The organism is Pseudomonas sp. RL_105y_Pfl2_101, from assembly GCF_963970585.1.
In the GTDB taxonomy this organism is placed as follows: domain Bacteria; phylum Pseudomonadota; class Gammaproteobacteria; order Pseudomonadales; family Pseudomonadaceae; genus Aquipseudomonas.
The window spans coordinates 1-110123 of sequence record NZ_CAXAPG010000017.1 but is presented as its reverse complement, the minus strand read 5'-3'; the positions used below and the strand labels follow the sequence as shown (position 1 = coordinate 110123).

General features: G+C 62.3%; 75 protein-coding genes, 9 tRNA genes and 2 pseudogenes. 62 read left to right on the top strand and 24 right to left on the bottom strand.

Annotated features, from left to right (window positions below; genetic code table 11):
* The 3 genes from AACY31_RS18450 to AACY31_RS18440 form a co-directional block, all read left to right on the top strand.
* Window positions 1-5394: amino acid adenylation domain-containing protein (locus AACY31_RS18450; RefSeq protein ID WP_445261560.1), on the top strand; the 5394-nt coding region annotated here is incomplete at its 5' end.
* A complete protein-coding gene (locus AACY31_RS18445) occupies window positions 5394-17903 on the top strand; it encodes a non-ribosomal peptide synthase/polyketide synthase (RefSeq protein ID WP_339504941.1) in 12510 nt (4169 codons plus the stop codon). The genes AACY31_RS18450 and AACY31_RS18445, both read left to right, overlap by 1 nt.
* Before the next feature lie 155 nt (window positions 17904-18058).
* On the top strand, window positions 18059-19021 hold the full coding sequence (locus AACY31_RS18440; protein ID WP_339504940.1) for an alpha/beta hydrolase: 963 nt from the start codon (window positions 18059-18061) through the stop codon (window positions 19019-19021).
* Window positions 19022-19290: 269 nt separating this feature from the next.
* Here AACY31_RS18440 and AACY31_RS18435 read toward each other — a convergent pair whose 3' ends face one another.
* Together AACY31_RS18435 and AACY31_RS18430 are read right to left on the bottom strand one after the other, a co-directional pair.
* Window positions 19291-21726: a TonB-dependent siderophore receptor gene (locus AACY31_RS18435; RefSeq protein WP_339482563.1), complete on the bottom strand. Its 2436-nt coding sequence runs from the start codon at window positions 21724-21726 to the stop codon at window positions 19291-19293.
* Between the two features lie 103 nt (window positions 21727-21829).
* Window positions 21830-23479 (bottom strand): cyclic peptide export ABC transporter, encoded by a 1650-nt coding sequence (locus tag AACY31_RS18430; RefSeq protein WP_339482561.1) that lies wholly within the window; start codon window positions 23477-23479, stop codon window positions 21830-21832.
* Between the two features lie 544 nt (window positions 23480-24023).
* On the opposite strand from AACY31_RS18430, the gene AACY31_RS18425 reads away from it, so the two are divergent.
* Entirely contained in the window at window positions 24024-26501 is a 2478-nt protein-coding gene (locus AACY31_RS18425; protein WP_339504938.1) for a TonB-dependent siderophore receptor, read from the top strand.
* 689 nt (window positions 26502-27190) lie between these two features.
* On the opposite strand, the gene pvdO is transcribed toward AACY31_RS18425, so the two are convergent.
* Genes pvdO through pvdM form a run of 3 tightly spaced genes read right to left on the bottom strand, consistent with a single transcriptional unit; the run spans window position 27191 to window position 30738 of the window.
* The gene (gene pvdO, locus AACY31_RS18420) at window positions 27191-28066 is read right to left on the bottom strand and encodes a dihydropyoverdine dehydrogenase (protein ID WP_339482559.1); all 876 of its coding nucleotides are present in this window, start codon (window positions 28064-28066) and stop codon (window positions 27191-27193) included.
* 24 nt (window positions 28067-28090) lie between these two features.
* The gene (gene pvdN, locus AACY31_RS18415; RefSeq protein ID WP_339504936.1) at window positions 28091-29371 is read right to left on the bottom strand and encodes a pyoverdine-tailoring periplasmic protein PvdN; all 1281 of its coding nucleotides are present in this window, start codon (window positions 29369-29371) and stop codon (window positions 28091-28093) included.
* A complete protein-coding gene (pvdM, locus tag AACY31_RS18410; protein WP_339482555.1) occupies window positions 29368-30738 on the bottom strand; it encodes a pyoverdine-tailoring dipeptidase-like protein PvdM in 1371 nt (456 codons plus the stop codon). The genes pvdN and pvdM overlap by 4 nt, the downstream gene beginning before the upstream one ends.
* Window positions 30739-31143: 405 nt before the next feature.
* Between pvdM and pvdP the strand changes: the two genes are divergently transcribed.
* Entirely contained in the window at window positions 31144-32760 is a 1617-nt protein-coding gene (gene pvdP, locus AACY31_RS18405; RefSeq protein WP_339504934.1) for a pyoverdine maturation tyrosinase PvdP, read from the top strand.
* A 102-nt stretch (window positions 32761-32862) separates the two neighbouring features.
* The gene (locus tag AACY31_RS18400; protein WP_339493008.1) at window positions 32863-33165 is read left to right on the top strand and encodes a hypothetical protein; all 303 of its coding nucleotides are present in this window, start codon (window positions 32863-32865) and stop codon (window positions 33163-33165) included.
* A 201-nt stretch (window positions 33166-33366) separates the two neighbouring features.
* Here the strand turns inward: AACY31_RS18400 and AACY31_RS18395 are convergent, their stop codons facing one another.
* From AACY31_RS18395 to AACY31_RS18380, 4 genes are all read right to left on the bottom strand, one after another.
* Window positions 33367-33693 carry a DUF6124 family protein gene (locus AACY31_RS18395; protein WP_339504932.1) on the bottom strand — a complete coding sequence of 109 codons (327 nt, stop codon included), beginning with the start codon at window positions 33691-33693 and terminating at the stop codon, window positions 33367-33369.
* Window positions 33694-34186: 493 nt separating this feature from the next.
* Window positions 34187-35581: an efflux transporter outer membrane subunit gene (locus AACY31_RS18390; RefSeq protein ID WP_339482550.1), complete on the bottom strand. Its 1395-nt coding sequence runs from the start codon at window positions 35579-35581 to the stop codon at window positions 34187-34189.
* 10 nt (window positions 35582-35591) lie between these two features.
* On the bottom strand, window positions 35592-37562 hold the full coding sequence (locus tag AACY31_RS18385) for a MacB family efflux pump subunit (protein ID WP_339504930.1): 1971 nt from the start codon (window positions 37560-37562) through the stop codon (window positions 35592-35594).
* Window positions 37563-38711 carry an efflux RND transporter periplasmic adaptor subunit gene (locus tag AACY31_RS18380; protein WP_339504928.1) on the bottom strand — a complete coding sequence of 383 codons (1149 nt, stop codon included), beginning with the start codon at window positions 38709-38711 and terminating at the stop codon, window positions 37563-37565. It lies immediately after the preceding gene.
* Window positions 38712-39016: 305 nt separating this feature from the next.
* Between AACY31_RS18380 and AACY31_RS18375 the strand changes: the two genes are divergently transcribed.
* From AACY31_RS18375 to AACY31_RS18340, 8 genes and pseudogenes are all read left to right on the top strand, one after another.
* A complete protein-coding gene (locus AACY31_RS18375) occupies window positions 39017-39499 on the top strand; it encodes a sigma-70 family RNA polymerase sigma factor (RefSeq protein WP_339482545.1) in 483 nt (160 codons plus the stop codon).
* 144 nt (window positions 39500-39643) lie between these two features.
* Window positions 39644-40978 carry a lysine N(6)-hydroxylase/L-ornithine N(5)-oxygenase family protein gene (locus tag AACY31_RS18370; protein WP_339482544.1) on the top strand — a complete coding sequence of 445 codons (1335 nt, stop codon included), beginning with the start codon at window positions 39644-39646 and terminating at the stop codon, window positions 40976-40978.
* Between the two features lie 282 nt (window positions 40979-41260).
* A complete protein-coding gene (locus AACY31_RS18365) occupies window positions 41261-44491 on the top strand; it encodes a transporter substrate-binding domain-containing protein (protein ID WP_339504926.1) in 3231 nt (1076 codons plus the stop codon).
* A gap of 270 nt (window positions 44492-44761) precedes the next feature.
* On the top strand, window positions 44762-45196 hold the full coding sequence (locus tag AACY31_RS18360; protein WP_339482541.1) for a response regulator: 435 nt from the start codon (window positions 44762-44764) through the stop codon (window positions 45194-45196).
* 114 nt (window positions 45197-45310) lie between these two features.
* The gene (locus AACY31_RS18355; protein ID WP_445261562.1) at window positions 45311-45925 is read left to right on the top strand and encodes a response regulator; all 615 of its coding nucleotides are present in this window, start codon (window positions 45311-45313) and stop codon (window positions 45923-45925) included.
* Window positions 45926-46155: 230 nt separating this feature from the next.
* A complete protein-coding gene (locus tag AACY31_RS18350; protein WP_339482540.1) occupies window positions 46156-47022 on the top strand; it encodes a pirin family protein in 867 nt (288 codons plus the stop codon).
* An 80-nt stretch (window positions 47023-47102) separates the two neighbouring features.
* Window positions 47103-47298, top strand: a pseudogene (locus AACY31_RS18345) (mechanosensitive ion channel protein MscS); the annotation flags it as partial.
* Window positions 47299-47403: 105 nt separating this feature from the next.
* Complete coding sequence (locus AACY31_RS18340) at window positions 47404-47844, top strand: carboxymuconolactone decarboxylase family protein (protein WP_053123536.1); 441 nt, start codon at window positions 47404-47406, stop codon at window positions 47842-47844.
* 57 nt (window positions 47845-47901) lie between these two features.
* Here AACY31_RS18340 and AACY31_RS18335 read toward each other — a convergent pair whose 3' ends face one another.
* A complete protein-coding gene (locus tag AACY31_RS18335; RefSeq protein WP_339482537.1) occupies window positions 47902-49053 on the bottom strand; it encodes an MFS transporter in 1152 nt (383 codons plus the stop codon).
* A 175-nt stretch (window positions 49054-49228) separates the two neighbouring features.
* Here AACY31_RS18335 and AACY31_RS18330 point away from each other — a divergent pair, with 175 nt between their 5' ends.
* A complete protein-coding gene (locus tag AACY31_RS18330) occupies window positions 49229-50221 on the top strand; it encodes a diaminopimelate epimerase (protein WP_339482534.1) in 993 nt (330 codons plus the stop codon).
* Between the two features lie 175 nt (window positions 50222-50396).
* Here the strand turns inward: AACY31_RS18330 and codA are convergent, their stop codons facing one another.
* From codA to AACY31_RS18305, 5 genes are all read right to left on the bottom strand, one after another.
* Entirely contained in the window at window positions 50397-51644 is a 1248-nt protein-coding gene (gene codA, locus AACY31_RS18325; protein WP_339482532.1) for a cytosine deaminase, read from the bottom strand.
* Window positions 51616-52929, bottom strand: a complete 1314-nt coding sequence (gene codB, locus AACY31_RS18320; protein ID WP_339493026.1) for a cytosine permease — start codon at window positions 52927-52929, stop codon at window positions 51616-51618. The genes codA and codB overlap by 29 nt, the downstream gene beginning before the upstream one ends.
* A gap of 213 nt (window positions 52930-53142) precedes the next feature.
* Window positions 53143-53973: an alpha/beta fold hydrolase gene (locus AACY31_RS18315; protein ID WP_339482529.1), complete on the bottom strand. Its 831-nt coding sequence runs from the start codon at window positions 53971-53973 to the stop codon at window positions 53143-53145.
* A gap of 188 nt (window positions 53974-54161) precedes the next feature.
* Entirely contained in the window at window positions 54162-54518 is a 357-nt protein-coding gene (gene queD / locus AACY31_RS18310) for a 6-carboxytetrahydropterin synthase QueD (protein ID WP_003203918.1), read from the bottom strand.
* 83 nt (window positions 54519-54601) lie between these two features.
* On the bottom strand, window positions 54602-55681 hold the full coding sequence (locus tag AACY31_RS18305; protein WP_339482527.1) for a patatin-like phospholipase family protein: 1080 nt from the start codon (window positions 55679-55681) through the stop codon (window positions 54602-54604).
* A gap of 280 nt (window positions 55682-55961) precedes the next feature.
* Between AACY31_RS18305 and AACY31_RS18300 the strand changes: the two genes are divergently transcribed.
* The 7 genes and pseudogenes from AACY31_RS18300 to AACY31_RS28960 all read left to right on the top strand — a co-directional run bounded on the left by AACY31_RS18300 (window position 55962) and on the right by AACY31_RS28960 (window position 62035).
* Window positions 55962-56270, top strand: a complete 309-nt coding sequence (locus AACY31_RS18300; protein ID WP_339482526.1) for a PepSY domain-containing protein — start codon at window positions 55962-55964, stop codon at window positions 56268-56270.
* Entirely contained in the window at window positions 56270-56581 is a 312-nt protein-coding gene (locus AACY31_RS18295; protein WP_339482525.1) for a PepSY domain-containing protein, read from the top strand. The genes AACY31_RS18300 and AACY31_RS18295 overlap by 1 nt, the downstream gene beginning before the upstream one ends.
* Entirely contained in the window at window positions 56581-57249 is a 669-nt protein-coding gene (locus AACY31_RS18290; RefSeq protein WP_339482524.1) for a response regulator transcription factor, read from the top strand. Before AACY31_RS18295 ends, AACY31_RS18290 begins: the two co-directional genes overlap by 1 nt.
* Complete coding sequence (locus tag AACY31_RS18285; protein WP_339482523.1) at window positions 57246-58559, top strand: sensor histidine kinase; 1314 nt, start codon at window positions 57246-57248, stop codon at window positions 58557-58559. The genes AACY31_RS18290 and AACY31_RS18285 overlap by 4 nt, the downstream gene beginning before the upstream one ends.
* 281 nt (window positions 58560-58840) lie before the next feature.
* Window positions 58841-60157 carry a Na+/H+ antiporter family protein gene (locus tag AACY31_RS18280; protein WP_339482568.1) on the top strand — a complete coding sequence of 439 codons (1317 nt, stop codon included), beginning with the start codon at window positions 58841-58843 and terminating at the stop codon, window positions 60155-60157.
* A 198-nt stretch (window positions 60158-60355) separates the two neighbouring features.
* Window positions 60356-61177, top strand: a pseudogene (locus AACY31_RS28965) (cache domain-containing protein); the annotation flags it as partial.
* 36 nt (window positions 61178-61213) lie between these two features.
* The gene (locus AACY31_RS28960) at window positions 61214-62035 is read left to right on the top strand and encodes a methyl-accepting chemotaxis protein (RefSeq protein ID WP_445261561.1); all 822 of its coding nucleotides are present in this window, start codon (window positions 61214-61216) and stop codon (window positions 62033-62035) included.
* Between the two features lie 191 nt (window positions 62036-62226).
* Here the strand turns inward: AACY31_RS28960 and trhP are convergent, their stop codons facing one another.
* The gene (trhP, locus tag AACY31_RS18270) at window positions 62227-63552 is read right to left on the bottom strand and encodes a prephenate-dependent tRNA uridine(34) hydroxylase TrhP (protein ID WP_339482567.1); all 1326 of its coding nucleotides are present in this window, start codon (window positions 63550-63552) and stop codon (window positions 62227-62229) included.
* A gap of 147 nt (window positions 63553-63699) precedes the next feature.
* On the opposite strand from trhP, the gene AACY31_RS18265 reads away from it, so the two are divergent.
* A complete protein-coding gene (locus tag AACY31_RS18265) occupies window positions 63700-64761 on the top strand; it encodes an AI-2E family transporter (protein ID WP_339482521.1) in 1062 nt (353 codons plus the stop codon).
* Here AACY31_RS18265 and AACY31_RS18260 read toward each other — a convergent pair.
* The 3 genes from AACY31_RS18260 to pdxR all read right to left on the bottom strand — a co-directional run bounded on the left by AACY31_RS18260 (window position 64758) and on the right by pdxR (window position 66964).
* Window positions 64758-64940 carry a hypothetical protein gene (locus AACY31_RS18260; RefSeq protein ID WP_339482520.1) on the bottom strand — a complete coding sequence of 61 codons (183 nt, stop codon included), beginning with the start codon at window positions 64938-64940 and terminating at the stop codon, window positions 64758-64760. The two genes, AACY31_RS18265 and AACY31_RS18260, sit on opposite strands and share 4 nt — an antisense overlap.
* Before the next feature lie 89 nt (window positions 64941-65029).
* Window positions 65030-65224: a hypothetical protein gene (locus AACY31_RS18255; protein WP_339482518.1), complete on the bottom strand. Its 195-nt coding sequence runs from the start codon at window positions 65222-65224 to the stop codon at window positions 65030-65032.
* Window positions 65225-65464: 240 nt separating this feature from the next.
* The gene (gene pdxR, locus AACY31_RS18250; RefSeq protein ID WP_339482516.1) at window positions 65465-66964 is read right to left on the bottom strand and encodes a MocR-like pyridoxine biosynthesis transcription factor PdxR; all 1500 of its coding nucleotides are present in this window, start codon (window positions 66962-66964) and stop codon (window positions 65465-65467) included.
* 134 nt (window positions 66965-67098) lie between these two features.
* Here pdxR and serC point away from each other — a divergent pair, with 134 nt between their 5' ends.
* The 5 genes from serC (at window position 67099) to glyA (ending at window position 72946) form a co-directional block, all read left to right on the top strand.
* Complete coding sequence (gene serC / locus AACY31_RS18245; RefSeq protein WP_339482514.1) at window positions 67099-68181, top strand: 3-phosphoserine/phosphohydroxythreonine transaminase; 1083 nt, start codon at window positions 67099-67101, stop codon at window positions 68179-68181.
* 137 nt (window positions 68182-68318) lie between these two features.
* Window positions 68319-69566, top strand: coding sequence for a benzoate/H(+) symporter BenE family transporter (locus tag AACY31_RS18240; RefSeq protein WP_339482512.1), 1248 nt, complete (start codon window positions 68319-68321; stop codon window positions 69564-69566).
* Window positions 69566-70411 (top strand): YggS family pyridoxal phosphate-dependent enzyme, encoded by an 846-nt coding sequence (locus tag AACY31_RS18235; RefSeq protein ID WP_339493022.1) that lies wholly within the window; start codon window positions 69566-69568, stop codon window positions 70409-70411. The genes AACY31_RS18240 and AACY31_RS18235 overlap by 1 nt, the downstream gene beginning before the upstream one ends.
* Before the next feature lie 42 nt (window positions 70412-70453).
* A complete protein-coding gene (locus AACY31_RS18230; protein WP_339482508.1) occupies window positions 70454-71626 on the top strand; it encodes an aspartate aminotransferase family protein in 1173 nt (390 codons plus the stop codon).
* Window positions 71627-71674: 48 nt separating this feature from the next.
* Window positions 71675-72946, top strand: coding sequence for a serine hydroxymethyltransferase (gene glyA / locus AACY31_RS18225; protein WP_339482506.1), 1272 nt, complete (start codon window positions 71675-71677; stop codon window positions 72944-72946).
* Between the two features lie 74 nt (window positions 72947-73020).
* Here glyA and AACY31_RS18220 read toward each other — a convergent pair.
* A tRNA-Asn gene (locus tag AACY31_RS18220) sits at window positions 73021-73096 on the bottom strand.
* Window positions 73097-73331: 235 nt separating this feature from the next.
* Here AACY31_RS18220 and AACY31_RS18215 point away from each other — a divergent pair.
* Window positions 73332-73559: a hypothetical protein gene (locus AACY31_RS18215; protein ID WP_339482504.1), complete on the top strand. Its 228-nt coding sequence runs from the start codon at window positions 73332-73334 to the stop codon at window positions 73557-73559.
* A gap of 301 nt (window positions 73560-73860) precedes the next feature.
* Here the strand turns inward: AACY31_RS18215 and AACY31_RS18210 are convergent, their stop codons facing one another.
* The gene (locus tag AACY31_RS18210) at window positions 73861-75057 is read right to left on the bottom strand and encodes an amino acid aminotransferase (protein ID WP_339482501.1); all 1197 of its coding nucleotides are present in this window, start codon (window positions 75055-75057) and stop codon (window positions 73861-73863) included.
* Window positions 75058-75388: 331 nt separating this feature from the next.
* Between AACY31_RS18210 and uvrB the strand changes: the two genes are divergently transcribed.
* The 12 genes from uvrB (at window position 75389) to AACY31_RS18150 (ending at window position 84107) form a co-directional block, all read left to right on the top strand.
* Complete coding sequence (uvrB, locus tag AACY31_RS18205; protein WP_339492898.1) at window positions 75389-77404, top strand: excinuclease ABC subunit UvrB; 2016 nt, start codon at window positions 75389-75391, stop codon at window positions 77402-77404.
* A gap of 230 nt (window positions 77405-77634) precedes the next feature.
* Entirely contained in the window at window positions 77635-79116 is a 1482-nt protein-coding gene (gene gltX / locus AACY31_RS18200) for a glutamate--tRNA ligase (RefSeq protein ID WP_339482497.1), read from the top strand.
* Window positions 79117-79364: 248 nt separating this feature from the next.
* A tRNA-Ala gene (locus AACY31_RS18195) sits at window positions 79365-79440 on the top strand.
* Window positions 79441-79519: 79 nt separating this feature from the next.
* Window positions 79520-79595, top strand: a tRNA-Glu gene (locus tag AACY31_RS18190).
* Window positions 79596-79648: 53 nt separating this feature from the next.
* Window positions 79649-79724: transfer RNA gene (locus AACY31_RS18185), tRNA-Ala, on the top strand.
* A 75-nt stretch (window positions 79725-79799) separates the two neighbouring features.
* Window positions 79800-79875, top strand: a tRNA-Glu gene (locus AACY31_RS18180).
* A gap of 180 nt (window positions 79876-80055) precedes the next feature.
* Window positions 80056-80595 carry a TetR/AcrR family transcriptional regulator gene (locus AACY31_RS18175; protein WP_339482495.1) on the top strand — a complete coding sequence of 180 codons (540 nt, stop codon included), beginning with the start codon at window positions 80056-80058 and terminating at the stop codon, window positions 80593-80595.
* Window positions 80596-80623: 28 nt separating this feature from the next.
* Window positions 80624-81457 (top strand): alpha/beta fold hydrolase, encoded by an 834-nt coding sequence (locus tag AACY31_RS18170; RefSeq protein WP_339482493.1) that lies wholly within the window; start codon window positions 80624-80626, stop codon window positions 81455-81457.
* A gap of 81 nt (window positions 81458-81538) precedes the next feature.
* Window positions 81539-81988: an acyl-CoA thioesterase gene (locus tag AACY31_RS18165; RefSeq protein ID WP_339483476.1), complete on the top strand. Its 450-nt coding sequence runs from the start codon at window positions 81539-81541 to the stop codon at window positions 81986-81988.
* A gap of 242 nt (window positions 81989-82230) precedes the next feature.
* Entirely contained in the window at window positions 82231-83190 is a 960-nt protein-coding gene (locus AACY31_RS18160) for a tRNA dihydrouridine synthase (RefSeq protein WP_339483475.1), read from the top strand.
* 117 nt (window positions 83191-83307) lie between these two features.
* Window positions 83308-83757, top strand: a complete 450-nt coding sequence (locus AACY31_RS18155; protein WP_339483474.1) for an Hsp20 family protein — start codon at window positions 83308-83310, stop codon at window positions 83755-83757.
* Window positions 83758-83948: 191 nt separating this feature from the next.
* Window positions 83949-84107: a hypothetical protein gene (locus AACY31_RS18150; RefSeq protein ID WP_339483473.1), complete on the top strand. Its 159-nt coding sequence runs from the start codon at window positions 83949-83951 to the stop codon at window positions 84105-84107.
* Window positions 84108-84111: 4 nt separating this feature from the next.
* On the opposite strand, the gene AACY31_RS18145 is transcribed toward AACY31_RS18150, so the two are convergent.
* A complete protein-coding gene (locus AACY31_RS18145) occupies window positions 84112-87390 on the bottom strand; it encodes an EAL domain-containing protein (RefSeq protein WP_339492897.1) in 3279 nt (1092 codons plus the stop codon).
* 69 nt (window positions 87391-87459) lie between these two features.
* Complete coding sequence (locus AACY31_RS18140; RefSeq protein ID WP_339483469.1) at window positions 87460-88350, bottom strand: LysR family transcriptional regulator; 891 nt, start codon at window positions 88348-88350, stop codon at window positions 87460-87462.
* A 156-nt stretch (window positions 88351-88506) separates the two neighbouring features.
* Here AACY31_RS18140 and leuC point away from each other — a divergent pair, with 156 nt between their 5' ends.
* The 19 genes from leuC to AACY31_RS18045 all read left to right on the top strand — a co-directional run bounded on the left by leuC (window position 88507) and on the right by AACY31_RS18045 (window position 107375).
* Entirely contained in the window at window positions 88507-89925 is a 1419-nt protein-coding gene (gene leuC / locus AACY31_RS18135; protein WP_339483468.1) for a 3-isopropylmalate dehydratase large subunit, read from the top strand.
* Window positions 89926-89936: 11 nt separating this feature from the next.
* Window positions 89937-90581: a 3-isopropylmalate dehydratase small subunit gene (gene leuD, locus AACY31_RS18130; protein WP_339483467.1), complete on the top strand. Its 645-nt coding sequence runs from the start codon at window positions 89937-89939 to the stop codon at window positions 90579-90581.
* A gap of 83 nt (window positions 90582-90664) precedes the next feature.
* Window positions 90665-91429: a class I SAM-dependent methyltransferase gene (locus tag AACY31_RS18125; RefSeq protein ID WP_339483466.1), complete on the top strand. Its 765-nt coding sequence runs from the start codon at window positions 90665-90667 to the stop codon at window positions 91427-91429.
* Window positions 91430-91495: 66 nt separating this feature from the next.
* Window positions 91496-92578: a 3-isopropylmalate dehydrogenase gene (leuB, locus tag AACY31_RS18120; protein WP_339483464.1), complete on the top strand. Its 1083-nt coding sequence runs from the start codon at window positions 91496-91498 to the stop codon at window positions 92576-92578.
* A 54-nt stretch (window positions 92579-92632) separates the two neighbouring features.
* Entirely contained in the window at window positions 92633-93745 is a 1113-nt protein-coding gene (gene asd, locus AACY31_RS18115) for an aspartate-semialdehyde dehydrogenase (protein WP_339483462.1), read from the top strand.
* Between the two features lie 193 nt (window positions 93746-93938).
* On the top strand, window positions 93939-94949 hold the full coding sequence (locus AACY31_RS18110; protein WP_339492896.1) for an aspartate-semialdehyde dehydrogenase: 1011 nt from the start codon (window positions 93939-93941) through the stop codon (window positions 94947-94949).
* Window positions 94950-95157: 208 nt separating this feature from the next.
* The gene (locus AACY31_RS18105) at window positions 95158-97737 is read left to right on the top strand and encodes a FimV/HubP family polar landmark protein (protein WP_339504921.1); all 2580 of its coding nucleotides are present in this window, start codon (window positions 95158-95160) and stop codon (window positions 97735-97737) included.
* Between the two features lie 271 nt (window positions 97738-98008).
* Complete coding sequence (gene truA / locus AACY31_RS18100) at window positions 98009-98833, top strand: tRNA pseudouridine(38-40) synthase TruA (protein ID WP_339504943.1); 825 nt, start codon at window positions 98009-98011, stop codon at window positions 98831-98833.
* Window positions 98834-98896: 63 nt separating this feature from the next.
* Window positions 98897-99529 carry a phosphoribosylanthranilate isomerase gene (locus AACY31_RS18095; protein ID WP_339492894.1) on the top strand — a complete coding sequence of 211 codons (633 nt, stop codon included), beginning with the start codon at window positions 98897-98899 and terminating at the stop codon, window positions 99527-99529.
* Window positions 99530-99781: 252 nt separating this feature from the next.
* The gene (gene accD / locus AACY31_RS18090) at window positions 99782-100702 is read left to right on the top strand and encodes an acetyl-CoA carboxylase, carboxyltransferase subunit beta (RefSeq protein WP_339483457.1); all 921 of its coding nucleotides are present in this window, start codon (window positions 99782-99784) and stop codon (window positions 100700-100702) included.
* Window positions 100699-102006 (top strand): bifunctional tetrahydrofolate synthase/dihydrofolate synthase, encoded by a 1308-nt coding sequence (gene folC / locus AACY31_RS18085; RefSeq protein WP_339504918.1) that lies wholly within the window; start codon window positions 100699-100701, stop codon window positions 102004-102006. Before accD ends, folC begins: the two co-directional genes overlap by 4 nt.
* Window positions 101990-102658 (top strand): SPOR domain-containing protein, encoded by a 669-nt coding sequence (locus AACY31_RS18080; RefSeq protein WP_339504915.1) that lies wholly within the window; start codon window positions 101990-101992, stop codon window positions 102656-102658. Before folC ends, AACY31_RS18080 begins: the two co-directional genes overlap by 17 nt.
* A gap of 89 nt (window positions 102659-102747) precedes the next feature.
* Window positions 102748-103308 carry a CvpA family protein gene (locus AACY31_RS18075; protein WP_003179770.1) on the top strand — a complete coding sequence of 187 codons (561 nt, stop codon included), beginning with the start codon at window positions 102748-102750 and terminating at the stop codon, window positions 103306-103308.
* 41 nt (window positions 103309-103349) lie between these two features.
* Window positions 103350-104855, top strand: a complete 1506-nt coding sequence (purF, locus tag AACY31_RS18070) for an amidophosphoribosyltransferase (RefSeq protein ID WP_339483451.1) — start codon at window positions 103350-103352, stop codon at window positions 104853-104855.
* Window positions 104856-104913: 58 nt separating this feature from the next.
* Window positions 104914-106125, top strand: a complete 1212-nt coding sequence (locus AACY31_RS18065) for an O-succinylhomoserine sulfhydrylase (RefSeq protein ID WP_339483449.1) — start codon at window positions 104914-104916, stop codon at window positions 106123-106125.
* Window positions 106122-106895: an SDR family oxidoreductase gene (locus tag AACY31_RS18060; protein WP_339483447.1), complete on the top strand. Its 774-nt coding sequence runs from the start codon at window positions 106122-106124 to the stop codon at window positions 106893-106895. The genes AACY31_RS18065 and AACY31_RS18060 overlap by 4 nt, the downstream gene beginning before the upstream one ends.
* Window positions 106896-106998: 103 nt before the next feature.
* Window positions 106999-107074 (top strand) — tRNA-Val (locus AACY31_RS18055).
* Window positions 107075-107132: 58 nt separating this feature from the next.
* Window positions 107133-107209 (top strand) — tRNA-Asp (locus AACY31_RS18050).
* 89 nt (window positions 107210-107298) lie between these two features.
* Window positions 107299-107375, top strand: a tRNA-Asp gene (locus AACY31_RS18045).
* Between the two features lie 228 nt (window positions 107376-107603).
* Here the strand turns inward: AACY31_RS18045 and AACY31_RS18040 are convergent.
* Window positions 107604-108887 carry an NAD(P)/FAD-dependent oxidoreductase gene (locus AACY31_RS18040; RefSeq protein ID WP_339483445.1) on the bottom strand — a complete coding sequence of 428 codons (1284 nt, stop codon included), beginning with the start codon at window positions 108885-108887 and terminating at the stop codon, window positions 107604-107606.
* Between the two features lie 183 nt (window positions 108888-109070).
* On the opposite strand from AACY31_RS18040, the gene AACY31_RS18035 reads away from it, so the two are divergent.
* Window positions 109071-109147 (top strand) — tRNA-Val (locus tag AACY31_RS18035).
* 83 nt (window positions 109148-109230) lie between these two features.
* Entirely contained in the window at window positions 109231-109875 is a 645-nt protein-coding gene (locus tag AACY31_RS18030) for a hypothetical protein (protein ID WP_339483444.1), read from the top strand.
* Window positions 109876-110123: the final 248 nt, after the last annotated feature.

The window sequence follows — 110123 nt, the reverse complement described above, 5'->3', positions numbered from 1 at the left end:
GATTTGAATCCGGTGCCGAAAGGCTGCATCGGTGAGCTGTACGTCGGTCGTGCCGGTCTGGCACGGGGCTACCTGAACCGTGGTGACCTCACTGCATTGCGGTTCATCCCCGATCCGTTCGGCGAAAGCGGTGCCCGCCTGTACCGCACCGGCGACCTGGCGCAGTACCGCAGCGATGGGGTGATCGAGTACATCGGTCGCATCGATCACCAAGTGAAGATCCGTGGTTTCCGCATCGAACTGGGCGAGATCGAAGCGCGCCTGAACGCCTTGGCGTCGGTGCGCGAAGCGCTGGTGTTGGCCCAGGAAGGGCCGAGCGGCAAGCAACTGGTGGCTTACGTAATCCCGGCGCACATCGGCGAGGGTGAAGCAGGCCTGCGCGACCAGATCAAAACCCAGCTCAAGGCCGATCTGCCGGACTACATGGTGCCGACGCACCTATTGTTCCTCGAACAGTGGCCACTGACCGCCAACGGCAAGCTCGACCGCAAGGCCCTGCCGACCGCCGACGCCAGCCAGGTCCAGCAGGATTACGTGGCACCGCGAAGTGAGTTGGAACAGCAGATCGCCGCGATCTGGCAAGACGTGCTCAAGGTCGAGCGGGTTGGCTTGAGCGATAACTTCTTTGAGTTGGGCGGCGACTCGATTGTTTCCATCCAAGTGGTCAGCCGCGCCCGTCAGGCGGGTATCCGCTTTACCCCCAAGGACCTGTTCCAGCACCAGACCGTGCAGGCGCTGGCGAGTGTCGCCCAGACCGGTGGGCAGGCGCCGGTAGTCGATCAGACACCGAGCCAAGGATCGACGCCGCTGCTGCCGATCCAGCAGGCGTTTTTCGCCGAGGCGATTCCCCAGCGTCATCACTACAACCAGTCGGTGCTGCTGAAACCGGCCAGTGCGCTGCAAGCGCCCGTGCTGGAGCAGGCTTTGCAGGCGTTGGTGCTGCACCACGACGCCTTGCGTTTGTCCTTCAGTGAAACCGCCGAAGGTTGGCGCGCCGAGCACCGTGAGGTGGTGGCGCAACAGCAAGCTTGGGCAAGCAACGGTTTGTTGTGGCAGCGTGACGTGGCCGATGCCGGCGCGCTGGAAACCCTCACCAATCAGGCCCAGCGCAGCCTCGACCTGCACGCCGGGCCGCTGTTGCGCGGCGTCCTGGCGACCTTGGCCGATGGCAGCCAGCGCCTGTTGCTGGTGGTTCATCACTTGGCGGTGGACGGTGTGTCGTGGCGGATTCTGTTCGACGACCTGCAAACCGCCTACCAGCAGTTGCTCGCCGGCCAAGCGCTGCAATTGCCGGCCAAGACCAGTTCGATCAAGGCCTTTGCCGAGCAGTTGCAAGCCCACGCTCGCAGCGCAGAACTGCAGCAGCAATTGGCCTATTGGCAAACGCAACTGCATGACGCACCGACCGACCTGCCGTGCCTCGACCCTGAAGCTATCGCGCAAAACCGCGAGGCCGTCACCGTTCATACACGGCTCGACGCGCACTTGACCCGGCAGTTGCTGCAAGAGGCACCGGCGGCCTATCGCACCCAGGTCAACGACCTGTTGCTCACGGCCCTGGCCCGGGTGATCTGCCGTTGGACAGGTCACGACAGCCTGTTGCTGCAGCTCGAAGGCCATGGCCGCGAAGAGCTGTTCGCCAATGTCGACCTGACCCGCACGGTGGGGTGGTTCACCAGCCTGTTCCCGGTGCGGTTGTCGCCGGCCGTCGAACTGGCGGACTCGATCAAGTCGATCAAGCAAGGGCTGCGGACGATTCCCGACAAAGGCGTGGGTTTCGGTGCGCTGCGTTACTTGGGCGACGACGCCAGCCGGGCAGCCCTGGAAGCACTGCCGGTGCCGCGCATCACGTTCAACTACCTTGGTCAGTTCGACGGCAGTTTCGATCAGGACCAAGGCGCGCTGTTCAGCCCGGCCAGCGAAAGCGCCGGTGACGAGCAAAGCCCGTTGACCACCCTGGGCAACTGGCTGACGCTCAACGGCCAGGTGTTCGATGGCGCGCTGCGGTTGGGCTGGACGTTCAGCCAGCAACAGTTCGAGCCGGCGACCATCCAGCAATTGGCCGATGACTACGCCAGCGAGCTGGGGCTGTTGATCGCCCATTGCTGCGAGCCGACGAGCCAGGGCATGACGCCAACGGATTTCCCCCTGGCCGGCCTGACCCAGGCGCAACTCGATGGCCTGGCGCTGTCGGCGCGCGGGGTGGAAGACCTTTACCCGCTGGCGCCGATGCAGCAGGGCATGTTGTTCCACAGCCTCTACGAGGCGGGCAGCGGCCAGTACATCAACCAGATGCGCCTGGACATCGAAGGCCTCGACCCGAGGCGTTTCGAGGCGGCCTGGCAAGCGGCGGTCGATGCCCATGACATTCTGCGCAGCAGTTTTATCTGGCAGGGCAGCGAGCGCCCGATGCAGGTGGTACACAAGCAGGTGCGCGTGCCGTTCGCTTCGCTGGACTGGAGCGCCCGCGCCGATGCCAGCCAGGCCCTGGACGCGCAGGCGGATGCCGAACGCGAGCAGGGCTTTGACCTGGCCTGCGCTCCGTTACTGCGCCTGGTGCTGGTGCACACGGGTGAGCAGCGTTATCACCTGATCTACACCCATCACCACATCCTGATGGATGGCTGGAGCAACGCGCAGTTGCTCGGCGAGGTGCTGCAACGTTATGACGGCCAGGCCCTGCCGCGCCCGGCCGGGCGCTATCGGGACTACATTGCCTGGCTGCAAGGCCGCGACGCCCAGGCCAGCGAAACCTTCTGGCTGGCGCAACTGCAACCGCTGGAGGCGCCGACGCGTCTGGCCGAGACCCGTTTCGCGCCGCTGCAATCGGCGTTGGAAAGCAGCCACGCCAGCCACTATCACGACCTGACGCCCGAGCAGACCCAACACCTGAGCGAGTTCGCCCGCCAGCAGAAGGTCACCCTCAACACCGTCGTCCAGGCGACCTGGCTGTTGCTGCTGCAGCACTACACCGGACACGCCGCCGTGGCCTTCGGCGCCACCGTGTCGGGGCGTCCGAGTGAGCTCAAGGGGGTCGAACAGCAGATCGGCCTGTTCATCAACACCTTGCCGGTCATCGCCAGCCCGCGTCCGGAGCAAGCGCTGAGCGAACTGCTGCAACAGGTCCAGGGCCAGAACGTGGCCTTGCGCGAGCACGAGCATACGCCGCTGTTCGAGATCCAGCGCTGGGCCGGGCAGGGCGGCGACGGTTTGTTCGACACCTTGCTGGTGTTCGAAAACTACCCCGTGTCCCAGGCCCTGCAAGAGCAGGCGCCCTCGGGCTTGAACTTCGGCAGCGTGGCCAGCCAGGAACAGACTAATTTCCCGTTGACCCTGGCCGTCAATCTAACTGACATCCTGAGCCTGCACTTCACCTATGCCCATGCTGCTTTCCCTATACACACCGTCGAGCGCCTGGCTGAGCAGGTGGCACACGTGCTCGCGCAAATGGTGAGCCTGCGGGCCGGCGGTTGCGTGGGCGACATCCAACTGCTGGATCCGGTGACCCGCGACAGGCTGCTGGGCGACTGGAACGCCACTTCGGTGGTGGAACCGCCTCGGCGCCTGGTGCATCAATGGATCGAGGCCCAGGCCCAAAGCAACCCCGACGCGGTCGCCCTGGTCAGCGAACAGGAAACGCTCACTTACGCCGGGCTCAATGCCCGGGCCAACCGCCTGGCCCATGGCTTGATCGAACGCGGCATTGGTCCCGATGTATTGGTGGGCCTGGCGTTGTCGCGCAGCGTGCAGATGGTCGTCGGCTTGCTGGCGGTGCTCAAGGCCGGTGGTGCCTACGTGCCGCTGGACCCGGCCTATCCCCGGGATCGCCTGGCATACATGGTCGAGGACAGCGGCATCGCCTTGCTGCTCACCGAAACCGATGTGCTGCCGCTGTTCGGCGACGCTGCCGTGGCTGCGCTGCTGTTGGATCAAGCCGGGCAATGGCTGGCCAGCTACAGCGAGCGCGACCCTGGCGTGGACATCGACGGCGATAACCTCGCCTACGTGATCTACACCTCCGGCTCCACCGGCAAGCCCAAGGGCGTGACCTTGCGCCATACCGCCCTGAGCAACCACATGACGTGGATGCAAGGTTGTTTGAAACTGACGACCGCCGACCGCGTACTGCAAAAAACCGCGATCAGTTTCGATGCCTCGGTGTGGGAGTTCTGGCTGCCGTTGATGAGCGGTGCGCAGTTGGTGCTTGCCAGCCCGCACCTGAACCTCGACCTGACCACCCTCTGGGCCGACGTGGCGCGGTGGCGCATCAGCGTGCTGCAAATGGCGCCGTCGCTATTACAGGCCTTGCTGCCACTGGCGACCCGCGAACAGTTGGCCTCCCTGCGCCTGCTGCTGTGCGGTGGCGAAGCCCTCAGCGCGCATCTGTCGCGCCAGGTTATGGCGCTGTTCGAGGGTGAACTGCGCAACCTGTATGGCCCGACCGAAGCGACCATCGACACCAGCAGCCATGCCGTGGTGCGCGACAGCGAAGACGACGCCGAGCGAATCATCGCCATCGGCCGTCCCATCGATAACGTGCGCACCTACGTGCTGGATGCGGCGTTGCAGCCTTGCGCCGTGGGTGCCGTGGGCGAGTTGCACATCGCCGGTGACTCCCTGGCCCGTGGTTACCACCAACGACCGGTGCTGTCCGCCGAGCGCTTCATTCCCGATCCGTTTGCCCCCGTTGCGGGCGGTCGCCTGTATCGCACCGGTGACTTGGCGCGTTATGGCGCGGACGGTGTGATCGACTACCTCGGCCGGATCGACCACCAAGTGAAGATCCGTGGCTTGCGCATCGAGCTGGGGGAAATCGAAGCGCGCCTGCAAGCCGATGCCGATGTGCGCGATGCAGTGGTGCTGGCGCGGGACGACGTGAGCGGGCCGAACCTGGTGGCCTACCTGGTCGGCCGGGACAGCTCCCTGGATTCGGTCAGCCTGGGCGACCGACTCAAGGCGCGACTGGCGACCCAGGTGCCGGACTTCATGGTGCCGAGCCACTGGGTCTTCCTCGAACGCTTGCCGCTGACCCCTAACGGCAAGCTCGATCGCACGGCCTTGCCGGCACCGGCCCCCCGTGTCCTGCAATCGGCTTACCTGGCGCCGCAGAGCGATCTGGAGTGCCGGGTCGCGGCGATCTGGCAGGACGTGCTCAAGGTCGAGCAGGTCGGGCTGGGCGACGACTTCTTCGAACTGGGCGGGCATTCGCTGCTGGTGGTGAGCGCGGTCTCGCGCCTGCAACTGGAACTGGGCCTGACCTTGACCCCGCAACTGATTTTCCAATTCCCGGTACTCGGCGCGTTCGTGGCGCAACTCGAGCCTGCCGGCGAACCCATGAGTACGTCGAAATTGAGCAAGCTTGAAGCGCTGCTCGATGAATTTGAGGAGGTTTGATGGACACCGCTGTCGCACAACGTATTGCCAGGCGCTTCATAACGCTGCCGCTGGAAAAACGTCGCTTGTACTTGCAGAAAATGCTTGAAGAGAACGTTTCCCCGGCGAACCTGCCCATTGCGCCTGTCAGTGCCGAGTTCGACACGTTGTCGCTGTCGTTTGCCCAGGAACGCCAATGGTTCCTCTGGCAGTTGGACCCCGACAGCGCGGCCTATCACATGCCCACGGCCCTGCGCTTGCGCGGGCCGCTGGACATCGCTGCGCTGGAGCAGAGTTTCACGGCGTTGGTGGCGCGTCACGAGAGCCTGCGCACCACCTTCCAGACCCATGGCGAGCAGGTCGTGCAGCAAGTGCACGCGGCGGCGCCGGTGCGTTTGCAGGCAGACACCCTGGAACAATTGCCGGACGAGACGCCGCTGCGCCAGTTGATCGAAGCAGAAACTTGCCAGCTCTTCGACCTGCAACAGGGGCCGCTGCTGCGCACGCGCCTGCTGCGATTGGCGGCGGATGATCACGTGCTGATCGTGACCTTGCACCACATCGTTGCCGATGGCTGGTCGATGCAGGTGATGGTCGAGGAACTGGTCAACGGCTACGCCGCCTTCAGCCAGGGCCACGCGCCGCAACTGCCGGCGCTGCCGATCCAGTACGCCGACTACGCCATCTGGCAGCGGCACTGGATGGAAGCGGGCGAGCGCGAGCGCCAGTTGGAATACTGGATCGCACGCTTGGGTGGCCAGCAACCGGTGCTGGAATTGCCGACCGACTTCCCCCGTCCGGCGGTGATGAGCTATCGCGGCGCGCGGCTGGAGCTCGCCATCGACGCGGTACTGGCCGGCGACCTCAAGCACATGGCCCAGCGCGAGGGCGTCAGCCTGTTCATGATTTTGCTGGCGTCGTTCCAGGCGCTGCTGCATCGCTACAGCGGCCAGAACGATATCCGCGTCGGCGTGCCGACGGCCAACCGCAACCGGGTCGAGACCGAGCGCCTGATTGGCTTTTTCGTCAACACCCAGGTACAGGGCAGCGATGTGCGGAGCGAGGATGCGTTTGGCGCCTTGCTGCAACAAGTGAAACAGACAGCCCTGGACGCCCAGGCCCATCAAGAGCTGCCGTTCGAGCAATTGGTTGAAGCGTTGCAGCCTGAGCGCAACCTGAGCCACAGCCCGCTGTTCCAAGTGATGTTCAACCACCGGACCCAAGGCCCGGCGGGCGAGGGGCCGGTCGGTGCCTTGAAAGTCGAGGGGTTGAGCTGGGACTCGCACACGGCACAATTCGACCTCACCCTCGAAACCGTCGAGCATGGCGAAGGCCTTTCGGCTGCACTGATCTATGCCACCGACCTGTTTGGCGCCGAGACGATGGCGCGCATGGCCGGGCATTGGCAGAACCTGTTGCGAGCCATCGTGGCCGACCCGGCGCAGCGTATCGGTGAATTGCCGCTGCTCGACGCGGCCGAGCGCCTGGCCCTGCTCGACGACAGCCAGCGCACCGCGGCGCCAGCGCCCGAGGCGGGGTTTGTCCACCAATTGTTCGAAAGGCAAGCGGCGCGGACCCCGGACGCCCCGGCGCTGGTGATCGACGGCGAGCGCTGGAGCTACGGCCAACTCAATGCCCGGGCCAATCAACTGGCGGGGAAACTGCAGAGCCTTGGTGTGACTTCCGATGTCCTGGTGGGCATTGCCGTGGAGCGCAGCGCGCACATGCTGGTGGGCCTGCTGGCGATTCTCAAGGCCGGCGGCGCCTACCTGCCGCTGGACCCGGCGTTCCCCCAGGACCGCCTGGCGTACATGATCGAAGACAGCGGCATCGAGCTGCTGCTGACCCAGAGTTCACTGCTCAACCAGCTACCACTGTCCTGTGGGAGCGAGCTTGCTCGCGATAGCGGCCTGTCAGTCAATATTGATGTTGAAGGTGAGGGCCTCATCGCGAGCAAGCTCGCTCCAACAGTGTCCGGGGTTGGCGTTAAGGCATTGGTGTTGGACCAGGAGGGTGATTGGCTTGACGGCTATAGCTGCGAGGCGCCGGCGACGCGCCTGGATGCGGAGCACCTGGCCTACGCGATCTACACCTCCGGCTCCACCGGCAAGCCCAAGGGCGTCATGGTGCGCCACGGCGCGCTGACCAACTTCGTCGCGAGCATGGCCAAGGCACCGGGCATGACGGCCCAGGACCGGGCGTTGTCGCTGACCACGTTCTCGTTCGATATTTTCGGCCTGGAGATCTACGTGCCGCTGATGGTCGGCGCCTGCATCGTGCTGACCGGCCAGCACGTCGCCCAGGACCCGTACGCGGTGTTGGCATTGATCGCAGCCGAGCAGGTCAATGTGCTGCAAGCCACGCCGTCGACCTGGCGCATGTTGCTGGACAATGAAAATGCCCAGGGTCTGCGCGGTTGCAAATGCCTGTGCGGTGGCGAGGCGTTGCCCCGGGAACTGGCCGTGCGCATGCTCGCCCTCGGCGGTGAAGTGTGGAACCTCTATGGCCCGACGGAAACCACCATCTGGTCGGCCTTGCACCCGTTGCAAACCCAGGCCGCACAACCGTGGCTCGGCGGACCGATCGACAACACCTCGCTGTACATTGTCGGTGCCGACCTGATGCCGGTGCCTTATGGCGTGGCCGGGGAATTGCTGATCGGCGGCGAAGGCTTGGCCCGTGGTTATTTCCAGCGCCCGGCGCTGACCGCCGAACGTTTCGTGCCCCATCCGTTTGTCGCGGGCGAGCGTCTGTATCGCACCGGTGACCTGGCGCGCCAGCGTGCCGACGGCCTCCTCGAATACCTCGGGCGCATCGACCATCAAGTGAAGATCCGCGGCTTTCGCATCGAGCTGGGAGAGATCGAGGCGCGCCTGCTGGAACAGGACAGCGTGCGCGAAGCGGCGGTGCTGGCCCAGGACGCGCCGGGCGACCAGGCGTTGGTGGCGTACATCGTTCCGAGCGTTGAGCTGAGTGAACTGGACGCCACCGCCCAGAGCGGCCTGCGCGACAGCCTCAGCGCGCGGCTCAAGGTCAACCTGCCCGACTACATGGTGCCGTCCCACGTCGTGCTGTTGCCGCGCCTCCCGCTGACGCCCAACGGCAAACTGGATCGCAAGCAACTGCCTAAGCCCGATGCCAGCCAATGGCAGAAAACCTATGTCGCGCCGCAGACACCCACGCAGCAGGCGGTGGCGACGATCTGGGCGGATATCCTCAAGGTCCAGCGGGTGGGCCTGGAGGACAATTTCTTCGAACTGGGTGGCCACTCCTTGCTGGCGACCCAGGTGATCTCACGGATCCGCCAACAACTGAGTATCCAAGTGCCGTTGCGCCTGTTGTTCGCCCATCACAGCCTGCGGGCGTTTGTCGAGGCCATGGGCACGGCATCGGCGCACGATGAAGCGAGCATCCCACGCATGGCTCGCGACCAGCCGCTGGCGCTCTCGTTCGCCCAGCAACGGCAATGGTTCCTCTGGCAACTGGAACCGACCAGCAACGCCTATCACACTCCCGCAGCGCTGCGTTTGCGCGGTACCCTCGACCGTGGCGCGTTGCAACGGAGCTTCGATGCGCTGGTGGCACGTCACGAGAGCCTGCGGACCCGCTTCGTGCTCGATAACGAACACCCCCTGCAAGTGATCGACGAACCGGCACCGTTGGCCCTGGCGATCGAATCGGTCGAGGCCGGCATCGATGAACAGGCCTTGCGTAGCCTGATCGAAGCCGAAACCCGACAACTGTTCGATTTGCAGCGCGGTCCGTTGCTGCGGGTCAAGTGGCTGCAATTGGGCGCTGATGACCATGTACTGATCCTGACCCAGCACCACATTGTCTCCGATGCCTGGTCGATGCAGATCATGGTCGACGACCTGCTGCAGTTGTACGCAGGTTTCAGCCAGGGCCAGGCTGTTGAGCTGGCGCCGCTGCCGATCCAATACGCCGACTACGCTCACTGGCAGCGGCAATGGCTGGCGGCGGGGGAGCAGCAGCGTCAACTCGATTACTGGATCGCGCAGTTGGGTGGCGAGCAACCGATTCTCGAACTGCCGACCGACCATCCGCGCCCGGCCCAGCAAAGTTATCGTGGCGCACGGCTGCCCATCGTCATCGAGCCGGCTTTGGCCGAAGGCCTCAAGCGCCTGGCCCAGCAGCACAACAGCACGTTGTTCATGCTCTTGCTCGCCGGCTTCCAGACCTTGCTGCACCGCTACAGCGGCCAGGAAGACATCCGCGTCGGCGTGCCGATCGCCAACCGCAACCGGGTGGAAACCGAGCGCCTGCTGGGTTTCTTCGTCAACACCCAGGTGCTCAAGGCCGACATCGACGGCAACCTGCGGTTCGACCAGTTGCTCGATCAGGTCAAGCAACGCGCCCTCGGCGCCCAGGCCCACCAGGACCTGCCGTTCGAACAATTGGTGGAACGGCTGGAGCCAGCGCGCAACCTGAGCCACACGCCGTTGTTCCAGGTGATGTTCAACCATGCCAGCGATGCCCGCCGGGACCTGTCGGCGTTGCCGGGCCTGAGCCTGGAGCCACTGACCTGGGACTCAGGCACCGCGCAATTCGACCTGACCCTGGACACCTTCGAATACGCCGATGGCCTCAGCGCCGCGCTGACCTACGCCAGCGACTTGTTCGAACCGAGCACCATCGCCCGCCTCGGCGAGCACTGGCTGAACCTGTTGCGCGCCATCGTCGCCAACCCGACCCAGCGCATTGCCGAACTGCCGATGCTGGACGGGGCGCAGCGGCGCTTGATCGTCGAGGACTGGAACCGCACCTACGCCGATTACCCGAACCATCTTCCGGTGCATCAGTTGATCGAAGCCCAGGTCGAGCGTGACCCCCACGCCGAGGCGCTGGTGTTCGAAGGGCAGTCGCTGAGCTATGCCCAGCTCAACGCCCGCGCCAACCAGTTGGCCCACGCCTTGATCGCCCGCGGCGTCGGCCCGGATGTGCTGGTGGGCATCTCGGTGCAGCGCAGCGTGGAGATGGTCGTTGGCCTGCTGGCGATCCTCAAGGCCGGTGGCGCCTACGTGCCGCTGGACCCGGACTACCCGCCAGAACGCCTGGCCTACATGATCGAGGACAGTGGCATCGAACTGCTGCTGACCCAGAGCTCATTGCTCAATCAATTCTGTGGGAGCGAGCCTGCTCGCGATAGCGGCCTGACAGGCGATATTGATGTTGAATGTGATGGCCTCATCGCGAGCAGGCTCGCTCCCACGGAGGGGGGTGTCACCACGCTGGTGCTGGATGGGGATGACGATGGGTTGCGCGACAACCCCACCGACAATCCGCCTGCCCGGGTCGTCGCCGAGAACCTGGCTTATGTGATCTACACCTCCGGTTCCACCGGCAAACCCAAGGGTGCTGGCAACAGCCATGGCGCGCTGACCAACCGCTTGTGCTGGATGCAACAGGCCTATGGCCTGGGGGCCGGTGACAGCGTCCTGCAGAAGACGCCGTTCAGTTTCGACGTGTCGGTCTGGGAGTTCTTCTGGCCGTTGATGACCGGCGTGCGCCTGGTCGTCGCGGCACCGGGCGATCATCGTGACCCGCAAAAACTGGTCAGCCTGATCGAACGGGAAACCATCACCACCCTGCATTTCGTGCCGTCGATGCTGCAAGCGTTCGTGCTCGACGCCAACGTCAGCCGTTGCACCAGCCTGGCTCGCATCGTCTGCAGCGGCGAAGCCCTGCCGGTGGATGCCCAGCAGCAGGTGTTCGCTAAATTGCCCAATGCTCGGCTGTATAACCTCTACGGTCCGACCGAAGCGGCCATCGACGTGACCCATTGGACCTGCCGTGACGAAGGGCGCGATGCGGTGCCGATTGGCGAGCCGATTGCCAACCTGATGACCTACATCCTCGACGATGAGCTGAACCCGGTACCGAGCGGCGTCAACGGCGAGCTGTACCTCAGCGGCCAGGGGCTGGCCCGCGGATATCACCGTCGTCCCGAACTGACGGCCGAGCGTTTCGTCGCCAGCCCGTTCGTGGCCGGCGAGCGGCTGTACCGCACCGGTGACCTGGCGCGCTATCGTCCGGACGGGGTGATCGACTACATCGGTCGGATCGACCATCAGGTGAAGGTCCGCGGGTTCCGTATCGAGTTGGGGGAAATCGAAGCACGTTTGCTCGAACACGGGGCGGTGCGCGAAGCGGTGGTGGTGGCCCAGGACAGCCGCAGCGGCAAGGTGCTGAGCGGCTACGTCGTCGCCCAGGCCGAGGTAACCGGTGATTGGCCACTGTTGCGCGAAGCGCTCCTGGCCCATTTGCGCCTGAGCCTGCCGGAGCACATGGTGCCGACGCACCTGACCCGCCTGGAACACATGCCACTGAGCCCGAACGGCAAGCTCGACCGCAAGGCGCTGCCGGCGCCGGACCTGGCCGAGCGCCAAGAGACGTTCACCGCACCGGCCAACGCCATCGAGCGGACGCTGGTGCAGATCTGGCAAGGGGTGCTCGGCGTCGAGCGGGTGGGCACCGCCGACAACTTTTTCGCCCTGGGCGGCGACTCGATCAACTCGATCCAAGTGGTCAGCCGGGCGCGTGCCCAAGGCATCGGCCTGACCCCCAAAGACCTGTTCCTGCACCAGAACATCCAGGCGCTGGCGCGGGTCGCCACGGCGGCCGATCAAGCGCTGATCGACCAGGAACCGGTCACCGGCGACAGCCCGCTGGTGCCGATGCAGCAGGGGTTCTTCGCCAGCGATATCCCGCACCGCGACCACTGGAACCAATCGGTCCTGCTGACCCCGCGCGAACCGCTGGACATCGCGCACCTGCAACAGGCCCTCGCTCACGTGGTGGCCCATCACGATGCCCTGCGCCTGCGGTTCACCCAGGCCGACGATGGCCGTTGGCACGCCAGCCATCAGGCCATGGATGAGCAGCCCCTGGAGATTTGGCAGCGCACCGCGCAGGATGCCGCCGCGATCATTGCCATCGCCGACCAGGCGCAACGCAGCCTCGACCTGCAACACGGCCCGTTGCTGCGTTGCAGCCTGATCGCGGTGCAGGACGGCAGTTCGCGCCTGCACCTGGCGATTCATCACCTGGTCATGGACGGCGTGTCGTGGCGGGTGCTGCTGGAAGACCTGCAAAACGTCTATCGCCAACTGCGGGCGAACCAGGCGCCGGCCTTGCCGGGCAAGTCCACGGCGTTCAAGGCCTGGGCCGCCCGGTTGCAGGACTACGCCCACAGCGAAACCCTGAACCAGGAACTGGATTACTGGGTCGGGCAACTGGACCAGCCCCTGCCGCCGTTGCCACGGGCCCGTCCCGAGGGCAGCCAGGTCGCGGCCCATGGCCGTTCGGTGAGCACGCGTCTGGATGCCAACCAGACCCAGCGTTTGCTCAAGCAAGCACCGACGGCCTATCGCACCCAGGTCAACGATTTGCTGCTCAGCGCACTGGCGCAAGTGGTTTGCCAATGGACCGGGCAACCGGCCTGTCTGGTGCAACTCGAAGGCCATGGCCGCGAAGAACTGTTCGAGGGCATCGAGCTGAGCCGCACCGTCGGTTGGTTCACCAGCTTGTTCCCGGTGTTGCTGACGCCGGCGAGCGATCCTGCCGAGTCGATCAAGCGGGTCAAGGAGCAACTGCGCGCGGTGCCGAACAAGGGCCTGGGCTATGGCGTGCTGCGTTACCTCGGTGCCGAAGCGGTCCAACAGCGATTGGCAAAACTGCCGCCAGCGCGCATCACCTTCAACTACCTGGGGCAATTCGACCAGAGCTTCGATGAGCAGGCGCTGTTCGTGCCGAGTGAGGAGGGCAGTGGCGCAGGGCATGGCGATGACGTGGCGCTGGGCAACTGGCTGACCATCGATGGTCGGATCTTCAATGGCCAGTTGTCCCTCGATTGGACCTTCAGTGGCGATGTCTTCGACGAGGCCACGCTTCAGCAGTTGGCCGATGCCTACGCGGTGGCGTTGCAGCAACTGATCGACCATTGCTGCACCGACGGGCACTTGGGCCTGACACCTTCGGACTTCCCGCTGGCGCGCCTGAGCCAGGCGCAACTCAACGGCCTGCCGGTGCCGGTGGCGCAAGTGGAGGACATCTATCCGCTGTCGCCGATGCAGGACGGCATGCTGTTCCATACCCTGGCCGACGACAGCTCTGGCTTGTACATCAACCAGATCAGCCTGCCGGTGCATGGCCTGGACACGGAGCGTTTCGCCCGGGCCTGGACCTCGGTGATCGAGCGCGAGGACATCCTGCGCACCAGTTTCCACTGGCAGGATGGCTTGAGCGCGCCGGTGCAAATCGTCCATCGCCATGTTGAGTTGCCGTTGCAGGTCGAAGACTGGCGTGGACAGGACATCAGCGAGCAGGCGATCAGCGCCCGGGCAACGGCCGATTACCTGGCCGGTTTCGATTTGAGCCGCGCGCCCCTGCAACGGGTGCTGTTGCTGCGCCTGGAAGATGATCGCTACCAGATGATCTGGACCTGCCACCACATCCTCATGGACGGCTGGAGCAGTTCGCGGTTGTTCGGTGAAGTGCTGCAGTTCTACGCCCACGGGCAGGTGCCCAGCCGCAACGGTCGCTACCGCGAGTTCATCGAATGGCTGCAACGCCAGGACCAGGGTGCGCTGGAACGCTTCTGGCGCAGCCGCCTCGACGCCCTGGAGCAGGCAACCTCCCTCAACCAGGCGATGTTCCCACGGCATGTCGAGGCATTGCCGGGGCACGAGGCGCTGTATTCGCGCTGGGACGTGGCGCAGACCGCTCGCCTGCAACAGGCTTGCCGCGCCTTGCAGATCACCCCGAATACCTTGATCCAAGGGGCGTGGTTGCTGTTGCTGCAACGCTTTACCGGGCAGGACACCGTGGTCTTCGGCGCCACCGTCGCCGGCCGGCCGGCGGGGCTGGTCAACGCCGACAACATTCTCGGCCTGTTCATCAACACCTTGCCGGTGATCCAGATCCTGGACCCCGAGCAGCCACTGGATCAATGGCTGCAACAGCTACAGGCCTACAACCTCGACCTCCGTGAGCATTCCCATGCGCCACTGGCGGACATCCAGCGCTGGTCGGGCCTGGGCGGGCAGGGCTTGTTCGACAGCATCATCGTATTCGAGAACTACCCCATCGACGAACGCCTGGGCGACCAGCAGGACACCGGCCTGAGCTTCGGCGAGTCGCGCAATCATGACGTGACCAACTTCCCGATGGACCTGGCGGTCAACCTGGGCGAAACGCTGTCCATCGAGTACCTGTTCCTGCGCAACGCCTTCAGCGTCGAAGCGGTGGAACGCATCCGCCGGACCATGGAAGACACCCTGGAAGCGATGATCCATGCACCCCACACGCGCCTGGGCAATCTGCAACGTTTGTCGGTGCAAGAGTGGCAGGCCTTCGAACAATGGAGCGCGGCGCCGAACGGCGACTATCAGCCGCAGCTGTTGCCGGAACTGATTGGCCGCCATGCCCAGTCGCGTCCGCAGGCCACGGCGCTGGTGTGTGGCGACGACGCGCTGGACTATGGCGAACTGGAGCGCCGGGCCAACCGCCTGGCCCACCGCTTGATCGAACTCGGCGCCGGCCCGGAAGTGGTGGTCGGCGTGGCCCTGGAGCGTTCGGTGGACATGGTCGTGGCGCTGCTGGCAGTGATGAAAAGCGGCTCGGCGTATGTGCCGCTGGACATCGATTATCCACCCGAGCGCCTGGCGTTCATGATCGAAGATTCGGCCATGGCGCTGTTGCTGACCCACAGCCGGGTACAGGGGCGCTTGCCGGATCTCGACGGTTTGGCGCGCCTGGCCATCGACGGTTTCGACAGCCGTGGCTACAGCGATCAGCCGCCGCGTAGCGGTTTGCTCGGCGGCAACCTGGCCTACCTGATCTACACCTCGGGTTCCACCGGTCGACCCAAAGGTGTCGCCGTGGCGCACGGGCCGATGAGCATGCATTGCCAGGCCATCGCCGGGCTGTATGACATGGACGAGCGCACTCGTGAGCTGCATTTCATGTCGTTCGCCTTCGACGGCGCCCATGAACGCTGGTTGAGCACGTTGCTGCGCGGCGGCACCCTGGTGATTCGCGACGGTGCGCTGTGGACACCGGAGCAGACCTTCGACGCCTTGCACCGCCATGGCATTACCGTCGCCTGCTTCCCGCCGGCCTACCTCAAGCAACTGGCTGAATACGCCGCCAACAGCCCACTGGCGCCACCGCCAGTGCGGGTGTACTGCTTCGGTGGCGATGCGGTGCCGGACCAGACCTTCGAGCAGGTGAAGGCAGCGCTGCGTCCGCAATTCTTCACCAACGGCTACGGCCCGACGGAAACCGTGGTCACCCCCATGCTGTGGAAGGTGCCGGCCAGCGAACGTTGCGAAGCCGCCTACGCGCCGATCGGGCGTGCGGTGGGCGAGCGCGCCTTGTATGTGCTCGACGACCACCTCAACCCGTTGCCGCCGGGCATTGCCGGCGAGTTGTACATCGGTGGCGCGGGCATCGCCCGTGGTTATCACCGCCGCCCGGACCTGAGTGCCGAGCGCTTCGTGCCGGACCCATTCGGCCAGCCGGGCGATCGCCTGTACCGCAGCGGTGACCTGGTGCGCCAGCGCGCCGACGGCGTGCTTGATTACGTCGGGCGTATCGACCATCAGATCAAGGTGCGGGGCTTTCGCATCGAACTGGGGGAAGTCGAGGCCAGCCTGCGACAACTGGACGATGTCAGCGATGCGTTGGTGATCGCCCGCGACAGTGCTTCGGGCAAGCAACTGATCGGCTATGTGGTCACTCCCGACGGCGTGGCCATCGGCGATCGGCTCAAGGCCGAGCTGCGAGCGCAATTGCCGGACTACATGGTGCCGGCCCAGGTTATCTGCCTGGAGGCGTTGCCGGTCACGCCAAACGGTAAGCTCGATCGCCAGGCCCTGCCGGAGCCTGAGTTCAAGGGCACCGAGTATGTGCCGGGGCGCAACCGCGATGAGCAACTGTTGGCCGAGATCTGGGCTGATGTGTTGCAAGTCGAGCGGGTGGGCATCACCGACAATTTCTTCGAGTTGGGCGGTGACTCGATCCTCAGCCTGCAAGTGGTCTCGCGGGTGCGCAACCATGGCGAGCTGAAGATGGAACTCAAGCTGCGGGACCTGATGCGCGGCCAGACCATCGAGGCGATTTTCGACCAGCGTTCGAACACGCTCGCCGTGACGGCCGAGGATGTGACCCAGGTGGCCGCCGAAGGACAGTTCAACCTGATTCCGATCCAGCAGTGGTGGTTCGACCAGCGCATGAACGAACCCCATCACTACAACCAGGCACTGATGCTGCGGGCCCGCCAGGGGTTGAACCTGACGGCGCTGGAATTGGCGTTGCGCGGCATGATGCAGCAGCACGACGCCTTGCGCCTGCGCTTCAGCGAAGTCGGCGGGCGTCATCTGCAGCATTACCAGGCGTTGGCAGAAATGCAGGCGCAGTGGGCCAGCGAACCCTTGTTGTGGCAGCACAGCGTGGCCGATGAAGCCGAGCTGGAGTTGTACGCCGAACAGGTGCAACGCAGCCTCGATCTGCACAACGGCCCGGTGTGGCGCACGGCACAGGTGACCTTGGGCAACGGTGAAGTTCGCGTGTTGATGGTCATTCATCACCTGGTCATCGACACGGTGTCGTGGCGTTTGCTGCTGCAGGATTTGCAGACCGCTTATACGGCCTACAGTGAGGGCCAGGCACCGAACCTGCCGATTCGCACCAGCAGCTACCGGGCCTGGGCCGAGGGCCTGCAAGCCTATGCGCTGGATTATCCGGCGCAGGAAAAAGCCTGGTGGCTGGAACAGATCGACCAACCGGGCAGCGAGTTGCCGTGTGACAACTTGCGGGGCAAGAACCAGGTGCAGTACCAATCGGTCGCGCATATGAGCCTGTCGGAGCAGCACACCCAGCAGTTGCTCAAACAAGTGCCGGCGGTCTACCAGACGCAGATCAACGACGTGTTGCTGGCGGCGCTGAGCCGGGTGTTGTGCCGTTGGAGCCAGCAGCCTTCGGTGCTGATCCAGCTGGAGGGGCATGGTCGCGAGGACTTGGTCAAGGACATCGACCTGAGCCGCAGCCTGGGCTGGTTCACCAGCATGTTCCCGGTGCGACTGGCCCCGAACCCTGAAGCCGATATCGGCACGTCGGTGCGGGCGGTGCAACGGCAGTTGGCCGCGGTGCCGAACAAGGGCTTGGGCTACGGCGTGTTGCGCTATATGAGCGGCGAGCCGATGGCCGCCACCTTGGGGCGTGCGCCTCAGGCACGGGTGACGTTCAACTACCTGGGGCAGTTCGACCAGAGCTTCGACGACAAGGCATTGCTGGTGCCGGCGGTGGAAAGCTACGGCAGTTGCTACAGCCCCCATGCCGCGCTGGGCAACTGGCTGGAAGTGGTGGGGCAGGTGTACGACGGGCGCCTGGCGCTGCGTTGCATCTTCAGCACCCGTCGCTACCGTGCCGAGACTGTCGAGGGCTTGATGCGTGCGTACCAGGAGGAACTGGAAGCGTTGATCGAGCACTGCGTGGCGCAGGCGGCGTAGGAGCCGACGAGTGCAACGAGGCTGCGATCTTTCCGCTGGCGCTTGAGTCCCAAGCAAAAGTCAAAAGATCGCAGCCTTCGGCAGCTCCTACAGGGCGTCATCGGGCTGCCCGGTACTGTTTTTTTTTCTGTCGCTTTTCATAAGGAACCCCTGCGATGTCCCTGCATCCGGAACTCAATGCCTTCCTCGACCTGGCCGAAGAAAGCCAGGCCGAGGGCCCCGGGCCGTTTCACCTGTCGACACCGGCCCAGGCCCGTGAGGCGTTCGAGCGCACCACGGTGCAATTGCGCTGGAGCGCTCCGGCGGATGTGCAGTGCGCCGCTCACGCATTCACGACCCGTGACGGCGCGACGCTGGCGCTGCGGCTGTACCGTCCCGCCACGGCTTCGACCCAGGCGCTGCCGGTGCTGGTGTACTTTCACGGCGGTGGTTATGTGGTCGGCAGCCTGGACTCCCACGACGGCGTCTGCCGCGAATTCTGCGCCCGGACACCGTGCGCGGTGTTGTCGGTGGGCTATCGCCTGGCCCCGGAACACACCTTCCCGACCCCGCTGAACGACGGCGCCGACGCCCTCGACTGGCTGGCCCGGCAGGCCCGCGCCGAAGGCCTGGACCTCAGCCGCGTGGCGTTCGGCGGCGACAGCGTCGGCGCGACCCTGGCGACGGTGCTGGCGCTGCAAGCGGCCTTGGAACCCGCCTTGCTGGCGGTCAAGCCGTGCTTTCAATTGCTCTGCTACCCGGTGACCGATGCGTCCACCAGCAGCCCGTCCACCGAGCTGTTCGGCGAAGGTTATCTGCTGGAGAGTGAAACCCTCGAGTGGTTCTACCGGCACTACGCCAATGAGCCCACCGATCGCCTGGACTGGCGTTTCTCGCCCCTGCTGGCGCCCGGTTACCCAGGCCTGGCCCCGGCCCTGATCGCCCTGGCCGGCCATGACCCGCTGCTCGACGAAGGCCGCGCCTACGCCCGGCGTTTGCAGGCGCAGGGGGTGAGCGTGGAACTGATCGAATACACCGGCCTGATCCACGACTACCTGCGCTTGCAGAGCGTGGTGACGGAGATTGACGAGGTGTATGGGCAGTTGAGCCAGGCGCTGCGGATTGCACTGACCGCCTGAGGGCCCACCATTCCCTGTGGGGGTGGTCTCAGGATGTGCACACGCCACAGCCCTCCCACAGTTGTGTTTGGGTGGTCTGAGGATTTGCATACGCCACAAATCCCTTGTGGGAGCGAGCCTGCTCGCGAAAGCGGTGGGGCAGCCGGCATCTGAAGTGACTGAAACACCGCATCGCGAGCAGGCTCGCTCCCACAGGGTATTGCCCATGTACCGTATTGGTAGGCACAAAAAAACCGGGTCAGGCCCGGTTTTTTTGTGTGCGGTGTTGCTTAGAAGTCGTAGGTCACCTCCAGCGAGGCCACGCGTTCCTGGCCGTAGTAGCAGCCGAACGAGTAGTTGCAGTTGGACACGTATTCGCGGTCGAAGACGTTCTGCACGTTCAGGCTGGTGGTGACGCCACGCAGGCTCGAGGTGGCCTTGCCCATGTCATAGCTGATGGTGGTGTCGAACACGGTGTAGGCAGGGACGTCGAACGAGTTGGCCGCGTCGCCCGGCTTGCGACCGGTGTGGCGGGCGCCTGCGCCGAAGGTCAAGCCATTGAGGGTGGCCTGGGTGAAGTGGTAGTTGGCCCACAGTGTGGCGGAGAACGGCGCCTGTTGCTCGCTGCGGTTGTCCTCGTTGCCGTAGTTGTCCTTGGTGTAGAACGAGTCGAGGTAAGTGGCGGCGGCCATGACTTCGATGTTGTCGACGGTGGATTTGACTTCCAGCTCGACACCCCGTGAACGTACCTGGCCCGACTGGATCGAATTCTGGGGATCGGCAGGGTCGGCGGTGACCAGGTTCTTCTGTTTGATCTGGAACACCGAGGCGGTAATCATCGTTTTGTCGAACGGCTGGTATTTCACACCCACTTCATATTGTTCACCCTCGGTCGGCTTGAAGGCCGTGCTGCTAGCGTCCGTGCCCGAGGTCGGCAGGAAGGATTCCGAGTAGCTGATGTAGGGTGCCAGGCCGAAATCGGTGACATAGGTCAGGCCGATCCGGCCGGTGAACTTGTTGTCACGCAGTGAGGAAACAGTGCGTGCCAGCAGGTCCTTGTTGTCCACTTCGGCCCAGTCCTGGCGGCCACCCACGGTCAGGATCCACTTGTCCAGCTTGATCTGGTCTTGCAGGTAGACGCCGGTCTGGCGAACGGTGTTGTCCCATTGGGTGTCCAGCGTCGGGGTCACGCTGCTGGTGTCGTAGTTGTTGTTATTGCCGTACAGGTCGATTGGCGCGCCTGTGATGTTGTAGCCCTTGTATTTACGGTTGAAATGGCGATAGTCCACGCCCGTCAGGGTGGTGTGCTCGAGGGCGCCGGTGTTGAACTTGTATTCCAGGTTGTTATCGACGGTGTAGGCGGTGTTGTGCTGCTGCCAGTCGAGTTTGTTGCGAGTGGCCTGGGTCTGGTCATTCCCAACGAAACCACGCAGGTAGAAGCCCCGATACTGGTCACGCACATCGGTGTAACGAGCCGTGGAGCGGAACGTCAGGTCATCGGTGAGGTTGTGGCTGAAGTCGTAGCCGAGAACGAACTGGTCACGCTTGTAGTCGTTCCACCGCGTGTCGCCGGAAAAAAAGTCCCGGTCGATCCGCTGGCCGTTGGGGCCGCGCTTCAGGGAGCCGATCATCGGCAGGGCTTGATAGTCCTCCAGGCCGTCATCGCGCTGGATCTGCGCCAGCACCGTCAACGAAGTGTCTTCGTTGGGTGTCCAGGTCAGGCTTGGCGCCAGCAGCATGCGTTCGCTGTGGGTGTGATCGACTTGTTGGTTGCCTTTTTTCGCCACGCCGATGACGCGGTAGCTGAACTCCTTTTGATCGTCGATTGGGCCGCTGGTGTCGAACGCGCCGTTGACCCGGTTGTAGCTGCCCGCGCCCAGCTTGATCTGGCTGCGCTGTTCAGTGGTCGGTCGCTTGGAGACCATGTTGATCAAGCCGCCGGGCTGGTTCTGTCCGTACAGCACCGATGAGGGGCCTTTGAGCACTTCGATGCGCTCCAGGGTATATGGATCGATTTGCGGCGCGCCGCCCAGGCTGCCGGCATAGGGCAGGTAGGCACCGTCGAGGTACAGCTGTGTCGGTGCGAACCCGCGGCTGGTGACTTCATCGGCGATGGTGTTGCGGTCGGTGAAGCCGCTGGTGTCCAGGCCCGGCGTGTAGCGCAAGGCCTGGGTCAGGTTGCGTGCGCCCTGGATGGCGATCTGGTCGGCGGTGACCACGTTGATGGTCTGCGGGATCTCGAGGATCGGCGTGTCGGTCTTGGTGCCGGTGGCGCTGCGGGTGGCGACGTAGCCGTCCACCGGGCCGTAGGCCGATTCCGCGGATTTACCGGTGATGGTGGTGGCGCTCAGTTCCAGCGAATCGCCCGCCGTCCTGGCGCGCACGCTGGCGGTGTTGCCCTGGATGGTGAACATGACGCCGGTCCCCACCAGCATCTGCGACAACGCTTGCGCCGGCGACAACCGGCCGTTCACCGGCTGGCTGCGCAGGCCCTGGACATCATCGGCGCTGTAGAGCACTTGCATGTTCGATTGATTGCTCAACGCCTGCAGGGCACTCGCCAGCGACTGCGCCGCAATGTTGAGGTCGACTTCCTGTGCCTGGACCTGCGCGCTGAACGGCATGGCCAGTGCCAGGCTGAACGCGGTGGCGCTGAAGCCTGGTTGCAGCAGGCGGCGCATGATCAGTGCCTTGGTAAAACGTGGAATTCCCGGAGTTGCTGGCATGTGTTTCACTCTTGCAGGTTTTAGTTTTAATAGGGTGTAGTTGTGATCAATTCTTAATTAGGACGCACCACCCCAGAAAAACCAGAATGAGAATCGTGATTATTTACGCGGGTTGCAGTTCGGTGATGACACGGCCGGCTTCCATGCGCACCAATTGGTCGGCCACGTCGAAGTAACGGTCGTCGTGGGAAATCACGATGATGGTCTTGCCCAGGCGCTTGAGGTCCGGCAGCAACTCCGTGTAGAAAATTCGCCGGAAGGTCGGGTCCTGGTCGGCGGCCCATTCGTCGAAGACCAGCACCGGACGCTCTTCCAGCCACGCATTGACCAGCGCCAGGCGCTTGCGCTGGCCAGTGGACAGGTCGGTGGTGGTAAAGGCGCCGTCGCGCACGCTGACCTTGTGGGCGATCTCCAGGCGTTGCAGGTATTGGTTGGCGTCGTCCGGGATATGGGTGTCGCCTTGGACGATGTCGTCGAACAGGTAGTAGTCGGCAAAAATCGTCGTGAACAACTGGCGATAGTCATCGCGGGTCACGGCCGTCACGGCGTGGTCGTTGAGACGGATTTCCCCTTGCTGCGGCGCGTAGAGGCCCAACAGCAGCTTGATCAGCGTGGTCTTGCCACAGCCGTTTTCACCGACGATGAACACGATGTCGCCCTGGTCGATCTTCAGGTTCACCGGCCCCAGGCGGAACGGCGTGGCGCCTTCCACCGCCGGAAAGCTGTAGGCCACATTGCTCAGTTCCAGCGTCTGCACCGGCGTTTTCGGCTGGCCCTGGTCGTTGAGTAGCAAGTGCGGTTCCGGGGATGAAAACTGTTCTGACAATTCGGCGATGCGGCGGAAGGCGATCTGCGCACGACTGACGATGGGCAGGGTACCGATCAGGTGTTCCAGCGGGCCTTTCATGTACAGCAACACCAGCACGAAACCGCTCATCACCGCTTTGTCGGCGCTCGGCCACAGCGACTGCAGGGCCAGGGCCAGGCCGATCACCACGAAGAACAGCATCGAGCCGAAGGTCTTGGCGATCACGAAAATGTTCACCGAGCGGATCTGCGTGTCGCAGATCTTGTCGGCGGTGTGCTCGATGCCCGAGACGAACATGCGTTGCCGACGGGGGCGATGGATGCGCAGCTCCTTGGCGCCTTCGGCAATGGCGTTGTAGTGCTTCTGCAATTCGTCCTCGGAATCGCGAGCCTCCATGAAGCCCTTGATCCCACGACCGCGGGCGATGTACTGCACCACGGTGCCGATGATGATTGCCACGACCATCATCAGGAACATCGGCCACGACAGCATCGCCAGGTAACCCATGCAACCGAGGGTGACGGTCAGGGAAATGGCGAGCGGGGCGAAGGCGAAGGCGAAGTCGCTGATGGTGTCGACGTCATGGGTCAGCACCGGGATCAGGCGATGGCTGCGGTAGCGTTCGATCTGCTGGATGGGCGCCGACAGGACTTTTTCCCCCAGCTCCTTGCGCAGCTTGGCGATGATCTTCTGGCCGACGTAGTTGGTGCCGATGTCGGAACAGATGGAACTGACGAGGGCCAGCAGGCACAACCCGGCGAACACCCCCACCACGGTGTGGCTCAGCCCGCTTTCGGCGTGCAGCACCTTGTTGATGGTCGCCAGCAGCACGGTCACGCTGAGACCACCGACCATGCCCAGCAGGATGGCGCCGATGACAATCAGCCGGAAGGGTTTGAGCAAGGTGAACAATTCATTGATCACCCCGCGTTTTGGTTGGCTCATGGAGGTTTCCTGCTAGATGAAAAGGGCGAACGCCATCGCGGGGCATTCACCGCATGGGCTGGAGGACGGCGGCACGCCGGGTTGGAGCGCGCCCACCTGTAGAACGATTGGATGGGAAGAGGATTTAGCGAGGAGCCGCCTGACACACATTATTGTGGCGAGGGAGCTTGCTCCCGCTCGGTTGCGCAGCGACCGCAAAATCTTGGGGCCGCTTCGCCCGAAGCGTCGGACCGGCCCAGCGGGAGCAAGCTCCCTCGCCACCGTTGTGTTCGCAACCCTGGTATTGGCTGTGTTCATGGAATCCAGGATTAAAAAGGCCGGCGCCTAACAGAGCCGGCCTTTTTTTATCTTTTTCGCGAATGATAAGCAAAGTCATTCCGGTTTTGGCAGGCGCTGCGTCTTACTTAGGTATGTGGGCAAATCGGGTCGGCCACGCACTGACACATTGCCCTGAGGCAATCGACCGTTCGGGTTCACAGGTGCTGGCGAGCGGCGGGCCCTTAGGCCCCATGGACTTTTACTTCGACCAATAATAGAGAGCACGATGTCATCCATTCATGAGTTGAAACCTCTCTTCAAGGCACTCGTCATGTCCCGCGGCCTGCGCTCGCGGCGGGTGTTGGCCGGTCTGGGGTTGGTCTGCGTACTACCCCTCAGCGCTCAGGTGATGGCAGAAGACGTCAGCATCAACATTCCTGCGCAACCGCTGCCGCAGGCACTGCAAGCGTTCGGTCAGCAGACCAACCAGCAAGTGATCTACAACGCTGGCGACATGGCCGGGCTGAAAAGCACCCGCGTCAGCGGCACAATGAGCCCGCCGGCGGCCATCGCCGAATTGCTCAAGGGCACAGGCGTGGGCTACAGCCTCGAGGGCAATACCCTGATGCTGATGCGCAGCCCTGCCACGGGAGGCCTTGAGCTGGGTGCGACCACCATCAGTGCACAAGCGTTGGACGCGACAACCGAAGGCAGTCATTCCTACACCAGCAAGGCCGTGACCCTCGGCAAGGGCACCCACACCCTCAAGGAAATTCCCCAGTCGATCACCGTGATGACGCGCAAGCAGATGGATGACCAGAACCTGGTCAGCCTCAAGGACGCCGTCAACCAGACCACCGGCGTCGTCGGCCTGCAGGGCGTCGGCCAAGGCATGATCCTGTCGTCACGCGGTTTCCAGATCGACGATTGGCAATACGATGGTGTGCCGATCCTGCGTAACAATTATTCGCTGGGCAACTGGGCGACCCAGGACCTGATCTTCTTCGACCGCCTGGAAATCATGCGCGGCGCGGCCGGCCTGCTGCAAGGCACTGGCAGCCCCGGTGGCGCCGTCAACCTGGTGCGCAAGCGTGGCCAGCATGCACCGACCGTTACCCTGACCGGCAAGGCCGGCTCCTGGGATCACTACGGTCTGCAATTGGACGCTGGCGGCCCCCTGAACCAGGCCGGCAACATCCGCGGTCGCGTCGTCATCGATGAAGACCAGAGCAACTCGTTTGTCGACTATGCGTGGAGCAAGACCCACTCGCTGTACGGTGCGTTGGACGTCGACCTGAGCGAAGACACCACCCTGGGTTTCGCGGTCAGCCAATCCAATGGCGAATCGCGCGGCAACATCCGTGGCCTGCCACGCTACGCCAACGGTTCGATGCCGGACGTGTCGCGTTCGACCTACACGGGGGCGCGTTGGAACCGTTCTGAAATCGATGTCACCACCTACTACACCGACCTGGAACATCGCTTCAACGAGGACTGGGCGTTCAAGGTGGGGGCCGTGTACATGACCGAAGATAACCAGGCGAAAAACCAGCGAGTCCAAAGGGGGGGTGGTCTCTTGGCTGATGGCAGTGGCGTGCAATATGCCGACTTCGTGACGGATTTCCAGTCCACGAAGTCTGGTCTGGACATGAACCTGACCGGCAAGTTCGAAGCCTTGTCGATGGAGCAGGAAGTCATGCTCGGCGGCAACTTCTCGCAGTTGGAGACGGATGATCGCTACGCCCGTACATTCAATAACACCAGCGACTCCATCTTCGACCTGAACAATGACCGGCCGGACATCAGCTATGAGAGTCTGATCAACAGCCCGGGCGGACGGGGCGTCCTCAGTAAGTACGATATCCGCCAGAAGGGTGTGTATGGCACCTGGCGCGTGAAGCCTATCGATGATCTGACGCTGGTGCTGGGTTCCCGGGTCAGCTGGTATGACTTCAGCTACAAATCGAGAACCGAAGACTCAGCCGGTATTACCCCATACACGGCAAGCACCGGAACTGAAACCGGAGTGGTCACGCCCTACGGCGGTATCATCTATGACCTGAGCCGTGAGTGGGCGGTGTACGCCAGCTACACTGATGTGTTCCAGCCCCAGACCGAGGTCGATACCAGCGGTTCGGTGCTCAAGCCCATCGTTGGGACCAACTACGAAGTCGGCCTCAAGGGTGAGCTGATGGACGGTCGGGTCAATACCTCCCTGTCCATCTTCCGTTACGATCACGAGAACCGTGCTATCGAAGACACCGCCGGAGGGATGGTATGTGAGGGCGGGTATTGCTCGGCTGCCTCGGGGAAAGTGCGCAGCCAGGGTTTCGATGCCGAAATCAGTGGTGAAGTGGTAGACAATCTGCAGTTGTTCGCGGGCTACACCTACAACACCACCAAGTACCTGGAGGAGCCGGGGAAGGAAGGTGTTGTCTTCAGTAGCTGGACGCCGAAACACATGCTGCGGGTGTGGGGTAACTACCAACTGACCGGCGATTGGAGCCGTGTCAGCGCTGGCCTGGGCTTTACCACCCAAAGCCGCACACTGGTTTACCAAGAAAAGACCGACATACCGGGTTATACCGTGTGGAATGCTCGTATTGGTTACCAGCTGACGCCGGAAATCGCTTTGGCGCTCAATGCCAACAACCTGTTCGACAAGACGTACCTAACGTCTGCTTACAATCAGCTTAATGGCAACAACAACTTCGGTGATCCGCGTAACTTGATGTTCTCGGTGAAGTACACCCCGGAGTTCTGATTTTTGCGGGAATGAAATAGACCCGCCTTGTGGGTAGTGTTGGTCACTCAAAAACGGTGCTTCTTCAGAAATGGGAAGCGCCGTTTTTTTTGGGTTTTTTTGGGATGGGGGGGTGTATATCCGTTGCTGCGGTAATGGCGGCTTAGGGTTCCGCCCTGACGGCGGGTCACTTTTGAAAAGCCCGGAAGCCGGCCCAGTCAAAAGTAACCAAAACGCTCCTGCCCCACCACTCGGCACCTCGCCTAGGCTCGGTGTGCCCTCACTCCGGCATTGCTCCGTGGGCCCGCCGCGAAGGGCCATCCATGGCCCAGCGCGGCTATCCCGGCATCCATGCCGGGATGCCCACTGCGCAATGCCTGCGTTCGGCCATCGTGGTTAACGGGGCGCCCGAGATCAACGTCCGAAACGAGGCGACCTGATAGCCGACCTGGTTCTTAGTGGTATCGCGTTTCCCCCTGTGGGAGCGAGCTTGCTCGCGAAGGCGGCGTTACAGTCAATGAAGAGGGTGGATGTGCCTGCCTCTTCGCGAGCAAGCTCCCCCACAGAAGGACTCCGGGTGCACACGGATATTGTGGCTGCTGGAGATCCAATGTGGGAGCGAGCCTGCTCGCGAAGGCGGGGTTACAGTCGATGAAGAGGCTGGATGTGCCGGCCTCTTCGCGAGCAAGCTTTGCTCTCACAGGGGGCGCCTACATATCCCGCGCCACCCGAAAACCGATCCAGTCGCCGCGGTCGCCTGGCACCAGTGCGTTGCGGTTGCCGGAGCGGGAGAACACTGGCGCCTCGCCCCAGTCGTTGCCGCGGATTCGTTTGAATTCGCACTTGCCGGTCAGCCAGGCGCTGCCGTCGCTCGGGGCGCCCACGTAGTTTTCGTTGTAGCAATCGGCGGTCCATTCGTAGATGTTGCCGTGCATGTCATACACGCCGAAGGCGTTGGGTGCGAAGCTGCCGGCCGGGGCGGTGAAGTTGTAGCCGTCGGCCGCGCCGTAGGTGTTGGCGTGCTGGGCGATGCTGTATTCCTTGCCCTCGTCAAAAGGGAAGGGGAACGACCCGGTGCTGCCGCCGCGTGCTGCGTACTCGCGCAGGGATTCGCTGACCAATCGGTATTGCTTGCCGGTCTTTTTCGACAACCACGCCACGTAGGCATTGGCCTCGGCGAAGTCCATGCACACCGCCGGGTGCCGGTCGGTGTACTGCTTGCGCGGGTCGCTGCCCTGGTAGTCCGGGATGCCGGCCTTGCAGGCGCGACCGGGACGCTCGTCGCCGTCGGGCATCGTGTAGCCGGTGTCGCGCAAGTAGGCGAACCATTCACCCTTGAGCACCTGCAAGCGACTGATCGCCAGCGGTTTGGCGAACGTCACTGGGTGCATCGGGCCCTCGTCGGGCTCGCGGCCTACTTCGTCGTCCGGTGTGCCCATCTGGAAGGTGCCGGTGGGCAGCACGACCATTTCCGGGCAGTCCTTGCAGTCACGAAAGACCTGGCCCGCTTGAGACGCCTGGGCGCCGGAGGGCAGCAGGGCGGCGAGGGCCAGTGCCGGGAGTAGCTTCAAGGAAAAACTGTTCATCCATTTCTCTCGTTAAAGTCAGGTTCAGAGTGTCTTGGCCAGCAAGCCCATGAAGCGATCGATCTCGGCTTCGGTGTTGAGCAGCCCCGGCGCGGTGCGGACCACCGGCCCCGCATCGCGATGCACGGCGTCGGCGATCACGCGGCTTTTCATCAGGTAGGCGGCGACCTCGTCGCTGTCGCGGCCCTTGACCCGGAAGAAGGTGAAACCGGCGGACAGGTCTGGGCTCAGCGGGGTGACCAGTTCGATCTGCGGCTGTGCCAGCAGCTGTTTTTTCAAATAGCTATTGAGGGCATGGATGCGCGCCTGCACCTCGGCCTTGCCCAATTGCAGGTGCAACTTGAACGCTTCGTCCGCCGCCCAGCGATGCTCGAAAGCGTGATAACCGCCTGGGGTCATGGTGGTGGAAAACGCCGTGGCTTCGGAGAAGGTCGGGATGATCGGCGTGACGTACTTGAGTTCTTCGCTGCGGCTGCACACCAGGCCCGTGCCGCGTGGGCCGAACATCCACTTGTGGGTGCCGGCGATGAAAAAGTCGCAATTCATGGCGGGGAAGCTGAGGTCCTCGACGCCGAAACCGTGCACGCCGTCCACCACATAAATGATCCGCTGCTCATCGCTGCGGCCCTGGTTGTGCTTGTCCACCAGAGCGCCGATCTTGTCGATCGGCAGTTTCACACCGCTGCCCGAGTGCACCCAGGTCATGCCCAGCACCCGGGTTTTGGGGCGGATGTTGCGGTCGATGGCTGTGAGGATTTGTTCATGACTGGCGTCGTGGGCGTTGTCAAACAGCTTGATCTTGCGCACCCGTGTTCCCGTCCGTTGGGTGCGCAGGTCGAGAATGGTGTGAGTGGCGTAGTGTTCGTGGGTGGTGGTGAGTATTTCCTGGTCGGCCGCCACATGGACGCCGCCGTAGATCATCGACAGGCCTTCGGTGGTGCTGCCGGTGAGGGCGATCTGCTTCGGGTTCGCTTGCAGGTAGCGGCCGGCCCAGGTGCGGACGTTTTCCTCGCGTTCTTCGGTGACGCCCAGGTCCCAGTCCATCAACAGCCCCGGGTTTTTATCCAGGGCGGCGCGGTGCTTTTCGATGGCCTCGCGCACCGGGCGCGGGTGAGTGGTGACCAGGAAGTTGGAGAAGTGCAGGTAGTCCGGGTCCTGATCGAACAGCGAGCGCAGTTGCGCCCATTTATTTTTCGGCAGCGGCGGCAGAGGATCGGCGCTGGCCGTGGCGGGCAGGCTGGCGGCGAGGGGCAGGCCGGCGACGAGGATCCCGGCCTGCTTCAGGAAGGTGCGACGTTCATTCATGGCTGGACAGTCTTTTGGGTCGAGGCGAGGACGGGGCGGGCGGCTTTCTGGACCTGATCCCAGACCCGCAGGAAATTGCCGCCCCACAGTTTGGCGATGTCGGCTTCGGAGTAGCCGCGGGTCAGCAGTTCGGCGGTGACGTTGCGGATGTCGCCGACGTTCTCCCAGCCTTTCACTCCGCCGCCTTCGTTGAAGTCCGAGCTGATGCCGACGTGATCGATGCCGATCTTGCGCACGGTGTAGTCGATGGCCTCCCCCAGGTCCTTGAGGCTGGCCTTGGGTTCCTCTTCGAGAATGCCGTACAGCTGGCCGGCGTATTCGCCGAATTTCTGTTCCGGCCAGGCGGCGATGATCGGGTCGCCGGGCATCAGCGCCATCGCCAGGTTGGGCAGTGGCGGCAGGTCGAAGCGTTCGCGCAGGGCGTTGAGTTTGTCCTGGGTCTTTTGCGTCAGCGGCCGCAGGTATTGGGAGAAACCGACGATCTGCACCACGCCGCCGCTGGCCTTGATCAGTTGCATTTCCTTGTCGCTGAGGTTGCGCGCAATGTCGACCATCGCCCGTGGTGCCGAATGGGACGCCACCAGCGGCGTGCGGCTCAGTTGCGCGACTTGCTCCAGGGCTTGGGTCGACATCTGCGACACGTCAATGATCACGCCCAGGTCGTTCAGGCGCGTCACCGCTTGCTTGCCGATGTCCGACAGGCCGCCGAGGGCGTCGGGCGAATCGTTGAAGAACGGCAGCGGTCGCGAGGAGTCGGCCCAGTCGTTGTTGCCGATGTAGCTGAAGCCGAACATGCGCATGCCCCGCGCCGTCCACAGGTCCAGCAGGCTCAGGTCGTGGCCGAGGGGATAGGCGTTGAGCATGCTGATGAAGATCGCGAACTTGCCTTCGCCGTGCAGGCGACGGAAATCATCCGGGGTGTAGGCGATGGCGACCTGGTTGGGGAAGTCCCGGACCATGCCGGTGATGATCTTGTAGCGCACCTCCTGCTGGTTGCGCGCTTCCTCAACGAAGCCGGCGGTGGGCTTGTGCGGCGCGTTGGGGCCGTTCCACAACTCCGGCCAGCCAAACACCGTCAGGGCCGCACCGGACAACTGCCCGCGGTTGGCTTTCACCAGGTCGAACTGGCCGCTGCCGTCCTTGTCGGCTTCATTGCCGGCGGTGCCGAAATCCAGCGGTACGGTGATGTGGCTGTCGAAGGACAGCAGGCGTTCGTGCAGCTCCCTGGCTTCGTTCATGACTTTGACCGGGTAGCCGGGGTTATCCCGCCACCAGTGGTCCCAAGCCGCGACGCCAGCACCGACGGCCAACGCCAGGGCCAGGGGCAGGCCGATGAAAAGAGCCTTTTTCGAACGAGGTGTTGTCATTGCCGATCTCAGTCAGGTTCGCCTTGGAAGGACAGGCGCGGGGCCTTTGCTATCTGGGGAGAACGAGTGATCGGCGGGGAAATTTAGGTGTTCTCGGGGCCGCCATCGCGAGCAAGCTCGCTCCCACAGGGGACCGCATCCAATTCCACTGTGGGAGCAAAGCTTGCTCGCGAGGCGGCCTTGCAGTTGACCTGTTTCTGCTGAATGTACCCAGATCCCCTGTGGGAGCGAGCTTGCTCGCGATAGCGGCCTTGAAACCCACCCATCTCTTGCGAATGTACTCAGATCCATTGTGGGAGCGAGCCTGCTCGCGATGAGGCCCTCACAGCTGCCTATAAATTTGTCAGCCCACCCCTCGTTCTAGCTTGGATAAAGCCCGCTCCAGGGCTGGACACAGGTAAGGCAATGACGATTTCTCGACGATGGTTCATGGCAGGCCTGGCGCTGACCGGTGCCGCCGTGCCTGCGGTGTATTACGGGCATCGCGAACTGACCCGGCCGGACCCGACCATTACCCCCGGCGAGGCCTCGTTCGACGTGGCTGACGTAGAGGGCCAGCGCCGGGCCGATGCGTTGCGGGGCATCTGGACGATCCGTTTCACCGGCCGTGACGCCGGTCTCGAAGGTTTGCCGCAGGACGATTTGCAGCTATTGCTCGACATCGGCCAAAGGGGCCGTGGCCTGGTGGGCTACCTCGACACTGCCGAACGCTTGCGCGACACCGATGAGCCGCGTTATCGGGTGCTGGGCGACCTGGCCGGCACCGACCCGAAGCAACTGAGCTGGCGGCTGATGAGTGCCCGACAGGACGCGCCGGACTATGAATGCATCATGACCCTGGACGAAGTCTGGGCCGGCTTCGGCAATGCCGGCAGCGCCACCCTCAGCGGTCGTGTGTTGCGCCTGGACCGCCCCATGGCACTGCCTGAACAGGACAATCATTTCATCGCCCTCAAGCAGCGCTTCCCCGAGGCCCGGGAGCGCACGCCGCTGAGCCCGCCGTTGCTGGCCTGGCTGGTGTCGCCCCAGCATCGGCTGTTCCACCAGCTCTGGCACGCCACGCGGGACAAATGGCACACCCTGGACGAAGACAAGCGCAATGCCTTGCGCGGCATCGGCTGGCAGCCCGGCCCACGGGACCAGGAGCGTGATGCCCGCGGCCCGCGCAAGGATCGCAACGGCTCGGGCGTGGACTTCTTTTTCATGCACCGACACATGCTCGGCACGGCCCGTTCGTTCCAGCCGCTGCCGTCGTGGCCGCGCTTTCCCTTGCCGCAACCGGAGCTGGAACGCGATCGCCTTGGGTTTGCCCGCTACCTCGATAACCACGATGGCACGGCCTTGCCGCCCACCTGGCTGGCCGATGGCGACGCGCAGTACGCCCAGTGGGTCAGCGACATCAAGACCGCCGAGACCTACCACAGCAATTTCCAGGTCTGGGAATCGCGCTACCGCGACCCGCGCTACCTGTCGAAACTGACCCTGGGCCAGTTTGGTTCGGAAGTGGAATTGGGCCTGCACGACTGGCTGCACATGCGCTGGGCCTCGGTGCCGCGTGACCCTTCCAACGGTCACCCGGTGCCGTTCGCTCGCGACCCGGACGACTTCGCCGCGCGCTGGTACGCGCCGGAAAACGACTTCCTCGGTGATCCGTTTTCCTCCCACGTGAGCCCGGTGTTCTGGGCCTTCCACGGCTGGATCGACGACCGCCTCGAAGACTGGTTCCGCGCCCACGAACGTTTCCACCCGGGCGAAGTGAGCCGGCTCGACGTCAACGGCGTGCCCTGGTACGCCCCGGGCCGCTGGGTCGAAATCGGCGACCCCTGGCTGGGCCCGGACACCCACGGTTGCAGCACCACGCCGGGGCTGCAGGTTGGGCGCTCGGTGGAAATGGACCCGGAAACCATGAAACTGGCCCTGCGCATCACCTTCGGCAGCGATGACAAAAAGCTCTCCGAACTGTTCCGCCGCGTGCCACAACGGCCATGGTATGCGCGCAATCTCAAGTCCAAGCCGGTGTAACCCCAGCCAGGTTTTTCGGATCGACCTGTTAGTTCTTACAGCAGACGCGGTCTGTTGTAGAGAGTACGTTGCTCCGGTGCGATGAGCATTGGAGGACTTCAAATGGAAACCAGCAAAGGCATCTTGGTTACGTTGGCTGAAAAAACCGGCGAAACCTATCGTGCGGTCAAATTCGATTTCGTCACCCGTATGACGGGCTTCGTTGACGACGACCCGAGCAAGGATTTTTCCGACTCGATCGTGGCCTCCTACAGCGTTCGCGTCTCCAGGACGAAGCCCGATGGAGCTTTGGACAAGGTCTCGATCCATGGCGACATCGATGGAGATAACGACGTGGACGAATACGACAAGCAGGCACTGATCGAGCTGGCGACGGCGGCGCTCAAGGTGCCGCCGCCCAAATAGCTTATCCCTGCGAATATCCACCGGATGAAGCCGGACACCCTTGTGGCGAGGGGATCATCGCTGGGGGGCGCTCAGTAGGAGCTGCCGAAGGCTGCGATCTTTTGATCTTTCTCTTGGGACTCAAGCGTCAGGGGAAAGATCGCAGCCTCGTTGCACTCGTCAGCTCCTACGGGATGTAGCTCAGCACAATGACGCGGGTGCTTAGCGCGGCGCGGCGATGTCCAGGGCGCGGTTTGCCAAGAGCTCACTCAGCTCGACCATCTGCTGGATCCCCAGGGCAAAACTCCGCCGTGCGCCTTCCAGATCAAACGCCAGCTCATTGGCCATGGCATTGACCGATGCGAGGGTTTCGCTGAGGTTGGCCAGCAGGCATTCCAGGTCCGCGCCTTCGGCCACGGTGAACAACGGGTCCGGTGGTGGAGTGGTTTTTTCAGGCTTGGGATCGAGGTAGTAGGCGAGGGCGCGGTCGGCGGCTTCGTCGAGTTTCTTGGAATCGTCTTCGGGGGGATTGGGGGTGATCTTGAACATGGCGTAACTCCTAGTATTCATTTTCAGGAGCCGACACCCTCGCTACCAAACGATTGGGTGGCGGCCGTACGCGGGTTGGTAGACCGGAGCACTAGGAACCCGGCGCGCCCGAAGACGCCCTGCGCACGGCCACCATGACACAGACGCGAGAGAGCATCTGTAGAAGGTGGCGCTTGCGCCTAGTTGACTCGCGGGCTACCAAACCCGATCGCTGAAATCAGCGACCCGGAAACAGTAAAAGCCACGAGCCAAGCGCACAAGCCGGCGGATTCTGGCGTAGTTGTAGGCGATGACGCAAGGCAGCGTAGCCTTGCTCGGGCGTCCTACATGGCCGGATAAACAGAGCCAAAGCCGAACACCATTACTGATCGTTCCCACGCTCCGCGTGGGAATGCAGCCGGGGACGCTCCGCGTCCCAGAGAGCCGAACGCAGAGCGTCCGTAGAGGCATTCCCACGCGGAGCGTGGGAACGATCGAAAGATGAGCCTGGGGCCTACATCACCCGCCAACCCCCACCCAACGCTTTGTACAACGCCACGCTCGCCTGCACCCGCGCCAATCGCAATTGCACGTTCATGTCCTGGGCGGCGTACAGCGTGCGTTGGGTTTCCAGTACGGTGAGTAGGTCCTCGGCGCCGGCCTGGTAGCGGCGTTGGGCGATGTCGAAGGCGGTCTGGGCCTGGTGCAGTTCTTCGCTTTGCCATTGCCGTTGACGGTCCAGGCCGTTGATGCCGTTCAGGGCTTTTTCGACGTCGGCGAAGCCGTTGATGATGGCTGCGCGGTAGAGCTCCAGCAGTTCTTCCTGGCGCGCGGTGGCTCGGTCGCGTTCGGCGCTCAGGCGGCCGTTGTTGAAGATTGGCGCGGCCAAACCGGCGCTGAGGTTGTAGACGTTGTTGCGCAGCAACTGGTTGGCGATATCGGCGCCGGTGGCGAGGCTCAGGCCCAGGGTCATGCTGGGCAGCATGGCGGCGCGAGCGACGGTGATGTCGGCCTGGGCGGCGGCGAGGCGGGCTTCGGCGGCGGCGATGTCCGGGCGGCGGCTCAGCAATTGGCTGGGCACGCCAGCGTCGATGGCCGGCCAGTGCAGGCGGTCGAAACTGTCGTCGTCGAGTGTGACCGACTGCACCGGTTGCCCCAGCAGCGTTGCCAGGGTAATCAAGGCTTCGCGGGCCTGTTGCTGCACCTGGGGCAGCCGGCGTTGCTGGGCTGCCACCAGGCTTTTTTGCTGGGACAGTTCCAGGGCTGTGGCACTGCCGGCGTCGTAGCGGGTCTGCACCAGGTCGAGCACGCGTTGGGCATTGCCCAGGTTCTGTTCGGCGATGCGCTGTTGTTCGCGCAGGGACAAGGCCTGGGTGTAGCTGTTGGCGACGCCGCTGAACAGGGTCAACTCCACCGTCGCGCGGTCGAACTGGCTGGCCGACAACGTCTTCAGCGCACTGTCCCGGGCCGCCCGTTTGCCGCCCCAGAAATCCAGCTCATAAGTGGCGCTGAGGTTGGCGTCGTAGTAATCGATGGTGCGGCTGTTCCGATCCACATCCAGCTGGCTGTAGCTCTTGCCCCGTAGCAACTCCTGGCGATTGCCGTTGAGCCCGGCCGTGACCGCGGGCAGCAACGGTGCCCCGGCGATCACCGCGCTGGCCTCGGCCTGGCGCACCCGGGCCATGGCGGCGGCCAGGTCGTGGCTGTCCAGGCGCGCCTGCTCGATCAAACGGTTCAATTGCGGGCTGCCAAAGTGTGTCCACCACTGCTGGTTGTCCGCTCGGGCGCTGGGCGTATCGAGGTTCTGCCAGGCCGGTGGTGGTTGGAGGCCGCTGTCCGGGGCCGACGCAGGGGTGGCGCAGGCTGCCAGCAACAGGCTGGCGGCCAGGAGGGTCAGGTGGACTTTCATAGCGTGGGGTTCATTCTCTGGTAAGGGCCGCGACCGGGTCGAGGCGGGCGGCCTTGCGGGCGGGCATGAAACCGAAGACAACGCCGGTGACCAGCGCGCAACCGAAGGCGCCGAACACCGCCAACCATTCGAAGGCCACGGCGATCTTGCCCAGCAGCAACGCGCCGCCCACCAGCAGGGCCAGACCGATACCGGTGACCCCTCCGACCACCGAGAGCATCACTGCTTCGGTGAGGAATTGGCGCAGGATGTCGCGCTGGCGGGCACCGGTGGCCATGCGGATGCCGATCTCGCGGGTGCGTTCGCGCACGGTCATGAGCATGATGTTCATCACGCCGATGCCGCCCACCAGCAGCGAAATCGCCGCGATGGCGCCGAGCATCAGTGACAGCGTGCCCTGGGTGCGCGCCTCGGCCTGGATCATCGCGGCGTTGTTGGTCAGCTCGAAATCCTGCTTGCCGTCGTGCAGGCGCAACAGCGTCCGGGAGATCGCCTGTTCGGCCTCCTGGACCTTGCCTGCATCGCGCGCGGCGATCACCACGTACTCGGGATGGCGGGTGCCGAACAGCCGCACGCTGGCGGCGGAGTAGGGGATGGCGATGCGATTGTCGGCGTCCGAATCCCCGGAGCTGGCGCCTTTTTCCGCCAGTACGCCGACCACCTGGAATGGCATGTTCTCGATCAGGATGTAGCGGCCGATGGGATCGGCGACGTCCTTGAGCAGCTTCTGCCGGACCTTGTGGCCGATCACCGCCACCGCCGCGGCGCCGCGTTCGTCGGCATCGGTAAAGTAGCTGCCCTCGGCCACCGGCCAATTGAAGATGATCGGAAAGTTCGTGTCGTTGCCACCGACGTAGCTGGTGTGGTCGAGGTTGCCGAAACGTACGCTGGCTTCGGCGCCGTTGACCGGCATGATCCGTTGCACCTCGGGCAGGTCGGCGAGGGCAGCCAGGTCGTATTCGCTGATGATGCCCTTGGCGGCGCGCGGCGCGGGCGCGCTGCCGTTGAGGTAGATGATGTTCGAGCCGAACGCACCCATCTGGGCCATGACCTGGCGCTTGCTGCCTTCGCCCACGGCCAGCATGACCACCACCGAGGCCACGCCGATGACGATGCCCAGTAGCGTCAGGGCGGTGCGGAAACGGTTGATCCACATCACCCGCCACGCCGCCTGTACCGCGTCAACCAGCTCGCCTTTCCAGGCACCGTTGTGTTCGCTGCCGGCACTCAGGCGCTGGCGCAGGTCCACGGCTTGCAAGGCCTTTGGATTGGCTTGCACCTCGTGGGGCAAAGCGGTGGCGCTGTCGCTGATGATCAGTCCATCGCGGATCTCGATGATGCGCTTGGCCCGGGCCGCCACTTCGCGGTCGTGGGTGATCAGGATCACCACATGGCCCTGGCTCGCCAGTTCGTCGAGCAAGGCCATGACCTCGATGCCGCTCTGGCTGTCGAGGGCACCGGTGGGTTCGTCGGCGAGGATGATGTACCCGCCGTTCATCAAGGCCCGGGCAATCGACACCCGTTGCTGCTGGCCGCCGGACAATTGATGGGGGCGGTTGCCGGTGCGGCTGGCCAGGCCCAGGCGCTCGAGCAGGGCGCTGGCCCGGGCGTGGCGCTCGGCGGCGGAGGTGCCGGCGTAGATGGCTGGCATCTCGACGTTTTCCTGGGCGGTGCCGGAAGGAATCAGGTGATAGCCCTGGAACACGAAACCGAACGCTTCGCGCCGCAACCAGGCCAATTCATCGCTGCCCAGATTGGCGACGTCTTCGCCGGCGAAACGGTACTCGCCGCGGGTGGGGCGGTCGAGGCAGCCGAGGATGTTCATCAAGGTGGATTTACCGGAGCCGGACGCCCCGACAATCGCCAGGAATTCCCCGGCGTGAATGGCCAAGTCAATGCCGCGCAGCACCTCCACTCGCGGGCTGTCGCCACCGCCGTAGGCTTTGCGAATGTCCCGCAGTTCGATCAGGGGCGTGTTCATTCAGCCTCCGCTGCCGCTGGCCGGGCCGATCAGCACGCGGTCGCCTTCGCTCAGGCCGTCGAGGATCTGTGTGCGCAGCCGATCGCTGACGCCGGTGCGAACGGTGCGCGACTGGACCTCGCCATTGTCGGCCAGCACCTGAACTTGGCCGACGTCCTGCAAAGCGGCGATGGGTACGGTCAACACATCCTTGGCTTGGGCAGCGACGAAAAACACTTGGGCGGTCATGTCGGTCATCAGCGCGCGGTCGGCGTTGTCCACATCCAGCAACACGGTGTAGAGCACCACCCGCTCGCTGCCGCTGCGACCGCCCGTGGGGCTGCCGCCCTGGCTGGCTTCCAGTGGGCGCGGCGGCACCGGGAGGATCTGGCGAACGCTGCTGCTCCAGCGCCGGCTGCCGCCGGCCAGGGTGGTGAAGTAGGCGCTCATGCCTGGTTTGACGTGGCCGATATCGGCTTCCGAGACTTCGGCCCAGACAGTCATCGGCGACAGCCGGGCGATGCGCAGGATCAGCGGGGTTTGCTGCTGAGCGTTGAGGGTCTGGCCTTCCCGGGCACCGACGGCGACCACGGTGCCGCTCATCGGCGCATAGATGCGCGTATAGCCCAATTCAGCCTCGTCACTGCGCAGGCTGGCCTGGGCCTGGCGGATCTGGGCCTGGAACATGTCGATGCGCGCCTGGGTCGCCCGCACTTCGGCCTGGGCAGTCTGCACGTCTTCCTCGCGGGTAGCGCCGCCGGCCTTGAGTTGCTGCTGGCGACGGGATTTCTGCTGCGCCAGGTCGTGCTGGGCGCGCTGTTCCTGGAGCTGGGCCTTGAGGTTCTCGATGGAAAAGCGTCCGGCGTCGAGCTTGGCTTTTTGCGTGGACGGGTCGATTTCCAACAGCAACTGGCCTTCACGCACCTCGTCGCCGGCCTCCACATGAATCTTCTGGATCTGCCCGGACGCCTGGGCGCCGACGTCGACATAACGCCGCGGTTGCAGGGTGCCCAGGGCGGTGACGCTGTTTTCGATATCGCCCCGGGTGACGGGCGCGGTGACCAGGGGCGCACGGCTTGGCGCCACCGCTTGCCACGCGGCGAAGGCCACGGCCGGAAGCAGGGCGAAGGTGAGAAGCCAGGCGCGTCGGGTAGGGCGGGGACGTTTCATGCAGGGTTCCGGCCGGTGATATCGGACCCGTCCGAGGAAGGGCAGGGATGGGAGGCTGTTCTGGTAAACGAGCGCTCGGGGCGGGAATTTAGAGGTGCGGAACACTTGGCAGGCTTTCGCCACAACAGCAGTGCCAGGCGCCACTGGCAATGAACGAATCAGCCTTGATACAAACCAAAGCTTTAAATCTATATGAGAATTACTATAAATTACGCGATTGAATCTGCCACTATCGTGCCATTGCCTGTCCCAGGCATGCCGAGTGGGCACAGGGATAGCTGTCGCAGTCATTGCGCACGGGAGTCATGTTGGAGAACTACTATCGCGAGCTGGTGTGTTTCCTGAACGCCAGGCTAGGCAACCGCCAGGCGGCCGAGGATGTGGTGCATGACGCCTATGTGCGGGTGCTGGAGCGCGCCAGCGACACCCCCATTGAACAGCCCCGGGCGTTCCTCTATCGCACGGCATTGAACCTGGTGATCGACGGGCATCGGCGCAATACCGTGCGTCAGGTCGAATCCCTGGAGGTGCTGGACAGCGAAGAGCGCTTCTTCACCCCGTCGCCCCAGACCAGTCTCGACCACGGCCAGCGTCTGGACATGCTCCAGCGTGCCCTGGCCGAGCTGCCGCCGCTGTGCCGCGAGAGTTTCCTGCTGCGCAAGCTCGAAGGCCTGTCTCACCCGCAAATCGCCGAGCGCCTGGGCATTTCCCGGGCACTGGTGGAAAAACACATCGTCAACGCGATGAAGCATTGCCGCGTTCGCGTGCGGCAGTGGGACGCGCATTAATCTGCTCACGCCGGTCGTATCGCGGTAAATTTTTTTTCATTGTCCTCGTTCCTCTCAACACACGACTTGTTGGCCCCTAAACGCTGGGCAGGTCACCCCAGGCTTTTCGCGCCCTGTTGAGGGCTTTTCCAGAGGACACTGGACATGACACAGGCAATTGCATCGCCCATCATTCACGACTTGATCGGCATTGGTTTCGGCCCTTCGAACCTGGCGCTGGCCATCGCGCTGCAGGAGCGGGGGCCGGTCCAGGGTGAACTGGACGTGCTGTTCCTCGACAAACAGGCCGACTACCGCTGGCACGGCAACACCCTGGTGACCCAGAGCGAGTTGCAGATTTCCTTCCTCAAGGACCTGGTGACCCTGCGCAACCCCACCAGCCCGTATTCGTTCGTCAATTACCTCAAGCACCATGGCCGCCTGGTGGATTTCATCAACCTCGGCACCTTCTACCCGTGTCGCATGGAGTTCAATGACTACCTGCGCTGGGTGGCTGGGCATTTCACCGAACAGAGTCGTTATGGCGAAGAAGTGCTGCGCATCGAACCGCTGCTGCACAATCAACAGGTCGAAGCGTTGCGGGTGATTTCCCGCGATGCCCAGGGCGAGGAGTTGATCCGAACCACCCGTTCGCTGGTGGTCAGTGCCGGCGGTACCGCGCGCATCCCCGAGGCGTTCGAGGCGTTCAAGGATGATGCGCGGGTGTTCCACCATTCCCAGTACCTGGCGCGCATGGCGAGCCAGCCCTGTGTGAGCGGTCAGCCGATGAACATCGCCATCATCGGTGGCGGGCAGAGCGCGGCGGAGGCCTTCATCGACCTCAACGACAGCTTCCCTTCGGTGCAGGTCGACATGATCCTGCGCGGCTCGGCGCTCAAACCGGCGGACGACAGCCCATTCGTCAACGAAGTGTTCTCGCCGGAGTTCACCGACTTGGTGTTCCAGCAACCCCACAGCGAGCGCGAGCGCCTGGTCAACGAATATCACAACACCAACTATTCGGTGGTGGACATCGACCTGATCGAACGCATCTACGGGATTTTCTATCGCCAGAAAGTCTCTGGCGTCGCCCGTCATGCGTTCCGAACCCTCACGACGGTCGAAAAGGCCACGGCCAGCGACGCCGGCGTGGAGTTGGCCGTGCGCAACAACGCCACGGGAGAGCTGACCGTGCGCCGCTATGACGCCGTGGTGCTGGCCACCGGTTATGAGCGGCAGATGCACCGCGCTCTGCTGGAACCACTGGCGCAATACCTGGGGGATTTCGAGGTGGATCGCAACTACAAGCTGATCACCGACGAGCGCTGCAAGGCGGCGATCTACATGCAGGGCTTCTGCCAGGCCAGCCATGGTCTGAGCGACACCTTGCTGTCGATCCTGCCGGTGCGCGCCGATGAAATCGCCGGCTCGCTCTATGAGCATGGGAGCCATCGTGGGCAGGCGCGTCCGGTGCGCGATCTGCTGTTGGCCGCCGTGTAGGAGCTGTCGAGCGAAGCGAGGCTGCGATCTTTCCCAAACACTTGGGGCCCAAGTGAAAGATCAAAAGATCGCAGGCTTCGCCAACGCCTACAAAACAACGAGAAACCGTCAGGAAATTCTTCAGAAATTTCCTACACTCACCTCACAGCCTCCTGCTGTTTGAAAGGCTCGGTTCGCTGTTCCCTCGTATTGGCAGTCTGAACCCTCAGCCGGTCCACCCTGACTGTAACGTGCAGTCGCGGTGCGCCGGGCCGACTACGCCAAACGAAACAAACTGACCAGATGATGCTGTTCTTACGCACAGGCCTGGTGACGCTGTTGCTGGGCTCATTGAGTGTGGTGCCACCGGTGGACGCGGCACCCGAGGCGCTGCAGGTGCTCGGGCGCTCCAATGTGAGCGATTATTCGGTGTCCCTGGACGCTGCCGACTGGCGCTGGCTGCGCCAAAAGGGCACGTTGCAGCTGGGCGCCTCGGCGCCGGACTACGCGCCTTTCAGCATCACCGGCAATGCTCGCGACTATGAAGGCCTGACCGCCGACTATGCGCAATTGCTCGGGCAACTCCTGCACGTCAAGGTGCAGGTCCAGCGTTATCCGTCCCGTGCCGAATCACTCCAGGCCCTGCGCGGCGGTGAAGTCGATATGCTCGGCACCGCCAACGGCTTCGAAGCCGCCGATCGAGACCTGGCGATGTCCCAGGCTTATGCCGACGACCTGCCGACTCTCGTGGCCCGGGTCAACGACAGCCAGGACTTGCCCACCGACCTGGCGGGCAAGCGGGTGGCGATGCTGTATCACTACTTGCCGCCGGAGACGGTCGAGGCGTTTTATCCCGATGCCTCGTTGCAGTTGTTCCCCTCGACCTTGAGTGCCATCGGCGCCGTGGCGTTTGGTCAGGCCGATGTTTATCTAGGGGATTCAATCAGTTCCAACTACCTGATCAGCAAGAATTACCTAAACAATATTCAACTGGCCGATTTCTCGCGCATGGAAGTGCAGCCGTTCGCATTCGCGGTCAGTCGCGACAACACGCGCCTGTTGCGCATCGTCAATGCCGCACTGCAAGCCATTCCCGCCAGCGAACAAATGAGCATTCTGAGGCGCTGGAGTGCCGGCGGCGCGAGCATGCCGGGACAGCAGGCGCTGCATTTCAGCGTCAAGGAGCAGCGCTGGCTGGACGCTCATCCGCGGATCAAGGTGGCGGTCAACGAAAACTTCCTGCCGCTGACGTTCTTTGATGAACAAGGCCATTTGCGCGGGATCGGCGCCGATGTGCTGGCGAGGATCAGCTTACGTACCGGTTTGAAATTCGATGTGCAGCGTGGCGGCTCGGTTGACGATTTGATCGGGCAGATCAAGAGCGACAAGGCTGATGTCTTGGCGACCGCCATACCCAGCACCGAACTCGAAGATGAGTTGCGCTTTACCCGACCGTACCTGACGAATCCGTTTGTGCTGGTGGTGCCCGCTCGAGCCAAGGGCCCGCTAACCCTGGACCAGATGGCCGGCAAGCGCCTGGCGTTGGTGCGCGGTAACGTGTTGCGCGAGTTCCTGCTGGAGCAGTTCCCTCGCGTGCAGTTGGTGACGGCACAAAACAACGCCGACGCCATGACCATGGTCGCCGCCGGCACGGCGGACGCTGCGATCAATCCGCTGATCAGCGCCCGCTACATGATCTCACGCCAGTACCGCGACACGCTGCAGGTCACCAGTACCGTTGGCATCTTGCCCGCGCGCGTTGCGTTGGCGACGAACCGGGGCGCATTGGAGCTTTACTCGATTCTCGACAAGGCGCTGCTGAGCATTTCTCCCGAAGAGATGGATGAGTTGACCAACCGTTGGCGCAGTGAGGTGGTGATCGACGACAGTTATTGGTTGCGCAGCCGCACCACGATTCTCCAGGGGTTCACCGTCGCTGCGTTGCTGTTGCTGGTGACCTTGGGCTGGGTCATTTACTTGCGGCGCCTGCTGGAGCAATTGCGCATTGCCAAGGAAAGCGCCGACGACGCCAACCGCGCCAAGACCACCTTCGTGGCGACCATGAGCCATGAGATCCGCACACCGATGAATGCGGTGATTGGGCTGCTGGAGCTGGCCCTGAAAAAAGCCGACCAAGGCATTGTGGACCGGTTCGCCATCGAGGTCGCGTCGGGGGCCGCCCATGGCATGCTGGATTTGATCGGCGACATCCTCGACATCGCTCGCATCGAGTCGGGCAAGTTGTCGCTGACGCCGCAACGGGCCAATCTGTACGAATTGACCGAGTCGGTGGCGCGGATTTTCGAGGGCCTGGCCGGGCAGAAACACCTGCGCCTGCAACGGGTGCTGGACGCCGGGGTCAGCCGTGACGTGTTGATCGACCCGTTGCGCTTCAAGCAGATCGTCTCGAACCTGTTGAGCAACGCCATCAAGTTCACCGACCAGGGCGAGGTGCGCCTGAGTGTGCGCGGCGAGCCTGACGTTGAACACGGGCGCCTGGGCGTTTGCCTGCGCGTCGAGGACACCGGCTGCGGGATTCCGCCTGAAGACCAGCGCCGCCTGTTCAGCCCCTTTACCCAGGCCGCTCACGCGACCCAGTCGGCCCGCAGCGGTTCCGGGCTGGGGTTGGTCATCAGCCGTACGTTGTGCGAAATGATGGGCGGTACCCTGACATTGCGCAGCGTAGCGGGGGTGGGCACGCAGGTCGAGATTCTGCTGGACCTGCCCCTGCTCGATGCCTTGCCGGCCGCGCCGCCTGTCGAGGCCGAGGCGCTGGTGCCGGGCCGGGCGCTGAGTATCCTGGTGGTCGATGACTACCCGGCCAACCGCTTGCTGCTGTCCCAGCAACTGGGCTACCTGGGCCATCGTGTCCAGGAGGCGCAGAACGGTGTCGAAGGTCTGAATGCCTGGCGCAGTGAACACTTCGATGTGGTCATCACCGATTGCAACATGCCCTTGATGAGCGGCTACGAACTCGCGCGGGCCATTCGCGACGAAGAGCGTGCGCAAAACCTGTCGCCCGGGGTGATCCTGGGGTTCACGGCCAACGCCCAGCCTGAGGAAAAGGACCGCTGCGCCGAGGCAGGGATGGACGATTGCTTGTTCAAACCCATCAGCCTTCGGGAACTCAACGCATGCCTGGCTTCGGTCATGCCGGACGTGGGGACGCCTCAGCCCGGCGATGGCATCGACTTGACCAGCCTGGAGCAATTGACCGGCGGTGACACGACCGCCATCAGGGCGCTGCTGGAGGAACTGGTCAGCAGCAATGCCGACGATCAAGCACGACTGTTGCACCTGTCCAGCCGACAAGACTTGTCGGGCCTGGCGGACCTGGCGCACCGGATCAAGGGTGGGGCGCGGATCATCCAGGCGCAAGGCCTGATCGCCGCCTGTGAGGCGCTGGAAAGTGCTTGTCGGGGCGGCGACACGTTGCGGCTTGCCCACGCTGTGGAAGATATTCGCCAAGCCATCGAGCACCTGGCGGAACAACTGAAGACCTATGTGGGAGGAAATCTGTCCCCAGGGCCGTAGGAGCTGACGAGTGCAACGAGGCTGCGATCTTTCCCCTGACAGTTGAGTCTCAAGCGAAAGATCAAAAGATCAAAAGATCAAAAGATCGCAGGCTTCGCCAGCTCCTACAAAAGCGTCGGGTGCAGGATTAGTTTCCTCGCCGCAGAGGCTTGGTCCGTCATTATTTTAGGAATAGTCCTACATCGCCTTTCAAGGTCTTCCTCTAGCCTGACGGCCCTTAATGTTCTTGAGCCGGTTTCTACCTGGCGCGTTGCTATTGGAAAGCTTGCCATGCCGAACAAAGCACTCCGTATTCTGATTGCCGATCCACACCATGCTCATCGAGTCGTGCTGGAGCGGCTGTTCAATCAACACGGCTATTTCCGGATTGTCCCCGTGAGCCATGTGCAAGAGTTGCTGACGCTGGTGGAGTACGGCAGCGAGCCCTTCGACCTGATTGTCGTCAATGCCGGGCTGGCAAGCGGGGCGTTGGACTTGCACGATTTTGTTATCTATAACCCACAGGTTCGTCACGGGATGATCTACAACGCGCAACCGGCCAGTCTGTCGCGGGTGCCAGTCGCGCGCCGATCGAGCATGCACCTGAGCCAGGCGCCACTGCCTGACCTTGCCTCCCTGCGGCGCCTGATGGAGCAGGTCGACCCTCAAGCCAGTGAGTCGCTGCAACCGTGGACGTGCGCCCTCAGGCAGGGCCATGGACGCTGAGAAAGACCGTTGGTCTGCACTGTCGGATCTGACAGGTGGCAGAGCCCGGTGCTTGTGCGAGAGTCCGGTGCAGTCATGGTGCCGGTGCCGTTTGTAATGACCTGGGGAATTACCTTGAAAGACGTGTTAATCGTGGATGACCACCCTGTCATAAGAGGGGCGCTGCGGCTTATTTGCCAGAATGAGGCGTTCACCCACATCCGGGACGCCAGCGGCGCGGGTGATGCCAGGACTTTTATCAAGGAGTGCGTGCCAGACCTGGTGATCCTGGACCTGGTAATGAACGGTTTCGATGGCCTGGACCTGTTGGTCTGGATCATGGCCCAGTTCCCTGAGTGCAACGTGCTGGTGTTCACTTCCCAGGATGCGCAGCACTTCTGCAACCGCTGCATCTCGGCCGGGGCCCGGGGCTTTGTGACCAAAAAAAGCGACCTCAAGGAACTGACCAAGGCGATCCAGGCCTTGAAGTCCGGTTATGCCTACTTCCCACAGATGTCCGTCAGGCTGGATTTTCAGCGACGCAGCGAACAACAGGCCCTGGAAAGTCTTTCCACCCGCGAGTTATCCATCCTGCGCATGCTGGCCATGGGCATGCGCGGCAAAGACATTGCCGAAAGCCTGTTCCTGAGTCCAAAGACCGTCAGCACCTACAAGTCTCGGCTGCTGGAAAAGCTTGGCCTGCAATCCTTGGTGGGGTTGTCGGAGTTTGCCAAGCGCAATCACCTTTGAATGAGTTACACCAAATAATGTGGGAGCGAGCCTGCTCGCGATAGCGGCCTGACAGTCAATCCATCATCGGCAGATGTACCGCTATCGCGAGCAGGCTCGCTCCCACAGTTTTTTGATCGCTGTTCTTCAGATAGAACGCTAAAGCCGATTTTTGCAGTCTAGTGCTGCAAAGGTGTCGGTTCTAAGCTGTCTCCATTAAATCGCAGCACCTGATTTTTTGGAGACACAGCATGAAAAACATCATCGGCCTCTACACCAGCCCACGGCCCCACTGGGTCGGCGATGGCTTCCCGGTTCGCACGCTGTTTTCCTATGACAACCTGGGCAAGCACGTCAGCCCGTTCCTGCTGCTGGACCACGCCGCTCCGACGGAATTCACGCCTACCACCGAGCGTCGCGGCGTCGGCCAGCACCCGCATCGCGGTTTCGAAACCGTGACCATCGTCTACCAGGGCGAACTGGAACACCGTGATTCCACGGGCAGCGGTGGCAAGATCGGCCCTGGCGACGTGCAATGGATGACCGCCGCGTCCGGCATCATCCACGAAGAGTTCCACTGCGAAGCCTTCGCCCGGCAGGGCGGGTTCATGGAGATGGTCCAGCTGTGGGTCAACCTGCCGGCCAAGGACAAGATGGCCCCGGCCGGCTACCAGACGATCCTCAAGGACGACATTCCGAACATCGCCCTGAAGGACAACGCCGGCAGCCTGCGCTTGATTGCCGGGCGCTTCGAAGGGCAGCAAGGCCCCGCCAGGACCTTCACGCCCATCGACGTCTGGGACATCCGCTTGAATGCTGGGAAAACCCTCATCCTTGACCTGCACGAGGGCCACAACACCGCCTTGGTGGTATTGCGAGGCTCGGTCCAGGCCAATGGCCGCGAACGGGTGGAGGCCGGGCAAATGGCCCTGTTCGACCGGGCCGGCGACCAATTGAGCCTGCAAGCCAATCACGATGCGGTAGTGTTGTTGCTCAGTGGCGAGCCGATCGATGAACCCATTGTCGGCCACGGTCCGTTCGTGATGAACAGCGAGCAGGAAATTCACCAGGCCTTCAACGATTTCCATTCCGGGCGTTTTGGCCAGATGGACGATTGACGCGAAACAACGGTCAATCGTCGCCAATCGCCTTCCCGGAGCTGCCCCGATGCTGTCTCTGATGTCAGAGCGGCGGCTCTGTGCCCTGGCAGCTGGCCGAAACCGGCCTGTAGATTGCTTGGAGACTGTTCGCTGCGCGAACCCTGACGGTGCTGATCGGTGCGGCGACGTCCAATGCGATGGCGAGCATTGTCGGCGTAGCCTTGCAGCGAAGGCCGGGTCACTGACATCGACTGGCGCGCCACGCGCTTGCAGACCGCCCAAGGCTGCATGGCCGGATAGATCTCCCATTGGCCACCCGAACTTCCCAACAATTGGCTATTTGTACCGCGCCACTGCACGGCTAACGTAGCGTCACACCCAATTGTTCTGGAGTTCATCATGCAACCGCGTATCGATTTCTACACCGCTTCCCCTGATGCTTTCAAAGCCATGCTGGCCCTGGAAAACGCCGCCTCGAACCTGGGCCTGGAGAAGTCCCTGCTGGAACTGGTCAAGCTGCGCTCCTCGCAAATCAACGGCTGTGCCTTCTGCATCGACATGCACACCGCCGATGCCCGCAAGGACGGCGAGACCGAGCGTCGGCTGTACGCCGTGACCGCCTGGCGTGAAGCGCCGTTTTTCACTGGCCGTGAGCGCGCCGCACTGGCCTGGACCGAAGCCCTGACTCGCCTGAGCGACACCCATGCCCCAGACGCTGACTATGCCCTGTTGAGCGAGCATTTCAGCCCCAAGGAAATGGTCGACCTGACCGTGGCGATCAACGCCATCAATGGCTGGAACCGCTTGGCGGTGGGCTTTCGCAAAATGCCTGAAGCGTAATCAGAAGAAAAAATATCGGTGGAGGTGGGCCTTGCTCCCACAGGCTCTGTGTACACCTCAAACCTTCAACACTTTGCCACTGGCCGCCACTGCCACCAGCGATATCGCAATCAACCCGAAGGCAATGCTCAGGCTGCTGCCATGGGCGACGAAGCCAATCAGCGCCGGGCCGGCAAGGATGCCGGCATAGCCGATGGTGGTGATGGCCGCAACGGCGATGGCCTCTGGCATCAGGGTCTGTTTGCCGACGGCGGTGTACAGCACCGGCACGATGTTCGAACACCCGGCGCCCACCAACGCATAGCCCAGCAGTGTGGCTTGCCACATCGGTGCGAGGGTCGCCAAGAGGAACCCGGCTGCCGCGATCGATCCGCCGTAGATAATCACGCGCTTGGCCCCCAGGCGATGCACCACTGAGTCGCCGGTCAGCCGGCCGACAGTCATGGTCAGCGCGAACGCGGCATAACCCAGCCCGGCATAGGCGGTAGCCACTGCGCGTTCGGTGGTCAGGAACACAGCGCTCCAGTCCAGCACCGCGCCTTCGGCCAGGAACACGATGAAGCAGAGGATGCCGATGAACAGCACCACGCCATGGGGAATGGCAAACGCCGGTCCAGAGCTTTCACTGCCGTAGGGCAACAGGTGCGGCGCCGCCTTGAACAACGCCACCAGCAGCACACCATTGACCACCAGCGTCGCCCCCAGCGGCGAAAGTCCCAGGCCGAGCAGGGCACTCACGCCCGCCGCGCCAATGATCCCGCCGAGGCTGAACATGCCGTGGAAACCCGACATCATGGTCTTGCCACTGGCCCGCTCGACGATCACCGCTTGCAGGTTTACGGTCGAGTCCACGGTGCCGAGCCCGGCGCCAAATAGGAACAATGCGGCCACCAGCCAGGGCAGGGAAGTCATCGTCGCCAGCAACGGCAACGCCAGGCAGATCAGAATCGTGCCGCCGCTAAGTACCCGCCGGCAGCCGAAGCGCGTCGCCAGCGCACCGGAAATCGGCATCGCCAAGATCGACCCGACCCCCAGGCATAACAGCAGCAAGCCGAGGGTGCCTTCATCCAGGTTCGCCCGCACCTTGGCGTAAGGCACCAGCGGCGCCCAGGCGGCGATGCCGATGCCGGCGATGAGATAGGCGATGCGAGTGGACATCTGTTCCAGGCGTCCGGGGATAAAGGTGGGCGGGGGCGTAATGGCAGTCATGAAACGTCCTTGGCTGTCGTGCGGTGCGGTGCGGTGCGGCGGGCAGGGGGCCTATGCTTGCATATCCACTGACTGCACCGCGACCCCAAGGTGCCGGCCAAAGCGTGGGCTTTGCTCCCTCAGCCTTCTCCAGCATAAAGTATCGGCCCTAGCTGGCTGACTTCGGGTCTGGTCTATGACGCAGTTTTATGATGCACGCGGTAATATCTATGGCGTCGTTTCGCCGCAACAGGTGCGTGATTACGGCATTGATTTGCCGCCTTCAGCCGCCCTGGCTGCACAGCGGCGCGAGTCCTGGGCCTCGGCTGTCGTGCATGCCTTCTGCGGTTGGGTGCCGGGCGAAGCACCGCCGGAGGCCAAGGCCCATCGCAGTGACGGCCTGTTGATCGGCCCGTTCCAGAACAAACCACCCTTTGACCTGTTGATCGTCAACACCGACGGCACCCTGGCCGAACGCAGCGGCAATGGCCTGACGATTTTCTCCCGGGCGCTGCAAGAGCAAGGCTTGATGGCGGGTGCGGGTGAGTGTGTGCTGCAGGTTCATCATGACAAACCTGAGGGTATCTCCCCGCTGCAAACCTCGGTTCGCGCCGCTGAATTCGACGATGTTCAAGGCTTCTGGCTGGACCTGGGTAAACCGCTGTTCGGACCCCGGGCCGTTGGCGCCCGGGATGTCGAGAGCGTGATGTTCAACCAGTGCGATGTCAGCCGTGTCGCGGTGCTTGAACGGTTGAACCCGGCGTGGGGCAACAGCCAGTTCGTGAACATTGGCAATCCTCATTGCGTGACGCTGGTGGCCGGTGCCGAAGGGTTGCCGAGCCATTCGCAGATGCATGCTACGGCGCTGTCGCAATGGCTGGTTCGCATCGCCTATGCCGCGCCAGGTGGCGCCGGGCTACCGTGCCCCAGCGGGGTGAATCTGCAATGGGCCAGTCTGGAAGCCGAAGGACGAATCGCCGCCCGGGTGTTTGAGCGCGGCGAAGGACCCACGGCTTCCTCGGGCACCAGCGCCAGTGCTGTGGCCAGTGCGGCGTGGCGGGTGGGCTGGGTGCCGGCGGGGGCGGTGAGTGTGGTGATGCCGGGGGGGACTGCGCCGATTTTGCTGGAAGAGGAGGCGGGTGAGTTGGTGCGGGTCAGGTTGTTTGGTACGGCGCGGTCTGTGCCCTAGCGTCTCTTCGCGAGCAGGCTCGCTCCCACATTCGATCTTCAGTGAGCACAAAATCTGTGTACGACACATATCCACTGTGGGAGCGAGCCTGCTCGCGAAGGCGGCAGTGCATCCAACATCAATGCAACTGACCCACCGCCATCGCGAGCAAGCTCGCTCCAAGGGGTTGGGGAACTCAGTCCGGCTGCTGCGCAAACTCCACCACCGGCATCTGCCGCTTCATCAGCACTTCACCGTTGCGAATCGAATAGAGCGGCAAGCCCTGGCTGCGGATCACTTCGTAGTCACTGTCCGCCGACAGGATCAGCAGGTTCGCCGGGCGGCCGGGTTCCAGGCCGTAGCGCTCGCCCAGGGCCATGGCCTTGGCGCTGTTGTCGGTGACCAGGTCCAGGGCGCTTTGCAGGTTGCGATAGCCGAGCATGTGGCAGATGTGCAGGCCGGCTTCGAGGACCCGCAGGATATTGCCGTTGCCCAACGGGTACCACGGGTCGACGATGGAATCCTGGCCAAAGCACACGTTCATCCCGGCCTCGAGCAGTTCATTGACCCGGGTGACGCCGCGGCGTTTGGGAAAACTATCGAAGCGCCCTTGCAGGTGAATGCTTTCGGTGGGGCAAGAGACAAAGCTGATGCCCGAGTGCCCGAGCAGGCGGAACAGCTTGGCGCAGTAGGCGTTGTCGTAGGAGCCCATGGCCGTGGTGTGGCTGGCGGTGACGCGCGCGCCCATGTCGCGGCTGCGGGCTTCTTCGGCGAGCACTTCGAGGAAGCGTGAGTGCGGATCATCGGTTTCGTCGCAATGCACATCCACCAGGCAGCCGGTGCGCTCGGCCAGGTCCATGAGGAATTTCACCGAGCTGACGCCCTGGTCGCGGGTGTACTCGAAGTGGGGAATACCGCCCACCACATCGGCGCCCATGCGGATGGCTTCTTCCATCAACTCACGGCCATTGCGGTAGGACTCGATGCCTTCCTGGGGAAACGCGACGATTTGCATGTCGATCAGGTGACGGCTTTGCTCGCGAACTTCCAGTAGCGCCTTGAGCGCCGTGAGCTCGGGGTCGGTTACGTCGACGTGGGTGCGCACATGCTGGATACCATGGGCGGCGAGGGCCTGAATGGTTTTCTTGGCGCGAGTCTTGGTGTCTCCCTCGGTGATAGTGGCCTTGCGTTCGCCCCAGCACTCGATGCCTTCGAACAGCGTGCCGCTCATGTTCCAGCGCGGTTCGCCGGCGGTGAGGGTCGCATCCAGGTGAATGTGCGGTTCGACGAAGGGCGGGACCACCAGGTTGCCGCCGGCGTCGAGGTCTTCCGGGCCGAGGCTGTGGGCCTCGGTCTGGCGGGCGATGTTGGCGATCAGGCCGTTTTCCAAGTGCAGTTCATGCAAGCCTTCACGGTTACGCAGACGGGCGTTGATGATGTGCATCGGGCGAATCCTTTAGAGGTCTTGTAGGGGGGGCGTCAGCGGCGCGAGTACCCATTACGCTGATCAATAGCACATACGTTAGCGCGCCGGCAGCGATTCCTACCAGTGGCGCGACCCATGGCGAATTGAATGCCGCGACGGTGCCCACCCCATAGGCCAACAGTCCGGGCCAGTTGAACGCCGGCAGTTGCGCCTCGGCCAGGCGTGGATAACGACCGCGCCAGCGGAAGAAAAAGTCGGCCATGATCACACCGCCGAAGGGCGGGATCACCGTGCCCAGCAGAATCAGGTACGGCACCAGCAGATCGTACATGCCCAGCAGCGCCAGCAGCGTGCCGATCACCGCGCCGCCCAGGGTCACGGTTTTGCGCCGGCGCGTGCGCAGCAGGTTGCAACCGGCCACGGCGAAGTTGTAGATGGTGTTGTCCTGGGTGCTCCAGATGTTGAGCAGCAGCATGGCCATCGCCGCCATGGCGAAGCCCTGCAATAGCAGCACTTCGACCACGTCCGGTTGCTGATAGACGATGGCCCCGTAGGCGCCGATCAGCACCATCAGGCCGTTGCCAATGAAAAATCCGATCAGGCTCGCCAGCACCGCGACCTTCGCCGAGCGGGAAAACCGTGTCCAGTTGGTCGCCTGGGTCGCGCCGCTGACGAAGGTGCCGAACACCAGCGTGATGGCTGTGGACATGTCGAGGCTGCCCGTCGGCACTATCGCCAGTAAACCATCGAGACCGCCAACCTTCACCGTCGCGACCCACATCGACAGCATCAGCAGCAACACCATGGCCGGCACGGCGAGGTACGAGAGGATTTCCAGCCCGCGATAACCGACATAGGCCGTGGCACAAAACCCCAGGCCGAACAGCGCCATCAACCCGAGCACGGTGCCCTCGCTCAATTGGAAATACTTGCCCAGCACCACTGCGGCGGTCGCCGTACCCCAGGCGTACCAGCCGATCTGGGTGAACCCCAGGATTAAGTCACTGAGCTTGCTGCCCACCTCGCCGAAACAGAAGCGGCCCATCAGCACCGAATTGAGCCCGCTCTTGAAGGCGATGTAGCCCAGGCCGGCGGCGTAGAGGCCCAGCAGCAGATTGCCGATGACGATGATCGTGAGCATTTCGGCAAAACCGAACGCCACCCCCAGCTTGCCACCGGCAAACATGGTGGCGGTGAAAAAGGTGAAACCCAGCAGCACCATGACCGTGGAGGCCAGGCCCTTGCGAGCGTGCATCGGGACTTCGCTCAAGGGATAGTCATTGCCCGGATCGTTCTGAGTCATGTGGCGGTCCTTGCGGATGAGGGATGTCGCAAGCGTGCAGCGGCCGTGCCAAGCGAGTGATCGCGAGGTTATTTATAGACAATCCTGGGGATTGGGTGGGCGCAGGGATCGAAAGCGGTGCGGCGGTGATTCAAGTTGGAACACAGTTCTCATCGCCGATGCGGTTTCCTTGTGGGAGCGAGCAAGCCCGCTCCCACAAGAGATAGGGTTTCTTCAGGAGGAAGGAGGCAATGCCAGGAACCGCAACACCGCCGCGACGATGGCCTCCGGCGCATCTTCCTGGACCAGGTGCCCGGCGTTCGGAACAGGGTGGAACTGCGACCCCGGGATCATCCGGTGCAAGGCCCGGCCACGTTCGATGGGGATCCACTGGTCATCCTCGCCCCACAGTATCTGGGTCGGGCAGCGTACGGTCGGGTACAGGCCTTCGACTTCGCGGGTATACCGCTCGTCCATCTGCGCAATCTGCCGATAGAGCGCCGCCTGGCCCGGCTCGCCAAGCCACGGCTGCACGTAGGGCGCCAGTTCTGCGTCCGGGATGTCCCGTTTGATCGCACCGCGGATGTAGGTCGGCACGATCGCCCGCTGGATGTAGTCGGGCAAGCCGCTGAACGCCGCTTGATGCTGGCGTACATGCTGCACAAAGGGTGAACCCCAGGGCGACAGGGCCACCGGGTCGATCAGGGTCAGGCTGCGGTAGTCCTTGCCATTGAGCAGGTGCGTGCGCAGGGCCGTCGCGCCGCCAAAGTCATGGGCCACCACGTCCGGGCAATCCAGGCGCCAATGCTCCAGCAGTTGTGCGAGCAACGGGTTCTGCACGCCGAGGGACACATCGGCATCGGGTTGCGCGGACTGGCCGTACCCCAGCAGGTCGAAGTAATGCACTGTGTGGGTGGCGAAGAACAGCGGGGCGATGCGGTGCCAAACGTAGGAAGAGAAGGGGGTGCCGTGGACAAACACCAGCGGTGGGCCATCGCCGTGGATGGCGTAGCGGATGGGGTGTCCGTTGAAGTTGTAGACGTGATCCAGCGGCCAGTGGGTCATGATCGAACCTCTGTTTGAAAGGGGTCAGGGGATCATAGGCCAATGCAGGCAGGTCATGGAAAGCACAGCGGGGTAGCTAGGTTTTGTGGGAGCAAGGCTTGCCCGCGACGCAGACGCCTCGGTTCAAGAGAGACTGTGTCATCTTCATCGCGAGCAAGCTTTGCTCCCACGGGCGGACTCCACAGGTTTTATTCGCCGTGGTAGATGCAACCGCTGGTGCAGGTCTCGTGGATGCGGATGGCGCTGAGTTCCGGCAGCAATGGCTTCAATTCATTCCAGATCCACTTGGCCAGGACTTCGCTGGTGGGGTTTTCCAGGCCAGGAATGTCGTTGAGGTAGTTGTGGTCCAGGCGCTCATAGAGCGGCTTGAAGATCGCCTTGATTTCCGAGAAGTCGCGAATCCAGCCCGTATGCGGATCGATGTCGCCGCTCAGGTGGATCGCCACCTTGAACGAGTGGCCGTGAAGGCGGCCGCACTTGTGGCCGTCCGGCACATGGGGCAGGCGGTGGGCGGATTCGAAGGTAAACTCTTTGAAGATTTCCACAGGTTCGGGCTCTTTAAGGTAGCGGTCGCGAGGCAGGCGGCGCAGTTTATCAGTTTGATAACGGCGTTGCGCGACCGTGCTGACTAAAGGGTCAGCAAACGCTCGCCCAATCCGCCGTTGGCCGTCAGCTCCAGGAACTCATCACCGAGCCGGCGGCTCTCGTCCATCGCTGTGCGCCAGTACTGGCGGCGGCTCGGGTCATCGCCCATGAAACGCTTGAAGTCGTTGCGGTCCGGCAGTTTGCCGTAGGGCAGGCGCGCCAGGTATTCACGGGACGGCGCCAGCAACAGCACGTCTTGCAGGCGGTCGACGTTGGCCCGACGCCACGGCAGGCCCTTGTCGAACCAGCCGGGAATGACCCGGTCGGTGAAGTGTGGGTACAGCACGATGTCCTCGCCGCTGTACGGCAAGTCGAGGTGGTAGTCCAGCAAACCGCCGTCGCGGTAGGTGCCGGCACCGGCGCCCGGCAGGTCGCGCACGCCTTCCATGACCATCGGGATCGAACCCGAGGCCAGCAGGGCCTGGCGTAGGTTGCCGGTGACCAACGGAACGAAGCGCGACGGAAAGTCATTTAACGGATGCAGGGGCGGGGCCAGGCGCGGGTCATGGATGATCAGCCGTTCGAAATGCCGCGACAGTCGTGCCCGGCCTCGCAGGTTGTCGGCCATCACCGACGACAACCCCAGGCCCAGTCGGCCGCGATGATCCTGGGCCAGCAGACCGTGGCTCTTGACCACCATGATGTTGAGCCGGTATCGCGGGTTATCGAGGATCGAAGCGTCGCGGCCGTCGAGCAAGTCGTCGAGCATGCGTTGCGAGCTCTGGCTGATCCCGGCCATGGTCACGCCTTTGGCGAAGCTTTGTTCGTTGTACAAGGTGCCCAGGCGCCGGATTCCCTCGGCGGCGTCCGGCAGGCAGGCGCTAGCGAAGCGCCAGGCCCCCACCGAGGCCCCGATCAGCGAGCGCTCCCGGGGCGCGGAGGGCAGCCATTGGCCGAACAGCGCCAGGTCCAGTCCCTGGATGCCCAGGGCCTTGGGACCACCGGCGGCACCCGGCAGGATGCCGACGTCGGCGGCGTTCAAGCCGGCCTGGCGAATCCGCCCGAATGCACGCGGGCCGGCCTTGAGGGTGAGGGCGGGAAACTTGATGTGGATGGCGGTCATACCGGTCTCATGGTCTAGCGGGTGCAGCGATTATAGGGAGTCCTGTAGGAGCCGCGTAGGAGCTGTCGAGTGCAACGAGGCTGCGATCTTTCCCCAGACACTTGAGTCGCAAGCGAAAGATCAAGATCAAGATCAAGATCAAGATCAAGATCAAGATCAAAAGATCGCAGCCTTCGGCAGCTCCTTGGGGGGGAGGAGTGTTCCATGATGGCCATTCAGTTTCAGTTAAGTTCGCGTCGATACAGTCCCCCTAGTGAAGATTATAAAAAGGAGATACCCCATGAACCGCCTGACTGCCTTTTTCATCGCGACCCTCATGGCACTCGGTACCAACCTGGTTCACGCACGAGACCTGAGCGTGGACCAAGCCCGCAAACTGCAAGACGCTGGTACCATCCTGTCCTTCGAAAAACTCAACGCCGCTGCCCTGGCCGAACACCCTGGTGCCACCTTGACCGATACCGAGCTGGACGAAGTGTACGGCAAGTACATTTACCAGGTGGATCTGCGCGATACGAAGGGCATTGAGTGGGATCTAAAATTGGACGCCACTAACGGCAAGGTGCTCAAGAATCATCAGGATACGTAATGAAGCTTAATCTGCGGGCCCATAGTCGATGGGCGCTGGCGCTGCTGGCGTTTTGTTCGCTGGCCGTGGCCCGGGACCTGGATCAGGACGAGGCCCTGCAACTGCGCCAGCAGGGCGTGATCCTGCCGCTGGAACACTTGCTGCAACGGGCGATGGATCTCCATCCCGGCGCCAAATTGCTGGAGGCCGAGCTGGAAGAAAAGCACGGCGTCTATATTTATGAGGTCGAATTGCTGGCCGCCGACGGCGTCGTGCGCGAACTGGACCTGGAGGCCTCGACCGGCCGTTTACTCAAAGATGAGGAAGACTGATGCGTCTGCTTCTGGTGGAAGATCACGTGCCCCTGGCCGACGAACTGATGGCCGGGCTTGTACGCCAGGGCTATGCCGTCGACTGGCTCGCCGATGGTCGTGACGCGGTGTATCAGGGCAGCAGTGAACCCTACGACCTGATCATCCTCGATCTCGGTCTGCCGGGTGTGCCGGGGCTTGAGGTGCTCGCACAATGGCGTGCCGGAGGCCTGAGCACGCCGGTGCTGATCCTCACCGCACGTGGGTCCTGGGCCGAGCGCATCGAAGGCCTCAAGGCCGGGGCCGACGATTACCTGACCAAACCTTTTCATCCTGAAGAGCTGCAGTTGCGGATCCAGGCGTTGCTGCGCCGCTCCCACGGCCAGGTCAACCAGCCGACGCTGAAATCAGCCGGGTTGCACCTGGATGAGAGTCGTCAGTGCGTGGTCCGCGACGGCACCGACATCCAGCTCACGGCGGCCGAGTTCCGCCTGTTGCGTTATTTCATGCTGCATCCCGAGCAGATTCTTTCCAAAATCCATCTCGCTGAACACCTGTATGACGGTGAGACCGAGCGCGATTCCAACGTGCTGGAAGTCCACGTCAACCACCTGCGGCGTAAGCTGGGACGCAGCGTGATCGAAACCCGTCGCGGCCAGGGTTACCTGTTTGGCGGGCAGGCGCAGTGAGGTCCATCCAGCGGCGCCTGAGCCTGGGGCTGATCGGTGTGATGGTGGTGGTCGGCCTGGTCCTGGCACAGACCAGTCTGTGGCTGTTCGAGCTGGGCTTGCAACGTTACCTGGAGGCCGGGCTGCGCAACGACAGCGAAAACCTGCTGGTGGCCCTGGTGCGTGGCCCGCAGGGGTTGCAGTTGGATGAGCGACGTTTGTCGCCGGCCTATCAGCGACCGTTTTCCGGGCACTATTTTCGCATCGATTTTGCCGATGCGCACTGGCGCTCCCGTTCCCTGTGGGACCAGGAACTGCCGCGGCTCGACCACCCGGGCCTGCACAGCAACCTGCAACTGGGGCCTGAGGGCCAGAAGCTGCTGGTGCTGCGCACCGACTATCGACGGTTGGGCCAGGCAATTTCCATCAGCGTGGCCCAGGACTACACGCCGGTGCGCGACAGTTTCCGCCGAATGCAGCAGATCGGCTTTGGTCTCGGGTTGGCGGGGCTGCTGTTGATTTTGTTGCTGCAACGCATCACCGTGCGCCGCGCCTTGCGTCCACTGGACCGGGCGCGGGATCAGATTGCCCAGTTGCAACGCGGGCAACGCTCACAACTCGACGAACAGGTGCCACGGGAGCTGGAACCGTTGGTGGCGCAAATCAACCATCTGCTGGCTCACACCGAAGACAGTCTCAAGCGCTCGCGCAACGCCCTGGGCAACCTCGGCCATGCCTTGAAGACCCCGCTGGCGGTATTGCAAAGCCTGGCGTCGAACGAGAAGCTGGACCCGTATCCCGAGTTGCGCAAGCTGTTGCTCGCACAACTGGAGCAGGTCCACCAGCGCCTGAACCGGGAACTCAACCGCGCCCGTCTGTCCGGCGACGCCTTGCCCGGCGCGCACCTGGACTGCGACGCCGAACTGCCGGGGTTGCTGGCCACGCTGAACATGATCCACGGCGAACACCTGCACCTGAGCTACGTCGCCCCGCCAGGCCTGCACCTGCCCTGGGACCGTGAGGACCTGTTGGAACTGCTGGGCAACCTGTTGGATAACGCCTGCAAATGGGCCGACGCCGAGGTGCGCCTGAGCATGATCGAAACGGTCCAGGGGTTCAGCCTGGCCGTGGAGGACGACGGCCCGGGCATCCCCAAGGATCGCCGCGACCAGGTGTTCAGCCGCGGCACGCGGCTGGATGAGCAGACCGATGGACACGGCCTGGGCCTGGGCATCGTGCGGGACATCGTCGACACCTGGGGCGGCCTGCTGGCGTTGGACGACAGTGAGTGGGGTGGGTTGAAGGTGGTGATCGAACTGCCCCGACGCTGACAGCTATTTAATGGCACCGCCTCCCTGTGGGTGGGGCGAGCCTGTGGGAACAACGCTTGCTCGCGATAGCACTTAAAGCCAGTACCGGTGTTGTAGGTGACGACGTCATCGCGAGCAAGCGTTGTTCCCACAGGCTCGCTCCCACACGGGGGAAGATGGATTCAAGCACTGTGGGCAACTGAAAACCCGCCCCACGGCCCTTGCAGCTTGCCGCCGCTTGCTGCAAAGTCGCGACCTTTTTGTCCGGTGGCTTTCCATCGCTGTGCTTTGAGGTAATGATGATAAATGCAGTAATTGCCGCGGTTGGCGTCATGCTGGTGCTCAGCCTGGCCCGCGTGCATGTGGTGATCGCGCTGATTGTCGGCGCGTTGGTGGGTGGCCTGACGGGCGGCCTGGGGATTGAGGCGACGCTCAAGGCGTTCAACGCTGGCCTGGGTGGCGGTGCGACAGTGGCGTTGTCCTACGCCTTGCTCGGTGCTTTCGCTGTGGCGATTGCCAAATCCGGCATGGCCCACGCCCTGGCGGACAAAGCCCTGGCCCTGGTGGGGCGCCAGGATGCCGCAGGTGGCTCGGGCGTCAAATGGGTGCTGATCGGGCTGCTGGGAATGGTCGCGATCGCTTCCCAGAACATTCTGCCGATCCACATCGCCTTCATCCCGCTGCTGGTGCCGCCGCTTCTCTATGTGCTGACCAAGTTGCAGTTGGACCGCCGGCTGATCGCCTGCGTCATGACCTTCGGCCTGATCACCCCCTACATGTTCCTGCCAGTGGGTTTCGGCAATATCTTCCTCAACGAAATCCTCCTGGCCAGCGTCGCTCGCAGCGGTGTGGATGTCAGCGGCATCACCATTACCCACGCCATGGGCATCCCGGCGCTGGGCATGGTGTTCGGCCTGGTACTGTCGTTTTTTACCTACCGCAAGAAACGCGTCTACGATTTGAAGCAAATTGCCCGAGTCGAGCAAGTGGCGGTGCGCTACAACCCGTTGAGCCTGATGGTGGCCGGGTGTGCAGTGGCGGCGGCGTTCGCGGTGCAGTTGCTGGTGGACTCGATGATCATCGGTGCCCTGGTCGGGTTCCTGATTTTCTCGCTGTCGGGGGTGGTGCGCTGGCGCGAGACAGACGACCTGTTCACCGAAGGCATGAAGATGATGGCGATGATCGGCTTCATCATGATCGCGGCTTCAGGCTTCGCCGAAGTGATGAAGGCCACCGGTGAAGTCCAGAGCCTGGTGGAGTCTTCGGCGGCCTGGATTGGCCACAACAAGGGCGTTGGCGCGCTGATTATGTTGCTGGTGGGGCTGCTGGTGACCATGGGCATCGGCTCGTCGTTTTCTACCGTACCGATCCTGGCGGCGATTTTCGTGCCACTGTGCCTGCAGCTGGGCTTCAGCCCGCTGGCGATCGTCTGCATCGTCGGCACCGCCGGCGCCCTGGGCGACGCCGGCTCGCCAGCCTCGGACTCGACCCTGGGCCCGACCTCCGGCCTGAACATCGACGGCCAACACCATCACATCTGGGACACCGTGGTCCCGACCTTCATCCACTACAACCTGCCGCTGCTGGTGTTTGGTTGGGTGGCGGCGATGGTGTTGTAACCTCAATACCGAGTTGCCTCAATCGCGAGCAGGCTCGCTCCCACCTTGGAATGCATTCCAAGGTGGGAGCGAGCCTCTCGCGAGGGGTCTCCTCAATTCGACCCTTCTCTTAAGCCCTGTTCACCTTGCCCTACAGTTTTGCCGTGCGATGCCGTTATACAGCTAACCACGCCAACAACACCTACAAGAGTGAACAGCATGCGCCTGAGCTTGAAGGCTAAAGTCCTGTCCCTTGCGATACTGCCGGTATTGCTGTCCGCCGTGATCATCAGCCTGACCACGGCTTTCATCTTGAAAGAGCAAGCTAGCAAAGAGGTCCTGCAGACCCGCGAACGCTTGCTCAGCGATGCCAAGGCCACACTGCAGAATTATGTGGCGGTGGGCCTGACCGCCATCAAGCCGCTCTACGATGCTGCCGCGCCTGGCGATAATGAGGCGCGCGCCCAGGCGATCAAGCTGCTGTCGAATATCAGCTACGGCAAGGACGGCTATTTCTTCGGCTACGACTCCGAGACCATTCGTCTGTTCAAGGCCAACAGCCCTGAGGGCGTGGGCAAGAGTTTCAAGGACAACCGCGACCCGAACGGTGTCTATGTCAACCGTGACCTGGTGAAAGTCGCCAAGGACGGGACGCATTACCTGGAATACAGCTCGCCGCTGCCCGGCAGCAAAGACCTGGTGCCCAAGCTGGGCTACACCGAATACCTCTCCAAGTGGGACCTGGCGGTCGGCAGCTCGGTCAACCTGGACGGCATTGAAGCCCAGGTGGCGTTGGTGGAAGCCAAGGTTCATGAACGTCTGCAAGGCGTGATATTGAGCATCGTCGGGATTGCCGTCGTGGTGTTGCTGGTGATCGCGGTGGTGGGCCTGTTGCTGGCCAACACCATCCTGCGGCCGTTGCACCTGATGAAAGACAACCTCGACGACATCGCCGCCGGTGAGGGTGACCTGACGCGTCGCCTGACCATCACCAGCCAGGACGAGCTCGGCCAGTTGGCCGGTTCGTTCAACCGCTTTGTCGACAAGATCCACGGCCTGGTGCGGCAGATCACCGACATGACCTCGCAACTGACCGGGCTGGTGACGCAAGTCTCCGAGCAGGCCCAGCGTTCCGAGCAGGCCATGGAACGCCAGCGCCACGAAACCGATCAGGTCGCCACAGCGATCAACGAGATGTCCTCGGCTGCCCAGGAAGTCGCCCGCAGCGCCCAGGGCGCCGCCGTCGCGGCCCAGCAGACCGACGAGGAAGGGCAATCGGCCAAGCGCGTGGTGGCCGGCAGCATCCAGCAGATTCATGCGTTGGTGAGCGACATCCGCAGCAGCGGCGTGTCCCTGGACAGCCTGCAGCAGGACGTGGCCTCGATTGTCAGCGTGCTCGGGGTGATTCGTTCGATTGCCGAGCAGACCAACCTACTGGCCCTCAACGCCGCCATTGAGGCTGCGCGGGCCGGTGAAGCGGGGCGTGGGTTTGCGGTGGTGGCCGATGAAGTGCGGGCCCTGGCCAGCCGGACCCAGCAGAGCACCCAGGAAATTCAGGGCATGATCGATCGCTTGCAATCAGGCACCCACGCGGCAGTGGAAGCGATGCGCCGTTCCAGTGAGGCCGGCGACGGTACTTCGGAACGGGCCAATGAGGCGGGCGCCTCCCTGGACACCATGGCGCAACTGATCGGCACCATCAACTCGATGAACGCCCAGATCGCCAGCGCTGCCGAAGAACAGACCGCGGTGGCTGAGGAAATCAACCGCAGCGTGCATCAGATCGCCGTGGCTGTGGACAGCGTCGCCGACGAAACCCAACTTGGCGCCCAGACTTCCCGCAGCCTGGCCGACCTGGGCCAGCGCCTGGGCAAGCTGGTGGGGCAGTTCCGGATCTGATCCCACCGCAGCAGGAGCTGCCGAAGGCTGCGATCTTTCGCTCTCGATCCAGATGTTTTCACCTGGGCAACCGGGTCTTATCGAGAAAGAAGGATCGCAGCCTTCGGCAGTTTCTGCCGGGAGCTAAAGATTTGTGGCATGCAGAATCCTGTGTCCATCACAAATCCCCTGTTGGGCTTGCTCGGTGGCGACTATGGCTCGCGCACATCGCGCATCAACAACCCAAACTGCAGATCCACTGCATCCGGGATCGGCACGTACACCACATGCCCATCCCCCGGTGCCACCTCAATGCCCTGGCCTTTGGCGTTCTGCAACTGATGCAGGTCGAAGTGGAAATTACCCTTGGGGGTCATCAGTTCCATATGGTCCCCCAGGCTAAAGCGGTTCTTTACCCGCACTTCGGCCAGGCGTTCGCGCCGTTCGCCGGTCAGTTCGCCGACGAACTGCTGGCGCTCCGACACCGAGCTGCCGTTCTGGTAGTTCTGGTATTCGTCGTGCACGTGGCGCCTTAGAAAACCTTCGGTGTAGCCGCGTTGGGCCAGGGACTCGAGGTCGGTCATCAGGCCACGATCAAATTCCCGGCCGGCCACCGCGTCATCGATGGCCCGGCGATACACTTGGGTGGTGCGCGCGCAATAGAAGTGCGACTTGGTCCGGCCTTCGATCTTCAACGAATGCACACCCATGCGCGCCAGGCGCTCGACGTGCTGCACGGCCCGCAGGTCCTTGGCATTCATGATGTAGGTGCCGTGCTCGTCCTCGAAGGCTGGCATGGATTCTTCCGGGCGGTTGGCTTCCTGAAGCAAAAACACCTGGTCGGTGGGCGCCCCGAGGCCCAGGGTCGGCTCCGGCTGATAGGTCTGCACAATGTCACCCACGGCGTTTTCCACCGCCGGTTGTGCCGAATACTTCCAGCGACAGGCATTGGTGCAACTACCCTGGTTGGCGTCGCGCTTGTTCAAATAGCCGGACAGCAGGCAGCGCCCGGAATAGGCCATGCACAGCGCTCCATGGACGAACACCTCCAGCTCCATGGCCGGCACCTGTTCACGGATCTCGGCGATTTCCTCCAGGGACAGTTCCCGGGACAGGATGATCCGGCTCAAGCCCTGCTGCTGCCAGAACTCGACGCTCGCCCAGTTCACCGTGTTGGCCTGCACTGACAGGTGAATCGGCATCTGGGGGAAATGCCGGCGCACCAGCATGATCAACCCCGGGTCGGACATGATCAGCGCGTCCGGCGCCATGGCGATCACCGGTTCGAGGTCTTTGAGGAAGGTGCGCAGCTTGGCGTTGTGCGGGGCAATGTTCACCACCACGTAGAAGCGCTTGCCCAAGGCTTGGGCCTCGGCAATACCCAAGGCCAGGTTCGCGTGGTCGAATTCGTTGTTGCGCACCCGCAGGCTGTAGCGCGGCTGGCCGGCATACACCGCATCGGCACCGTAGGCGAAGGCATAGCGCATGTTTTTCAGGGTGCCGGCGGGGGCCAGTAGTTCGGGGGCGGCGAGGGTCATGATGGCGTCGGATCGCAAAAGGCGGCGAGGGTAACCCATGGTCGGCCAGGCCTGATTGATCTGAATCAATGCGCGGCGTAAACGAGAAGGCACTCCCACGAGTCCTGGCTGACTAATGTTTATCCCGCCTTTGGACATGGAAAACTGATGAATCGGAAGATGCTGCAAAACAAAGCCCAGATGTTGCTCCTGGTACTGGTCACGGTTGCGTTCATCTGGATTCTGTTGCCGTTTTACGGCGCGGTGTTCTGGGCGGTGATCCTGGGCATCGTCTTTGCGCCGATGCAGCGCCGCCTGCAGTTGAAATTCGGCTGGCACCGCAATGTCACCTCACTGTTCACGTTGAGCATCTGCGTGGTCAGCGCGATCTTGCCGGTGATCATCATCAGTACGTTGTTGGTCCAGGAAGGCGCGGCGTTGTACAAGAGCCTGGAAAGCGGAGAGCTGGACATTGCCGATTACCTGGCCCGCTTCAAGGACGCCTTGCCGCCTTACTTCCAGCACCTGCTGGACCGCTTCGGCCTGGGCGACCTGAACGGCTTGCGCGACCAGATCGTCAAGGGCGCGATGCAGGGCAGCGAGTTCTTCGCCACCCAGGCCTTCAGTTTCGGGCAGGGGACCTTTCAGTTCCTGGTCAGCTTCTTCGTGATGATCTACCTGCTGTTCTTCTTTCTGCGCGACGGCACGGAGCTGGTGCGCAAGGTGCGCACGGCCGTTCCCTTGGCGGGACATCAAAAGCGCCGCCTGCAGTTGAAATTCAATCGGGTGGTGCGCGCCACGGTGAAAGGCAACCTGCTGGTCGCCATCAGCCAAGGTGCGCTGGGTGGGCTGATCTTCTGGATCCTGGGGATTACGACGGTGTTGCCCTGGGCGGTGCTGATGGCGCTCCTGTCGTTGTTGCCTGCGGTGGGGGCGGGCCTCGTCTGGGGGCCGGTGGCGGTGTATTTCCTGCTCTCGGGGGCGATCTGGCAGGGCGTGGTGCTGACGCTGTTCGGGGTGTTCGTGATCGGTTTGGTGGACAACTTTCTACGCCCGATCCTGGTGGGCAAGGACACCAAGATGCCCGACTATATGGTGCTGGTCTCGACACTGGGCGGGCTGGCGGTGTTCGGGCTGAACGGCTTCGTGATCGGGCCGCTGATCGCCGCGCTGTTCATATCGAGTTGGGCCCTGTTCGTCGAAACCACGCCGCGGGTGCAGTTGCCTTAGGCGCGCAGCAAGTACGGACCGATGCGTTGCGACAGGGCCTGGGCGGCGGGCAGTGAAGTCAGCGGGCCGCTGATGGTCACCCCGTCTTGCACCAGATACCAGCAGGCCAGTAACCCGAGCTCCCGGAGTGGGGCGGGGACGGCGCTGCCAACGACAGACATGATTTGAACCTTGGGCATGGGAAACCTCCATCAATCGATGGGGTTACATTACGACTCAGTGGGTGTAACGAAAAATCAACCGGCTCAATAGTAGGAATCGATACCGCTCAGTCGACGACCAGATCGAGCATGTGCACCACTTCCTGTTCATTGAGCAGCCCCTTGCGCACCAGGCTTTCCGCCAGCAGGGAAAGAAACTTGGCGCTGCGGTGACCTTCCAGTTGCTTGAGTTCGGTCAGCACGTTGTACACCTTGCTGGAGGTGCACAGACCGACGATGCGGTGGGGGTTTTGTGTGGGCATAGCTTCGTCCTTGTTTTTATGAAGCTGTTGTTGGCGGACAGGGCCAGTTTGCGGCCCGGTCATGACGCACACGTGACAGCTTGGGTTGTTGGAAAAAAGAAAGCAGGATTCAGACCATAATGCCTTTTTGGTACCCGATAGTTGTTCCGGCAGCGACCTCGGGCAGGCATATATGGCCATCGAACCGCTTTTTACCCACAAAAAAGCGATGTGCTTGAACGTCGAACTTCATAGGTTGTTCTATTTGGTGCTCAGCGCATTGGCCAGCCGCCGCATGGCCGCTTCGATTTCATGGGCGGTCAGGGACGAGTACCCCAATAGCCAACCTTGTTTCTTTTCTTCGCCGGCGTACAGCCGGCTGAGGCCGGGCAGTTGCACGCCCGCACTGGCCGCTTGGCGGAGAGTCTTTTCCTCCGACCAGCCATCGGCCAGCAGGCAGGGAATCTGCAGCCCGCCTTGGGGGCGCAAGGCGGTAACGATTCCGTCCAGGTGGCTGCCAATGGCATCGAGCAGGGTTGTACGGCGTCCGGCGTAGAGTTTGCGCATGGCCCGGACATGGGCGTTGTAGTGACCGTCTTCCATGAAGCGTGCCAAGGTCAACTGAAGGATCTGTGGTGTGTGGCCGTCCATGATGCTGCGCGCGTAGGTGAAGGCTTTGACCAGCTCCAAAGGCAACACCATGTAACCCATCCGCAACCCCGGATAGAGCGTTTTGCTGAAGGTGCCGAGGTAGATCGTACGCTGGTATTTGTCCAGGCCTTGCACGCACGCCGTCGGCAGCCCGTCGTAGTGGAACTCGCTGTCGTAGTCGTCCTCGATGATCCACTTGCCATGCTCGGTCGCCCAGTTGATCAGCTCGAGTCGGCGTTCCAGCGGCAGGGTTGCCCCGGTGGGGTATTGATGCGAAGGCGTCACATAGACGCAACTGGCGCCGCTGCGGTCCGCCCGCAGCAGGTCTGTGCGTATGCCCAGTGCATCGACGTCAATGGGCACGACCTTGGTCTCTGCCGTTTCAAAGGCCTTCCGGGCGCCGTAGTAGCCCGGGTTTTCCAGCAGGATCGGTTTGCCGGCATCCACGAGTAACTGCGCGCACAGAAACAGGGATTGGCGAGTGCTGCTCAACACCAGGATCTGGTCGGGGGAGCATTTGGCCCCGCGTTCGAGGTTCAAGTAGGTGGCGATCGCCTTGCGCAGAGGCTCGGCGCCTTGTGGGTCGCCATGCAGCAGGATGTTGCCCCGGTAGTCCTTCATGACCTGGCGTTGCAGGCGTTCCCACACATCGGTGGGGAAGCTGCGGGTTTCCGGTAGCCCCGTGGCGAAGGCCTTGATGACCTGTTGATCAGTCACGCCACCACTGTCGAAAATCATCTGTCCGCGCCGGCTCAATCCCGATCCTGGCATCGCTTCGCTGCGCTGGATGTCTTGCAGTTTTTGGCGTCGGCGCGCAGCCCCGCGCAACTCGGTGCCAACCGTCTCGGATACATAGCTGCCCGAGCCCTCGCGCCGCACGATGAAGCCATCGCGGTGCAATTGCACATAGGCGTTCTCGACCGTGTCACGGGCAACGCCCAGCGTCTTGGCCAGGACCCGGGTTGCCGGCAGCTTCAGGCCAGAGTCAAGGGCACCGTCGAGGATCAGTGCGCGCAGGGCACGCTGAATCCGCTGGTGCAGATCCAGCAACTGAAACTCGGCGTCATTGAGTCGCATCTTCAGCGTTTCGAGTTCGAAGGTTTTTGCCATGCGGTCTGCTCTGTATGAATAAATTGGCCTGCAAAGGCAGGCCAGTCTATCCGTAGACTCTGTCCATCGCTATTGCGTTTGTGCTCGGCGATCTATCGCTTGGTGGGCCACTTTGAGAAGGGCTGGATTAAGGTATGGCAAGGTCACACAACTTCAGCGCAGGGCCAGCCGCGCTGCCGCTTGAAGTGCTTCTGCAAGCGCACGAAGAGTTTTTCGACTTCGCTGGTACCGGCATGTCGGTGATGGAAATCAGCCATCGCTCAGAAGTGTTCATGGAACTTGCCTATCAGACCGAACAAGACCTGCGGGCGATTCTGCAGGTGCCCAGCCAGTACAAAGTGCTGTTCGTGCAAGGCGGCGCCTCGCTGCAGTTTGCCCAGGTGCCGATGAATCTGTTGGGCGATAAAGGGACTTCGGACTATCTGCATACCGGGCTCTGGTCGGGCAAGGCCATCCAGGCTGCTCAGCGCTACTGTGACGTTCGTATCGCTGCCAGCAGCAAGGCTTCTGGCTTTGATCGCATCCCCGCCGTGACGGACTGGAACCTCAACCCGAACGCCGCCTATCTGCACTACACGGAGAACGAAACGGTGCACGGCGTGCAATTCGCCGGCGCGCCATGCGTGTCGGTTCCTCTGGTCTGCGACGCCTGTTCAAGCCTGCTCTCCAAACCCATTGATGTGGCCAAACACGGCCTTATCTATGCCGCCGTGCAAAAGAACATGGGGCCGGCGGGCCTTACCATCGTGATCATTGACGCCGCGCTACTCGATGCCGCACTGGAGGTCACCCCCGACATTCTCAATTACGCGCACATCGCCAACGCGGAATCGATGCTCAATACGCCGGCAACCTTCCCCTGGTACCTCACCGGTTTGACACTCAAGTGGATTCAACGCTGCGGTGGTATCGAGAAGGTCCACCAGACCAACCAGGCCAAGGCCGAGCTGCTGTATCGCACGATTGACGACAGCGACGGGTTCTATCGCAACAGTGTGCAAGCGTCGTTTCGCTCGATCAACAACGTGCCGTTCGTGCTCGCCGACACCGCGGTTGAAAAGGACTTCTTGTGCCTGGCCGATCAGTCCGGATTCAAAGGCCTCAGGGGCCATGCCTCGGTTGGTGGTGTCAGGGCCAGCATCTACAACGCGGTCACGCTGCCGGCGGTCGAGGCATTGACCGATTTCATGAAGGACTTCGCCCGTGTGCATGGCTAGGCATGGACCGCCGCAGGCTCGATAAGTGGTCTGGTTTCATGCGCAAAAGTGTATGGGAAAAACAGGCCATTTCAGCGTTATAAATCACTTTCCAGTCGAGGCGAAGTACCTCGCTTTGCAAGGAGCAAAGTAAAGCCATGTCCTCTTCAACATCCAAGTCATCTATTCGCCTCGGCGATCTCATTCATCCGATTGTCGCCGGTCTGATCTCGGTCATTGTCAACTATGGCGGCACCTTCATTCTGGTCTTCCAGGCAGCCAAGGTGGCTGGGCTGAGCCCTGAGTTGACAGCTTCGTGGGTGTGGTCCGTGTCGATTGGCGTGGGCGTTACCGGGCTGTTCCTCAGTTGGGCTTCTCGCGAGCCGATCATAACCGCCTGGTCGACACCCGCGGCGGCATTCCTGGTCGTCGCCCTGGCCACCACGCCCTATGCCGAGGCGGTGGGCGCGTACATGATCTCGGCCGCTGCCTTCGTGCTGCTGGGCTTGTCCGGCTACTTCGAAAAAGTCATCCGACTGATCCCGCCGGGTGTGGCCGCAGGGCTGCTGGCCGGTATCCTGCTGCAGTTTGGCATCGGTGCTTTTGGCGGCATGAGCATTGACCCGATGCTGGTCGGGTTGCTGATTGTTGCCTACATCCTGCTCAAACGTTTTACCGCACGCTACGCGGTGGTGGGCATTCTGGCATTGGGGCTGGCCTTCCTGCTGATTCAGGGACGTTTAGATTTGTCGGGGCTGGGGCTGCAACTCGCGGCACCCGTGTTCACCCTGCCTGAGTTCTCGCTCAATGCTTTGCTCAGTGTCGCGTTGCCGCTGTTTCTGATCACCCTGACCGGTCAGTACATGCCTGGCATGCTGGTACTGCGCAACGATGGGTTCAGCACCAGTGCGAATCCGATCGTGACCCTCACCGGGTTGGGTTCCTTGCTCATGGCGCCCTTTGGTTCCCACGCGTTCAACATTGCGGCGATTACAGCAGCCATCTGCACCGGCAAGGAGGCCCATGAAGAACCCTCCAAGCGCTGGATCGCCGGCATTGCTGCGGGCGTCTTCTACATCCTCGTAGGGGTCTTCGGCGTGACCCTCGCTGCGGTGTTCATGGCCTTCCCGCCAGCCTTCATCACTACTCTGGCCGGGCTCGCCCTGCTGGGCACCATCGGCGGCAGCCTGGCTAGTGCCATGGTTGACGCCAAATCCCGCGAAGCCTCGCTGATTACCTTCCTGGCTGCTGCCGCCAACATCACTTTGTTCGGGATCGGTGGGGCGTTCTGGGGGCTGTTGATTGGTCTGGTGGCGTACGCCGTACTCAACGGCCGTTTGCCGCGTCGCGAGCCGGTCTTCAATCCTGCCGCCGAGCCTGTCACCCGTAAAGGAGCTGCCAACTGATGCAAGCCCGTATTGAAGAGCTCACCGAAGTCGACACCCTGACCCTGCACGAGTGCCACGGCCGCTACCCGCAGGCCAACAGCGTTGAGGACTTTCGGCGCAATCTGGCTGCAGTGCAGCGGCGCATCGCCAGCGCCTGCCAGCGTGTCGGTCGTGATCCAGCGAGCGTACGTCTGCTGCCGGTGAGCAAAACCTTTGACGAAGCACACCTGCGCCTGGCCTACGTCGCAGGCTGCCGGCTACTGGGCGAGAACAAGGTGCAGGAAGCGCAGCGTAAATGGGAAGCCATGGCTGACCTGACCGACCTGCAATGGTCGGTCATCGGCCACCTGCAAACCAATAAGGTTAAGCAGGTTGCTCGTTTTGCCTCCGAGTTCCAGGCGCTGGACAGCCTGCGTGTGGCCGAGGCACTGGACCGTCGCCTGCAAATCGAAGGTCGGCAGCTGGATGTGTTCGTCCAGGTCAATACCTCCGGTGAGGTCAGCAAATACGGCCTGAGGCCCGAAGAGGTCGCCGACTTTTTACGTGCGCTGCCTGCGTTCTCTGCGCTACGCGTGCGAGGCCTGATGACGCTGGCACTGTTCTCTGCCGACGTCGCCCGTGTCCGCCCTTGTTTCGTGCTGCTGCGCGAACTGCGCGAGCGTCTGCGCCAAGACGCACCGGCCGGTGTCGGGCTGGAGGAACTGTCCATGGGCATGTCCGGTGATTTCGAAATCGCGATCGAAGAAGGTGCGACCGTGGTGCGTGTCGGTCAGGCCATCTTCGGTGCACGCGCCATGCCGGACGCCTATTACTGGCCTGCGGCGGATGCTAGCCCCGGCAGTAATGACTCGCGCGAACCCTAAACCCCGACCCCTTTTGATCCATGACCTACTGGAAGGAATGCCATGACCTCTTCACCCTCGTACCTCATGCAGGCATACGCACGCCAGCCTGTCTCGTTCAGCCGAGGCCAGGGTGCGCGCCTGTGGGACACGCAAGGGATCGAGTACCTGGATGCGATCGCCGGTGTGGCCGTCACCAGCCTCGGTCATGCCAACCCCGCAATTGCCGCTGCGATCGCCGAGCAGGCCGGCCAACTGCTGCACACCACCAACATGTTCCGCATCGAATGGCAGGAGCAACTCGGCGAGCGCTTGTGTGGCTTGTCAGGCATGCAGCGCGCGTTCTTTTGCAACTCGGGGGCCGAAGCCAACGAAGCGGCGCTCAAGCTGGCCCGGCTACACGCCAACGTCAGGCAGGTGGCACAGCCGCAGGTGCTGGTCATGGAGAACAGCTTCCACGGCCGCACCCTGGCAACCCTGGCGGCGACCGGAAACCCTGCCGTGCAGCGCGGCTTCGGGCCATTGATGCCGGGCTTTGTGCGGGTGCCTTACGACAATATCGAGGCGGTCCGTCAGGCAGCGGCGCAATCACCCGACATCGTCGCGGTGCTGGTTGAGCCGGTGCAGGGGGAGGGTGGTGTGCATGCGGCATCCGCCAGCTATCTGCAGGCTCTGCGGCAACTGTGCGACGAACACGACTGGCTGATGATGGTCGATGAAGTGCAAACCGGAATGGGCCGCACCGGTACCTGGTTCGGCTTCCAGCACGCGGGGATAGTGCCTGACGTCATCACGCTGGCCAAGGCGCTAGGCAACGGCTTTCCGATCGGGGCCTGCCTGGCGCGGGGCGCCGCGGCCGAGCTGTTTTCCCCCGGCCATCATGCCTCCACCTTCGGTGGTAACCCACTGGCCTGTCGTGTGGGTTGCACGGTGCTCGACATCATGGAGCGCGAGCACATCCCGCAGCGGGCCGCCACCTCGGGCCATCGGCTGCTGGCAGCCCTGCATGAGGCGCTGAACAACCACCCCAATGTCGTTTCCATCCGCGGATTGGGGCTGATGATTGGAATCGAGCTGGATCGTAACTGCGCCGAGCTGGTTGGTCGGGCGCGGGACGAACAGCACCTGCTCATCACCGTTACCCGTGGCAACACTATCCGACTGCTGCCACCGCTGATCTGCGATGAAGCGCAGATCGACGACATCGCAGAGCGTGTCATTCGGCTTTTGTCGTAGCAGGCACTGCAACCGGCTCATTTTCCCAATCCACAGGACCCTATCATCATGTACGACTCATCCCTGACCCTTGCAGCGTTCGACGCTGAGCTATGTGAGGCGATTCACAACGAAGAACACCGCCAGGAAGACCACGTCGAGCTGATCGCCTCCGAGAACTATGCCAGCCCATTGGTGATGGCGATTCAGAACTCGGTGCTCACCAACAAATACGCCGAAGGTTACCCGGGCAAGCGCTACTACAGCGGCTGCGAGTATGTCGATGTGGCTGAGCGCCTGGCCATCGAGCGGATCAAGGCGCTGTTCGATTGCGATTACGCCAACGTCCAGCCTCATGCCGGGGCCCAGGCCAACGCCGCCGTGTTCCTGGCACTGCTCGATCCTGGCGACACCGTGATGGGCATGAACCTGGCCCAGGGTGGTCACCTGACCCATGGCAACCCCGCCAATTTCTCCGGTCGTCATTACAAGATCGTTCCCTACGGTCTCGACCCGCAGACGGGGCTGATCAACTACGACGAGATGGAGCGCATCGCCCTTCAAACCCGGCCGAAGATGTTGATTGGTGGCTTTTCCGCTTACTCCCGTTACAAGGACTGGGCGCGCATGCGGGCCATTGCCGACAAGGTCGGGGCGATTTTCTGGGTCGATATGGCCCACGTTGCCGGTCTGGTGGCCGCGGGTGAGTATCCGAACCCGTTGGCCCACGCCCATGTGGTAACCAGTACGACCCACAAGACCCTGCGTGGCCCACGGGGCGGGGTGATCCTGTCCAAGGGGCAGGACGATACGTTTTACAAGAAGCTCGATTCGGCGGTATTCCCTGGCGTCCAGGGTGGTCCGTTGATGCACCAGATCGCGGCCAAGGCCGTTGCCTTCAAGGAAGCGCTGGCGCCCGGGTTCAAGACCTATCAGAAGCAGGTCGTGATCAACGCCCGGGCCATGGCTGCCGTACTGCAGCGGCGTGGCTACAGGATTGTCTCCGGGGGGACCGACAACCACATGATGTTGATCGACCTGTCCGACAAGCCTTACACCGGCAAGGACGCCGATGCCGCCCTGAACAATGCCTACATCACGGCCAACAAAAACTCGGTGCCCAACGATCCCCGTTCGCCGTTCGTGACCTCAGGGCTGCGCATCGGTACCCCGGCCGTCACCACTCGCGGGTTTGGAGTGTCAGAGTGCGAGCAACTGGCAGGTTGGCTGTGTGACGTGCTGGACGCCCTGGAATCCGGCGGCAGCGAGCAGGTAGCGCATCATGTGCGCGAACAGGTGGTGGCACTGTGTCGTCGTCATCCTGTATATCGGCAGCGCTAAAACGAAAAAACCCGCCATAAGGCGGGTTTTTCGGGGGATTCAGAGATTTTAAAAGCCTTCTCTGGAACCTTGTCTGGCTCCACGACCTGGACTCGAACCAGGGACCCAGTGATTAACAGTCACTTGCTCTACCAACTGAGCTATCGCGGAATGGCGCGTATGTTACTGATTGGAAAAGAGAAGTCAAGCTTCTATTGCCGAGCGGTAGATCCCCGGTGCCCTTTGACGGTCAATCAACGATTGGCAGTTACCGCCAGGGCAGGAGAGGACTACCATGGTCGCCCGGAAGTGGCAGTACGCGCTGCCGGCCATTCGCCGACATTAAGGTACGCGCCATGAACCACCTGTTACCTCTTCGCCCAGCCCACCGCGCCGAGGTGCTCTTGTGAGTACCGCTCAGATCAGCTTGCCCAAGGGCGTGGGGCCTCACGCTGAGAAACTGTACGACGCCATTACCCAGGCCAGCACTGCCGAAGCGTTGAACCGTGCCGGCGGCAAGGCCGAGGGGTTTGTCCTGGGGCTGGAAAGCACCAAGGCGATCAAGAGCCAGGTGGCCGAGTCGTTGTATGTTGTGTATGACGATGCGGCGAGCCAGCGGGCTACGGAGTTGTAGCCTCACCGAGCGTGTTGTGTCAGGTGCTTTTGTGGCGAGGGAGTGGCCGCCGCTGGGCTGCGCTGTAGGAGCTGTGCAGGAGCTGTGTAGGAGCTGTCGAGTGCAACGAGGCTGCGATCCTTCCCCCCCCCCCCATTGAGTCGAGAGCGAAAGATCAAGAGATCGCAGGCTTCGCCAGCTCCTACAGAGCCCAGCGGGGGCAAGCTCCCTCGCCACAGGTTGGGGGTTACCTGACCTGATGGGGATACTCAAAAAAAACGGGAAGCCTTAGCTTCCCGTTTTTCATCCAGCGCCGAGGGCGTCAGATCACTTGGACGATGGCCTTGGTCACCGCATCGATGTTGTTCTGGTTCAGCGCGGCCACGCAGATGCGGCCGGTGTCCAGGGCATAGATGCCGAACTCGTTGCGCAGGCGCGTCACTTGTTCAACGCTCAGGCCGGAGTAGGAGAACATCCCGCTCTGGCGGGCGACGAAGCTGAAGTCGTGGTGCGGGGCAGCCTTGGCCAGCCTGTCCACCATCTGGTTGCGCATGCCGCGAATGCGCAGGCGCATTTCGGCCAGCTCGGCTTCCCACTGGGCCCGCAGTTCCGGGCTGTTGAGCACGGCGGCGACGATGCTGGCGCCGTGGGTCGGCGGGTTGGAGTAGTTGGTGCGGATCACGCGCTTGACCTGGGACAGCACGCGGGCACTTTCTTCTTTTGATTCGCTGACGATCGACAGGGCGCCGACGCGCTCGCCGTACAGGGAGAACGACTTGGAGAACGAGCTGGAGGCAAAGAAGGTCAGCCCCGATTCGGCGAATAGGCGCACGGCCGCCGCGTCTTCGTCGATGCCGGCGCCAAAGCCCTGGTAGGCCATGTCCAGGAACGGAACGTGGTTCTTGGCCTTGACCACGGCCAGCACGTTTTTCCAATCTTCCGGGCTCAGGTCCACGCCGGTCGGGTTGTGGCAGCAGGCGTGCAGCACAACGATCGAGCGGTCGGGCAGGGCGTTGAGGTCTTCCAGCAGGCCGCTGCGATTCACGTCGTGGGTGGCGGCGTCGTAGTAGCGGTAGTTCCGCACCGGGAAGCCAGCGGTTTCGAACAGGGCGCGGTGGTTTTCCCAGCTTGGGTCGCTGATGGCGACGACAGCGTCAGGCAGCAGTTGCTTGAGGAAGTCGGCGCCGATCTTCAGCGCACCGGTGCCGCCCACGGCCTGGGTGGTGATGACGCGGCCGGAGGCGATCAGCGGCGAATCCTTGCCGAACAGCAAGGTCTGAACGGCCTGGTCGTAGGCGGCAATGCCGTCGATCGGCAGGTAACCACGGGAAACGTGCTGAGCCACGCGAGCCGTCTCGGCCTCGACAACCGCGCGCAGGAGTGGAATACGCCCCTCTTCATTGCAGTAAACACCAACACCCAGGTTGACCTTGTTGGTACGGGTGTCGGCGTTGAAAGCTTCGTTGAGGCCCAGGATGGGGTCGCGGGGTGCCAATTCGACAGCGGAAAACAGGCTCATTATTGCGCGGCTCTAATGGAGAGTGAGGGGAGGTGTGGCGCTCCAGCCGAATGCACTAGAGCGGTGCACAAACGGGGAGCTAGTATAGAGGCCATCACCCGGCGCGGCGACAGGCGATTCGGTTTTTACGCTAAGTTTTTACGATTTTTTTCGACCGTTAGTCCTGTCGCCGCGTCAAAGTCTTCAGGGCGTGTAGGACGTTCGTCTTGAAAGCGAAGGCATTCACCTCCACATTGTGTGCATTCCAGTTTTTTCCTCGGGCGACATCAGTCGTTTCGGTCTTTCTCGTTCCTGTCGGCTGGCCGACAGGGGTGAATCCAGAGGTTATGTCATGTCTGAATTCCAGCTAGTCACCCGCTTCCAGCCCGCCGGCGATCAGCCAGAAGCCATCCGCCTGATGGTCGAGGGCATCGAGGCCGGGCTGGCGCACCAAACGCTGCTCGGTGTGACCGGCTCGGGCAAGACCTTCAGCATCGCCAACGTGATCGCTCAGATTCAACGCCCGACCCTGGTACTGGCGCCGAACAAGACCCTGGCGGCCCAGTTGTACGGTGAGTTCAAGGCGTTTTTCCCGAATAACGCCGTGGAGTACTTCGTTTCCTACTACGACTACTATCAGCCCGAGGCGTACGTGCCATCGTCGGACACCTTCATCGAGAAGGATGCCTCGATCAACGACCACATCGAACAGATGCGACTGTCGGCGACCAAGGCGTTACTCGAGCGCAAGGACGCGATTATCGTCACCACTGTGTCGTGCATCTACGGTCTGGGCAGCCCGGAAACCTACCTGAAGATGGTGCTGCACGTGGACCGCGGCGACAAGCTCGACCAGCGTGCCTTGCTCAGGCGCCTGGCGGACTTGCAATACACCCGCAACGACATGGATTTCGCCCGGGCGACGTTCCGGGTGCGTGGCGATGTGATCGACATCTATCCGGCGGAATCGGACCTGGAAGCGATCCGCATCGAGCTGTTCGACGATGAGGTGGAGAGCCTCTCGGCGTTCGACCCGCTGACCGGTGAAGTGATCCGCAAGTTGCCACGTTTCACGTTCTACCCCAAGAGCCACTACGTGACGCCCCGGGAAACCCTGCTGGACGCCATCGAGGGGATCAAGGTCGAGTTGCAGGAACGCCTGGAGTACCTGCGTTCGAACAACAAACTGGTGGAAGCCCAGCGTCTGGAACAACGGACCCGGTTCGACCTGGAGATGATCCTGGAGCTGGGCTACTGCAACGGCATCGAAAACTACTCGCGCTACCTGTCGGGCCGTCCAGCGGGCGCGGCGCCGCCCACCTTGTATGACTACCTGCCGGCCGACGCCTTGCTGGTCATCGACGAGTCCCACGTCAGCGTGCCCCAGGTCGGCGCCATGTACAAAGGCGACCGTTCGCGCAAGGAAACCCTGGTGGAATACGGTTTCCGCCTGCCCTCGGCGCTGGACAACCGGCCGATGCGCTTCGACGAATGGGAAAGCGTGAGCCCGCAGACGATTTTTGTCTCCGCCACACCCGGCAACTACGAGGCCGAACATGCCGGGCGGGTGGTTGAGCAAGTGGTGCGGCCGACCGGGCTGGTGGACCCGCAAGTCGAGGTGCGGCCGGCGTTGACCCAGGTCGATGACCTGCTCTCGGAAATCTCCAAGCGCGTGGCGGTGGAGGAGCGGGTGCTGGTCACCACGCTGACCAAGCGCATGGCCGAGGACCTCACCGACTACCTGGCCGACCATGGCGTGCGGGTGCGCTACCTGCACTCGGACATCGACACGGTGGAGCGGGTCGAGATCATCCGCGACCTGCGCCTGGGCACCTTCGATGTGCTGGTGGGCATCAACCTGCTGCGCGAAGGCCTGGACATGCCGGAAGTGTCGTTGGTGGCGATTCTCGACGCCGACAAGGAAGGTTTCCTGCGTTCCGAACGCTCGTTGATCCAGACCATCGGTCGCGCGGCACGTAACCTCAATGGTCGGGCGATTCTGTATGCCGACCGCATCACCGGCTCCATGGAGCGGGCCATCGGCGAGACTGAACGCCGTCGCGACAAGCAGATAGCCTTCAATCTAGCCAACGGCATCACCCCCAAGGGCGTGTTCAAGGACGTCGCCGACATCATGGAAGGCGCCACTGTGCCCGGCTCGCGCAGCAAGAAGCGCAAAGGCATGGCCAAGGCGGCCGAAGAGAGCGCCCGCTACGAGACCGAACTGCGCTCGCCGAGCGAAATCACCAAGCGCATCCGGCAGTTGGAAGAGAAAATGTACCAGTTGGCTCGGGACCTGGAGTTCGAGGCAGCGGCGCAATTGCGCGATGAGATTGGCAAGTTGCGTGAGCGCTTGCTGACCGTTTGAGTATTGAAGTGGCTTCAAAGGCCTCTTCGCGAGCAAGCCTGCTCCCACAGTTGACCGCGTCGTTCTGGCTGCACGCGGTCTCCTGTGGGAGCGAGCCGGCTCGCGATGGGGGCGACTCGGTCTGACGACCGGCTACACAAATCCCGCTCTCACTGGAGCCCGCCCGCCATCGCCTGTTACCATTCGCCCCCTGTTCGATCTTCGCTTTTATATTCTTTCCGAGACATGCCATGACCACCGTCCGCACCCGCATCGCGCCTTCGCCCACTGGCGATCCCCATGTCGGCACCGCCTACATCGCTTTGTTCAACTATTGCTTTGCCAAGCAGCATGGCGGCGAGTTCATCCTGCGGATCGAGGATACCGACCAGTTGCGTTCGACCCGCGAGTCCGAACAGCAGATCTTCGACGCCCTGCGCTGGCTGGGGATCGACTGGAGCGAAGGTCCGGACGTCGGCGGCCCCCACGGTCCGTACCGCCAGAGCGAGCGTGGCGACATCTACAAGCAGTATTGCCAGCAATTGGTGGACATGGGGTATGCGTTCCCGTGTTTCTGCACCGCCGAAGAGCTGGACCAGATGCGCGCCGAGCAAATGGCCCGTGGCGAAACCCCGCGCTACGACGGCCGTGCGCTGCTGCTGTCCAAGGACGAAGTCGCCCGTCGCCTGGCGGCCGGTGAGCCCCATGTGATCCGCATGAAGGTCCCAACCGAAGGCGTCTGCGTGGTGCCGGACATGCTGCGTGGCGATGTCGAGATCCCGTGGGATCGCATGGACATGCAAGTGCTGATGAAGACCGACGGCCTGCCGACGTACTTCCTGGCGAACGTGGTCGACGATCACCTGATGGGCATCACCCATGTCCTGCGCGGTGAAGAATGGCTGCCGTCGGCGCCGAAACTGATCCTGCTCTACGAATACTTCGGCTGGGAGCAACCACAGCTGTGCTACATGCCGCTGCTGCGTAACCCGGACAAGAGCAAGCTGTCCAAGCGCAAGAACCCGACCTCGGTGACGTTCTACGAGCGCATGGGCTTCATGCCCGAGGCAATGCTCAACTACCTGGGGCGCATGGGCTGGTCTATGCCGGACGAGCGCGAGAAGTTCTCGCTACAGGAAATGGTCGAGCATTTCGATTTGTCGCGCGTGTCCTTGGGCGGGCCGATCTTCGACGTTGAGAAGCTGTCGTGGCTCAACGGGCAGTGGCTACGGGACCTGCCGGTGGAAGAGTTCGCCGCTCGTGTGCAGAAGTGGGCATTGAACCCTGAGTACATGATGAAGATCGCTCCCCATGTGCAGGGCAGGGTAGAGACCTTCAGCCAGATCGCCCCGCTGGCCGGCTTCTTCTTCGCCGGTGGCGTGACGCCGGATGCGAAGCTGTTTGAATCCAAGAAGCTCTCCGGCGACCAGGTGCGCCAGTTGATGCAACTGATCCTGTGGAAGCTCGAAAGCCTGCGTCAGTGGGAGAAGGACAGCATCACCGCGACCATCCAGGGCGTGGTCGAGTCGCAGGCGTTGAAACTGCGCGATGCCATGCCGCTGATGTTTGCCGCCATTACCGGCCAGACCAGCTCGGTGTCGGTGCTCGATGCGATGGAAATCCTCGGACCGGACCTGACCCGTTTCCGCCTGCGCCAGGCCATCGATCTGCTCGGTGGTGTGTCGAAGAAGGAACACAAGGAGTGGGAAAAGCTGCTGGACGCGATCGCTTGATGGCCTGTAGGAGCTGTGGAGTGCAACGAGGTTGTGATCTTTTCCTAGCTAATTGAATCTCAAGCGAAAGATCAAAAGATCGCAGCCTCGCTTCGCTCGACAGCTCCTACGAAACAGGCGAGGCCCCAGTTTTTATTGGGGAAGGTGGTAAGTGATTGTTATCCCGGCAAAAAATTTTCAAATTTGTTGAAAATAAATTTGACAGCCCTCCGATACGCCCTTAAGATTCGCCCCGTCCTCAGCGATGAGGGGCTATAGCTCAGCTGGGAGAGCGCTTGCATGGCATGCAAGAGGTCGACGGTTCGATCCCGTCTAGCTCCACCAATTTACACTTCAAGGCCTGGCCACACCGGTCTTGAAGCGATCAACACTCAGCGTTGATCGGTTGTATAGAAGGGTTTGCGTCCCCTTCGTCTAGTGGCCTAGGACACCGCCCTTTCACGGCGGTAACAGGGGTTCGAGTCCCCTAGGGGACGCCAGTTTTACAGAAGCGATGTTGCACGATATCGCTCCGCCGCGAGGCGAAAAATCTGGGGCTATAGCTCAGCTGGGAGAGCGCTTGCATGGCATGCAAGAGGTCGACGGTTCGATCCCGTCTAGCTCCACCAATTACAGGTTCAAGGTCTGGCCACACCGGCTTTGAATCGATCAGTTCTCAGCGCTGATCAAGTTAGAAGGTTTGTGTCCCCTTCGTCTAGTGGCCTAGGACACCGCCCTTTCACGGCGGTAACAGGGGTTCGAGTCCCCTAGGGGACGCCACGATTACCCGCTCTGCGGGATTTTATAAGGGTCATTCAATTCTTGAATGGCCCTTTTGTTTGTCTGGCGTTCGGCCAATTCCCTTATCCTTGAAAAAGACTTCTGACCAGCGGTCAAAATTTCCGCTTGCGGAAAATTATTACATGGATAATATTTCAATCGTAATATTCTGAGGCGACGATGAGCGATAAAAAGGCACAAACCCGTGAACGCATTCTCAAGGCCGCCAGCGACGCGCTGATCCAGCGTGGGCCGGCTGAGCCGAGCGTGGGCGAGATGATGGGCGCGGCCGGGCTGACGGTGGGTGGTTTTTATGCTCATTTCGAAAGCAAGGATGCCTTGATGCTGGAGGCATTCAAGCAATTGCTCAATCGGCGCCGCGGCCTGATCGCTGACATGGACGGCGAGCTGACAGGCGAAGAGCGGCGCGCTCTGGTGGCGGCGTTCTATCTGTCACGCAAGCACCGTGATTCCACCGAGCACGCCTGCCCGATCCCGGCGTCGGTCGGCGAGCTCGGCCGGCTGCCGGATGCATTTCGTGAGGTGCTCAATGAGCATGTCGAGTTGATGGCCGCGCAATTGGCGGCCAGCCCGGAGGACGCCGACAAGGCCCTGGCCGATATCGCCTTAATGGTAGGCGGCTTGGCCCTGGCACGGGCGCTGGGTCCTGGAGAGTTATCGGATCGTTTGCTGCGCGCCGCCAAGTCGGCGGTGCGATGAGCTAAGGCGCAAGCCCTGGAGATGAGCGATGAACAGGTTGAGCTGGATTCGTAGCGTCAATGGCACGCTGGGTTGGGTGGCTCCGCGCCTGGTGGCCAAACAGATGCGTTCGATGTTCATGCGCCCGCGGAACTTGCCGCCGCGGGATTGGGAGTTGCCGTTGCTGGCCTCGTCCGAGCGTATCACCTTGCGCTTCGGTCTCTCGGCTTTGCGCTGGGGCAAAGGTCCGGCAGTCTTGCTGATGCATGGCTGGGAAGGGCGGTCGACTCAGTTCGCGGCGCTGATCACGGCCCTGGTGGACGCCGGTTACACGGTGGTGGCGCTGGACGGTCCGGCCCATGGTCGTTCACCGGGTCGCGAGGCCAATGTCCTGTTGTTTGCCAGGGCCATGCTCGAAGCCGCGGCGGAGCTGCCGCCGTTGCAGGCTGTGATCGGGCATTCCATGGGCGGCGCCAGTGCCCTGTTGGCTGTCCAGTTGGGATTGCGGACCGAAACGCTGGTCAGCATCGCCGCGCCCGCCCGCATTCTTGGGGTGCTGCGTGGTTTCGCCCGGATGATGGGGCTGCCACCCAGGGCGCGTTCGGCGTTCATTCGCCAGGTGGAAAGCGATGTGGGCATGCCCGCCTCGAAGATGGACGTCGCGCATTACCAACTGGACGTGCCGGGGTTGATCGTCCATGCCGAGGACGACACGTCGGTTTCAGTCAGGGAGTCGCAGTTGATCCATGAAGCCTGGTTCGACAGTCGTTTGCTGCGACTGCCACAGGGTGGGCATCAGCGGGTGCTGGCCGATCCACGGGTCATTGATGGGGTGTTATCACTGCTGGCCGGAAGAAGCCTGCAAGCGCGGCAATCGGCTTGAGCTGTGGGGGGAGGGGCCGCGATGGCGGTCGAGCTCGGATCCGTTACACTGCCCCGATCCAAATTCAACCAGGAGAGGGGCATGGGCTGGGATCGCGCAACACCGTTCATTATTGATCTTCAGGTAAATGCCGAGGACATCGACGGGCTGGGCCACGCCAATAACGCGGTGTACGTCAACTGGCTCGAGCGCTGCGCGTGGCGCCATTCCCAGCGCTTGGGCCTGGATCTGGTGGAGTATCGGCGCCTGGACCGGGCCATGGCAGTGGTGCGGCATGAAATCGATTACCTGGCAGCCGCCTATGAAGGCGATGAGCTGCAATTGGCGACCTGGATTGTCGACTGGGACCAGCGGTTGAAGATGACTCGGCATTTCCAGCTGATTCGTCCCAGCGACAGCATCACGCTGCTGCGAGCCCAGACCACCTTCGTCTGCATCGAATTGTCCACTGGCAGGCCCAAGCGCATGCCGGCGGAATTCATTGAGGGTTATGGTCCTGCGTTGAAGCCATCCGGCGTCCTCATCGACTGACCCTCCGTTATCGCGAGCAGGTTCCCCCAAGGAATTTGTGGCGAGCACAGGATTTTCGAACGATCGATAACCCCTGTGGGAGCGGGCTTGCTCGCGAAGGCGGCGGTACATTCAACCTCTCGGCAAGCGGACCCACCGCATTCGCGAGCTAACCCTCCCACAAGGGATTTGTGGTGAATGCCGGATAGGTGGGCAAAATCCGGTAAACTGCCGCACGTTTTTTCGTTTGAGTGCGTGTTTCCATGCAAATTGCCCTGGCGCCCATGGAGGGGTTGGTCGACAACATCCTACGGGATGTCCTGACCCGTGTTGGCGGTATCGACTGGTGTGTCACCGAGTTCATCCGTGTCAACGACCGTCTGCTCACGCCGGCCTATTTCCACAAGCTCGCCCCTGAGCTGCTGACCGGTGCCCAGACGGCTGCCGGCGTGCCGTTGCGGGTGCAGTTGCTCGGTTCCGATCCGGTGTGCCTGGCGGAAAACGCGGCGTTGGCGTGCGAGTTGGGCTCGGAGGTTATCGACTTGAACTTCGGTTGCCCGGCCAAGACCGTGAATAAATCCCGGGGCGGGGCGGTGTTGCTCAAGGAGCCGGAACTGCTCAATGAAATCGTTGAGCACGTGCGTCGTGCGGTGCCAAAACACATCCCGGTCACCGCCAAGATGCGCCTGGGTTTCGACAGCCCGGACGGCGCGCTGGTGTGTGCCACTGCGCTGGCCGAAGGCGGGGCAGCGCACATCGTGGTGCACGCGCGGACCAAGGTCGATGGCTACAAGCCTCCGGCCCACTGGGAGTGGATCCCCCGGGTGCAGGAAGTGGTCAAGGTGCCGGTGTTCGCCAATGGCGATATCTGGAGCGTGGAAGATTGGCGCCGTTGCCGCGAAATTAGCGGTGTCGAAGACATCATGCTCGGTCGCGGTCTTGTTTCCCGCCCTGATTTGGCCCGACAGATCGCCGCGGCCCGGTCCGGTGAGGACGTGGTCGAGCTGTCCTGGGCCGAGCTGCAGCCGATGCTCCACGACTTTTGGGTGCAAGTGGTTGAGCAACTGACACCGCGCCAGGCCCCAGGCCGTTTGAAGCAGTGGCTGGCGATGCTGACTCGCAATTACCCCGAAGCGGTGGCGCTGTTTACCGCCTTGCGCCGGGAAACCGACCTGGACGCGGTGGGCCATTTGCTGGGTGTGCAGCGCACCGAAGCGGCCTGAAAAAAATCAAAAAAACGCTTGAAAAGTTTTTGGCGGCCCCTAGATAGGGGTTACGCGATGCCGAATTCGGGTCGCGGAGACAAAAAAGCTTGCTGACTTTTTCAGGAGATTTGAATCATGAGTACTGCATTTTCGTTGGCCCCCCTGTTCCGTTCTTCGGTAGGTTTCGATCGCTTCAACGACTTGTTCGAAACCGCCCTGCGCAACGAGCCGGGCAGCAGCTATCCACCCTACAACGTGGAAAAACAGGGTGATGACGAGTACCGCATCGTGGTCGCCGCCGCCGGGTTCCAGGAAGAAGACCTGGACCTGCAAGTGGAAAAAGGTGTGCTGACCATCAGTGGCGGCAAACGTGAAGCCCACAACGACAGCGTCACCTACCTGCACCAGGGCATCGCCCAGCGTGCGTTCAAGCTGTCTTTTCGGTTGGCGGATCATATCGAGATCAAGTCCGCCGGCCTGAGCAACGGTCTGTTGAGCATCGACCTGCTGCGGGTGATCCCGGAAGAGGCGAAAGCCAAGCGCATCCCGATCAACGGTGCGCAGCAGCCGGCGCTGCAGAATTGATTTACGTGCAGAAACACTATTGTCTGAATGGACGATAGGCCGGTGAATGAAGGCCCCGACATGTCGGGGCCTTTTCTTTGAGGCTTGGGGCACTGCTACCGTGTTTGCCGTTACTTACTCGGCTTTTTACAATCCCCGCCGAGAAAAAACTGGCACCTCTCCATACTCTCACCGGTCCTGGAGCTTTCTTCATGGATGAGATGGAACAGCGCTGGCTATATGCGCGTTCTGCGCCATTGGTCGCCCTTAATCCCAATGCTGATTACACCGCGCCTACCTATTGTTTCGACCTCAAGCATGTCGATGTCGAAGGCGGCTGGGGCATCACCACGCGTGAACAGTTGCTTTAATCCATCAGCGCAACAACCGCTCAAACGCCTCCAGCGGCAGTGGTCGGCTATGCAAATAACCCTGGTACAGATGGCAATCGAGCCCTTGCAGGAATTGCAATTGCTCTGGGGTCTCCACCCCTTCGGCAATCGTGATCAGGTTGAGGCTGCGGGCCATGGCGATGATGGCGCGGATGATTTCGGCGTCGTTGGGGTCGGTGGTGGCGTCGTGCACGAATGACTGGTCGATTTTCAGTGTGTCCACCGGCAGGCGCTTGAGGTAGGTCAGCGACGAATAACCGGTGCCGAAATCATCCATGGCAAAGCTCACCCCCAGCTTCTTGAGCCGGCGCATCTTGGCGATGGTGTCGTCCAGGTTCTGGATCACGATACCTTCGGTGATTTCCAGTTTCAGCAGGGCGAAGGGCAGGTCGTGAGTGACGAGGCTATTTTCGATGCGTTCGACAAAGTCGCTCTGGCGGAATTGCCGTGGGCTGATGTTCACGCAGAGGCTGAATTGCTGGGGATCGATCTTGCCCTTGGCGATCAGTTGCTTGAAGCCGGCGCAGGCTTCATCGAGGATCCAGGTCCCGACTTCCAGGATCAGGCCACTGTCTTCCAGCACTTTGATGAATTCATTGGGCGATTGGGCGCCCAGGTCCGGATGATGCCAGCGCACCAGGGCTTCGGCGCCGATGATGCGGTTGTCCCGGGCATCGACCTGAGGCTGGAAATGCACGCTGAACTCGCCACGGGCCAGGGCAAGGCGCAGGTCGGTCTCCATGCGCAGCCGTTCGCTGGCGGCTTTTTGCATGATGGTGTGGAACATCTGCGAGGTGTTGCGCCCTGAGTCCTTGGCGCGGTACAGCGCAATGTCGGCGCGCTTGAGCAAATCGGTGGGCGTGGAACCGTGGTCGGGAATCAGCGCCATACCGATGCTCGGCGTGACCTGCAGGCGCTGGCCATCGAGAAACATCGGTTCCGAGAGCAGTTCGCGCAGGGTGTTGGCCAGGGTCTGCACTTGCTTGCTGACATCGCTACGCGAGCCTTCCAGGCCGCTGAGCAGCACCACGAACTCATCGCCGCCCAGTCGTGCGACGGTGTCTTCCAGGCGCACGCTGGCTTCCAGGCGCGCGGTGATGATCTTCAGTACGGTGTCGCCCACCGGGTGACCGAGGGAGTCGTTGATGTGCTTGAAGTGGTCCAGGTCGAGAAACAGCAGGGCGCCGCGCAGGTTGTGGCGTTTGAGCAGGGCGATCTGCTGGCTCAGCCGGTCCATCAGCAAGGCCCGGTTGGGCAGGTTGGTCAATGGGTCGTGGTAGGCCAGGTGGCGAATCTGAGCTTCGGCATTGCGCAGCAGGCTCACGTCCCGGGCGGTCAGCAGAAGGCACGCGGTTTCATTGAGGGTGATGGGCTCGACCGACACTTCCACGGTGAGGATATCCCCGAGTTTATTGCGCCCAAGCATTTCCTGGTGGACTACGCGGCCCTTGAGTTGCAGTTCGGCCAGCAGCGCGGCGCGCTGTTTTTCTTCGGCCCAGATCCCCACTTCGTAGACCGTACGCCCAATCACTTCGTCGGCGCGGTAGCCGGTCAACCGGCAGAAACCGTCGTTGACTTCCAGGTAGCGACCGCTTTCGAACTCGGTGATGGTGATGGCGTCGGGGCTGGAATGAAACGCCTTGGCGAATTTCTCTTCGCTGGCTTTGAGGGCGGCTTCTGAGCGTTGTTGTTGTGTGATGTCCCGCAAGGTCGTGACGATGCAGGGCTGGTTGCCGACGTTGATTTGCCGGCTGGAAATCACACAGGTCATTGACTGGCCGTTCTTATGGTGGGCGACGATGGCGACATTGTTCAGCGATTGTTCGCGGATCACTCGTTCGATGCGTTGCAGGCTGCTGCCGGAGGCGTCCCAGAGGCCGATTTCGTCGGCGTCGAGGCCGATCACGTCGCTGGCGGTCCAACCGAAGGTCTGGGTGAAGCTGGAATTGATCTCAAGGAACCGTCCGCTGTCCTGGTGAGTGACGCAGATGGGGTCGGGGCTGACCTGGAACAGCGTGGCGAATTTTTCTTCCGAGGCGGCCAGGCTCTGCTCACGCTCCACCTGGTCGGTGATGTCGAGCAAGGTGCCAGCCATGCGCAATGGGCTGCCGTCGTCGTTGCGGTAGAGGCGGGCGCGGCTTTCCAGGTAGCGCGAGCTGCCGTCCGGCAGTTGCACGCGGTAGGTCAACTGATAGTTGCCCGCCGGGCCCTCGCGCAGGCTGCGATAGGCGTTGCGCATGTTGTTGCGTTCTTCAGTGGGGACGCCTTCGAAAAACGCATCGAACGATTCGTGGAACGGCTTGGGTTCCAGGCCATGGAGCTGCGCGGCCCGGGCAGAGCCGTAGAGCATGCCGCTGGGAATGTGCCAGTCCCAGGTGCCCAGTTGCGCTGAGTCGAGGGCCAGGTCCAGGCGCTCCTGGCTGTCCTTGAGGGCCTGTTCGGAGAGTTTGCGCTCTGTGGTGTCGAGGAAGGTGCTCAACAGGTAGGGTTGGCCCTCCAGCTCGACTTTCTGCGCGCTGAGCAGGCCGCTGTGGATCTGGCCGTTGCTGGTCCGCAGTTCCACCTCCATGCTCGCCAGTTCGCCGCTGGCCTTGAGGACTTCCAGCAGTTTTGTCCGTTGCCCGGGATCGACCCACAAGCCCAGTTCCTGGGTGGTCCGGCCGATCACATCGTGCCGTGGCCAGCCGAACAGGCTTTCGAAATACTGGTTGGCCTCGCTGATCATCCCGTCTTCCTGGCGGGTCAGCAGTACCATGTTCGGGCTCAGGTGGAACAGCGTGGCAAAACGTTTTTCCGAGCTGCTCAGCGCCTGTTCCCGCTCGCGCTGATGGGTGATTTCACGGATCACCCCGATCATGCGCGGACGACCGTGCTTGTCGGGTAGCACGCTGCCGCTGATCTCCAGCCAGTGCAGGCTGCCGTCGGGCCAGACGATGCGGTGGTGCATCGCCTGTTCCAGAGGCGCCCCGGCCACTGCGGCGTGAAAGGCGCGCACGGCCCGGGCCCGGTCTTCGGGCAGTAGCAGGTCCAGATAGTCCACATCCGCGGGCAATGGCTGGCGCGGATCGAAGCCGAACAGGGCCTGGGTGCCGCGGGACCAACTGATCTGTCCGCTGTCGATGTCCCACGACCAGGCCCCCAGTCGCGCACCGTTCAGGGCGGCCAGCAACTGCGGCGCGCTGTCCCAGCTCTGCTCGGACCGTTTCGGGTCGAGCGCCTGAATGCGCGGCAAGGGCGGAAGGTGGTCAGCGGGTTTGGGCATTATCTAGCGAGCCTTGAGCGGGTTTTGGCATAAAGCACAAGCATTCGGGCCCTACAGGTGGGGCACAACCTATGCCTTTGTCCCTGGCAAATCGATTTGTGCGTCCAGTAAGGCCATGAAAGCCCGTGCGGCGTTCGACAGCGTCCGTTCGGTGTGCAAGATATAGCCTAGTTGGCGACTGAGTTGTATGCCCGGCAAAGGAATACGTGCCACCTGTTCGTCGAGCATGGTGCGCGGCAAGACGCTCCAGGCCAGGCCGATGGAGACCATCATTTTTATGGTTTCCAGGTAGTTGGTGCTCATGGCGATGTTCGGCGTCAGACCCTGGGCTTCGAACAGTCGTTGCACGATGTGATGGGTAAACGTGTTGCCCCCCGGGAAAACCGCCGGATGCAAGGCAATGTCTGCCAGGCTGACCGCGCCGTTTTCCAGCAATGCGTGTTCCGGGGCGACCACGAAATCCAAGGGGTCGTCCCACACCGGTGTGGCCCGTACCAGCGTGTGGGGTTCGGGGGCGAGGGTGATGACGGCCAGTTCCGCTCGGCCATGAAGAATTTCTTCGTAGGCCACTTCCGAATCCAGGAACTGGATATCCAGCGCCACCTGGGGGTAGCGCCGGGTGAATTCGCGCAATAGCGGTGGCAGGCGGTGCAGGCCTATGTGGTGGCTGGTGGCGAGCGTCAGGCGCCCAGTCACTTCGCCGGTCAGATTGGTCAGGGCCCGACGGGTGTCGTCCAGCACGTTGAGGATCTGATAGGCCCGTGGCAACAGGGCCCGGCCGGCCTCGGTCAGGCCTACTTCTCGGCCGAGGCGGTCGAACAGGCGCACCTTGAGCTGTTGTTCGAGGCCGGCAATGCGCTTGCTGATGGCCGGCTGGGTCAGGTGCAGGTGTTCGCCGGCGCCGGAGAAACTGCCCGTCTCGGCGATGGCTATAAAGGCATTGAGGTTGGCGAGGTCCATGGCGGTTCCGGTCGAATTCCAGTTGGTTATGCAAAGTATGAAAAATATGAATTTGAGTTATTTAATGTAACCCCATAGGATCAGCCTCACAAGCCAAGGGGTTATTGATTCGTTCAAGGCCCGGGGCATAGAAACAAGCTGATGAGGAACCGTCCGATGGCCGGCAAAACGCTCTACGACAAGCTCTGGGATTCGCATTTGGTCAAGCAGCGCGACGATGGCTCGGCGCTGATCTACATCGATCGCCACATCATCCACGAGGTGACTTCGCCGCAAGCCTTCGAAGGCCTGCGCCTGTCCGGGCGCAAGCCTTGGCGCATCGATGCCAACATCGCGACCCCGGACCACAACGTACCGACCACCCCGGAGCGCAAGGGCGGCATCGAAGCCATTGCCGACCAGGTCTCGCGCTTGCAGGTCCAGACCCTCGATGATAACTGTGACGAATACGGCATCGTCGAATTCAAGATGAATGACGTGCGCCAAGGCATCGTCCACGTCATCGGCCCGGAGCAGGGTGCGACCTTGCCTGGCATGACCGTGGTCTGCGGCGATTCGCACACCTCGACCCACGGTGCTTTCGGCGCCCTGGCCCATGGCATCGGCACCTCCGAGGTGGAGCATGTGCTCGCCACGCAGTGCCTGGTCGCCAAGAAAATGAAAAACATGCTGGTGCGCGTCGAGGGCGAGTTGCCGTTCGGCGTGACCGCCAAGGACATCGTCCTGGCGGTAATCGGCAAGATCGGCACCGCTGGCGGTAACGGCCATGCCATCGAGTTCGCCGGCAGCGCGATCCGCGACTTGTCCGTCGAAGGCCGCATGACCATCTGCAACATGTCCATCGAGGCCGGTGCCCGCGTTGGCCTGGTGGCTGCCGATGAAAAAACCGTGGAATACGTCAAGGGCCGTCCGTTCTCGCCAAAGGGTGCTGAATGGGACATGGCGGTCGAGGCCTGGAAAGACCTGGTCTCCGATGCCGATGCCAAGTTCGATACCGTGGTCGAGCTCGATGCAGCGCAGATAAAGCCACAGGTCAGCTGGGGCACTTCGCCTGAGATGGTGTTGGCGGTGGACCAGAACGTACCGGATCCGGCCAAGGAAATGGACCTGGTCAAGCGGGACTCCATCGTCCGTGCCTTGAAATACATGGGCTTGAGCGCCAACCAGGCGATCACCGACATTCAGCTCGACCGTGTGTTCATCGGCTCTTGCACCAACTCGCGGATCGAAGACCTGCGCGCCGCGGCGGTGATCGCCAAGGGGCGCAAGGTGGCTTCGACCATCAAGCAGGCCATCGTGGTGCCGGGCTCGGGCCTGGTGAAGGCCCAGGCTGAAGCGGAAGGGCTGGACAAGATTTTCCTCGAAGCCGGTTTCGAATGGCGTGAGCCGGGGTGCTCGATGTGCCTGGCGATGAACCCGGACCGTTTGGAGTCGGGCGAGCATTGCGCCTCCACCTCCAACCGTAACTTCGAAGGCCGTCAGGGCGCCGGTGGCCGTACGCACCTGGTGAGCCCGGCCATGGCGGCGGCGGCCGCTGTCAACGGCCGTTTCGTCGACGTCCGCGAATTGATCTGAAGGAGCGCAGCATGAAAGCTTTTACCCAGCACACTGGTCTTGTCGCGCCTTTGGATCGTGCCAACGTCGACACCGACCAGATCATCCCCAAGCAGTTCTTGAAGTCCATCAAGCGCACTGGCTTCGGCCCGAACCTGTTCGACGAGTGGCGCTACCTGGATGTCGGCCAGCCGTACCAGGACAACTCCAAGCGGCCGTTGAACAAGGATTTCGTGCTCAACGCCGAGCGTTACCAAGGCGCCAGCGTGTTGCTGGCCCGCGAGAACTTCGGCTGCGGCTCGAGCCGCGAGCACGCGCCGTGGGCCCTGGAAGAGTACGGTTTGCGCAGCATCATCGCGCCGAGCTATGCCGACATCTTCTTCAACAACAGCTTCAAGAACGGCTTGCTGCCGATCATCCTCAGCGATGCTGACGTGGATGAGCTGTTTCAGCAGGTCGAGGCCAACCCCGGCTACCAATTGCAGATCGACCTGGCCGCCCAGACCGTGACCCGTCCCGACGGCAAGGTGCTGGGTTTCGAGATCGACGCGTTCCGCAAGCATTGCCTGCTCAATGGCCTGGACGATATCGGCCTCACTTTGCAGGACGGCGAGGCAATTGCCGCGTTCGAGGCCAAGCACCGGGCGAGCCAGCCTTGGTTGTTCCGCGATGTTTGATTGATCTGAAATTGATGTAGTCAGTGCTGACCTCTCGCGAGCAGTACTGACACCACAAGGCTACACCCCAAAAGGAAGTCCCCATGACCAGCACCGCCCACAGTCAGGTTGTACAAAAGCAATTCGGTGAACAGGCCTCGGCCTATCTGAGCAGTGCCGTGCACGCCCAGGGCGCTGAATTCGCGCAGCTACAAGCTGCGTTGACTGGTCGTGGCGATGCCCGGGTGCTGGACCTGGGGTGCGGTGCCGGCCATGTGAGTTTCCACGTGGCGCCGCTGGCCGGTGAAGTGGTGGCTTATGATTTGTCCCAGCAAATGCTCGACGTGGTCGCCACGGCGGCGGCCGAGCGTGGCCTGGGCAATATCAGCACGGTATGCGGTGCCGCTGAGCGCCTGCCGTTCGCCGACGCTGAGTTCGACTTCGTGTTCAGCCGCTATTCCGCGCATCATTGGAGCGATCTGGGCCTGGCGTTGCGCGAAGTGCGCCGGGTGCTCAAGCCGGGCGGCGTGGTGGCGTTCATCGACGTTCTGTCGCCTGGCATGCCGTTGCTGGACACCTACTTGCAAAGCGTCGAAGTGCTGCGCGACACCAGCCATGTGCGTGATTATTCTGCCGGCGAGTGGTTGCGCCAGATCAGCGAAGCGGGGTTGCACACCCGTAGCACCTCGCGCCAACGCCTGCGCCTGGAGTACCGTTCCTGGGTCGAGCGCATGCGTACCCCCGAGGTGATGCGTGCGGCGATTCTCCAGCTGCAGCGTTCGATGGGTGACGAAGTGCGTGAATATTTTCAGATTGAAGCCGATGGTTCGTTCAGTACAGATGTACTGGTGCTGTGGGCCGAGCGATAGCATTTTTCCCGGCCAGGCGTTGGGTACAAAGCCCAGGCGTGTGCCGACAGAGCAAACGAGGAAAGCATGAGCAAGCAGATTCTGATTCTCCCAGGTGATGGCATTGGCCCGGAAATCATGGCCGAAGCGGTCAAGGTCCTGGCGTTGGCGAACGACAAGTACGGCCTGGGCTTCGAGCTTAGCCACGACGTGATCGGCGGCGCAGCCATCGACAAGCACGGCGTGCCCCTGGCGGATGAAACCCTGGACCGTGCCCGTGCAGCCGATGCCGTGCTGCTGGGCGCCGTGGGCGGCCCGAAATGGGACAAGATTGAACGCGACATCCGCCCCGAGCGCGGCCTGCTGAAGATTCGCGCGCAACTGGGCCTGTTCGGCAACCTGCGTCCGGCGATTCTTTACCCGCAACTGGCCGATGCGTCGAGCCTGAAGCCGGAAATCGTCTCGGGGCTGGACATTCTCATCGTCCGCGAGTTGACCGGCGGTATCTACTTCGGCGCCCCGCGCGGTACCCGTGAACTGGAAAATGGCGAGCGCCAGGCCTACGACACCCTGCCGTACAGCGAAAGCGAAATCCGCCGTATCGCCCGGGTCGGCTTCGACATGGCCCGCGTGCGTGGCAAGAAGCTGTGCTCGGTGGACAAGGCCAACGTGCTGGCATCCAGCCAATTGTGGCGTGAAGTGGTCGAGCAGGTGGCCAAGGATTACCCGGACGTCGAGCTGAGCCACATGTACGTCGACAACGCCGCCATGCAACTGGTGCGTGCGCCGAAGCAGTTTGACGTGATCGTTACCGACAACCTGTTCGGCGACATCCTGTCCGACGAGGCGTCGATGCTCACCGGTTCCATCGGCATGCTGCCGTCGGCCTCCCTGGATGCCAACAACAAGGGCATGTACGAGCCGTGCCACGGTTCGGCGCCGGACATCGCTGGGCAGGGCATTGCCAACCCGTTGGCGACCATTCTGTCGGTGTCGATGATGCTGCGCTACAGCTTCAACTTGAACGATGCCGCCGACGCGATCGAAAAAGCCGTCAGCATGGTCTTGGACCAAGGCTTGCGCACCGGCGATATCTGGTCGCAAGGTTGTACCAAAGTGGGTACGCAGCAAATGGGCGATGCAGTAGTCGCCGCGCTGCGGAATCTGTAATCTTTCGGGCCCACCGCTTCGACGGTGGCCCACTTTTGTATAGGTGTAGTTGCGATGAAACGTGTAGGTCTGATCGGTTGGCGCGGCATGGTCGGTTCCGTGCTCATGCAGCGAATGCTGGAAGAGCAGGATTTCGATCTCATTGAGCCGGTGTTCTTCACCACTTCCAATGTCGGTGGCCAGGGCCCTTCCGTGGGCAAGGACACTGGCGTACTCAAGGATGCCTACAGCATCGAAGAGCTCAAGACTCTCGACGTGATCCTGACCTGTCAGGGTGGCGACTACACCAGCGAAGTCTTCCCCAAGCTGCGTGAAGCCGGCTGGCAGGGTTACTGGATCGACGCCGCTTCCAGCCTGCGCATGCAGGACGACGCGGTGATCGTCCTCGACCCGGTGAACCGCAAGGTCATCGACCAGCAGCTGGACGCGGGCACCAAGAACTACATCGGCGGCAACTGCACCGTCAGCCTGATGCTGATGGGCCTGGGCGGCTTGTTCGAAGCCGGCCTGGTGGAGTGGATGAGCGCCATGACCTACCAGGCGGCGTCCGGTGCCGGCGCGCAGAACATGCGTGAGCTGATCAAGCAGATGGGCGCCACCCACGCCGCCGTCGCCGATGACCTGGCCAACCCGGCCAGCGCCATCCTCGACATTGATCGCAAGGTCGCCGAGGCGATGCGCAGCGATGCCTACCCAACCGAGAACTTCGGCGTACCGCTGGCCGGCAGCCTGATCCCCTGGATCGACAAGGAACTGCCCAACGGCCAGAGCCGCGAAGAGTGGAAGGCCCAGGCCGAAACCAACAAGATCCTGGGTCGCTTCAAGAGCCCGATCCCGGTGGATGGCATCTGCGTGCGCATCGGCGCCATGCGCTGCCACAGCCAGGCGCTGACCATCAAGCTGAACAAAGACGTGCCGATCGCCGACATCGAAGGGCTGATCAGCCAGCACAACCCTTGGGTCAAGCTGGTGCCGAACAATCGCGAAATCAGCATGCAGGAGCTGAGCCCGACCAAGGTCACAGGCACCCTGAATGTACCGGTAGGCCGTCTGCGCAAACTGAACATGGGTTCGCAATTCGTCGGTGCCTTCACCGTCGGCGACCAACTGCTGTGGGGCGCGGCCGAACCGCTGCGTCGCATGCTGCGGATCCTGCTCGAGCGTTGATTGGATGTTGCTGTGAAAGAACCCGTGCCTTGTGAGAGGTGCGGGTTTTTTATTGGGAGGCAGTTTTAGGGGGAGGGCTGAACTGGCGTCTTCGCGAGCAGGCCAGCCAGGCGCTGCAAACCCTCCGGCCAATTGCCTGCATACCCACCACCCGGTAAAGTGCCGCTCCCCACGTTTTACCTGAGGTAGATCCATGAGCCAGTCCTTTGATATTGCCGTGATCGGCGCCACCGGTACTGTCGGCGAAACCCTCGTCCAGATTCTCGAAGAGCGAGACTTCCCGGTCGGTAACCTGCACCTGCTGGCCAGCAGCGAATCGGCAGGCAGCTCGGTGATGTTCCGCGGCAAAAACGTGCGGGTGCGCGAAGTCGACGAGTTCGATTTCAGCAAAGTCCAGCTGGTGTTTTTCGCTGCCGGTCCGGCGGTGACCCTGAGTTTCGCTCCACGGGCCACGGCGGCTGGCTGTGCGTTGATCGACCTGTCTGGCGCCTTGCCACCCGAACAGGCGCCGCAGGTCGTGCCAGAAGCCAATGCCCAGGTGCTCGCTGGTTTGAGCAAGCCGTTGCAGGTCAGCAGCCCCAGTGCTTCGGCCACGGCCTTGGCGGTCGTGCTGGCGCCGCTGCGCGAATGCCTGGATTTGCAGCGTATCAGCCTGACCGCCAGCCTCGCCGTTTCGGCCCAGGGGCGTGTGGCCGTGAGCGAGTTGGCGCGCCAGACCGCCGAACTGCTCAACGCCCGTCCGCTGGAGCCAAAATTCTTTGATCGGCAGATGGCGTTCAACCTGCTGGCCCAGGTCGGCACCCCGGACGAGCAGGGCCATACGCAGCTGGAAAAGCGCCTGGTCCGCGAGTTGCGCCAGGTGCTGAATCAACCTTTGTTAAAGATTTCCGTCACTTGCATTCAAGCCCCGGTGTTTTTTGGCGATAGCTTTAGCGTGACTGTGCAGTCTGCGAGTCCCATCGACCTGGCCAAGGTCAATGCGGCGTTGGAAACAGCGCCGGGTATCGAGCTGGTGGATGCGGGCGATTACCCGACGGCGGTGGGCGATGCGGTGGGGCAGGATGTGGTCTACGTTGGTCGTGTGCGCGGCGGCATCGACGATCCGGCGGAACTAAATATGTGGCTGACGTCAGATAACGTGCGCAAGGGCGCGGCGCTCAATGCCGTGCAGGTGGCTGAGTTGTTGATAAAAGACTTGCTGTAAAAGATACTTGGCATCAATTTGTCGAATGATTCTAGCTGGGCGCTATGCTTGGTCGGAGTGCTGAAGGCGAACATCCCTCTGGGACTTTCCCGGGGCATGAATGAAATGATCGCGCGCACCGTCGCTTCGGGGCTGCGCGCAATGCCTTACGGCAGCGGCATCAATACCTTCTCGCTGGCCGAGGAATGTTCAAACAAAGGAAGAGGCTATGGTTCAAGTTCGCAAACTGGTGTTAGCAATAGCGGCCGCCTCGGCGCTGTCCTCCGGTATGGCGCAAGCGCTCGGGCTCGGGGAATTGACCCTGAAGTCGACGCCGAACCAGCCTCTGGTCGCCGAGATCCAGCTGCTCGACGTCCAGCAGTTGACCGCTGCCGAAGTCGTGCCGAGCCTGGCCTCGCCCGAAGACTTCGCCAAGGCCGGAGTTGTCCGCCCGACCTTTCTCAGCGATCTGAGCTTCACCCCGGTGATCAACGCCAATGGCAAGAGTGTCCTGCGGGTAACGTCCAGCCGGCCGCTGTCTGAACCGATGGTCAAATTCCTGGTGCAGGTGATGTGGCCCAACGGCCGTCTGCTGCGTGACTACAGCGTATTGCTCGATCCCTCCAAGTTCTCGCCAGAGGCCGCCGACGCCGCCCGGGCGAAACCACCCCAGGTCGTGTCCACGCCGGTCACCGGGGCGACCAAGCCTTCGCAATACACCACTACGCCGCGCGATACCCTGTGGGAAATCGCCGCCAAGGCGCGAAACGGTGGGTCGGTCCAGCAAACCATGTTGGCGATCCAGGCGTTGAACCCGAACGCGTTCATCAACGGCAACATCAACCTGCTCAAGACCGGTCAGGTGCTGCGCCTGCCGGACCCGGTGCAAAGCACTGCATTGCCGCAACCCCAGGCCATCGCTGAAGTGGCTGCGCAGAACGCCGCCTGGCGCTCGGGTCGTCGTGGCGTGGCGGGTGCTGGCAAGCAACAGTTGGATGGCACCAAGCGTGGCCGTGGTGAAGGCGCGCCGGCACAGGCTGCCGGTCGCGATAACTTGAGCCTGGTGTCGGCTGACGCAGCGAAGGCGGGCGGCAAGGGCGCTGCTGGCGATGCCCAGGCGCTCACCAACAAGCTTGCCGTCACCCAGGAAAGCCTCGACTCGGCTCGCCGGGATAACGAGGAGCTGAAAAGCCGCATGGCGGATCTGCAGAGCCAACTGGACAAACTGCAGCGCCTGATCGAGCTGAAGAACAATCAACTGGCCAAAATGCAGGCTGAAGGTGTCGCCATTCCTCCTGCTGGCGAGACACCTGCTGGTGAGGTGCCTCCTGCAATGTCCGCAGAGTTGACCCCTGCGCCAGCGGCGCAGGCCCCGACGACTGCGCCTGCGCCAGAGGCGGCCCCGGAAGCGACGCCGCCTGGCGCCTCCAACGAGCAAAAATACAACGACCTGCTGACCAATCCGATCCTGCTGGGATTGATTGGCGGCGGTGCGCTGCTCCTGGTATTGCTGCTGGTGTTGCTCGCCCGTCGCCGCAAGGCCCAGCAGGAAGCGGAAAAACATTTGCGCATGGCCCGTGCCCTCGAGGAGGAGGCTGACTTCTCCCCGGAGCTCGATCTGCCCCCGAGCAGCTTTGAGGGCATTGAGGTTCCATCGCCTAGCGTAACGCTCGAGCCAAAACCTGCACCCGCTCCTGCGCCAGTACCCAAGCCGGCTCCGGTGGTCGCGCCCGTAGTGGTCACACCGCCTATCGCGGCGCCATTGGTGGCTCCGGCTGCCGATCGTTCCGACGACGTGCTGCCTCAGGCCCAGTCCCATATCGACCGCGGTCGCTTGAACCAGGCTGCCGATCTGCTTGAGCAGGGCATCAAGGCTGAGCCTCAGCGCAGTGATCTGCGCTTGAAGCTGATGGAAGTCTACGGTCAGCAGGGCGACCGCGACGCCTTCGTCGCCCAGGAACGCCAATTGGTGGCCAATGGCGAAAACTTCGCTCAGGTCGAACAGCTGAAAAGCCGTTTCCCGGCCATGGTGGTCGCCACCACCGCAGGCTTGGCCGCCGCGACAGTGGCAGCCGAGCTGGACGCGCAGTACGTCAAGGACCTGCTGGAAGACAAGACGCCGACTGACGAAGAACTGGACAACGCCTTCGACTTGAGCCTGGATGACCTGGAAACGACCCCGGTTGCGCCGCCGCCAGAGCCTGTCGCTGAGCTGGACGCGTTCCCGGAAGACGACGATCTGAGTTTCGAGTCGGTGCTCAAGCAGCAGGCTGAAGCCAACGAAAGCTTGGACGACCTGTCGGAGTTCGACCTGGACCTGGGCGCCGATGCCCCGACTCCGATCCCGGCGCTCGACGATGAAGACTTCCTGCTCGACCTGGACGACGACCTCAAGGGCCTGGAGTTGCCTGCGACTGAAACACCAGCCGTGGCCGACACGCTGGCCGATGATCTTGAGCTACCGGCGGACTTCGATCTGTCCCTGTCTGACGAAATGGACGCGCACGATGCGCCCAAGGATGCCTTCGAGTCAGAGTTGGACGATGTAAACGCCGAACTGGATCGCCTGTCCGACAACTTGGGGCAGCCGACGTTTACCGCCGAAGATGCCTTGGTCGGTGCTGAAGAAGAGCCGGACTTCGACTTCCTTAGCGGTACCGACGAAGTGGCGACCAAGCTCGATCTGGCCCAGGCCTACATCGACATGGGCGACAACGACGGCGCCCGCGACATCCTCGGCGAAGTCCTCAGCGAAGGCGACGCCACTCAGAAGAGCGAAGCGCAGGAAATGTTGTCGCGCCTGGCTTGAGTCAGTGGTTATACAAAAGCGGCAGCCGGTGAGGCTGCCGTTTTTGTTTGTGGCGGGATTTGCGGGTGTTTGGGCTGGCCTCATCGCGAGCAAGCTTGCTCCCACCGCAAATCCCCTGTGGAAGCAAAGCTTGCTCGCGATAGCGCCAGTCCATTCAACACAGGATCACCCGTCGGACTGGCATCCCAAGCCATCGGCCTTATAATGCCCGCCTTTGCGTACCTCAGCAGGCTGTAATTCCTTGGCAAACATAGACAACCCGGCCGCCGAAATGGCGGCTGATGGCTTTTTCCGGATCGCCTTGGGCGTTGAATACAAAGGCTCGCGCTATCGTGGCTGGCAGCGCCAGGCTTCCGGTGTATTGACGGTGCAGGAAACCCTTGAAAAAGCCCTGTCCAAAGTCGCCGACTCGCCCGTGTCGCTGCATTGCGCCGGCCGTACCGATGCTGGCGTGCATGCCTGTGGCCAGGTGGTGCATTTCGACACTCGGGTCGAGCGTTCGATGAAGGCCTGGGTGATGGGTGCCAACATCAACTTACCCCACGACGTCAGCGTCAGTTGGGCCAAGGTGATGCCGGCGCATTTCCATGCACGCTTCAAGGCCATCGCCCGGCGTTATCGCTACGTGATCTACAACGATCAGATCCGCCCGGCGCACCTGAACGAAGAAATCACCTGGAATCACCGCCCGCTGGACGTCGAACGCATGGCCGAGGCCGCGCAATATCTGGTCGGCGTCCATGACTTCAGCGCCTTCCGTGCCGGCCAGTGCCAGGCCAAGTCGCCGATCAAGGAGTTGCATCACCTGCGCGTGACCCGTCATGGCAAGATGATCGTGCTCGATATCCGCGCCAGCGCGTTCCTGCATCACATGGTGCGCAACATTGCCGGCGTGCTGATGACCATTGGTGCTGGCGAACGGCCGGTGGAGTGGATCAAGGAAGTGCTCGACAGTCGTGTCCGTCGCTCCGGTGGCGTCACGGCGCACCCGTTTGGCTTGTACCTGGTACAGGTCGAATATCGCGATGAATTCGAACTGCCGGAGCGTTACGTGGGGCCACATTTCCTCACAGGCTTCTCGGAACTCGACGGCTGACGCTCTGCGCAGCATTTGCTACCATCCGGGACTTTCACGGATTTGCCTGAGGTTTTACCCACCATGCCGGTCGTTCGCAGCAAGATTTGCGGGATCACCCGCGTCGAGGACGCGTTGGCAGCGGTCGAGGCCGGGGCCGACGCCATCGGGCTGGTGTTCTACGCCAAGAGCCCGCGCGCGGTGACGGTGCAGCAGGCGAGGGCGATCCTCCAGGCCTTGCCGCCGTTCGTGACCCCGGTGGGCCTGTTCGTCAATGCCAGTCGTTGCGAGTTGGGCGAAATACTCGATGCGGTGCCGCTGGGCTTGTTGCAGTTCCATGGCGATGAGACCCCAGCCGATTGCGAAGGTTGGCATCGTCCTTACATCAAGGCGTTGCGGGTCAAGGCCGGGGATGACATCGCCACCAGTTGCGCAGCTTTCGCCAGTGCCAGCGGCATTTTGCTGGACACCTATGTGGAAGGCGTTCCCGGAGGGACCGGCGAAGCGTTCGATTGGTCACTGGTGCCCCAGGGCTTGGAGAAACCGATTATCCTGGCCGGTGGCCTGACGGTGGAGAACGTGGCTCAGGCCATTCGCCAGGTTCGCCCTTACGCGGTGGACGTGAGCGGGGGCGTGGAGCAGAGCAAGGGCATCAAGGACCCTGTAAAGATTCGTGCATTCATGGCCGCTGTGCGCAGTAGCCAGTCGTCAATGTGACGGCTGGCAGACTGCCGCCGTCCATACCAGCACTGTACAAAGCAGGCAGGTGCCGCCTCCGGGTGGGCCGATAGCGAAGTGGTAGCCGCCGTGCGGTTGCCGGGATGGCTGAGGAAGGTTGGGTTGCACGCAGGTCATGTTTTGCACTGACCGTGGCGGCCCCTCGACTCGGCGCACAATGAATTTAGCTCAAGGGCATACGCGGGGCCGCGAACCAAAGCGTTCGGGTCGCCGGTACTGGAGAAAGAAAGCATGAGCAACTGGTTGGTAGACAAACTGATCCCTTCGATCATGCGTTCCGAGGTGAAAAAAAGCTCGGTGCCTGAAGGTCTGTGGCACAAGTGTCCATCCTGCGAAGCGGTGCTGTACCGCCCCGAGCTGGAAAAGACCCTGGACGTTTGCCCCAAGTGCAATCACCACATGCGCATCGGTGCGCGTGCCCGTATCGACATTTTCCTCGATGCCGAAGGTCGTGTTGAGCTGGGTGCCGACCTGGAGCCAGTGGATCGCCTGAAATTCCGCGATGGCAAGAAATACAAGGATCGCCTGACCGCAGCCCAGAAGCAGACCGGCGAAAAAGATGCGTTGGTGTCCATGAGTGGCACCCTGCTGGGTATGCCAGTGGTGGTTTCGGCTTTCGAGTTCTCCTTCATGGGCGGTTCCATGGGCGCCATCGTCGGTGAGCGCTTCGTTCGTGCCGCCAACTACGCTTTGGAAAAGCGTTGCCCGATGATCTGCTTCGCCGCTTCCGGCGGTGCGCGGATGCAGGAAGCGCTGATCTCCCTGATGCAAATGGCCAAGACCTCCGCGGTGTTGGCGCGTCTTCGTGAAGAGGGCATTCCGTTCATCTCGGTGCTGACCGATCCGGTCTATGGTGGTGTTTCCGCCAGCCTGGCGATGCTCGGCGACGTGATCGTCGGCGAGCCGAAAGCCCTGATTGGCTTTGCCGGCCCGCGCGTGATTGAGCAGACCGTGCGTGAAAAGTTGCCGGAAGGCTTCCAGCGCAGTGAGTTCCTGCTGGAGCACGGCGCCATCGACATGATCATCCATCGCCAGGAGCTGCGTCCGCGCCTGGGCAATCTGCTGGCTCAACTGACGGGGCTGCCGACGCCGACTTTCGTCGCCGCGCCGATCGAGCCGATCGTGGTTCCGCCGGTGCCTGCCGGGCTATGATTCAACGCACCCTGGGCGATTGGCTTGCCTACCTCGAGCAGTTGCATCCATCGGCCATCGACATGGGGTTGGAGCGCTCGCAAACGGTAGCGTCCCGCATGGGACTCGCCAAGCCGGCGCCCCGGGTCATTACCGTCACCGGCACCAACGGCAAGGGCTCTACCTGCGCCTTCGTGGCTTCGCTGCTGCGGGCCCAGGGGCTGAGCGTCGGTGTCTACAGCTCGCCGCACCTGCTGCGCTACAACGAGCGGGTGCAGGTGAATGGCGTCGAAGCCTCTGACGCCCAGCTGTGCGAAGCCTTTGCTGCCGTGGAAACCGGGCGAGGCGATACAACCCTCACTTATTTCGAGATGGGCACCCTGGCGGCATTCTGGTTGTTCGCCCGTGCCGGTCTCGATGCGGTCGTGCTGGAAGTCGGCCTGGGCGGGCGGCTGGATACGGTCAATCTGGTGGACGCAGACATTGCGCTGGTCACCAGCATTGGCGTGGACCATGCCGATTATCTGGGTGATACCCGCGAATCAGTGGCCTTCGAGAAGGCCGGCATCTTTCGCCAGGGCGCGCCTGCGCTTTGCGGCGATCTCAATCCCCCCCAGCCGTTGTTGGACAAGGTTCGTGAATTGAACTGCCCGTTCTTTCTACGTGGGCGGGATTTCGATCTGGCGATGACCGAGCAGCATTGGCAATGGCGCGGCAGCGACCTGCGGGGCAACCCGGTGGAGTTGCACGACCTGCCCTTGCTGGACCTGCCGATGGAAAACGCCGCGCTGGCGCTCCAGGCCTATCTGTTGCTGGGCTTGCCGTGGGATGCCGGGCAAATCGTCCAGGCGTTGCAGGCGACCCGTGTGGTCGGGCGCCTCGATCGTCGTCAGTTCGATTGGCAAGGCAAGCGTTTGAACCTGTTGCTGGATGTCGGCCATAACCCTCACGCGGCACAGTACCTGGCCGAGCGCCTGGCGCGGCGGCCTGTGGTGGGGCGGCGTCTGGCGGTGTTCGGGCTGCTGTCCGACAAGGATCTGGATGGCGTGGTGGAGGCGTTGGGTGCTAGTGTCCAGCACTGGGCGGTGACGCCACTGGATTCGCCGCGCTCGCGTACAGCGGCGCAGTTGCAGGAAGCCTTGCAGCGCCACGGCGCTTCAGTGCAAACCTACGCTAGCGTGGCCGCCGGGTTGGAAGGGCAGTGCGCCCTGGCGACGGCCGATGATGAAATCCTGCTGTTCGGATCATTTTTTTGTGTTGCCGAGGCCCTTCAATGGTTGGCCCGGCGCTCCACGGAGGAGGCTGCAGATGGCATTGCTGGATAAGGCGTATAAGCAGCGCATGGTTGGGGCCCTGGTGTTGGTGGCCCTGGCGGTGATTTTCCTGCCGATGCTGTTTTCCCGTCAGGACGAGCAACGCCAAGTCACGGTCGACGCGCCAGCCGCGCCCCAGACGCCTTCGGTGCCGCCTGTGCAGGTTGAGCCGGTGGTTGTGCCCGAGCCCCAGGCGTTGCCTCAGGAGCCTGTTCCAAGCGACGAGGAGTTGGCCGAGCTATCGGCGTCGTCGATGCCGATTGCGCCTGCTCCCGCAGCGCCCGCTGCACCGAGCAAGCCATCTGTCGCTCCGGCTCCAGTTCCGGTTCCGGCCGCTCCAGCGGTCAAACCGGCCCCAAGCCAGCCGATTACCGCCGCCACGACCAAGCCGGACACCACGCAAAGGCGCGTGGATGCCAATGGCCTGTCGATCAGTTGGTCGGTGCAACTGGCCAGCCTGACCAGTCGCGAGAGTGCCGAGAATTTGCAGAAAACCCTGCGTAGCCAGGGCTACAATGCCTACATTCGCTCCGTCGATGGCAAGAATCGGGTGTTTGTCGGCCCGTTGATCGAGCGTGCCGAAGCCGACCGCCTGCGTGATCTGCTCAGTCGTCAGCAGAACCTCAAGGGTTTTGTGGTGCGCTTCCAGCCAGAGCGCGGCTGACAGCGATTTAGCTGATTTGAATCGTGCAGCTTACCGACAGCCCTGCGCTCTGCTAAAATGCGCCGCCTTATCCGTCTGTAGGCTGCACCGTGCCATTTACCTGGGTTGACTGGGCGATCGTTGCGATCGTCGCCATCTCCGCATTGATCAGTCTGAGCCGCGGCTTCGTCAAGGAAGCCCTCTCGCTGCTGACCTGGATCATCGCGGGGGTCGTAGCCTGGATGTTTGGTGGTTCGCTGTCCCAGTACCTCGCCGGATACATCGAAACTCCGTCGGCTCGCGTGATCGCGGGCTGTGCCATCTTGTTTATCGCCACCTTGCTGGTTGGCGCAATGATCAATTATCTGATCGGCGAACTGATTCGCGTCACCGGGCTTTCCGGGACGGACCGGTTCCTGGGCATGGCCTTTGGCGCGGCGCGTGGCGCGTTGCTGGTGGTCGTGGCCGTCGGGCTCTTGAGCCTGGGGCCGGTACAGCAGGATACGTGGTGGCAGGAGTCCCGACTCGTGCCACAATTTCTATTGGTCGCAGACTGGTCCAAAAACCTGATCCTGGGTTGGAGCAGTCAGTGGCTTGCCAGCGGTATCAGCGTACCCGCTGAAATACCGTTCAAGGAACACCTCTTGCCGATGGCCAAAACGCCGCAGTAAGTGTTGTTCAGTTCAGATCCATTAAGTAGGGGTTGTGTCGCATGTGTGGCATCGTCGGTATCGTCGGTAAGTCGAACGTCAATCAGGCGCTGTATGACGCGCTAACCGTGCTCCAGCACCGCGGCCAGGACGCTGCCGGTATCGTGACCAGTCATGACGGCCGGTTATTCCTGCGCAAGGACAACGGCCTGGTGCGTGATGTGTTCCATCAGCGCCACATGCAGCGCTTGGTCGGTCACATGGGTATCGGCCACGTGCGCTACCCGACCGCGGGTAGCTCGACGTCGGCTGAAGCCCAGCCGTTCTACGTCAACTCGCCGTACGGCATCACCTTGGCGCACAACGGCAACCTGACCAACGTCGAGCAACTGGCCAAGGAGATCTATGAATCTGACTTGCGCCACGTCAACACCAATTCCGACTCGGAAGTGATGCTCAACGTGTTCGCCCATGAGCTGGCCCAGCGCGGCAAGCTGCAGCCTACGGAAGAAGACGTGTTTGCCGCCGTGACCGACGTGCACAACCGTTGCGTGGGCGGCTATGCGGTAGTAGCGATGATCACCGGCTACGGCATCGTCGGCTTCCGCGATCCCCACGGTATCCGCCCGATCGTGTTCGGCCAGCGCCACACCGACGAAGGCGTCGAATACATGATCGCCTCTGAAAGCGTGTCCCTGGACGTGCTGGGCTTCACCCTGATTCGCGACCTGGCCCCGGGCGAAGCGGTCTACATCACTGAAGACGGCAAGCTGCACACCCGTCAGTGCGCGACCAACCCGTCCTTGACCCCGTGCATCTTCGAACACGTCTACCTGGCGCGTCCGGACTCGATCATCGACGGTGTTTCGGTCTACAAGGCACGCCTGCGCATGGGCGAGAAACTGGCCGACAAGATCCTGCGCGAGCGTCCGGAGCACGATATCGACGTGGTCATCCCGATCCCGGACACCAGTCGTACCTCAGCCCTGGAGCTGGCGAACCACCTGGGTGTCAAGTTCCGCGAAGGTTTCGTGAAGAACCGCTACATTGGCCGGACCTTCATCATGCCGGGCCAGGCTGCACGGAAAAAATCCGTACGCCAGAAGCTCAACGCCATCGAACTGGAGTTCCGCGGCAAGAACGTGATGCTGGTGGATGACTCCATCGTGCGTGGCACCACGTGCAAACAGATCATCCAGATGGCCCGTGAAGCCGGCGCCAAGAACGTGTATTTCTGCTCCGCGGCCCCGGCCGTGCGCTACCCCAACGTCTACGGCATCGACATGCCGAGTGCCCATGAGCTGATCGCTCATAACCGCACCACCCAGGACGTGGCCGACCTGATCGGCGCCGACTGGTTGATCTACCAGGACCTGTCGGACTTGATCGAGGCGGTTGGTGGCGGCAAGATCAAGATTGAACACTTCGATTGCGCGGTATTCGACGGCAAGTACGTCACCGGCGACATCGACGAGGCCTACCTGAACAGGATCGAGAACGCACGTAACGATGCGTCCAAGGCCAAGACTCAGGCGGTCAGTGCGATCATCGATCTGTACAACAATTGATTAACCAACCGGCCCTGAGGGGCCGGTTTGCGTTTAACCCGATTTCAGGAGTGACAGCATGAGTCAGGATTGGGATGCCGGTCGGCTGGACAGCGACCTTGACGGCGTAGCGTTCGATACCCTGGCGGTTCGCGCGGGTCAGCACCGTACACCGGAAGCCGAACACGGTGATCCGCTGTTTTTCACCTCCAGCTACGTGTTCCGTACCGCTGCCGATGCAGCCGCACGGTTTGCCGGCGAAGTGCCGGGCAACGTTTACTCGCGCTACACCAACCCGACCGTGCGGGCTTTCGAGGAGCGCATCGCTGCCCTGGAAGGCGCCGAGCAAGCCGTGGCGACTGCCACCGGGATGGCCGCGATCATGGCCGTGGTGATGAGTCTGTGCAGCGCTGGCGACCACGTGCTGGTGTCGCGCAGCGTCTTCGGCTCGACCATCAGCCTGTTCGAGAAGTACTTCAAGCGCTTTGGCGTGGAGGTCGATTACGTGCCCCTGGCGGACCTGTCCGCTTGGGATGCGGCGATCAAGGCCAATACCAGGCTGCTGTTCGTCGAATCACCTTCCAACCCTCTGGCCGAGCTGGTGGATATCGCCGCGCTGGCGGAAATCGCCCACGCCAAGGGCGCCATGCTGGTGGTCGATAACTGCTTCTGCACCCCGGCGCTGCAACAACCGCTGAAGTTGGGTGCGGACATCGTGGTGCATTCGGCGACCAAGTTCATCGACGGCCAGGGCCGTTGCATGGGTGGCGTGGTGGCCGGTCGTAGCGAGCAGATGAAGGAGGTGGTGGGCTTTTTGCGCACCGCAGGTCCCACCCTCAGCCCGTTCAACGCCTGGGTCTTTCTCAAGGGCCTGGAAACCCTCGGCCTGCGCATGAAAGCCCATTGTGCCAATGCCCAGGCCTTGGCCGAGTGGCTGGAGCAGCAGGGCGGCATCGAAAAAGTGCATTACGCCGGCCTAAAGAGCCATCCGCAACATGACCTGGCCTTGCGTCAGCAGCGTGGGTTCGGCGCGGTGGTGAGCTTTGAGGTCAAGGGGGGCAAGGAGGGCGCCTGGCGCTTCATTGATGCGACCCGGTTGATTTCCATCACCGCCAACCTGGGTGACAGCAAGACCACCATCACCCACCCGAGCACCACGTCCCACGGCCGCCTGTCGCCCCAGGAGCGTGAATCGGCGGGTATTGGTGACAGCCTGATCCGCGTTGCGGTCGGCCTGGAAGACGTCGCCGATCTGCAGGCCGACCTGGCCCGCGGGTTGGCGGCCTTGTGATCGAGCTGGCTACGCCGACGAGCGGCACTCATGGCCGGGTTGCCTTGGTGACGGGCGCCGCACGGGGCATCGGTCTGGGCATTGCCGCCTGGTTGATCTGTGAAGGCTGGCAGGTGGTGCTGACCGACCTGGACCGCGAGCGCGGCTCCAAGGTGGCGAAGACCCTGGGCGACAATGCCTGGTTCATCGCCATGGATGTAGCGGACGAAGCACAGGTCGCCACCGGCATCGCCGAGGTGCTCGGGCAGTTTGGGCGGCTCGACGCGCTGGTGTGTAACGCGGCCATTGCCGACCCGCACAACATCACCCTGGAAAGCCTGGACCTGGCTTATTGGAATCGGGTCCTGGCGGTGAACTTGGGTGGGCCGATGCTGCTGGCCAAGCACTGTGCGCCGTATCTGCGCGCTCACAACGGCGCCATCGTCAACCTGGCCTCCACCCGCGCCGCGCAATCGGAGCCTGACACCGAAGCCTATGCAGCGAGCAAGGGCGGCTTGCTGGCCCTGACTCATGCCCTGGCAATCAGCCTTGGGCCGGAGATCCGGGTCAACGCCGTCAGCCCTGGCTGGATCGACGCGCGCGATCCCGCCCAGCGTCGTGCGCAGCCGCTGACCGACGCCGATCACGCCCAGCATCCAGCGGGCAGGGTCGGCACGGTAGAGGACGTGGCGGCCATGGTCGCCTGGCTGTTGTCGCGCAATGCCGGTTTTGTCACGGGGCAGGAGTTCGTCGTGGACGGCGGCATGACCAAGAAAATGATTTATAAGTGAGTGCGGTGGCGGGTGCTGTTTGAAACTGTTTTGAAAAAACTTCAACCCTGCTATTGACTTAGCTTCGGTACCTGCGTAAATTTCGCGGCCTCAACGAAGCAAAGGGTGATTAGCTCAGCTGGGAGAGCGTCTGCCTTACAAGCAGAATGTCGGCGGTTCGATCCCGTCATCACCCACCATGTTTTACGAGAGTTTTGCGAAAGCAAGACGGAAGCTGTCAAAAGCCTCCACCGACGCGCAGCGGTAGTTCAGTCGGTTAGAATACCGGCCTGTCACGCCGGGGGTCGCGGGTTCGAGTCCCGTCCGCTGCGCCATATTTTCCGAAGCAGGTTCGCCTGGTTCGAGATCAAGATCCAAGGGTTTTGATCAGACGAGTTAACTGGACGCAAGTCCATAGCGATACGCAGCGGTAGTTCAGTCGGTTAGAATACCGGCCTGTCACGCCGGGGGTCGCGGGTTCGAGTCCCGTCCGCTGCGCCATATCTGCTTCGAGGCCCACTGAACGCCTTGAAGCTAAGAAGAAAGCTGAAAAGCTACTTCTAGTCGATAGCAAAAGCCCTGGTCGAAAGACCGGGGTTTTTTGTTTTTGGCGTGCTCACCTTGAAAGGTTGGAACAAGCCCGTGGCGGGGGAGCTTGCTGTGGCGAGGGGATTTAGCGAAGCGTCGCACCGCCCCGCAGGGCTGCGAGCAGCCCTTTGGTGATGGTCCTCAGAACCCCAACTTATCCCGCAACCCGTAGTACCAAGCCCCCATCGCCGCGAACGGCGTACGCAGCAACTGCCCGCCGGGGAAAGGGTAGTGGGGCAGGTCGGCAAACGCATCAAAACGCTCAGCCTGACCTCGCAGCGCCTCGGCTAGGACCTTGCCCGCCAGGTGCGTATACGTCACGCCATGACCGCTGCAGCCCTGGGAATAATAAATGTTATCCCCTAGTCGCCCGACCTGCGGAAGACGCGACAGCGTCAGCAGGAAATTTCCGGTCCAGGCGTAATCAATCTTCACATCCTTGAGCTGAGGGAAGGCCTTGAGCATCTTCGGGCGAATGATCGCTTCAATGTTCGCCGGATCCCTCGCGCCATACACCACGCCGCCGCCGAAGATCAGGCGCTTGTCGCCCGTCAGTCGGTAGTAATCGAGCAGGTAGTTGCAGTCTTCTACGCAATAATCCTGAGGTAGCAGGCGGTGAGCCAACTCGTCCCTCAGCGGTTCGGTAGCAATTACCTGTGTGCCACAAGGCATGGACTTGGCCGCCAACTCCGGTACCAGATTGCCCAGGTAAGCATTGCCCGCCACGATAATGAACTTGGCCCTGACCTTGCCCTGTGACGTATGCACGACCGGGCTGGCGCCGCGCTCGATGCGCACCGCTGGCGATTGCTCATAAATCACCCCGCCCAGCGACTCCACAGCCGCCGCTTCGCCCAGCGCCAGGTTGAGCGGATGAATATGCCCGCCGCTCATGTCCAGCATGCCACCCATATACTCATCGCAAGCCACCACCTCGCGAATACGCCGCTGATCCAGCAGTTCCAGCTGGGTATGCCCGAAGCGCTCCCATAAACGCTTCTGCGACTCCAGGTGGCCCATCTGTTTAGCGGTGAGGGCGGCGAATACGCCGCCGTCCTTCAAATCGCACTGAATCTGATACTTCGCCACCCGCTCACGAATGATCCGCCCGCCTTCAAACGCCATGTTGCCCAGCAACTGCGACTGCTGAGGGCCGACGCTGCGTTCGATCACATCAATATCGCGGCTGTAGCTGTTAACGATCTGCCCGCCGTTGCGACCCGAAGCTCCAAAACCCACCTTCGCCGCCTCAAGCACGGTGACCTTGAAACCGTTCTCCAGCAAAAACAGCGCAGAGGACAGGCCGGTGTAGCCAGCACCGATCACGCACACATCCGTCTCGACGTCATCCTGTAGGGCGGGGCGTGGAGGAGCCGGGTTGGCCGACGCGGCGTAATAGGACGCTGGATAGGATGTGTTCGCCATTCTGCAACCTCTGTTTTATATTTTTTACGAATACAGCGATCCTACCCGAGATAAAAATCGGCCGCCAGCCACCCCCAAATCTTTGTCGCAGTGGCGAAATTAAATATTTTGCATATTCATAGGGTTAGGTGAAAAAAAGGTGTTGACACCCCTCCGGAATTCCGTAGAATGCCGCCTCACAGCAGGCACGTAGCTCAGTTGGTTAGAGCACCACCTTGACATGGTGGGGGTCGTTGGTTCGAGTCCAATCGCGCCTACCAAACAAAATCCGCTCTGCTGGGCGGTCTAGAAGGGCTCACCGAAAGGTGGGCCCTTTTTTGTTGTCGTACATAAGGACATGGTCATGCGGGTTGTCACTTCCGTAACTTTTCTTTCTATAGCACTTGCTGGTTGCTCTGGAATACCTTCAGTTCCATACGAAGAGCCTGCTCAATCAGAGGGAGTGGCGCGTGTTCGCGTTATCACGAACGCTGACGTGTACGGAGATAGCGTCGTTGGCAGTTGTGCTCCTGCTACCCGGCATAAAATGGCTGAAGCCGGACGTTTCGGGCAGGACGGTACAGCGAGCATCAACTATCCGCAGTATCCCCTGAAGTCGGCGAGCGTTGGCGTACCGAAAAGAGTTTGGCCCAGTCTTATCCAGTACATCCCTGCAATTCGGAGGGGGGAAGGGGCTTACAAAGAGGTCGTAACCGAGTATCGCGTTAGGGCGGATCTGCCATTCCAAATTGCAACCCGTGGCGCGACCATTGCGGGCAACGGCAACTCTTACCGGACCTGTGGTGGCCAGGCGCTCGTTTACAAGCTGGAACCTGGGAAAGACTACGAAGCGGTGGTAGGGGTGGATGGCAGACCAAGCAAAGATGGCGAGCCAGCGCTAATTTGCATGTTGGCGGTTCTCGAACTTACCACTTTGCCTGGCACTTCGATTGTGATTCCCCAAAAGCTGACGCATGCCGCGGCTCCGCAGGTGGTCTGCAAAAACTAATAAGCACAGCCCGCCGTCGAGCGGGTTTTGCGTCTAGCGGAAACGAGAAAGCCCCGATTTTGATCGGGGCTTTCTCGTTGTGGCGAATAAAGACGGCGACTTCGGGAAAAGGGGACAGATTTGAATGGCACTTACTTAACCTTCTTCGGGTGACCATTCTTCCTGACCTCGGCCCTGGCTGATCGACGTGTTTTCATCAGCATGGGATAAGGCTTGGGTCTTCGTTTTATCGCGCGCGGCTCAATCCT

Bases quoted from the DNA above. Each gene is read 5' to 3' on its own strand.
- AACY31_RS18445 (WP_339504941.1), top strand. From the start codon at position 5,394: ATGGACACCGCTGTCGCACAACGTATTGCCAGGCGCTTCATAACGCTG.
- AACY31_RS18440 (WP_339504940.1), top strand. From the start codon at position 18,059: ATGTCCCTGCATCCGGAACTCAATGCCTTCCTCGACCTGGCCGAAGAA.
- AACY31_RS18435 (WP_339482563.1), bottom strand. From the start codon at position 21,726: ATGCCAGCAACTCCGGGAATTCCACGTTTTACCAAGGCACTGATCATG.
- AACY31_RS18430 (WP_339482561.1), bottom strand. From the start codon at position 23,479: ATGAGCCAACCAAAACGCGGGGTGATCAATGAATTGTTCACCTTGCTC.
- AACY31_RS18425 (WP_339504938.1), top strand. From the start codon at position 24,024: ATGTCATCCATTCATGAGTTGAAACCTCTCTTCAAGGCACTCGTCATG.
- pvdO (WP_339482559.1), bottom strand. From the start codon at position 28,066: ATGAACAGTTTTTCCTTGAAGCTACTCCCGGCACTGGCCCTCGCCGCC.
- pvdN (WP_339504936.1), bottom strand. From the start codon at position 29,371: ATGAATGAACGTCGCACCTTCCTGAAGCAGGCCGGGATCCTCGTCGCC.
- pvdM (WP_339482555.1), bottom strand. From the start codon at position 30,738: ATGACAACACCTCGTTCGAAAAAGGCTCTTTTCATCGGCCTGCCCCTG.
- pvdP (WP_339504934.1), top strand. From the start codon at position 31,144: ATGACGATTTCTCGACGATGGTTCATGGCAGGCCTGGCGCTGACCGGT.
- AACY31_RS18400 (WP_339493008.1), top strand. From the start codon at position 32,863: ATGGAAACCAGCAAAGGCATCTTGGTTACGTTGGCTGAAAAAACCGGC.
- AACY31_RS18395 (WP_339504932.1), bottom strand. From the start codon at position 33,693: ATGTTCAAGATCACCCCCAATCCCCCCGAAGACGATTCCAAGAAACTC.
- AACY31_RS18390 (WP_339482550.1), bottom strand. From the start codon at position 35,581: ATGAAAGTCCACCTGACCCTCCTGGCCGCCAGCCTGTTGCTGGCAGCC.
- AACY31_RS18385 (WP_339504930.1), bottom strand. From the start codon at position 37,562: ATGAACACGCCCCTGATCGAACTGCGGGACATTCGCAAAGCCTACGGC.
- AACY31_RS18380 (WP_339504928.1), bottom strand. From the start codon at position 38,711: ATGAAACGTCCCCGCCCTACCCGACGCGCCTGGCTTCTCACCTTCGCC.
- AACY31_RS18375 (WP_339482545.1), top strand. From the start codon at position 39,017: ATGTTGGAGAACTACTATCGCGAGCTGGTGTGTTTCCTGAACGCCAGG.
- AACY31_RS18370 (WP_339482544.1), top strand. From the start codon at position 39,644: ATGACACAGGCAATTGCATCGCCCATCATTCACGACTTGATCGGCATT.
- AACY31_RS18365 (WP_339504926.1), top strand. From the start codon at position 41,261: ATGATGCTGTTCTTACGCACAGGCCTGGTGACGCTGTTGCTGGGCTCA.
- AACY31_RS18360 (WP_339482541.1), top strand. From the start codon at position 44,762: ATGCCGAACAAAGCACTCCGTATTCTGATTGCCGATCCACACCATGCT.
- AACY31_RS18350 (WP_339482540.1), top strand. From the start codon at position 46,156: ATGAAAAACATCATCGGCCTCTACACCAGCCCACGGCCCCACTGGGTC.
- AACY31_RS18340 (WP_053123536.1), top strand. From the start codon at position 47,404: ATGCAACCGCGTATCGATTTCTACACCGCTTCCCCTGATGCTTTCAAA.
- AACY31_RS18335 (WP_339482537.1), bottom strand. From the start codon at position 49,053: ATGACTGCCATTACGCCCCCGCCCACCTTTATCCCCGGACGCCTGGAA.
- AACY31_RS18330 (WP_339482534.1), top strand. From the start codon at position 49,229: ATGACGCAGTTTTATGATGCACGCGGTAATATCTATGGCGTCGTTTCG.
- codA (WP_339482532.1), bottom strand. From the start codon at position 51,644: ATGCACATCATCAACGCCCGTCTGCGTAACCGTGAAGGCTTGCATGAA.
- codB (WP_339493026.1), bottom strand. From the start codon at position 52,929: ATGACTCAGAACGATCCGGGCAATGACTATCCCTTGAGCGAAGTCCCG.
- AACY31_RS18315 (WP_339482529.1), bottom strand. From the start codon at position 53,973: ATGACCCACTGGCCGCTGGATCACGTCTACAACTTCAACGGACACCCC.
- AACY31_RS18305 (WP_339482527.1), bottom strand. From the start codon at position 55,681: ATGACCGCCATCCACATCAAGTTTCCCGCCCTCACCCTCAAGGCCGGC.
- AACY31_RS18300 (WP_339482526.1), top strand. From the start codon at position 55,962: ATGAACCGCCTGACTGCCTTTTTCATCGCGACCCTCATGGCACTCGGT.
- AACY31_RS18295 (WP_339482525.1), top strand. From the start codon at position 56,270: ATGAAGCTTAATCTGCGGGCCCATAGTCGATGGGCGCTGGCGCTGCTG.
- AACY31_RS18290 (WP_339482524.1), top strand. From the start codon at position 56,581: ATGCGTCTGCTTCTGGTGGAAGATCACGTGCCCCTGGCCGACGAACTG.
- AACY31_RS28960 (WP_445261561.1), top strand. From the start codon at position 61,214: ATGACCTCGCAACTGACCGGGCTGGTGACGCAAGTCTCCGAGCAGGCC.
- trhP (WP_339482567.1), bottom strand. From the start codon at position 63,552: ATGACCCTCGCCGCCCCCGAACTACTGGCCCCCGCCGGCACCCTGAAA.
- AACY31_RS18265 (WP_339482521.1), top strand. From the start codon at position 63,700: ATGAATCGGAAGATGCTGCAAAACAAAGCCCAGATGTTGCTCCTGGTA.
- AACY31_RS18260 (WP_339482520.1), bottom strand. From the start codon at position 64,940: ATGCCCAAGGTTCAAATCATGTCTGTCGTTGGCAGCGCCGTCCCCGCC.
- AACY31_RS18255 (WP_339482518.1), bottom strand. From the start codon at position 65,224: ATGCCCACACAAAACCCCCACCGCATCGTCGGTCTGTGCACCTCCAGC.
- pdxR (WP_339482516.1), bottom strand. From the start codon at position 66,964: ATGGCAAAAACCTTCGAACTCGAAACGCTGAAGATGCGACTCAATGAC.
- serC (WP_339482514.1), top strand. From the start codon at position 67,099: ATGGCAAGGTCACACAACTTCAGCGCAGGGCCAGCCGCGCTGCCGCTT.
- AACY31_RS18240 (WP_339482512.1), top strand. From the start codon at position 68,319: ATGTCCTCTTCAACATCCAAGTCATCTATTCGCCTCGGCGATCTCATT.
- AACY31_RS18235 (WP_339493022.1), top strand. From the start codon at position 69,566: ATGCAAGCCCGTATTGAAGAGCTCACCGAAGTCGACACCCTGACCCTG.
- AACY31_RS18230 (WP_339482508.1), top strand. From the start codon at position 70,454: ATGACCTCTTCACCCTCGTACCTCATGCAGGCATACGCACGCCAGCCT.
- glyA (WP_339482506.1), top strand. From the start codon at position 71,675: ATGTACGACTCATCCCTGACCCTTGCAGCGTTCGACGCTGAGCTATGT.
- AACY31_RS18210 (WP_339482501.1), bottom strand. From the start codon at position 75,057: ATGAGCCTGTTTTCCGCTGTCGAATTGGCACCCCGCGACCCCATCCTG.
- uvrB (WP_339492898.1), top strand. From the start codon at position 75,389: ATGTCTGAATTCCAGCTAGTCACCCGCTTCCAGCCCGCCGGCGATCAG.
- gltX (WP_339482497.1), top strand. From the start codon at position 77,635: ATGACCACCGTCCGCACCCGCATCGCGCCTTCGCCCACTGGCGATCCC.
- AACY31_RS18175 (WP_339482495.1), top strand. From the start codon at position 80,056: ATGAGCGATAAAAAGGCACAAACCCGTGAACGCATTCTCAAGGCCGCC.
- AACY31_RS18170 (WP_339482493.1), top strand. From the start codon at position 80,624: ATGAACAGGTTGAGCTGGATTCGTAGCGTCAATGGCACGCTGGGTTGG.
- AACY31_RS18165 (WP_339483476.1), top strand. From the start codon at position 81,539: ATGGGCTGGGATCGCGCAACACCGTTCATTATTGATCTTCAGGTAAAT.
- AACY31_RS18160 (WP_339483475.1), top strand. From the start codon at position 82,231: ATGCAAATTGCCCTGGCGCCCATGGAGGGGTTGGTCGACAACATCCTA.
- AACY31_RS18155 (WP_339483474.1), top strand. From the start codon at position 83,308: ATGAGTACTGCATTTTCGTTGGCCCCCCTGTTCCGTTCTTCGGTAGGT.
- AACY31_RS18150 (WP_339483473.1), top strand. From the start codon at position 83,949: ATGGATGAGATGGAACAGCGCTGGCTATATGCGCGTTCTGCGCCATTG.
- AACY31_RS18145 (WP_339492897.1), bottom strand. From the start codon at position 87,390: ATGCCCAAACCCGCTGACCACCTTCCGCCCTTGCCGCGCATTCAGGCG.
- AACY31_RS18140 (WP_339483469.1), bottom strand. From the start codon at position 88,350: ATGGACCTCGCCAACCTCAATGCCTTTATAGCCATCGCCGAGACGGGC.
- leuC (WP_339483468.1), top strand. From the start codon at position 88,507: ATGGCCGGCAAAACGCTCTACGACAAGCTCTGGGATTCGCATTTGGTC.
- leuD (WP_339483467.1), top strand. From the start codon at position 89,937: ATGAAAGCTTTTACCCAGCACACTGGTCTTGTCGCGCCTTTGGATCGT.
- AACY31_RS18125 (WP_339483466.1), top strand. From the start codon at position 90,665: ATGACCAGCACCGCCCACAGTCAGGTTGTACAAAAGCAATTCGGTGAA.
- leuB (WP_339483464.1), top strand. From the start codon at position 91,496: ATGAGCAAGCAGATTCTGATTCTCCCAGGTGATGGCATTGGCCCGGAA.
- asd (WP_339483462.1), top strand. From the start codon at position 92,633: ATGAAACGTGTAGGTCTGATCGGTTGGCGCGGCATGGTCGGTTCCGTG.
- AACY31_RS18110 (WP_339492896.1), top strand. From the start codon at position 93,939: ATGAGCCAGTCCTTTGATATTGCCGTGATCGGCGCCACCGGTACTGTC.
- AACY31_RS18105 (WP_339504921.1), top strand. From the start codon at position 95,158: ATGGTTCAAGTTCGCAAACTGGTGTTAGCAATAGCGGCCGCCTCGGCG.
- truA (WP_339504943.1), top strand. From the start codon at position 98,009: ATGGCGGCTGATGGCTTTTTCCGGATCGCCTTGGGCGTTGAATACAAA.
- AACY31_RS18095 (WP_339492894.1), top strand. From the start codon at position 98,897: ATGCCGGTCGTTCGCAGCAAGATTTGCGGGATCACCCGCGTCGAGGAC.
- accD (WP_339483457.1), top strand. From the start codon at position 99,782: ATGAGCAACTGGTTGGTAGACAAACTGATCCCTTCGATCATGCGTTCC.
- folC (WP_339504918.1), top strand. From the start codon at position 100,699: ATGATTCAACGCACCCTGGGCGATTGGCTTGCCTACCTCGAGCAGTTG.
- AACY31_RS18080 (WP_339504915.1), top strand. From the start codon at position 101,990: ATGGCATTGCTGGATAAGGCGTATAAGCAGCGCATGGTTGGGGCCCTG.
- purF (WP_339483451.1), top strand. From the start codon at position 103,350: ATGTGTGGCATCGTCGGTATCGTCGGTAAGTCGAACGTCAATCAGGCG.
- AACY31_RS18065 (WP_339483449.1), top strand. From the start codon at position 104,914: ATGAGTCAGGATTGGGATGCCGGTCGGCTGGACAGCGACCTTGACGGC.
- AACY31_RS18040 (WP_339483445.1), bottom strand. From the start codon at position 108,887: ATGGCGAACACATCCTATCCAGCGTCCTATTACGCCGCGTCGGCCAAC.
- AACY31_RS18030 (WP_339483444.1), top strand. From the start codon at position 109,231: ATGCGGGTTGTCACTTCCGTAACTTTTCTTTCTATAGCACTTGCTGGT.